Genomic DNA, 101,718 nt, shown 5'->3' with positions numbered 1-101,718 from the left:
CCACCCCCCAGGTCATCCGTTCGACAGGGGGAACAGTCATGCCGGGCCCGGAGGCCAACGGTCCTCTTGCAGGACCGCGGAAAACATAACGGGGGAGGCGGCCCGACTCGGCCGTCAGCCCTGCCCGGCGGTCACCGGGAACTCCGTCACCACGGCGTCGACGAACGCCTTGAGATCGGCCGGCTTCCGGCTGGTGATCAGGGTGTTGGGGCCCTCGCGGCAGAGGTGCACCTGTTCGTCGACCCACATGCCGCCCGCGTTGCGGATGTCGGTCTCCAGGCTCGGCCACGAGGTCAGGGTGCGGCCGCGCAGCACGTCCGCCTCGACGAGCGTCCACGGTGCGTGGCAGATCGCGGCCACGGGCCTGCCCGCGTCGAAGAAGCTCTTGACGAAGGCCACGGCCCTGCCGTCCATCCGCAGGAAGTCGGGGTTGGCCACGCCCCCGGGCAGCACGAGTCCGGCGTACGCGTCCACCGACGTGTCGGTAACGGTCGTGTCCACGGGGAAGGTGTCGGCCTTGTCGAGGTGGTCGAACGCCTGGATCCTGCCGGACTTGGTGGAGACGAGTTCCGGCGTGCCACCCGCGTCGCGTACGGCCTGCCACGGATCGGTCAGCTCCACCTGCTCGACGCCCTCGGGGGCCACGAGGAAGGCTACCTTCACGATCTTCACGTCCTCTCGGCCATCGGCTGTGCCGTCCTGCACCGCTCGACTGCCCGGCACAAGGAGGACGAAACGGGCCGACGGCCGAGAGGACACGGTGTGCGGTCAGGCACGCGCCCCGGGTGACGCCTCGAGGCGCCCGAGGTCCTCGCCCAGGATCGCGGTGCCCTCGAAGACACCGAGCCGCTCCCGGTAGAGCTCGATGGGCACGCCGTTCGGGTCGTGCAGATACAGGCTGTCCTCCACGCCCCGGTCCGGTCCCGCGTACGGGATGCTCGCCCCGTCCAGGGCGCGGCGCGCGGCGTCGAACTGCTCGTCACCCACGGAGATGGCCAGATGCTGGATCCCGCCGACGGTCTCGGCGAACGGCGGGTGGTCGTGGCCGGGGAAGTCGAAGAATCCGAGCAGATTGCCGTGTCCGATGTCGAAGAAGAAGTGTGTGGAGCCGCGGTAGTCGCGGTTCTCCACGATCTCGACGAGCGGGAACCCGAGGAACTCCTGGTGGAAGCGGATGGTCTCCTCGACGTCGCGGCAGATGAAGGCGACGTGGTGGACGCCGCGGGCCGGGGTCTCCCCCCGCTCCGGCCCCTCGCGGAGATACCGGGCCCGAAGCTCCTCACGATGCGCTCGTACGGCCTCCAGTGCGGCTCCCTCGGGCTGGGGCATTCCTGCACACCTCCTGAACGGTGATTGCATCCTCAACCATTATCCTCCGCGATCTCCGCGGAAACGGCGAGAGGGCCTTCCGGCGGGGAACCGCGCCGGGCGGGCGGAAAGAGTGCGGCCGGCCGTGGGACGGCGGGCGTCCCAGTCGGCGTCACGACGGCAGACGCGCAGGTCAGCCGCCGGGGAAGCAGGGGGCACGGCAGGAGGGCCCGCTCAGGAGGCGGTGAACCGGTCCCGCAGCTCGCGCTTGAGAATCTTTCCGCTCGCGTTCCGCGGCAGCTCCTCGACCAGGAAGACCTGCTTGGGTGCCTTGAAGTGCGCGAGCCGCTCCCGCGCGTGGGCGAGCAGGTCCTGCGGATCGACCTCGCCGCGGGGGACGACGACGGCCGTGACCGACTCGATCCACCGCTCGTCCGCGAGCCCGATCACGGCCACCTCGGCGACCGCGGGGTGCTCGTACAGCACGTCCTCCACCTGGCGCGAAGCGACCAGCACGCCACCGGAGTTGATCACGTCCTTCACGCGGTCGACGACGGTGAAGTACCCCTCGGCGTCCCGTACGACGAGGTCGCCGGAGTGGAACCAGCCGCCCCGGAACGCCTCTTCCGTCTCCTCCGGCTTGCCCCAGTAGCCCTCGCAGAGCTGCGGCGAGCGGTAGACGACCTCACCCTGCGTGCCGTCGGGCACCTCCTGGCCGGCTTCGTCGACGACGCGCGCCTCCACGAAGAGCACGGGCCGCCCGCAGGAGTCCATGCGCCCCTCGTGCTCGTCCGGGCCGAGGACGGTCGCGAGCGGGCCGATCTCGCTCTGGCCGAAGCAGTTGTAGAACGCCAGGCCGGGAAGGCGGCCGCGGAGCCGTTCCAGCACGGGTACGGGCATGATGGAGGCGCCGTAGTACGCCTTGCGCAGCGCCGTCAGATCGCGGTCGGCGAAGCCCGGATGGTTGGACAGACCGATCCACACGGTGGGCGGGGCGAAGAGGCTGTCCGCGCGTCCGGCCTCCACGAGATCGAAGACCCGGTCCGCGTCGGGGGCGTCGAGGATCGTGTTCTCCGCCCCGACCGCGAGGCAAGGCAGCAGGAACACATGCATCTGCGCCGAGTGGTACAGCGGAAGGGCATGGACCGGGCGGTCCGTCTCCTTCAGGTCGAGGGCGGTGATGGCGCTGACGTACTCGTGGACCAGCGCGCGGTGCGTCATCATCGCGCCCTTGGGCAGTGCGGTGGTGCCCGATGTGTAGAGGAGCTGGGCGAGTTGCTCGGCCGCCGGATCGGCGTCCTGCTCGTACGGGTCGTACGGATCGGCGCCGTTCAGCCGTGCGAGGAGCGAGTCGCCGGTGTCGCGCAGCGGCAGCACCGCGAACGGCTCCGGGACCTCGCCGCGCATCCCGGGGTCGGCGAGCACCAGCGAACTCCCGGACTGCTCAAGGATGTAGAGCAGATCCTCACCCGTGAGGTGGTGGTTGACGGGCACGTGCACCAGCCCCGCGCGGGCGCAGCCGAGGAAGCCGATCAGGTAGGCGTCGGAGTTGTGCCCGTACGAGGCGACGCGGTCGCCGGGCCGGAGTCCCTGGTCGCGCAGGACGGTGGCCGCCGCGGAGACGGCCGCGTCGAGTTCGCCGTACGTCCAGGCGCGCGGGCCGTACCGTACGGCGGTGCGTTCGGGCACCCGCCGTGCGCTGCGCCGCAGAACGCCGTCCACCGTGCTGCTCCGTGCACCCGTCATGGCGTGATCCTGTTCGTCCGCACGGCCCGGGTCAAGGCGGCGGGCGGGCGTGCGCGACGAGGGATCCACCATGGCCGGTCGCCCGCCGCCATGGTGACGGTGCGTCATACGGCGCGTTCGCGGCCCTCCCAGTACGGCGCGCGCAGCCGCCGCTTGTAGAGCTTGCCGTTGGGGTCGCGGGGCATGGCCTCGGTGAAGTCCACGGAGCGGGGGCGCTTGAAGCCGGCGAGCCGTTCCGCGCAGTGGGCGAGGATGTCCTCCTCGATCGGGGGCCCCGGAGTGTGTCCCTCTCCGAGTTCGACGACCGCCTTGACCTCCTCGCCCCAGTCGTCGTGCGGGATGCCGAAGGCGGCGGCGTCGGCGACGGCGGGGTGGGTGAGGAGGACGGATTCGATCTCCGCCGGGTAGATGTTGACCCCGCCCGAGATGATCATGTCGATCTTGCGGTCGCGGAGGTAGAGGTAGCCGTCCTCGTCCAGGAACCCGAGGTCGCCGACGGTGAAGAAGTCGCCGATGCGGTTCTTCCTCGTCTTGTCCTGGTCCTTGTGGTAGCTGAAGCCGCCGGTGCTCATCTTCAGGTAGACGGTGCCGAGTTCACCGGGCGGCAGACGGTTGCCGTCGTCGTCGAAGACGGCGAGTTCGCTGATCGGCCACGCCTTGCCGACGGTTCCCGGTTTCTTCAGCCAGTCCTCGGCGGTCGCGAAGGCGCCGCCGCCCTCGCTGGCCGCGTAGTACTCCTCCACGCAGTGGCCCCACCACTCGATCATGGCGCGCTTGACGTGGTCGGGGCACGGGGCGGCGCCGTGGATGGCGTGCCGCATGGCCGAGACGTCGTACCGGTCCTTGACCTCGTCGGGCAGGGCGAGGAGCCGGTGGAACTGCGTCGGCACCATGTGGGTGTGCGTGCAGCGGTGACGGTCCATCAGCAGCAGCATCTCCTCCGGCGTCCACTTGTCCATCAGCACGACCCGGTGGCCGATGTGCAGGGACGCACCGGCGAACTGGAGCACGGCGGTGTGGTAAAGCGGCGAGCAGACCAGATGGACGTTGCCGTCGAAGGGCCGTATGCCGAAGATGGCCAGGAAGCCCCCCAGATAGGTCTCCTCCGGCGGCTTGCCCTGGAGCGGCCTCCGGATGCCGCGCGGCCGGCCCGTGGTGCCGGAGGTGTAGTTCATGACCCAGCCGAGGGTGCGCTCGTCCGGCGGCGTCGTGGGACGCCCGGCGAGGAGATAGGCGTACGGCCGGAAGCCTTCGACGGCGCCGACCGCGTAGCGCTGCTCGGGGAGCAGACCGGCCTCGTCGGCCGCCCTCCTCGCCTGTTCGCCGAACCGCTCGTGGGCGATCAGCACCTTGGCCCCGGAGTCGGCGACGATCCAGGCGATCTCGGGGCCGACGAGGTGGTGGTTGACCGGGACCAGATAGAACCCGGCCTGGGAGGCGGCGAGGTAGGCGGTGAAGAACTCCACGCCGTTGGGGAGGACGACGGCGAAGGCGTCACCCCTGCGGAGCCCGGCCGCGCGCAGCCCGCGCACCAGCCGGTTGCACGCGGCGTGCAGCCGGCCCGCGGTCCACTCCTCGCCGTCGGGGGCGACGAGGACCGTACGGTCCGGGTCCTGGGCCGCCTGGGCCCAGAATCCGTTGAGGGCTTCCGACATGGCTCGGGTCTCCTTCCGGGGAGGACCGGTGGCTGAGCGACAAGGGCGATCTGAAGGCCGGGCTGAACGGCACCTCTCGGACTGACGCGATGTCGGAGTCAGCGCCCGGCCAGGCGGTTGATCCGGTCGACGGCCCGCTCGAAGCCCCGCGTGAGGTCGTCGACGACGGCCTGCACGCTGCGCTCGGAAGTCATCGACCCGACGATCTGGCCGACGGGCGTGCCGAGCAGTGGCTCCACCTCGTACTTCTGGATCCGGGAGACGGCCTCGGCGACCAGGAGGCCCTGGAGCGGCATCGGCAGCGTCCCGGGCCCGGCCGGGTCGTCCCAGGCGTCCGTCCACTCCGTGCGCAGCTGGCGCGCGGGCTTGCCGGTGAGCGCCCGCGAACGGACGGTGTCGCCGGAACCGGCCTCGAGCAGCTTCCGGGTGAGCGCCGGTGAGTGGAGATCGGCCTCCTCGGTGGTGAGCCAGAGGGAGCCGAGCCAGACGCCCTGCGCGCCGAGGGCGAGCCCGGCGGCGATCTGTTCGCCGCTGCCGATGCCGCCCGCGGCGAGGACGGGCAGCGGATCGACGGCGCGGACGACCTCGGGGACGAGCACCATGGAGGCGATCTCGCCGGTGTGGCCGCCCGCCTCGTAGCCCTGCGCGACGACGATGTCGATCCCCGCCTCGGCATGGCGCCGCGCGTGCTTGGCGCTGCCCGCGAGCGCGGCGACGAGGACGTCGTGGTCGTGGGCGCGCGCGATGACGTCGTCGGGCGGTGAGCCGAGGGCGTTGGCGAGGAGGCGTATCGGATAGTCGAAGGCCACGTCGAGCTGGGAGCGGGCGACCTGCTCCATCCAGCCGGTGATGCGCCACCCGGAGGTCTCGCCGTCCGCGAGTTCGGGGACGCCGTGCTTGGTGAGGAGGTCCTGGACGTAGGCGCGGTGCCCCTCGGGGATCATCGCCTCGACGTCCGCCTCGGTCACCCCCTCGACCTTGCGGGCCGGCATGACGACGTCCAGCCCGTACGGCCGGCCGTCGGTGTGGTCCTGCATCCAGTCGAGGTCGCGGGCGAGATCACCGGGCGCGCCGTAGCGGACGGCGCCGAGGACGCCGAAGCCGCCCGCGCGGGTGAGGGCCGCGGCCACGGCGGGGAACGGTGTGAACCCGAAGATGGCGTGCTCGGCACCCAGTTTCCTGCTCAGCTCCGTCTCCATGGGCGCAGGATGCCGCAGCGGGCCGGACGAGGGAAGAGATTTTCTGATGCTGCGTCAGATTCGTTGCGCTCCTTGACAGGACCCCGGCACGGGAAGAAAGTTTCGACGTCACATGGCGGATCGAAAGATACTTTCAGGAGGTCCTGTGAATCGGCGGCAGTTCGGAGCCGGCGTCCTGACGCTCGGCGGAGCGTTCGTCCTGGCCTCCCCGCCCGCGCCCGCCGCCTCCGCGCCGGACACCCGATCCCGTACGCACACCACCCTCCGCCGCGGCAGCCCCGCCCGTGCCGGGCTCCTGGAACAGCACCTCCGCCGGCTGGTCACCGACGCCCGCGCGTATCTGGGCCCGTCGCCGAAGTACCCCTACTACGCGGGGGCGACGGTCCTCGCGGGGCGCGGTGGCACCGTGGCGCTGGAGGAGGCCATCGGACACGCCCTGCGGTACTCCCGGTACGACGAGGCCACCGACACCGGGGTGGAGCTCCCCGCCGGTGAGCGGGTCGCGATGGCCCCCGACACCGTCTTCGACCTCGCCTCCGTCTCCAAGCTCTTCACCTCGGTCCTGGCCGTCCAGCAGATCGAGCGCGGGGAGCTGAAGCTGGAGGCCACCGTCGCCTCGTACCTCCCCGAGTTCGGCGCCGCGGGCAAGCAGGACATCACGATCCGCCAGCTCCTCACCCACACCTCGGGCTTCCGTCCGGATCTGCCGTTCTACGCGCAGCCGACCTGGGAGGGGAAGCTGCGGCTGCTGTGGAACGAGGCGCCCGTCAATCCTCCCGGCACCAAGTACCTCTACTCGGACCTCAATCTGATCTCGCTCCAGTTCGTGCTGGAGCGGATCACCGGCCGCCCGCTGGACGTCCTGCTGCGCGAGGACATCACCCGCCCGCTCGGCATGACCTCGACCCGCTACAACCCGCCCGCCTCCTGGAAGCCGCGGATCGCCGCCACCGAGGACCAGCGCAAGCCGTGGGCGCGGCTGGACCGGGGCCTGGTGTGGGGCGAGGTGCACGACGAGAACGCCTGGTCCTTCGGCGGGGTCGCCGGGCACGCGGGCGTCTTCTCCTGCGCATGGGATCTCGCCGTGCTGTGCCGCACCCTGCTGAACGGCGGCGCGTACGGCCACGCGCGGATCCTCGAGCCCGAGTCGGTGGAGCTGATGTTCACCGACTTCAACACCGCCTTTCCCGGTGACGAGCACGGGCTCGGCTTCGAGCTCTACCAGCACTGGTACATGGGCGCGATGGCCACCCCGCGTACGGCCGGGCACACCGGGTTCACCGGCACCTCGATCGTCCTGGACCCGAGCACCGACTCCTTCCTCGTACTGCTCTCCAACTCCGTCCACCCGTGCCGCACCTGGCGCTCGGGCAGCGCGCCGCGCATGGCCGCGGCGAACAGCATGGCGCGCGCCGTGCCCGTACGCCCGGCCCACGGGCGGACCGCGTGGTTCTCAGGGATGGCGACGGGCCGCTCGGCCACGCTCGCGTTGCCGTCCGTCACGGTCACGCGCGCGAGCGCACGGCTGCGGTTCTCACTGTGGTGGGACACCGAGCCCTCGGCCGACCAGCTGTTCCTGGAGGCGTCCTCGGACGGCGGGGAGAGCTGGGGGCGCGTGCCGTTCAGCACAGCAGCTCCGGGCGGCTCGCCCGTGCAGCACCCGGACGGCGCGGTCACCGGCTGGTCCGGCCGCGTCTGGCACCGGGCGCGGGCCGATCTGTCCGCCTGGCGCGGAAAGCCCGTGACCCTGCGCTGGCGGTACGCGACCGATGCGCAGTACGTGGGCCGGGGCGTGTACGCGGACGGCATTCGGGTCGAGGACGGGGACCGCACGCTCTTCGACGACGCACGGCCCGCGGACGCCTCGCGGATCGCTCTCGCGGGCTGGTCCGCGGAAGGGAACTGACCCCGGGGCCGCCCGCATCAGAGCGGCGCGGGGCGCTGCGGGGCCCGTACGGGCGGGAGCGGCGCCGGTTCCTCATCGGTGGCGAGCCGAGCGTGGCGCTCGACGTCGTAGCGGACACCGTCGTACTCGAGCTTGCGGCGCTCGGTTCCCTCCACGGCGAACCCGGCCGCCACGGCGACCCGGCAGGAGGCCGGGTTGTTGGTCCGATGGCCCAACTCCAGCCGGAACAGCGCGGCTTCGGCGAACACCCACCGGGCGAGCGAGCGGCAGGCCTGTGACGCGACGCCCCGGCCGCGGGCCTGTTCCGTCGTCCAGTAGGAGACCCATCCGGTGCGGTGCTGCCGGTTCACCGCGCCGACGGCGACCTGGCCGAGCACCGTGTCGGTGTCGTCGGTCACGGCGAAGGAGAACGCGGAGCCCGAGGCCCACTGCTCGTTCCGGTCGGCGATCCATCGCGCCGCGGCGTCCGGCGTCGACACGGGCGCACTGCTCTGCCACCGCATCGACGGGTCGCTGAACGCGGTGAGCACCGGCCCGGCGTCCCCGTCCGTCCAGCGCCGCAGCCACAGCCCCCGGGCTGCCGTGATCCGTTGCTCCACGCCCGGAGTCTCCCGCGGCCGTGCTGTCCTCGCCAACCGTTTCCGTGGAGCCCGGGGTGGTGCGGGTTCCGTGGCGCCCGGGGTGGTGCGGGTCTCCGTGGCGCCCGGGGTGGTGCGGCCGGTGGGCGACCCCGCACGGGACCGCCCACCCGCGTACTGCGCCGCTACTTCCCCAGCACCGCCATGGCCGCGTTGTGCCCCGGGATGCCGCTGACGCCGCCGCCGCGGACCGCGCCCGCGCCGCACACCAGGACGTTCGGGTGCGCGGTCTCCACGCCCCAACGGCCCGTGCCCTCGGTCGCGTACGGGAAGGCGAGGTCACGGTGGAAGATGTTGCCGCCGGGCAGCCCGAGGTCGCGTTCCAGGTCCAGCGGGGTCTTCGCCTCGATGCAGGGCCTGCCGTCGGCGTCCGTCGCCAGGCAGTCCGAGACGGGCTCGTCGAGGCAGGCGTCGAGCTGGGCGAGCGTGGACTTCAGCAGCTCCTCCCGTACGGCGTCGTTGTCGCGCTCGAAGAGCCGGGCGGGCGTGTGCAGCCCGAAGAGCGTCAGCGTCTGATACCCCTCGGCGACCAGCTCCTGGCCGAGGATCGACGGGTCGGACAGCGAGTGGCAGTAGATCTCCGACGGCGGGGCGGACGGCAGCTCACCGGCGGCGGCCTGCGCGTACGCCGCCGCCAACTGCCCGTATCCCTCGGCGATGTGGAAGGTGCCGGAGAAGGCGTCGCGCGGGTCGACATCGCGGTCACGCAGCCGCGGCAGCCGCTTCAGCAGCATGTTCACCTTCAGTTGGGCGCCCTCGGGCTTCGGCGCGCTCGCCTCCTCGCCGAGCAGCCCGGCCAGGGCGTGCGGGGCGGCGCCCACCAGGACGTGCCGGGCGGCCACCGTCCCCTCGCCGTCGGCGGTGCGGTACGTGACCTCGGCGCTGCCGCCGTCGGTGGCGATCGCCGTGGCCTCGTGGCCGGTGACGATCTCGGCGCCCGCCGACCGGGCGGCACCCGCGAGGGCATCCGTGAGCGCGCCCATGCCGCCCACCGGGACGTTCCAGTCACCGGTTCCGCCACCGATCACGTGGTAGAGGAAGCAGCGGTTCTGCCGCAGGCTCTCGTCGTGCGCGTCGGCGAATGTGCCGATCAGCGCGTCGGTCAGGACGACGCCGCGGACCAGGTCGTCCTCGAACGTCTCCTCCAGCGCGACGCCGATCGGCTGCTCGAACAGCGCCTGCCAGGCCGCGTCGTCCCCGATGCGGCGGCGCAGCTCCTCACGGTCCGGCAGCGGTTCGGTGAGCGTGGGGAAGACCTGTTCGGCGAGCCGCAGGGTCATGCCGTAGAAGTCCTGCCAGGCGCGGAAGTCCCGGTCGGACCCCGTGAGCCGGGTGAACGCCTCGCGGGTACGCGTCGTGCTGCCGCTGTCCACCAGCAGCCCGGTCGCGCGGCCGTCGCGTACGGCGGGGGTGTAGGAGGAGACGGTCCGTTCGGCGACCGTGAAGCTGAGGTCCAGATCCCGCACGATCTTCTGCGGCAACAGGCTGACCAGGTAGGAGTAGCGGGACAGCCGGGCGTCGACCCCTGCGAAGGGGCGCGTGGACACGGCGGCGCCGCCGGTCCGGTCCAGCCGCTCGAGCACGAGCACGCTGCGCCCGGCGCGGGCGAGGTAGGCGGCGGCGGTGAGGCCGTTGTGGCCACCGCCGATGATCACTGCGTCGTAGGTCTCCTTGGCAGGCATGCCTCTTCGTAACACGGTCCCGGCCTCCTGCGCAGCGGCGCCTGCGGTGCAGGGGCATGCCGGCGGACGGGGCGGGGAGCCGCGGCGTACGGTCAGCGGCCGCGCGTGGGGCGCTGTCCGCGGAGGTCGGCGACGCGCCGGAGTATCGCCTCGGCCTCCTTGGAACGGCCGAGCTGCTCCAGGCAGTGGGCCTCGTCGTTGCGGCTGGTCAGGGCGTCGGGGTGGTCCGCTCCGAGGACCCGCTCACGGGCCGCGGCCACCTCGCTGTAGACGGTCAGGGCCTCCGGCCAGCGGCCCAGCCGGCCGAGCCCGACGGCTACCTCGCGGCGGCTGGCGAGGGTGTCCGGATGGTCCGCGCCGAGGACGTCCCCGCGGATCTCGCCCACCGCCCGGGCCTCGGCGACGGCCTCCTCCCAGCGCTCCAGGCGCCCGAGGTTGACCCCGAGGACGTGACGGGCACGCAGCGTCTCGGGATCGGTCGCGCCGTGTGCACGTGTGCGGTCCTCGACCAACTCGCGGCAGAGGACGAGTGCTTCCTCACCGCGGCCGAGCCGCCCGAGGCTGATCCCTACCTCGTAGCGGGCGGCGAGGGTGTCGGCGTGGTCGGGGCCCAGGGCCTCGCGCCGCGCCGCGGCGACCTCGCGGTAGGTGTCCAGGGCCTCCTGCCACCGGCCCAGCAGGCCGAGTGCGTAGGCGACTTCGCACCGGGTGACGAGGGTGTCGGGATGGGTCTCGCCGAGGACGCGGGCGCGGTCGGCGGCCACGTCGCGCGCCATCGCGTACGAGTCCTCCAGGCGTCCGAGCCGGCCGAGGTTGAAGGCGAGGTTGTGGCGGCAGCGGAGGGTGTCGGGGTGGTCGGCGCCCATGGTCCGCTCGCGCACGGCGAGGACGGCGGTGTAGACCGCGTTGGCCTCGAAGTGGCGGTCGAGCAGCCCGAGGACGTACGCGGTCTCCTGGCGGGCGGCGAGGGTGTCGGCGTGCTCGGGTCCGAGCACGCGCTCGCGCCCCTCGGCGACCCGGCCGAACTCACGGAGCGCGTCGGCCGCGCGGCCGAGCCTGGCGAGGGTGAAGCCGACTTCGTAGCGGCTGGCGAGCGTGTCCGGATGGTCGGGGCCGAGGGCGTGCTCGCGCTCCGCCGCGACCGAGCGGTGCACCTCGCCCGCCTCGGCCCAGCGGCCCAGGCGCCCGAGGCTGAGCCCGGCGTTGTGGCGCTTGGCGAAGGAGGAGAGCAGTTCGGCCGGCGGCGGAGTGGGGCGGTCCTCGACCGGCGAGGGCGCCAGAGGCCGGTACGGGTCGGGGCGGGCGATCCACTCGCCGGTGAGCGCGGCGGCCACCGGGTCGGGTGGCGCGCCGGACGCGGACGGGTGGGAGTGCGCCCGGGATCCGGTGGTCATGGAACGCGCCCAGCCGGGCAGTCCGTGCGCGGCGGCGGCGCGGGCGACGCGCAGCGTCGGCGACTCGGTGCGGGGGGCTCCGGCGGCCTCGGGGCCGTTCGCCGCGCCGGGCGCGTGAGCGGCGCTCCGGGGCGCGCCGCCAGGACCGAGCGCGGAGGCCGTACCGTGCGCCGAGGCCGTGCCGTGCGCGGCGGCGGTGCCGTGCGCGGCGGCGGTGCGGGAAGCATGCGGGGTGGTGCCATGAGCCGGGACGCCATGAGCCGGAGCGCCGTGGGGCGCTGTGCCGTGGGGCGCTGTGCCGTGGTGTCGCGCCGCTCCCGAGCCGTGGCCGCTCATGCCGTGGGCCGCCGCGCCGTGAGCAGCCGCATCCGCCGTACGGGGCGCGGCGCCGGCAGCCGGAACGATGCCGTCCGGCGCGGCCGCCGCGTCCTCCGCCGCCCCCTGTGTCCCCGGCGCCGGGGGCCACATCGCCCCGGCCGGTCCGCCACCGCCGTACGGCCAGGTCCCGTCGTCCGCGGCCCGCCCCGCCGCGCCCGGCCCCGCGCCGGCGAACCGCGCGGCGTCGCGGGCCGACGCGATCCGTACGGCGATCTCCTCGGCGTCCCGCGGGCGGTCCTCCGGATCCTTGGCCAGCAGGTCGAGCACCACCCGCTCCAGGAACTCGGGGAGTTCGGGCCGGTGCGTACGGGGCGGCTCGGCCGGGGTGTCGCGGTGCCCGATGAGGATGGCCCAGGCGTCACCGAGGTCGAACGGCGGTGCGCCGGTGGCGATCTCGTACAGGACGCAGCCCAGCGAGTAGAGGTCGCTGCGGTGGTCGACGCCACCGTCGCCGATCTGCTCGGGCGACATGTAGTGCGGGGTGCCCATGGCGATGCCGGTGCCGGTCAGGCGGGCGGTGAAGCCGATGTCATGGCCGAGACGCGCGATGCCGAAGTCGCAGATCTTCACCGTGCCGTCGGCCAGCCGCATGATGTTGGCGGGCTTGAGGTCGCGATGGACGATGCCCTGGCGGTGGGTGTACGCGAGGGCGGCGGCGATCTGCTCGGCGGCGTCCACGACATCGGCGACGGGCAGCGGCTTGCGCGCGTTGTCCCGCAGGAGCTGGCTGAGATTGCGGCCCTCCAGCAGCTCCATCACCAGATAGAGCACGCCGTCGTGCTCGCCGAAGTCGTGGACCACGGTGATCCCGCGGTGCTGGAGCGCGGCGGCGACCCGCGCCTCCCGCCGGAACCGCTCCCGCAGCGCCCGTACGGCGGGCTGGTCGTGCTGGCGGCCCACCGGCTTGAGGCACTTGACGGCCACGCGGCGGCCGAGAGCCTCGTCGACAGCGCGCCAGACCTCGCCCATGCCTCCGCGCCCGATCAGGTCCAGCAGCCGGTAGCGGCCGTTGATCAGACTGGATTCCCCCATCGTCCGCTGTCGCCCCCGTCGGTCAATTCGGCCCGCCTCCCGGTTCGTCCAGTATGGCTGCCCGCTCGCGGAGCCTGTAAGGCGACGGGCGGGCACAGGGCCCGAGGCGGTCCATCGCGCGCAGGACGTGGCGCGGCGGAAGCCGCCAGCGCAGCTCGTCGGGGACGGTGCGCAGGATGCGGCGAGCGGCCCGCAACCGCCTGGTGACGGTCGTGGGCGGCGGCGCGGAGCGGCCGTAGAGGCGGTGGGCGTACGGCGGCAGAGCGGCGTACGCGAGTCCCGCGACGCGCCCCCATACAACCTCGCGCGCGGGCACGAGCAGCGGCCTGACGGGCGGACGGCGCAGGAAGGCGTCCACGTCGTACGCCTCCGGGCCCGCCTCGAGTTCCGGCCGCACCGAAGCGAAGTACGCCGCCATGCTCGCCGTGTCGCCGGGCACCGTCTCCGGGTCGAGGCCCACCAGACGGGCCGCCTCCCGCTGCTCGTGCACATAGGCGTCCGCCTGGCGGCCGGTGAGCGGGATGCCCGCGCGGCGGGCCACCTGGAGGTAGGAGTCGATCTCCGCGCAGTGCACCCACAGCAGCAGCTCCGGCTCGTCCACGCCGTAGCGTTCGCCGGTGTCCGGGTCGGTCGCCGAGAGGTGCCGGTGGATGGCGCGGACCCGGGCACCGGCCCTCTCGGCGGCCGCGGTCGTGCCGTAGGTGACGATGCCGACGAAGTTCGCCGTGCGCAGCAGCCGGCCCCAGGCGTCCTTCCGGAAATCGGAGTTCTGGGTGACGCCGCGGACGGCGCGCGGGTGCAGCGCCTGGAGGTACAGCGCGCGCACCCCGGCGATCCACATCACGGGGTCGCCGTGCATCTGCCAGGTGACCGATTCGGGGCCGAACAGGCCCGGGTCGGCGTCGCGCATCGCCTCACCTCCGGGCGCACAGGCTAGTTGGCCCCTCCGGGCGGTCAGCGGCGCACCCGGGGCATGCCGAGACCGATCCAGGAGATGATCTCGCGCTGGATCTCGTTGTTGCCGCCGCCGAAGGTGAAGATCACGGCGCTGCGGTAGCCGCGTTCCAGCTCGCCGTGGAGCACCGCACCCGCGGAGCCCTCCTTCAGCGGGGCGGCCGCGCCGACGATCTCCATCAGCCAGGCGTACGCGTCCCGGCGCGCCTCGGAGCCGTAGACCTTGACGGCCGAGGCGTCCTGCGGGGTGAGCGCGCCGCGCTGGAGGGCGTCCACCATCTGCCAGTTGAGCAGCTTCATCGCGTCGAGCCGGGCGTAGGTCCGGGCGAGACGGCCGCGGACCCAGCCGAGGTCGATGACGCGGCGCCCGTCGGCGAGCTTGGTGTCGGAAGCCCAGCGCTGGACGTTGTGCAGGGCGCGGACGGCCATCGTGCCGTGGGCGGCGAGGGTGACGCGCTCGTGGTTGAGCTGGGTGGTGATGAGCCGCCAGCCCTTGTTCTCCTCGCCGACGCGCCGGCTCACGGGGACGCGGATGTCCTCGTAGTAGCTGGCGGTGGTGTCGTGGGAGGCGAGGGTGTTGATGCGGGTGCAGGTGTAGCCGGGTTCGGTCGTCGGCACGAGCAGGATCGAGATGCCCTTGTGGGGCGGCGCTTCGGGGTCGGTGCGGACGGCGAGCCAGACCCAGTCCGCGGTGTCGCCGTTGGTGGTCCAGATCTTCTGGCCGTTGACGACGTAGGTGTCCCCGTCCCGCACGGCCCGGGTCTTGAGGGAGGCGAGGTCGGTGCCGGCGTCGGGCTCGCTGTAGCCGATGGCGAAGTCGATCTCGCCGGAGAGGATGCGGGGCAGGAAGTACGCCTTCTGCTCATCGGTGCCGAACTGCATGATGGTGGGTCCGACGGTGTTCAGTGCCATCAACGGCAGCGGTACGCCCGCCTGGGCGGCCTCGTCGAAGAAGATGAACTGCTCCATGGGCGTCATGCCGCGGCCCCCGTACTCGGTGGGCCATCCGACGCCGAGCCGGCCGTCGGCGCCGAGACGGCGGATGATCTTCCGGTAGAACCGCTTCTGGTCGGCGGGGTCGGCGTAGCGGGCGTAGGCGTTCTCCGGCACCAGCTCGGCGAAGTAGGCGCGCAGCTCGGCGCGCAACTGCTGCTGCTCGGGCGTGTATTCGAGGTGCACGGCCCCTCCTGGGAGTCTCGCTGTCCTTCGCTGTCCCTGCGGCGGCGCACAGAGTAGAACTCGTTCCACTAATCCGGAAGGGACAGGTGCCGGCGGAGCGCCGCCGGAGATCCGTACGATGTCTGGCCGAAGATCCGTACGGTGTGCGGGAGTTGCCGCGGAAGCGGTGGTGGGAAGGCGCGCGGGGCTACGCCGCCCGGTGCGCCTGGAGGCCGTGTTCGCCCAGCGGCCCGACCCGCATCCCCCGCTCACGGCAGACCGCGACCAGCAGCGGCAGCGCCCCGAGCGCGGCCCGCCACGAGTCGGGCGCGCTCACCCGGTCCGAGTCGTGCAGCAGGACCGTCACCCCGCCCCGCAGGCTCCCCGTCACCTCGGACAGGACACCGGCGGGAGTGGCCTCCGCCGTCCAGTCGCGCCCCCAGGCGGACCAGAGCACGGGCCGCAGCCCGGCGCGACGGGCAGCGGCCCAGCGGCCCCCGGTGAGGATGCCGTACGGCGGCCGGTACCAGAGGGGCCGCTCGCCGCCGACCTGCAGGACGGTGTCCGCCGCCCGCGGCAGCTCCCGCAGATCGCGCCCGAGCCGGGGGTACCAGGGCCACTCGTGCCGCCAACCGTGGACGGCGAGTTCATGGCCCTCCGCCACCATGCGCCGGCCGAGCTCGGGGTACCGCCGGAGCTCCGCGCCGAGGACGAAGAACGTGGCCCGGACGGACAGGCGGTCCAGCTCGCGCAGGAACCGCGGCGTGCTGTGCGGGTCCGGCCCGTCGTCGAAGGTGAGCGCCACATGGCCGGGGTCGCCCCGCCCGTCGAGCGCCGGGCTCAGCGTCCGGCGCACCGCCGGGATCCAGGTGGCCGCGGGGCCGATGTGCCAGCCGGCCGTGGCCGCGGCCGCGCCGGCGGCCAGACCGGCCGCGGTACGCGCTGTCACCACATCTGCTCCTCGTTCTCTCCGGAGATCACCGGCGACCTGGCGAGCTGGACACTGCCCAGGACGAGCACGGCGAGAGCCACCGCTTCCGGCAGTATCCGCACGCCGAGGACGATGTGCTCGTCGAAGAGCACGATGCCGAGGATGACGCTGAGGAGGGCGTCGCCGAGGGTGAGGGCGGGCTGGGAGGCCACCAGCGTGCCCGCACGCAGGGTCATCTGGAGCAGCAGGAAGCTGCCGAGCCCCACCACGGCCACCGAGTACGTCTGCCAGGCCGTCAGGAAGTCCTTGACTCCGCCGTCGGCCAGGATCCCGATCGCGTCCTTCATCAGCGCCGCGGTGCACGAGAAGCCGATGGCCGTCGCCGTACCGAAGACCGTGGCGCGCGGCGCCGACCGCAGTCGCGACCCCACCGCCATCAGCACGGCGACCACCACCACCACGCCCGCGGCCACCGGCACCCACCGCCCGTCGGGCACCGTCGCGCTGCCCTTGGACGGTTCGGCCAGGCGCATGAACGCGGCGAGCCCGGCCGCCATCGCGAAGAACGCCCACCAGGTCCGCCGGTCCGGCCGGTGGTGGAAGACGGCGCTGCCCACGACCAGGGTGAAGAGCAGTTCGGTGGTCATGACGGGCTGCACCACGGCCAGCGGCCCGGTGGCCAGGGCTCCCGCCTGGCAGACGCCGGACAGGACGAGGGCGGCCACGCCCCAGAGCCAGACGGGCCGGTGGAGGAGGCCGACGAGCCAGGCGGCCCGGCGCGCGGAGGGCGGCGGCTTCTCCTCCGCCGCCGCGCGGCGCTGCAGCACGGACGCGGCGGCGTTGCCGAGCGCGGCCAGCAGCGCCAGGACGACCGACAGTGCCGCGGTCACGCCGCGGTCCCCGCGCCCTGTACGGCGGCCCGGCCGTCGCGCCGCACCTCAGCCGAAGCGTTTCGCCAGCGCACGGAACACGCCCGGGGCAGCACCCTGCATCCGCGCCGGCCAGCCCAGCCACGCCGGTACGAACGCCTCCTCCCGTCCGGACTCCAGGGCCCGCAGAACGGCGTCGGCCACCTGGGCGGCGGACACCGGCCGCGGCCGCGTGCGGTGGTACGGCACACCCCGGCGGGTGAAGAAGGGCGTGTCCACGGCTCCCGGCATGATCATCGAGACCCCCACATCCGTCGTCCCCAGCTCGTAGCGCAGGCTGTCGGCGAACGCGATCAGCCCGCCCTTCGCGGCGGCGTACACCGCCTCGTCCCGTACGCCCACGCACCCGGCCATCGAGCCGATCAGCACCACCCGGCCCGTCCCGCGGGACGCCATGTCCGGCAGGAGGAGCCGTACGAGGTGCACGACCGCCGACAGGTTCACCGACAGGACCCGGTCGACGGCGTCGGCGGGCATCGTGGTGAAGGGCCCGGCCCAGCCGATGCCCGCGGCGGCGACCAGAGCGTCGACCCGGCCGGCGTGCTCCCGGGCCTCCTCCACGAGGCGTTCGCGTCCCGCGGGGTCGGCGACGTCCGCGGGCAGCGCGAAACCGTCCGTCCGCTTGGCGACCGCGGCCAGGCGGTCCTGGTCACGACCGTTGAGCAGCAGCCGCCAGCCGCCCTCCACGGCGAGCCGCTCCGCGACGGCGGCCCCGATCCCTGAGGAAGCACCCGTGATCAGCGCGACCGGTCGCTCGGCGCCGGATCGCTCAGCACTGAACGGGACACGGCGCCGGGGCCTGTGGGGCATCGTCGGTCCTCCGGAATCTGAAGAAGCTCGCTACCAGGATCCTGGCTCCCGGGCAGGTCCGCCTCTCCACAGCATCCGGGGCGATCACCCGAAAGGCTCGATTCGCCCGGCCGCCCGCGCGGGATGCAGCCCTTCGGCACACCAGCCCCGGCCCCGGCACCCCGGTCCGGTTCCGGCCCGCATCGACCCCTGGAGTCTCATGGAGCGGCGTTTCGTGGTGCTCAGCGCGAGCATGGGCGCGGGCCACGACGCGGTGGCCCGCGAACTGGCACGGCGGCTGCGGGACCTGGGCCACGACGTCCTGGTGCAGGACGTCCTCGCGCTGCTGCCGCCCGGCACGGGCCCCGCCCTGCGCTCGTTCTACCGCGCGTCCGTCCGCCATGCCCCGCGCGTCTACGCGGGGATCTACGCGACGTTCCTGGCGCCCGGGCCGGGCCCCCGGCCCGGCAGTTCGCCCCTGGCCGCCCTCGCCGAACGCCGCCTGGCGGAGGTCGTCCGGCGCTGGCGCGCCGATGCCGTGGTGTCCACGTTCCACCTGGCGGCGCAGATCACCGGGAGGATGCGGGAGCGCGGAACCCTCCGCGTCCCCAGCGCGGTCGTCGTCATCGACTTCGCCGTCCACCGGGGATGGCTGCACCCGGGCAACGACCTGCATCTCTGCCTCACCGAGGCCGCGGCCACCACCGCCCGGCAGGCGACGGGCCGCGCCGCGACGGTGGCGGGTCCCGTCGTGCCCCCGCAGTTCGGGGCGGTGGGCGGCGGAGCGTCGTCCGGCCCGTGGCGGACCACGTTCGCGCGCCGCGCCCGCGGCCACACCCCGGTGCTGCTGTCGGCCGGTGCGTGGGGCGTCGGCACGGGGCTGCGGCCCACCGCGCAGGCCCTCGCCCACGACGCGTACCTGCCCGTGCTGCTGTGCGGCCGGGACGAGCGGCTGCGCCACCGGGCCGCGGCCCTGCACGGGGTGCTGGCGCTGGGCTGGGTGCGCGACATGCCGGGCCTGATGTCCGCCTGCCGGGTCCTCGTCGACAACGCGGCAGGGCAGACCGCCGTTCAGGCCCTGGCCGCCGGGCTCCCCGTGATCGGCTACCGGCCCATCCCCGGTCACGGCACGGAGGGGGTACGGGAGATGACGGCGGCAGGGCTCTCCGCGTACGCCTCGGACCCCGGCGAGCTGCTCGCGGAGGTCGGGCGGCTCGCCCAGGACGGTCCGGAGCGGAGCCGGAGCATCGCCCGCGGCCGGACGGCCTTCGCGGCGGACCCGATCGTTCCGATCACGGAGCTGGCCGCCTCCCCGGCGGCGCCCGGGAACACGGGCCGGACCGTCTGACGGGTCCGCCCGGCCGGGCACGGTGGCCTCGCACCCGACCAGGCACCCCGTCACCGTAAGCGCTTGCTGAGCCGCGGAGCGGCGTGCCAGCCTGCCCGCCATGACGACTCGCTCCACCCCGGCCTGGCTGTCCGACGCGATCCTCTACCAGATCTATCCGCAGAGCTTCGCCGACTCGAACGGTGACGGCATCGGTGACCTCGCCGGTGTCACCGAGCGACTGGACCACCTGGCCTGGCTCGGCGTCACCGCGGTGTGGATCAACCCGTGCTTCGTCTCCCCCTTCCGTGACGGCGGTTACGACGTGGCGGACTACCTCACCGTGGCCCCCCGCTACGGCACGAACGACGACCTGGACCGGCTCGTGGACGCCGCGCGCCGCCGGGGTCTGCGCGTCATGCTCGACCTCGTCCCCGGCCACACCTCCGACCGGCACCCCTGGTTCCTGGCCTCGGCCGAGGACGCGGACGACCACCGCTACATCTGGTCGGACCGGCGGGCCGACGGCTTCGTCCCCTCCCCCGGCGGCAGGCCCGGCTTCTACAAGCCGAACTTCTTCGACTGCCAGCCCGCCCTCAACTTCGGCTACGCCCGTACGGATCCGGCCGAGCCCTGGCGGCAGCCCGTCGACGCCGTCGGGCCCCGCGCCAACCGGGCGGCACTGCGCGAGATCATGGGGTACTGGCTGGAACGCGGCGTCTCCGGCTTCCGCGTCGACATGGCCGCCTCGCTCGTCAAGGACGACCCCGGGCTGGCCGAGACCTGCCGCCTGTGGAGCGAGATGCGCGCCTGGATCGACCGGGCGCACCCGGACGCGGTGATGCTCTCGGAGTGGGGCGAGCCGCACCGGTCGGTCCCGGCGGGCTTCCACGCCGACTTCTTCCTGCACTTCGTCGGCCGGTCGATGCGCTCGCTGTGGGACAACGGGAGCGGGATGTCCTCGGCCGGGTGGGAGGACGGACCCTGCTACTTCGACGCGGAGGGCAGAGGCTCGATGGACGAGTTCCTCCAGGCGTGGCGTACGGCGCGGGAGGCCATCGGCGACGGCGGGCACTCCGTACTCCCCACCGCCAACCACGACTTCAACCGGCTGGCGTGCGGCCCGCGGGGACCGGAACAGCTCCGCGCCGCCTTCGCCTTCCTGCTCACCTGGCCCACCCTGCCCGCGCTGTACTTCGGCGACGAGATCGGGATGCGGTACGTCCCCGGGCTGCCCGACACCGAGGGCTCCACACTCGAACCGACCAACAACCGCGCCGGCTCGCGGACGCCCATGCAGTGGGACGACTCCCCCAACGCGGGCTTCTCTTCCGCCCCGGCCGACGGTCTCTACCTGCCGATCGACCCCGACCCGGGCCGGCCGACCGTGGCGGCGCAGCGGGCGGACGAGGGGTCACTGCTGCACTGCGTACGGCGGCTGATCGCGCTGCGCTCCTCGGTCCCGGCGCTCGGCAGCCGGGGCTCGGCCGAGGTCCTCAACTCCGGCTATCCGCTGGTGTACCGGCGCGGTGACCGTCACCTGGTGGTGGTGAACCCGCGCCGCGAGCCCGCCCGGTTCGCCCTGACCGGGGTGCGGGGCACCCGGGCACTCGAGGCCCGCGGTGTCGCGGTACGGGTCGGGGGCGGGGAGGAAGCGGGGGGCTCCGCGGCGGCCGGCGGCGCGGAGATCGTGGCGGACGGCTTCTCGTACGGGATCTTCGAGCTGTAGCGGACCGTGCATGCGGGCGGGCTCGGCGACCGGCCCGGGTCCCGGCTTCTGTCTCAGTCCGCGGGGTCCGCGGTCCGGAGGCCCGCCAGCACGGCCGCCTCCGCGAGCACGTCGCGGACCATGGCCGGGGTGAGCCGGCCCGTGAAGGTGTTCTGCTGGCTGACGTGGTAGCAGCCGAGGAGGTGCAACGGCGGGCCGCCGTGCGCGTCGGCCAGTTCGACGTGCACCCCGTGACCGAACCGGGGCCGCGGACGGGGCACCTGCCACCCGGCGTCGGCGAGCACCGGCAGCAGCGCCTGCCAGCCGAACGCGCCGAGCACCACGACCGCCCGCAACGTCGGCCTCAGCAGGTCGAGTTCGCGGGCGAGCCACGGGCTGCACGTCCGGCGCTCCTGCGGGGTGGGCTTGTTGGCGGGCGGCGCGCAGTGGACGGGCGCGGTCACGCGGACGCCGTGGAGTTCCAGGCCGTCGCCCGGCGCGGTCGACGTCGGCTGGGTGGCCAGTCCGACGGCGTGGAGCGCGGCGAAGAGCACATCGCCGGAGCGGTCGCCGGTGAACATGCGGCCCGTACGGTTCCCTCCGTGCGCGGCGGGGGCGAGGCCGACGAGGGCGAGCGCGGCGTCGGAGGGGCCGAACCCGGGCACGGGCCGCGCCCAGTAGTCCCAGTCCTGGTACGCGCGCCGCTTGACCCGCCCGGTCTCCTCCCTCCAGGCGACCAGGCGCGGGCAGGCGCGGCAGGTGGTGAGGGCGGCGTCGAGATCGGCGACGGCGGGTGCGCGGGGCGCAGCACGGGCCGGGAAGTCCGGGGCATCGGGCCCGCCGCCCGGGTCTTCGGCGTCTCGGCGTTCCGGCCGCGCCTGCGCCGCGCGCCGTTCGTCCGGTTCCCGCTGTTCCTCGGGTTCCCGCCGGCCTTCCGCTTCCCGCACGACGGCCTCTCCCTCCAGGGCCGGGCCCTCTCCTGCCGGAGCCGGTTCTCTCCTGCCGGAGCCGGGTTCTCCTCCGATCATCGCGCGTTCCCCGGCGACCCGCCCGGCAACAGCCCGCCCCGCTGCCGCCGGACGGGCACGCGATGGTGTGACCGGCGGTAGCCCCGGCATCGACACGTGTCAAGTAGTGAGATGCTCACGAATACTTAACAGGTTTCTGACGTTCAGGCCGCTTGAATGTCACAGTGACTCAGAAAGCTTGAGTCGCGGACCAGTTGGGGCCGAGGGGAGGGGAGGACGTCATGGCAGGTCGCGAGGCCGTCACCGCCGCGGGCACCCTTGCCGTGCTGCGCACCCTCCTCGTCGCCGCCCTGTTGTTCTCCCTGGTCGCGGCAACTCCCCTGGAAACGGCGGAACTTCGTGCGGACGGGGCGCCCAACGGGGTGGCGTCCCCCGCGGCCGGCCCGGTGTGGGACGACCCGGATCCGCCGGACGGGCCGCCGTACTCCCACCGCCACGGCACCCGGTCGCACCACCGGCCGGCCGACCACCCCGTGCCCACCGGTAGCCGCGTCCTCCACGCCCTCGACCGCGACGGCGGCTCCGCCGTCGTCCGGCACCTCCCCCGGCCCACCGCGCACGGGCCGCCGCGGGCCCGCCCGGCCCCCCGCCCCGCGGCACGCCCCGCCGTGCTGCAGGTGTTCCGCCTCTGACAGAGCCCGTCGGCACCGTACGGCTCACCCCCTACCTGCGAACCGACCAGGTCGGTCACCGTCGTGCGCCCGGATGCGGGCGCACTGGAGGAACACCCCCATGCACACCCCCATGCACACGCTCACGCAGAACGCGCGCGCCTTCCGCGACGAAGCCGCCGCCCGCGCCGAGGAGTTCGGCCGCCTCGCCGCCGGACAGTCCCCTCAGGTGCTGTTCATCACCTGCTCCGACTCCCGGGTGATCCCCTCACTGATCACCGGAGCCCGCCCCGGCGAGCTCTTCGAACTGCGCACGGCAGGCAACATCGTTCCCGTCCACCGTCCGGACGTACCCACGAGCGAGGCCGCCACGATCGAGTACGCGGTCGACGTCCTCGGCGTCAGCGACGTCGTCGTCTGCGGCCACTCCCACTGCGGAGCCGTCGGCGCGATGGTGCGCGGAGACGACCTCACCGGCGTTCCCGCCGTCCGCGACTGGCTCGCGAGCACACCGTCCCCGGAGGTCCCCGACGCCGCCCGGAACGAGGGCGATGTCGCCGAGGCCGTCCAGAACCACGTACTGCGGCAGCTCCGGGTCCTGCGCGATCACCCCGCCGTCGCGCGGGGACTCCAGGAGGAACGGCTGACCCTGCACGGCTGGTTCTACGAGATAGCGACCGGCTCCGTGCTGGCCCACCGTCCGCACGCCGACGCCTTCCTCCCGCTGTGAGCGCCGGACAGGCCCGCGACCACGGGCATCACGCGCACGACGGTCCCGGCCCCGAGCACGACGGTCCCGGCCCCGCGCCGGACGCGAAGGGCGTCGCGACGGGCCCGGACCGCCCCTCCCGGAGCGGGCGGTGGAAGCTGCCCGCCGCCTCCGTCCTGCGGGCCGACGTCACCGCCTCCGTGGTCGTCTTCCTCGTCGCCCTGCCGCTGTGCGTGGGCGTGGCGGTGGCCTCGGGCGTCCCGGCCGAACTCGGCCTCGTGACCGGCATCGTGGGGGGCCTGGTCGCGGGTGTCCTCCCGGGCAGCAGCCTCCAGGTCAGCGGTCCCGCCGCGGGTCTGACCGTCCTCGTCCTCGAAGCGGTCACGGAGTTCGGCCTGGGCGGTCTCGGCGTCCTCGTCCTGGCGGCCGGCGCGCTCCAGCTCGTCATGGGCGCGCTCCGGCTCGGCCGCTGGTTCCGCGCCATCTCGATCGCCGTCGTGGAGGGGATGCTCGCCGGGATCGGCCTGGTGCTCATCGCGGGCCAGCTCTACGCGCTGGCCGACGCGAAGGCGCCCGGCTCGGGACCGGCCAACCTCGCCGGGCTCCCCGGACTTCTCGCCGAGACGGCCGGTTCGCAACCGGCGCTCGTCGCGGCCTCCCTCGGTCTCGGCACGATCGGGGTGATGGCGCTCTGGAAGCACCTGCCGGAGAAGGCACGGCTGGTACCCGCACCGCTCGCGGCGGTGGGCGTGGCGACGGCGCTGGTGGCGCTGTTCGACCTGCCCGTCGCCCGCGTCGAGGTGCAGGGGCTCCTCGGCACGATCGACCCGCCGTCCACCGGTGACCTCACCGGGGTCCTGGACGTGGGCGTGGCCGCGGCGGTCGGCACGGTCCTCGCCATCGCCCTCATCGCCTCGGCGGAGAGCCTGTTCAGCGCGGCCGCCGTGGACCGCCTGCACAACGGCCCCGGCACGCACTACGACAAGGAGCTGATGGCGCAGGGCGCGGGCAACGCGGTCTGCGGGGCGCTCGGCGCGCTGCCGATGACCGCGGTGATCGTGCGCAGCTCGGCCAACGTCCAGGCAGGGGCCAGGACCAAGGCCTCGCGCGTGCTGCACGGCGTCTGGCTGCTGCTGTTCGCCGCACTGCTGCCCGCCGCGCTCGGCCTCATCCCGGTCGCGGCGCTCGCGGGCGTCCTCGTCCACGCCGGCTGGAAGCTCATTCCGCTCCGGCAGCTGGGGCCGCTGTGGCGTGAACACCGCGGCGAGGCCGTGGTCCTGGCGGTCACGGCCGTCGCGATCGTGGCAACCAACCTGTTCGAGGGCGTCCTGATCGGCCTGCTGCTGGCGATCGCGAAGACGGCGTGGGACATCTCGCACGTCCACGTGCACGTGGAACCGGACGACGAGGCGTCCGGTGCCGGTGACCCGTCGGCCCCGGTGCGCGTCACCATCTCCGGCAACGCGACCTTCCTGCGGCTGCCGCGGATCCTGGACACGCTCGACGCACTGCCGAAGGACCGGCTCATCGAACTGGACCTGCACGGGCTGCGCCACCTCGACCACGCGTGCCGTACCGCCCTGACCTCCTGGGCGGACAAGCACAACAGCGAGGAGGGCATCACGCGGGTGGTGATGTCCCGGGCCTGACGCCCCACCGCGTCCCGCGCCGGCGGGCCCCTCGCTCCGCGTACGGGGTGAGGGGCCCGTCGGCCGGTACGGGGCCTGGCGGGGTCATCTGTCAGTTGCTCTCCCGTGGCCGTCCCCGTTCGTGCCGGCGGGTGAACCGGACCCGCGCGGCGTCGTGCGCCCGGTGCAGAAGCCGGACGACGGTGTCCTCCGTCCTCGCGCCCGGATCGACCACGCAGATCCACCCGAGTGCGCCGTACACCGGGTGCGGCATCACGCAGTCGACGGCCGTGTGGTCACGAGGACGCGCGAGGCTGCGTGGCTCCTCCCCGGTGAGCTCACGGAACGTCGTGCGGTCGGCGAGGACGTTCACACGCCAGCGGCCGGGAGCGTCGAGGTCACAAGCGGTGTCGCCGGGATAGTTCTTGGTGACGATCGTCCCGTACGGCTGGACGTGGTGCGGGATCCGGCCGTCGGGGGCGTGGTAGAAGAAGGCATCTCCCCAGGTGAGCTCGGGATGGCCGTCTCCAGGTTCCGGGGTGACCACGAGCGCGCCGTCGAAGCCTCGCACGGTCGCGATGATCTGTTCCATACTCATGGTTCAAGCTTCGCCTTCAAGTGCGGGTGTGGGGTCGGTCGATGAGCGAGCCGGTGACGGGGCCGCGACCGGTGCGGCTCAGAACGGTGGATGTCGCCGCGGCGTCCGGATACTCGGTGCAGCAGGTACGCGATCTGGAGCGGCTCGGCGTCCTTCCCGCGGCCCCTCGATCCGGCAACGGATACCGGTCCTACGCATCGGTGCACGTGCACGCCCTGCGCGCGTATCGAGGACTCGCGGCCGCCGTGGGGCCCGTGGACGCCCGGCGCATGCTGCGCGAACTGCGCACGGAGACGATCGCCGGGGCGGCATCGGCGATCAACACGGTGCACGTCCGGCTCGCGCGGGAGCGGGAGGAGACCCTGCACGCCCAGCAGGCGTTGCGGGCGATCCAGGCCGAAGAGCAGCAGCCCGGTGCCGAACGGGACAGTGACGCGATGACGATCACGGAACTCGCCGGAGCTCTGGGCGTACGGCCCTCGACTCTGCGGTTCTGGGAACAGGAAGGGCTGGTCACCCCCGACCGCGTGACGTCACTCCGGGCCCGCCGCTACGGCCGTTCGGCGATCGGCGCGGCCCGCATCGTCGCTGCCCTGCGCGGCAGCGGGTACGGCATCCCCGCGGTGCGCGAGGTCATGGGCTCGTTGCACCGGCTCGACGGACTGGACGAGACCCGCCACGTCCTGCAACAACGCCTCGACCGGATCGCGATGAGGACCGTGGCGCTGCTCAGGGCGGGCGCCGACCTGGCAGCCGTCGTCACGTCCGTACAGGAACGGTCAACCCTGTAGCCGGACCCGCACCGCCGCACCTCGACGAGGGGTCCGGATCGGCGGCCGGTCCCACGTTGCGGCCCGCGCCGTCACGGCCATTGACACACCCGTACCACGCCCCAAGAACAGCGACGACGAGGAGGCCGTCGCGCTCGCCAACGACACCGGGCACGGACTGGCCTGCGGCGTCATCACCGAGAACGGAACCCATGGGCTCGCGGTCGCCCGCCGGGATCCGCACCGGCATCGTGCACGTCACTGACCAGTCGGTGGCCGACGAACCGCAGGCCCCCTTCGGCGGGTTCAAGGCCGGCGGATACGGACGGTTCGGCGGCCGCTGGGGCATCGAGGCGTTCTCCAACACGCGCTGGATCACGCCGGCGGACCGGCACGCCCGCTTCCCCTTCCAGGGCCTCTCCAGGCCGTCCCCGGCAACTGCCGTTCCCCACCGCCCCGTACGGGCTCCGGCGTTCGTGCGGTACGTCGCGTCACGCCTCAAGTCCGTTTTGCCCCGCCTGCACCCGCGTCCGCGATCACCCACCGTCATGTCTGAGTACCCCGTACTCAGGCGTGGCCTCCTGCGGATCCGCCAGACTCGCGCATGACAGGCGTACCGCGTACGCCGATCTCCCCCACATGCGAGACAGCCCATGATCAGAGTCCTGGTGGCCGACGACGAACCTCTTATCCGCACCGGAATCACGACCGTCCTCGACGCCGCCGACGACATCCAGGTCGTCGGGGTGTCGCCCGCCGGGCACGACGCGCGGGAAGCGGCACTGCGGTACGCCGCGGACGTCGTCCTCGTCGGGCTGGGCATGCCCGAGGCGCGGGAGCTGCGCGTCATCGAGTCGCTGCTGAGCGGGACACCGCCGGTACGGATCGTGCTGCACGTGACGTTCTGGGACCGGGAGAGCGCCGCCCGCGCGCTGGCGCTGGGCTGCTCGGGAGTCCTCATGAAGGGCGCGACCCCGGCGGACCTCATCGCCTCCGTCCGCGCGGCCGCGGCGGACGGCGTCTACGTCTCCCGGGAACCCGGCGGGGACGACGGCGAGCCGCCCTTCCCGGCACCGGCGGGCCCTGACCGCTGTGACGCCGCGGCTCCGGTGCGGCACTGCGCCCAGGCGACGGGACCGGGCCGGTCGCGGCGGCCGTCCTGGGCCCGGGTCATCGGCGGACTCGGCGAGTTCTTCCCGCCCCGCCGCTAGAGCCCCCTCCCAGGGGCACCGGCACCGGGCACCGGCCCGCGGGCGCCGGATACGAGAGCCCTCGGCGCCGGGTGTGCACGCTCCCGGCGCCGAGCCCGGACGCCCGGGACCGAGGCGCCCCGCCACCTCAGACATCGCATACAGTCCACAATCCTGTGGTGATCTTGAGCACGTGCCCGCGGGACCGACTGCCGACGAGCGCGTACGGAGCGATACTGGCAGTGCGTGGGATCGCCAACACCCGGGGGTTGCCTCAGGAGGATCATCTGACGCAGAGTCAGCGACGTCGCGACCGGACCCGCCCGAAGCCGCTCGCACCCGCCATGGACCGCCAAGATCATCGAGCTCTCGAAGCACCTCGGAGGTACCCATGAAGATGCTGATCAACGTCCCGGAGACCGTGGTCGCCGACGCCTTGGGCGGACTCGCCGCCGCTCACCCCGAACTCACGGTCGATGTCGAGAACCGCGTGGTCGTACGCCGTGACGCCCCCGTCGCGCACAAGGTGGGACTGGTCTCCGGCGGCGGTTCGGGGCACGAGCCGCTGCACGGCGGGTTCGTCGGACCGGGAATGCTCGATGCGGCCTGTCCCGGCGAGATCTTCACCTCACCCGTGCCCGACCAGATGGCGCGCGCCGCGGCCGCCGTGGACAGCGGCAAGGGCGTGCTGTTCATCGTGAAGAACTACACGGGCGACGTGCTCAACTTCAACATGGCGGCCGAACTGGCCGAGGACGAGGGCATCCAGGTCGCCAGTGTGCTGGTGAACGACGATGTGGCCGTCACCGACAGCCTCTTCACCGCCGGCCGCCGCGGCACCGGGGCGACCCTGTTCGTGGAGAAGATCGCGGGCGCGCTGGCCGAGGAGGGTGCGCCGCTGGAGCAGGTCGAGGCCGTCGCCCGCAAGGTCAACGAGGTCTCGCGGAGCTTCGGTGTCGCACTGAGCGCCTGCACGACGCCGGCCAAGGGCGGCCCGACGTTCGACCTGCCGCCCGGGGAACTGGAGCTGGGCATCGGCATCCACGGCGAGCCGGGCCGCGAGCGCCGCGCGATGATGACGTCCCGCGAGATCGCGGACTTCGCGGTCGACGCGATCCTGGACGACATGCGCCCGGACGCCCCCGTACTGGCCCTGGTCAACGGCATGGGCGCCACGCCGCTGATCGAGCTCTACGGATTCAACGCCGAGGTGCACCGTGCGCTGGGCGAGCGCGGGGTGACCATCGCCCGTACGCTCGTGGGCAATTACGTGACCTCGCTCGACATGGCCGGATGCTCGCTGACCCTGTGCCAGGCCGACGAGGAACTGCTGCGGCTCTACGACGCACCGGTGGAGACCGCAGGCCTGCGCTGGGGCCGCTGAGCCACGGGGCTCCGCGGCACGAGTCCGCGGACGGAACGCGCTGAACGCGGGGTGACGCCGGGGACTCCCCTCCCCGGCGCCCCCGATGGCGCCCGTCCCGGCGTCGTCTAGATCCCCCGCTCGGCGAGGTACGGGTCGAACTCCTCGCCGCGTTGGGTGTCCTCGAAGACCATGTACCGCGTCAGCTTGCCCCAGCGGACGTGGCCGTAGATGACGCCCTCGTTCTCGTAGACGGTCTCGCCGCGCTCGTCCTCGGCGATGTCGTGGAACCGCAGGCACACCCGGGTCGCCCACGGCGGTCCGGAGACGAGGACGTCGTCGAACTCGATCCGCAGGCCGGCGTCGACGAAGCGCTGCAGCCACTTCTCCACGGCCCGCTTCCCGCGGAACTCCCCCGCCCATGAGCTGCGGCCGGGAAAGATGAAGCGCACGTCGTCCGCGTACGACCGGAGCTGCGGCTCCAGGTCGCCCTCGGCCAGCCGCCGCGCGTTGTGACGCACCATCGCGCCGACGGCGGCCTCGTACAAGGCGGGAAGGACCGCCCCGATGAGCACCCCGGCGACGACGGCTGATCGGCTCCTGCCCGGCATGCGGGTCCTCCCTGCTCTCGACGGCCGAGTCCGCAAGCGACCGTAGCGCCCCGGCCCCTCGTTCGCACCACGGCGCGAGCGGGAACCCCGCCGGTGACGCGGGGTTCCGGCGCTGCGCGGCGGACACTCCGCGCGTAGGTGCGTCCGGCGGACGCCCCGCGCGTGGGTGCACGGGCGGGGCGCGGGGCGGGGGTACCGTCGCGCCCGTGGATGAGCGAAACGGTCTGGCCGTCCCCCGGACGCTGGATGAGATGTGCGACCCAGGGCGCCTGGCGCTGCTGGTCTACGACATGCAGACCGGCGTCCTGGGCCAGATCGGTGACCGCGACCGCGTCGTGGGCCGGGTCGCGGAGGTGCTCGATGCCGCGCGGGCGGCAGGCGTCCGTACGGTCTTCCTCCGTCATGTCACGCTGCCCACCGCGCTGATGGGCGCCGGCCAGCTCCGCATGTGGCGGAGCTGGCAGCGGGCCGGCAGCGCGGCCGAGGTCGTCTCGGCCTTCCCCCCGGACGCCCAGCAGACACGGATCGTCCCAGAGCTGCGGCCGACCGAGCACGAGGCGGTGCTGGACAAGGTCACCATGTCGGCGTTCGAGGGCACCTGGCTGGATATCGTCCTTCGCGACTGCGGGATCACCGCCGTCGCGCTGGTCGGCGTCGCCACCGAGATCGGCATCGAACCCACCGCACGGCATGCGGCGGACCTCGGCTACGTCCCCGTCGTCGTCACGGATGCCTGCGGCGCGGGCGACGCGGAGGCGGCCGAACGGGCGCTCGCCGGGCTCCGCTTCGCGGGCGACTCCCTGCTGACGACCGCCGGGGAGTTCCGCGCCGCCCTCGCGCGGCACCGCCCGCGTGCTCAGGAGTAGTCGGCACCCATGACATCGGCGAAGGCGTCCGGTTCGGTGTCGAACCCGCGCACTCCCGTACGGAGTTGCCAGGCGCCGGACTCGGTGCGCACGAACTCCGCGACCGTCGCCGCCGTGGCACCCGCGACGCCCCCGAAGTCGTCGCCCGCCAGCTCGATGTGCCCCTCCAACACGCGGACCTCGCTGTTCGGCACCTCGCCGAAGGTCTTGCGTCCCGCGCGCTGCTGGATGGCCACGCCCACGACCACACGGCCGAACGAGTCCGCCAGCCGGTCGAATTCGAGCGTCATCGACTCGTCGGTGCCGAAGCCCTGACCGGTCTGGCTGTCCCGGTTGAGCGTGATGGTCCCGTCGGGCGAACGGCTGTCGAAGTGCACGAGATAGACGGGCCGCCCGTACGGGTCGTCGGCCGCGTAGGTCGCGGCGATGATGTCGAGATCATTCGCCGGCGTGCCGGACGGACTGGGGTCCCATTTGAGCGTCACCTCTGCTTTGGAGATCCCCTTGTTGAGACTGCTCACCGACTTCCCTTCCTCAGAACCGGGCTGATACGGAGTCCGCATCCGCGGGGGGCTCGGCGTCGGCACACGACCGACGGCCGGACTCGCCGTCCCGCACCGGATGCGTCCGCGCACGCCGGCCCCCGTGGGTGCAGTGTCTCAGTCCGGTGCGGCGCGGCTCCAGGAGGTCGAGCCGGTGCCGCCGCCCGGGGTCGGGTTTCGGCCAACTCTTCCCAACTCTTCGAGGAGGGACAGGTGTTCATCTCCCCCGTGCCGCCCGGGGTCTCGGGCGCCGTCGCGTCGCGCGACCGGTCTCCGTCCGCGAGGGAGACGGTGAGTCGGTGTCACGCCCTCCAGGCGTCGGCCGTCTCCGGCTCCGTCCCCCGGCGGCGCGATCACCGTCTCCGGTGCGCCTGAGGCTTCGTCGACGGTGCGGAACCGGCGGGCCGCGCGTACGCCGTGCATGAAGCGGGCTATCCGTACCGCGGCCTCGCGCGCCGAGCGGCCCCCGGTGCCCCGGGTGCGGTTCAGCGGAGGCGGAACGAGAGGAACGGGCCGGTGACGGGGGCGCGTCGGCAGCCCGGAGGGACCGGAAGGTCCGCCGGACCCGTCGCGGTCCCCACCGGGGAACGGCGGCGGGAACGGCTGGGGAAACGGCATGTCCTCGCCGTGCCGCGCGACGGCGGCACCCGCTCCGGTGAGGATCTCGTCCGGCAGATCGACCACGGTCCGCACCCGGCCGAGCGCCGCCGAGGAGTCCACGGTGACAGCGAACCCGTAGCGCCGGGCGAGGAGTCCGCAGAAGACGAGGCCGAAGCGGGGCGGGGTGCGCAGCGACGCGATGTCGGGGGATTCGCTCTGCAGCAGCAGGGACGTCCGGCCCCATTCGGCGGCGTCGAGGGCGCAGCCCTCGTCCTCGATGACGACGGCGAGACCGTCGCGGGTGCGCTGGACCTGCACCTGGACCGTGGTGCGCGGGTCGGAGGCCCGGGCGGCGCTCTCCATGAGGTCGGCGAGGACGAGGATCAGGCCGTCCACCGCCCGGCCCGCCACGGCACGGTCGCTGCCGGCGAGTGTGAGGCGGACGCGGTTGCCGCCCCGGATCTGCCCGACCGCCGTGCGCACGGCATCGTTCAGGGGTATGTCGGGCCGGAGCCGGCCGGGCGGGGTGCCGCACTCGACGACGAACGCCGTGGCCCGGCGCAGGATCTGCGCGGTGGCGTGATCGATCTCCGTGAGGCGCTGCTGGGCGTCCGGATCGGCGTCGCGCCGCGCCATCTCGACGATCTTCGCCTGCTGGGTGTGGGCGAGGGCCTGTGCCTCCCGCGCCACGGTGAGGAGCAGTCGCATGGTCTCCTCGCCGGCGCATTCGCGCGACGCGGCCAGCGTCCGCGCGACGTGTGCGCCGGCGCCGCGGAGACGGCGCGCGAAGGCCGAGTCGGCGGACTCCCCCGCGGCGGGCTCGTACCGGGGCGCGTCGCGGTCGTCGCCGACGGCTTCGGCGATGGCGGGGAGCACATCGGTGACCCACCGCTCCAGTTCCTCGTCGCGTACGGCGAGGAGCCCGCGGAGCGTACGGGCCTCCCGGGCGGTGCGGAGGAGCATCACGGTCAGGGTGGTCGCGAGCGCCGCGCCCACGGTGGCGAGGGTGAGCAGCAGCGCGGTGTGAGGGGGGGTCATGAGGTCGTCGTGCTGCCTTCGGGCCGGGCGCGGCCGGACGGTACCGGCCGGCCGCGGTCTGGTGACGTGGTCATCCGAATCTGTCGCTCTCGTTCTGTGCGGTTTCCTCGACCCGGCGGATCGACAGGTCCCGGCAGGCCCGCAGGACGTCCTCGAACGCTCTGGCCGTGGCCGCCTCGAGTTCTCTGGTGGAGACGGGCGTGGGTGTCGGCAGGAAGCGGACCTTGATGCCCTCCATGCGGGCCGAGCACTCCACTTCGACCATGGATCTGCCGTCCTGGCCACGCACGGTGGTGGTGGACAGCTCCTTGGACAGCCGGTCGAGGGAGACGCCGAGGTAGCTGAGCGAGCGGATGACGCGGGAGAAGTCCTCCTGGAAGCGCTGCGGGCTCACGGTCTCGTCGGCGGCGACGGCGGTCGTGGCGATGCCGCCGAGGTGGTTCGTCATGGAGGGCAGGCGCTGGCGCAACCGGCCCAGGTAGGCGGCCAGTTCCTCGTCCAGGGGCCGGTCGGGGCCGGGGATCGATGACGGGGTGTCGCTCATGTCAGGGTCTCCTCTCGGGGTGTTGCTTCTCGGGACTCGTCTCGGCCGCGCCCCGTGGCACCGGCCCAGGGGACCTGGATCACCACGGACGGCGAGCCGTCGGAGCGGTCGTAACGGGCGCGTCCTGGCGGGCCGATCACCGGCAGGTGGCCGAACACGGGCCGGCCGGCGGTCTCCTTGCCCAGCAGCACCACCGGTGCCCCGAAGGAACGCATCGTGTCGACGATGCCGGGGAGCGCTGCGGCGCCCTGTCCGCTGTCGCAGGCGACGACGGCGGTCAGGCCGAGCAGAGCGCCCAGCGGGAGCCAGTCGTTGAGCGGGGCCAGCGCGGCACGGGAGATGACCTGGGCGTTGTCGACGACCACGACCGTCCTCGGGCCCTCGTAGCGCTCGCGGGAGAGCAGGTCCCCGGCCGTGCCGCCGCCCTTGGGCAGGCGGTTGCCGAGGTCCGAGACCAGCTCGTTGATCAGGTGCTCGGCGCGTACGGATGAGGCCGCGAACGCCTGGACGTACGCCTCGGGCAGCGCCTTGATGATCTCCAGTCGAGGGTCGATGACGATCAGGCGCAGGGAGTCGGGGTCGTGCGCGGCGGTGAGCTGCTCGACGACCGCGCGCAGCGCGCTGGTCTTTCCGCGCTTGCGGCCGCCCAGGACGATCAGCCCCGGCTCGGCGCCGAGCAGGTCCTGCGTCTCCACCCCGCGGTCGACGTCCCGGAGCCCGATGACGACGCGGTCCCCCCGCCCTTGGCCGGACTCCGCGGCCGTGGCGGCGACTTCGGCCAGGCCGACGCCGGAGGGCAGCGTCGGGATCGACGGCGCCTGGTCCCGGTCCCAGAGGCCGAGGACGTACTCCACGGACCGCGCGTACCGCGTCTCCGGTTCGTCCTCCGCGTCGACGAGATGGGGCTCGGCGACCTGGACCAGGCCCAGGGGGCAGAGGGCGCGGCCGGGGCCCGCGCCGTCGAGTGACTGGCCGTTGCGCCGCTGGTACACCGAGTCGATGACGTCGTTGAGCCGGAACTCCAGTTTGCTGGGGACGAGTTCGGTGGTGCTGGGGCGGAAGTCGCCCCAGCGGCGCCCGGTGAGGACGACGTGCACGCCCAGTCCCGGGCCACGGGCCATGAGTTCGCTCAGCACACCCTCGAAGTCCTCGGACTTCCGCTTGATCTCGGCGAAGTCGTCGAGGACGAGGATCAGGTCGGCCGGCCCCGCCTGGGCGACGTCCTGCGCCGTCCACGCGGCACGCAGATGCTCGGCCCCGTCCAGTCCGCGCTCGGAGAGAGCCTGTTCGCGGTAGAGGAGGGATGCCTGGAGGAAGTCGACCGTCTGCTGGAGCAGTCCCTCGCTGCCGCGTGCGACGACGCGCATGACGTGGGGCAGTTCGCGCAGCGCCGACAGCCCGCCTCCGTAGTCGACGATCACGAAGCCCAGGTGCTGCGGCGGATACAGGCTCGCGGCGGACAGCACGACCGTACGGAGCATGGTGGTCTTGCCCGTCTGTGCCGCGCCCACGACGGCGGTGGTGCCGGACGACCCGCCGAGGTCCAGCAGCAGCGTCTCGGTGCGCTGGCGCGAGGGCTGGTCGAGGAGCCCGAAGGGCACGCGGACACCCGCCGTGCCCTGCTCCCGTTCGGTGAGGAAGTCCCGCAGGGGGAGGTTCGCGGGCAGCGGGGGCAGCCAGATCTGGCGGACGGCGGGCAGGGCGCGCCGCAGGGCGGTGACCGCGCGGTCCACGACGGTCCGGGCTCCGTAGACCTGGGACGCTGTGGTCCCGCCGATCCGGTCGCCGTCCTCGGTTCGGATGACGACACCGGTCTCGCCCGGGCGTTGCTCGCGGACGCGCCCGGAGACGTACCCGCACCGGAAGACCCGCAGGGAGTCGCCGCCCGCCTTGAGGATGGCGGCGCCCGGCCGGCTCGGCAGGTGGAACGCGTCCCGGACCCCGATGGCCGCCACGCTGTCCGCGGCGTTGAAGGTGCGCAGCGCCACGCGGTAGCTCAGATGGCTCTCCAGACCCCGCAGCCGTCCCTCGTCCAGGCGCTGGGAGCAGATGAGGAGGTGCAGGCCGAGGCTGCGGCCGAGGCGGCCGAGTGCGGTGAAGGTCTCGACGAAGTCGTGGTGGGCCTCGATGAGTTCGCTGAACTCGTCGACGATCACCAGCAGGTGCGGCAGCGGCTCCCAGTCGGTGTGGTGCGTCCGCCGCAGGGCGCGGTACTCGCGGAGCGAGGAGACGCCGCGGTCGGCCAGCACCTCCTGGCGGCGCTGGAGTTCGCCTTCGAGGGCCAGCTTGATGCGGTCGACGAGCGTGGAGTCGCCCTCCAGGTTGGTGACGACACCGCAGACGTGCGGCAGCGCCGAGAGGCCGACGAAGGTGGCGCCGCCCTTGAAGTCGGCGAGCATCATCGCGAGGTCGTCGGTGTGGTGGCGTACGGCGAGTGAGGTGACGAGCGTGCGGAGGAGTTCGCTCTTGCCGGATCCGGTCGCGCCCACGATGGCCCCGTGGGGCCCGGCGCCGCCGCGTGCGCTCTCCTTCAGGTCGAGCCGTACGAGGTGGCGCCGGTCGTCGAGGCCGAGGTCCGCGCGGAGGAAGTCCGGGGAGTCCTCGGGGAGCCAGGCGATGTCGGCGGGCGGCCGTTCGAGGTGGGCGGTGGGGACGAGTTCGTCCAGGCTGATGCCGACGCCGACCGCGGCCACGGGGTCGCCCGCGAGCGTCAGATGCGCGAGGGTCCGGGCGACCGCGTCCGCGGGGGCGGCCGCCAGGGTCTCCAGCTCGATGTTCCGGGGGTCGCCGCTCACCAGGCTCAGTACCCCGCGTCCGTCGGCCCGGCAGTCGAGGACGGCCTGTTCCGCGGTCTGCGCGCTCGGGGGCGTCTCGGCGATCCGGAGGACGGTGTACGCGTCGGAGGCACGTGGCAGCCTTTCGATGAGTGACGCGGTCGCCTCGCCGTCGACGACGATCAGGGTGTGGCCGCCGTCGTCCGCGCGGCGGCGGTCCGCAGGTCCCGCCGGCGGGCCGCCGGGCGGTTGCTTCCGCAGGGACGCCGACTCCGCGCGTGCGGCCGCCCGTTCGGCTCCGGCCAGATGCGGAAGCCAGCGGCACCAGCGCCACTCCGCCATGCGCGCCGAGTCGGTGGCGAACACCAGCGTCAGGGCGTCCGGGCCGTGGAACATCGCGGCCTGGGCGATCAGGCTCCGGGCCACGGCGGCGGCGGTCGCCCGGTCGCCGCAGAGCGTCACCTCCCGGTAGCGGGTGAGGGGGACGACCACGGGCCAGTCCCGCACCGTGGCCAGCAGCCGTACGAGATCGGTCTGCGCCTTGGTGCAGGCGAGGTCCAGGTCGATCTGCTCACCGGCCGACGCGGTCTGCTTGATGCCCAGCCGCCACGGCAGCGGCCCGGCGCCGAGGCCGACGCGGAGGAAGTCGGGGTCGCCCGGCATGCGCTGCCAGAGCCGTTCGGGAACGTAGGCGAGGACGGGCAGTTCGCGCGCGGGCGGCACGGACCGCCGCAGATCGGCCCGCCGGTGCTCGATGGTCTCGGCGAGCCGGCGCCGGGCCTCGCGCAGGTCGAGCAGGTACGCGAGCTTGGTGCGGCGCATCCGCCGGGCCTGCTGCCTGCGGCTGAGCACGGCCATGCCGACCGAGGACATCATCGTCGCGAAGACCAGGCCCGCGCCCATGAAGACGGACGACAGGGAGGGGTTGACGAGGTAGATGAAGGAGAAGCCGATCATGCCGACCAGCGGCATGAGGGCCTGGGCGAGGGCGGAGCCGTCGCGCTGGAACGTGTCGACCTTGGGGACGTCGGGCAGGTCGACCTCGACGACGTCCGCGGGGTCGTGGACGTCGGGCCGTACCTCGCGGGCCACGCGGGAGCGGCGGCCTCCGGTGGGCCGCGGAGCGGGGGTCGTCATCGTCAGAACCACCCCTGGGCCAGCTCGTATCCGTGCGACCAGGCCCACGTCCAGCCGCCCAGCTCCATGACGAGGGTCGCGAACACCGCGATGTGCATCAGGGGCCGCAGCCGCAGGCAGGTGACGACGGCCCATCTGCTGGGCACGAAGGCGTGGCCGATGAGGACCAGCGTGGCGGCGAGCAGGGTGAGGACGGCCAGGAGCAGGGACGAGGCGAGCGGCAGCCGTACGTTGGCGGCGAGCAGGCTGACGAGCGTCAGCAGCGCCACGCCACCGATGGCACTCCGGCCGGGAAAGGTCCCGCTGAGCGGCAGCAGCGCGGCCGAGGCCAGGGCGCAGCTCCAGAAGGCCACGTGGTAGGGCAGGGCGACACCGTCGAGGAGGACGCAGGCGACCAGCCCGGCGAACGACGCGGCGGCGACGGCCGCCTGGACCGTACGGGCCCGGTCGACCAGCCGCGTCTCACTGTGGCTGAGCCGGTCGAGCATGCGGGTCGTGGAGTCGGGGCGGGCGGTCGTCTCGGCGCGGGTCGTGCTGCTCCGGGCGACGGCCTCGACGACATGGGAGATCCACAGTCCGAGCCGGTGGCTGGTCGTCATGGTCACCGTCCAGGCCGCCCCGAGGGCGAGCAGGCCGGTGTCGAACGACCCGGGCACGAGGTGGACGACGCCCGCGGCGCCGCCCAGCGGAACGAGCAGCACCACGAGGGCGCCCGCGGAGCCGGGTCCCAGCACCTTCGCGATGACGAGGGCGGCGGTGTCGAGGAGGACGACGAGCGCGGCGAGCGCCACCCCGGCGGCAAGGCCCGGTACGTGCAGCAGCGTGAGGGTCGCGGCCGAGGCGACGGCGGCCCAGCCCACGACGGCGGGGCCGGCCGCGTCGTTCGAGGGGCGCCGGGGGTGGCGTCCGGCGCGGCCGGGCCTCCAGGCGGACGAGCGCGCCATGAGCAGGGCCCAGGCGTGCAGGCATACGGCGGCCAGGACGGCCGGTGCGTCGGCGAACGAGCCGCGCGACGCCCCGAAGGCGACGACGGCCAGCAGCACACCGGCGGCGATGAGCGACGGGACGACACCGGACCGGCCGGACGGGGAGGCGCCGGCCCGGCCGGACGGCAGGCCCGCGTCCTTGGGCGCGGACACCCGGGGGCGCTCGGACGGGACGGTGAACCACAACCGGTCGCCGCTGACGACCCCTTGGGCCTCGAGCGGCACGTCCAGGGCGAGCGCCCGGCCGGCGCTCGTGGTCAGCGGACCCGTGAAGTCGGCTGCGAATCCCGTCTCGTGGAGGGTGGCCACCACGTGGTGGAGCCACTCCCCCACGGGCGCGCGGGCCGGTGCGTCCACGTCGACCGCGTAGCGGTTGGTGTGCAGCGTGACCCTGATGTGCTGGCCACGGTCGGCTCGCGCCTCGGGAACCTGAATCGACATGTGCGGATTCACCTGTCCTTGGACGCGGGGTGGTGGGGCGCCGAAACGCTCGGCGTCTTCTCGGTCCTGCGGGTCTCTTCGCGCTGGTGGGTGATGACGGCCCCGGCCATGCCCGCGACGAACGCGGCCACGACGGAGATCGCGGCGAGCGTGGTGCCGGAGACGAGCCCGGCGCCGGGCCGTCCGCGTCCGGTCGCCTCCGCGAGGAGGTTGCCGTGGACCTCGCCGGCGTGGATGCGGTCGAGCAGTCCGCGCAGTTCCTGATCGGCGATCTGCTCGGAGACGGATCCGCTGCCGGAGCCACTGAACAGGCCGGTGGGGGCCGGGTCCTGGGCGTTCACGGTGTCGTCCGGGCCTGGACCGCCTCGGGCGGGATGCCGGGCAGCGCGGTCGGGTCGAGGGGGGTGGGCTGTCCCTCCAGCGTGGGTGCCAGCGCCTGCCGGTACGCGTAGAGGGATCCGAAGCCGGCGACCGGGTCGAGTGTCATCTTGCGGAACTGGGCCAGGCCCGTGTCGATGAGCACGTTGCCCAGGTAGTTCGCCGGGATGTTCAGTCCGGGGAATTCCGCCGGGAATGTGTCGTCGGTGCGGAAGGGGCCGAGAGTCTTGTTCGTGACATAGAACCCGTTGCGCTTGAGCATGGGGATCGCCATGCCGGTGACGGTTCCGGCGGCGAGGTAGTACAGGAACGCCTTCGGGTCGATCTCGAAGTCCTTGCCGTCGACGGCGCTGGCCAGCGTGGCGAACAGGGGCTGCACGGCGGTCTGCGTCAGCACGTTCTGGAACGCGGTGACCGTGCCCTCCTTGACGAGCCGGGCACCGCGGGGGTCCGTTCCGTCGAGCACGTGCTGCCAGTTGAAGGGTTCGCCCTTGACCGGACCGACGTCCGCCTGGCTCCACGGCAGGTCCTTGACCGCCGTGTCGATGTCGTCGAACCGTTTGAACACATCGACGCCCATGTCCTTGCCGTGCTTGATCACATGCTTGGTGATCGTGTGCAGTGCGTCGAAGGTCATGCCGCTGGCGACGACGCCGCCACCGATGGCGAACAGCGGAAAGAGGAGGTCTCCCTTGACGCTCCACAGGTCCTTGAAGCCGATACGGGGGTCCATCGCCAGGACACCCTTGGCGAGCGTGTCCTCCACGAAGCCCTGCCCCGCCGGAACGACGAAGCGCCACAGATAGTCGCCGGTCTTACGGAGGACGTTCTCCGGGAGCGCGGCGAGGTGCGTGGAGAGATTTCCCAGCGCGTTGTGGAAGAGGGCCCCCGAACTCCGTGTTCCCGCGAAGGAACTGCCGCGGACGAACCCTCCGGCGTTGAACTCCGCGCCGCTCTTGAGCGCCGCTCCCGCCGTGCCGCGGACGAGCGAGCTGCCGCCGGCCCCGGCGCCGAAACGGCCCCCCGTCGCGCCCAGCCCCCGGCCGACCGCGACCGCTCCGCGCAGGCCCGTGCCGCCGACCGCGCGGGCCAGCGTGGACACGGCGAACTCGATGCCCTGGAAGAGGCTCCGGGCGATGGCCCCGAACACCGACTGCAGGGCCGCCGTGATCACGCCGCCGAAGAAGATGCCGACGATGATCTCGGCGACGGCGAAGACCACGAGCAGGACCCACGAGAGGATTTCCCAGACGGAGCACTTCTGGGCCTCCTCCAGCTTGTCCGCGTACTCCTTCAACTGCCGTGCGTAGTCACGGAGTTGACGGGTGTACTGGTTCAGGTCCAGCCGGGACCGGGTGAGGGTCGCGGTGGCCTTGTCCGCCGCCGATCCCTTCCACGCGAACGCGAGGGACACGGCGTCGGACTGGTGGACGGGAGAACCGTCGAGCGATTGCTGGACGACGCTGGTGTGTCCGAGCAGAAGCGGACCCGCCATCGCGTCCACCGTCGCCCAGAACTGGTCGATGGAATCGGCGTACCCGTCGTACGCCCTCGCGGCGGTACGGATCGCTTGCGGATTCCCCGACGGTTTTCCACAGGCCACTGCGGACCCTCCCCATATTTCTCGTGCGGCACCTCTTCGCTCCGTGATGCGTCACGTAGCGATATAGCCGTCCAGCGGATCCTTGGCGGACACGTCGGCCGCCCCGTAATTGACCGCAACGGCGCGGATACGGTCGATGGCGTTCGCGAAGAGTTCCGCGATATTGCTCTCCGATGCGATGACCTGGTTCAGGGTCTCCTCGTACTTCTGGTTGTCCTCGTCGGTGGAGAAGGCGCCCTTCGCTCCGGCGGCCCTGGCCTGGAACTCGGAGAATTCGGCGAGATGTGCCCAGGCATGCATCTGGCTTCCCGCGGCGGCCACGTCGAGCGCTTGCGCGTCCACCCAGAACGTGCTCACACCCGTCCCCTCACCACATCTGGGAATTGAGCGCTTCGCACTCCTCGTAGTTGGTCGCCATCCGGCTCGTGCACTGAGACACATCGGCCAGCGCGGCATTGAGCGACTTCGCCGCCGCCCGCCATTCCTGCCGGAACGTGGTGTAACGGACGTTCGCGGGGCCGACCCAGCCCACCATCAGGCTTTCGAGATTGTTCTCCAGCGCCGAAAGAAGGTGTTCGATGTCGGACGTCTGCCGGGCCATGTCCGTGAAGACACGGGTCAGCGCTCCGGTGTCGATGTTCATCACGCTGTAGGTCATGGTGTTCTCTCCTCGTACCGAATCGGGGTGGGTCAGATGGAATGGGTGAGCTGGTCCAGCGCCCGGACGTGGGTGAGCTCGGTCCTGTCGTAATTGATCTGCGACTGGGTCAGCGCCTCGCCCATCTCCCGGAGCGTGGTCTGGATCCGCTCCGCCTGGCTCTGCCACCGCGCGATGGCGGTCCGGTAGCTGTCGGATGCGGGGCCCTGCCACTCGGCGATACTCGAGTGGGTCCGGGTCAGCATCGCCTGGGTGAGGTCGACGATCTGGCTGTGGCAGCGCTTGGTGAGGTCGGCCGCCTCGGCGATGTTTCCGGTCCTGGCGTGGTACTGCGTGCTCATCAGGATTCCTCCCCTGTGGTTCTGTGTGGCCGTGGGCCGTCCCCGCCTCAGACGTCGGGGACGGAGGTGTTCAGCGGGCCGTTCCGCCGGGTGACGGGCCCGGTGGGATCTCGGTGCCGACTCCGTCGAGCCTGTCGATCCAGCCCCGCGTACTGAGGCTGTAGGTGAAGGGCAGGGCGTCGGCGTTCTTCTTCTCGACGGCGGTCAGGAATTCGTCCACGGTGACGGCGGTGGCGGAGGAGTCCTCGCTCATCGGGGCGACCACGGTGATGTCCGCGGCGCGCTCCAGATTGAACGTCCTCCGCTTTCCGGTCAGCACGAAGGAAGCCCGGTCCGCGTCCTTGCGGCAGACGAAATAGCCTTTCTCGGTCCTCAGCGTGAGGACGCCGGCACTGGTACCGCTTCCGGTGACGGCGATGTATTCGGCACTCCTCGGATGCCGGGGACAGGGCTTCGGCTTCTCGGCCGCCTTCTTCTTCCGCACCGGTTCTTCCGGCACCGAAGGCGAGGCCGGTACGGCCGGTTTCTCCGGCGCGGCCCAGAGCGCGTCGGACGAGTCGCAGCCGGCGAGCGCGATGAGCACGACGGCAACGGTCGGTGCGGAAAGGGACCGGAGATCTCTCCGTCCCGTTCTGCCGATTCGGTATCGGTCTCGGATCGGTGGCGCGGGCGCCTCCTTGCTCCGCTCACACACCCGTGTCTCCAGTGGGGGGGGTTGAAAGTGATCGGTGAAAGTTCTTGCAGAACTCCCTTACTGATCGGCCATCTTTCAACTTCTCCCGTGGCCCAATATCCGCCACCTGGCGGAACCCAAGCACGCCAGGGCGCCATGAAAGGCCATCAATCCTGATACGCCATGACTGTCCTGTTTGAAGTTGATTCGCTCCAGGCGGACAGAGCGAGTTGGCCGCGCCCGTCCCTCAACTCCAGTCCGACGCAAGCACCTTGACGGAGCGTGGGGCGGCCCGCGGGCATGCGAACGGCCCGCACCCATGGGGGCAGGTGCGGGCCGGGCTTCGGTGTGGAGCGGGCGCCCCGGCGGAGGTCCGCGGTTCCGCGGTTCCGCGGTTCCGCGGTTCCGCGTGGGCGACGGTCCGGCTGTCCGGCTGTCCGGACGCGCTACCGCGAGGTGCGCAGAGCCTCCTCCACAAGTCGTACCTGATGGCCGAGCGTCACGGCGCGCTCGGCCTCGTGCCGGCTGATGGCGACGGCCTCCGCGGCCCGGTGCCTCGCCACCCCCTTGGACAGCTCGTCCTCGGCGAGCGAGCAGAAGAACGCCGTCGCCAGGGTCGCCTGGAGGTGGTGCCGCACCATACGGGCGAGCATCACCGGGTACTGGTGCAGCACCGTCTGACCGATCCACCGGTCGGGCGCCAGACCGAAGAGCCAGTCCTTGGCTCCCTGCTCGAAGCGCGAAGAACTCGGCGGGGGGACGTCGCCGGGCCACCCGGGAGGGGTGGGGCGACCGCTGTTGAGCCAGGACCGTGCAGGACCGGGCCGCTCCCCGTCATGCATGGTGTGCATCAGATGTCACCTCGGGCCACGGTTACGGACAGTGGTGCCGACGGCACGGAACGAGCGCTGGTGGACCGTTTCACCGCTCGCTCCTCCCACAGGACAGGAGGGCGTTCGTCCCCCGTCAGGGCGTTCGTCACCCGTGAGCCTCCTCTCCGCGCGGGGATCCGTATATCCGCCAGGTGGCGGGTTTCGGGCAAGACGTACGTCCCCGGCATGGCCACCTGGCGGATGCCGCGCACCCGCAAGGCCCCCGCCACCGGCACCCATCCGCCTCGCGACCGCACACCGGACCCGCGCGGACACGGAGCGCCACCGGACACCTCACAGCGACCCTCGCCGGGCGCGCCCGCGCCCGCGACGGACGGCCCGCAGAGCGCTCCAGCCCCCGCCCACACCCCCGGCAGCCGACGGATTTCCGGCACATCACACCGATTGCCGCCAAGTGGCGGATACAGGAGCGAAGCCGCTGCTCCACGCTGGAGGTGATCGGGGGATCCGTACCGGATGGCCATGTGGCCCGAGAGGAACCCACGATGCCGTTCCGCATCGAGAAGCAGACCGTGCAGCAGACGTGGCGCGAGGTGCGCCCCGCCGAGCACGAGCCCGTCGCGACCCCTCAGGTCGCGGCCGAGACCTGGATCCAGAACGCCTCCGCCACCGCACCCCGCGAGGCGCGGACGCACATCGTCGAGCAGCTCACCGCCTGGGGCCTGGAGGCCACGGGCGACGACCTCGAACTGCTGGTCAGCGAGCTGGTCACCAACGGCTACCAGCATGTGGCGGACTGCGCCCACCTGCGGATGCAGCTCCTGCTGGACGCCCGAAGCCTCACCGTCTGCGTCTGCGACGAAGGCGGCGGCGAGCCGGACCTGCGGCACGACCCCATCGAGGACGACGCCGACGTCGACGCGCTGCGCACCGGAGGGTACGGGCTGCTGCTGATGCGCCAGCTCTCGAGCGCGTGCGGCGTCGAGACCTACGACGGCGCCACGACCGTATGGTTCCGGCTGCCGCGCCCGCCGGACCGCCGGTTCCCGGACAGCGGTGCCCCGGAGGCCCGTGCGGGTGCAGCACTCGACGGCACCGCCCTGACGCCGGTCGAATCCGCACCGCTGGGTCCCGGTCAACTGGCGGCCGCGCCGCTCGCCATCGCGCCGGACCACATCGCGGCCGCTCAGCACGGGGCGGACACGCCCTCGTCCCTGTTCCCCGCGGGGCCCGAGCCCGAGCCCGGCCCCACGGTCGTCCTGACCGACGGCTGACGGGCACGACCTTCCGACGTACCGGAAACGCCGGGACCGTACGCGCCTCAGCCCTGCGCCCGGACCAGCCCCGACTCGTACGCGATCACCACGAGCTGGGCGCGGTCGCGGGCGCCGAGCTTCGCGAGGATCCGGCTGACGTGGGTCTTGGCCGTCAGCGGTGAGAGCACCAGGTCCCGGGCGATCTCGGCGTTGGTCAGCCCGCGGCCGACGAGGGTCAGTACCTCGCGCTCGCGGTCGGTGAGCATGCTCAGATCGGGCGGGTCGGCCCGCTGGTCGGGGCGGGAGACGAACGCCTCGATGAGCTGCCGGGTCACCTTCGGCGACAGCAGGCTGTCCCCCTGGGCGACGACCTTGACCGCGGTCAGCAGCTCCGTGGGCGGGGTGTCCTTCAGGAGGAAGCCTCCGGCGCCGGCGCGCAGCGCGGCGAAGACGTGCTCGTCATGCCCGAACGTGGTCAGCACCAGGACCTTCACCCCGGCCAGGCGCTCGTCCTCCATGATCGTCGAGGTGGCCTCGATGCCGTCGACCCGGGGCATCCGGATGTCCATCAGCACGACGTCGGGGTGCGTGCTGCGGGCCAGCTCGACGGCCTGGGCGCCGTCCTCGGCCTCGCCCACCACGACCAGGTCGGGGTCGGAGTCGATGAGCAGCTTGAACCCGGCTCTGACCAGCTCCTGGTCGTCCGCCAGCAGCACCCGCACCGTCATGACGCCTCCGTGGGACGTCTCGCGTCCGCCTCGTACCGCGCGCGGCGTCTCGGTGGTGGCGCCGCTCTGTCCACGCTAGATCACCGTCGCCGGGCGGGAATCCGGACACGGCCCGCGCCCCGCGATCGGGTGCACGCGGCCGCCCCCCGGCGGCCGCGTGCACCCGACTCTCAGCGGCGGCCCGCGATGTACGTCGCCAGTTCCACGCGCGAGGAGAGCGCGAGCTTGGCGAGGATGCTGGAGACGTGGGACTGCACGGTCCGCCGGGAGACGAACATCTGCCCCGCGATGGCCGGGTTGGACAGCCCTTCGGCGACCAGGGCGGCCACCCGGTGCTCGGTCTCGGTCAGGGCGGCCCAGCCGCTGGTCGGGCGGCGCTCGCGGCGCTGCCGCCGCCGTACGACACCGTGTGCGCCGAGCCGTGCCTCGGCCCGCTCGACGCACCAGTCCGCGTGCAGGTCCGCGTAGATGCCGAGCGCCGAGTCGAGTGCGGTGCGCGCCTCGTCCGTCCGCCCGGCGCCGGCGAGCACGGCAGCGGCGTCCTCGTGGTACTGGGCGCGGGAGAGAACCCAGTTGCCGCCGCGGTAGGCCTCGGCGGCGGCCGCCATGACGTCGGGGTCGCCGTCGAGCAGCCCCCGGCAGTGGGCGGCGATCCCGCGCATCCGGACGGTGGCGTGCTGCTCCGCACTGACGCGCAGCTCCAGCGACGCCGTCACCTCCTCCGCCGTCGCCCGGTCGCCCGACTCCAGGGCCAGGCGCACCAGGTCGGCGGCGCGGCAGGGTATCGCCGTGCCGGTCACGGGCCCGAAGCCGTGCCGCCAGCCGTCCCGCAGGTCCGTCAGGGCCTCCTGCGTGCGGCCCTGAGCCTGCTGGACGATCTGCTGCGCCCAGTGGACCAGGTACTCGTAGTACGTGGTGGTGGGCGAGGGGGTGCCGATCTGCTCGGCGGCGGCCAACCGGGCCCTGGCGGTGCCGAATTCGCCACGGTGCGCGGCGATGAGGGCCGCGAGTCCCTGGAAGGCGCGGGGGATGCCGAGATGGGCGGGGTGTTCCAGGGCGACGTCGATCTCGGCGAGCGCGTCGTCCCAGCGACCGCAGTGGAACATGAAGGTGGCCCGGCACATGTGACAGGTCGCCAGAAGGATTCCGCCGCTGCGTTCGGCGAGTTCGAACCCGGCCTCGAGACCGGCCTCCGCCTCCGTTCCCCGGTCGAGTTCGAAGAGGCAGGCCGCACGGATGAGTTGGAGTGCCACCTGCCGGTTCGTGTTCATGGGCTGGGCCCGCCCGGCCTGCAGCGCGTGGTCGGCTCCTTCGACGGCCGCGGCGGTCTCGCCCCGCACCTGGTGGATGCCGGCCAATGTCTGGAGCGCATCGGTCATGGCATCCGTCTGCCCGAGTTCCCTGGCTCGCCCCTGGACCTGGTGGGCGGCCGCTTCGGCCTCGTCCAGATTGCCGAGGAAGAAGTGCGCCGTGGAGAGGAACCCCTGGAAGCGCAGCGTCTCCTCCGGGGACAGCGTGCCCCCGTCCAGGACGTCCCGGGTCCGCTGGGCGGCCCCTTCGAGCTGCCCGGCGACGGTGTCCGCCTGGACGAGGACCCACAGCAACTCGCCGCGCAGAGCGGTGTTGTGGAGAGTGTCGAGGGCCGCCTCGGCCCGTTCGCGGGCGTCCGCCGCGCGCCCCTCCCACAGCAGCGCGGAGGCCAGCATGAGCTGCAGGGTGTCGCCGTGCGGGTCGTCGGAGGCCGTCTCCTTGAGCACATGGTCCAGCAGGTCGACGGAGAGGGCGGGCGCGCGCAGGATGAGCGTCCCGGCGTTGTTCAGCAGCCAGTCGACCGTGCCGTCCCAGCCGTATCCGGTGCCCAGCAGCAGGTGTTCGGCCACGCGCTCCGCCGGTGCACCGCTGCGCGCGAGGGCGCGGGCGACGGCCGTGTGGGAAGCGGCGCGCGAGGGCGTCGACTCGTAGAGCGCCTGCCGGATCACGTCGTGCCGGAAGGCCAGCCGGTCGTCGCACTCCGTCAGGGCGCCGCAGCGTACGACCTCCATGACCGGCTCGACGAGCTTGGCCGCCGAGTGGCCCGTGACGGTCGACAGGTCCGACACGGTGAAGGTCGATCCCAGCAGGGAGGCGGCGCGCAGCAGTGACAGTCCCGCGTCGGAGATCCACTCCAGCCTGCTGAGGACCGCGGAGGCCAGCGACTGCGGGACGGAGGAGGTCACCGCCTCCGCGGTGCCCTCGGCGACACGGATCAGCCGGTCGCGCTCCAGGGACTCCACGACCTCGGTCACGAACAGCGGATTGCCCGACGCCCCGCGCAGCAGCCGGCGCAGCCGCGGGCCGATGGCGGTGCCCAGCAGGACCTCGGCGACCTGGGAGACCGCGTCCTCCCCCAGCGGACCCAGCGTCAGCACATGGGCGTCCCGCGCGGTCAGGCTGCGGCGCAGCCGTTCCAGCCCTTCGTCGGGAACCGCGCGGTACGCGCACACCACGGCCATCGGCAGGGTCGACAGGGACTTGCCGAGCCGGTGGAGCAGCAGCAGCGACGCCTCGTCCGCCCAGTGCACGTCGTCGATCATCAGGGCCAGCGGACCGGCGGCGCACCACTCGTCGAGCAGCGCGAGGATCGCCTCGACGATGGCGAAGTCCGCGTCGCGGGCCTGCATGGCGTCCGGCCGGCCCTCCCTGCGGATCATCTCCGCGACCGACCGGACCCGCGGGTCGTCGTCCGCGGCGCCGATGCCCAGGCACCGGCCGATGGCGGCGAACGGGACGCGGCGCTCGAGTTGTTCGGCCGCGCCCTCCAGGACCCGTACGCCGTGGCTGCGCGCGTCGGCCGCGCTCGCCCGCAGCAGCGCCGTCTTGCCGATCCCCGGCTCCCCCTCCACCAGGACCGCCCGGCCGGACCGGGTGCCCAGGACCGTACGCGATCGCGTGCCGGCGCGGGCGATGACGGCGTCCAGCGTGCGCAACTCCGCTGCCCTGCCCGGCAGTTCGCCGTTCGGCCCGGTCATGGTTCCTCGCCATCTGTCGGATCTTCTGTCGTTCCCCCTGTGCGCCCGGTGGGCACCGTGGTGTCGTCGCGCCCGCCCTGCACCGCTCCCCTGTGCCGGCCCGCGCTCGACAACCGCTCGGCGCGCGCTCAACGGTGCGGCAGACCGCGGCCGCTGACGGTGTAGGTGCTCCCTTCCTCCGCGGGCCCGGGAGGCCTACGGCCCCGCGCGGACGTGGCCAGCCCGTGCGCCGTGACCACCGTGGCGAGTTCGACACGGGAGGCGAGGCCGAGCTTCGAGAGGATGTTGGACACATGGGTCTGCACGGTCCGGCGGGAGATCCGCAGACGTGCCCCCACGTCCGGGTTGGACAGGCCCTGGGCGACGAGCGAGGCGACGGCCAGCTCCGTGTCGGTGAGGCTGTCCCAGCCGGTGGAGGGACGGCCCCGGAGCCCGCGGTGGCCACGGCGTACGCCCAGGGCGCGCAGCCGGGACGCGGCCCGGGTGGCGTCCCAGGTGGCGTTGAGATCGGCGTAGACGTCCATGGCGCGGTAGAGCATCACGCGCGCCTCGGACAGCCGCTTCGCCTGTGCCAGCGTGGCGGCCGCGTCCTCGTAGTAGCGGGCGCGGAAGAGGACCCAGGGGAACCGGTCGTAGTAACCGGCCGCCTCCAGAAGGGTGTCCGGGTCGTTGTCCAGCATTCCGCGGCAGTGGGCGGCGATCCCGCTCAAGTCGTCCGTCCCGTCGTCCCCACCGCCGTCCGCACCGCCGCCCGTCCCGTCGTCCGCGCCGCCGTCCGCCGCCTGGGACTCGATCGCGGCCGTCACCCCGCGGGCCGCCTCGGTGTTGCCCGAACTCAGGGCCAGGCTCACCGCTCCGGGCGCGAAGAACGCGAGCACCGAGCGCATCACCGTCGCCAGGCCCCGGCGGCTGGAGTCGAGGCACCGCTCCAGGGCACGGTCGGGTGCGCCCTCCGCCTCGTCCACGAGGCAGCCCGCCCAGGCGACGAGGAACTCGTAGAAGCGGCCGTCCGGCGAACCGTCCTGCACCGCGCCGGCCTCGGACAGGTGGTGGCGTGCGGTCGCGAGGTCGTTGCGGTGCACGGCGATGACGGCGGCCAGGCTGTGCAGGGCCCGCGGCAGGGACTGGCCGGACGGTTCGAGGCCGGCCCGGATCTCGGCCAGCGCGTCGTCCCACCGGCCGTCGGCGAACATCACCAGCGCCCGGGACAGGTCGCAGAGCGGTACATGGTCCCAGAGCTGCTTGGCGACCTGCTGGCCCGCGCGCATCGCGTCGTCGGCCTCCTGGGTGCGGCCCAGCGCCAGCAGACAGTGACCGCGGATCATGTGCAGCGGAATCCGCTTGTCCACCGGGGCGTCGGACTCCTGCGCGATCCGCAGCGCGCGGTCGGCGAGATCCAGCGCCTCGGGCGTACGCCGCTGCAGATGGTGCAGGACGGCCAGAGTCTGGAAGGCGTCCGAGAGGGCGTTGACGTCGCCGAGTTCCCGGGCGTCCCGCTCCGCCTGGCGCGCGGTGCTCTCGGCGCGGTCGAGCTGCCCTAGGGTCAGCAGGACGACGGAGCCGAAGGCCTGGAGCCGTACGGTCTCGACGCGCGAGAGGGACACCGAGCTCAGCGCGTGCTCGATCTCGGCCCAGGCCAGGTCGGGGTGGCCCGCGAGATACGGGGCGCGGGCCAGGATCCACCAGATGGCACCCTCGGTGGCCCGGTCGTGGTGGTGGGCCAGCACCTGGCGCGCCTCGTCCTCGGCCTCCGCCGCCCTGCCGGAGCGCAGCAGGGCCGCGGCGAGGAGGATGCGGAGCCGGTAGCGGCGGGGTTCGGCCGCATCGGCGTACTCCAGCGCCCGCCGCAGCAGTTCGACCGTCAGCTTCGGGACGGCGACCATGAGGTGCTCGCCGTGCCCGGCCAGCCAGTCGACGACGCGGGGGCTGCCCGACGGGGTGCCCAGGTCCAGGTGCTCGGCGATCAGCTCCGGCGCGGCGGAGGTCCCGGCGAGGGCGAGGCCCGCCTCCAGGTGCAGTGCCGCCCGCAGCGGCATCGGCAGGTCGTCGTAGAGGGCCTGCCGGACCACGGTGTGCCGGAACCAGAACCGGCCGCCCCGCTCCGAGAGCACCCCGGCGTCGCAGGCGTCGAGCAGCGCGCCGAGAACATCGGGCACGGGCCGCTCGGCGACAGCGGCCAGGTCCTCGACGGTGATGGCGGACCCGAGCACGGAGGCGACGCGCAGGACGGACAGCGCGTCGGGGGACATGAAGTCGAGCCGGTGCAGGACGGCGGCGCCGGGCGACGGGCTGTCGGGGGCGAGCGTGGTCTCCGCGGTGCCGTGGCTGATGCGGATCTGGTCACCGGCCGTGAGCGTGTCCACGAGTTCGGTGATGTAGAGCGGATTGCCGCCGGCGTCCTTCATCAGGCGGAGCAGCCCGGCACCGGGGCTGGCGCCCAGCATCTGCGTGACGAGTTCGCGGACGGTGTCGTCGTCCAGCGGTTCGAGCGGCAGGACGGTGGCTCCCTGCGCCAGCAGCGCACGGCGCAGACGGTCGAGTTCCTGACCGCGCGGGGGCGCGGTCCGGTAGGCGCCGACGAGCAGCAGCGGCAGCTGGCCGAGGGATTCGCCCAGTTCCGCGAGCACCCTCAGGCTGGCCTGGTCCGCCCAGTGCAGATCGTCCAGCACCAGGGCCAGCGGGCCCGCCGCGCACAACTCGTCCACCTGCGCCAGGAAGGACTCCGCGAACCCGGCGTCGGCTGCCTCGACCCCGAGGGGCGCGCCGGCCCATCCCTCCCCGCGGATGAGCGCGCCGACACCGGCCTCGTGGGCGTCGCCGGTGGCGGTACGGCTGCCGAGGCAGGTGGAGATCGCCGCGAAGGGCAGGCGCTGCTCGATCTCCTCGGCGGCACCGCTGAGGACGCGCAGCCCGAGGCGTTCCGCGTACATCCCCGTGAGATCCAGCAGCGCGGACTTGCCGATCCCTGGTTCGCCCTCGACGAGCAGGGCACGTCCCACGCCCCGGGACGCTTCGAGGACGAGCCGTTCCAGGTGGGCCGCCTCGACGCGTTCGAGCAGCCCTACGGGGAAGTCGCCCACCGCTGCCTCCCTCCGCCTGGAGGCCGATGTCTCAAGTGTGCGACGCCCTGGATGCCCGTACCAGCGCCCGTACGGGAAGCCGTCCGGCACCGCGCACGTGCGCCGTGTCCCGCGGGTCGGCCGTTCCCCCCGGACCGGCCGTCCGCCGCGCGCGACAGTGGGGAAAGCGCGCCCACGCTCCAGTGGCCAGAGATCATTGCGCGATTTCCTCCCTGGAGAGGAGCACTACGAGCCCTCCGTTCACTGGTCGCCATGACGACGGGTTCCGGCTGGCCGAGCATGCGCTGAGGGCGCGCGGGCAACATCCGCCAGGTGGCGGATTTTTGCCCTCGAACGTCCGTTGCGCCCTGCCGTGCCCGCGGCTGTCGTCCGCTCGTCCGGGCCCCGGCCCGCGCCGGTTTCCACGGAGGGCGGACGCAGGCTAAGCGCCGGACCGGGCCCGCGCCTAGGGGCGTGCACGGCACTCCTTCCGCTGCGGCCCCCTCCTGTGCGCCGCAGCCGTCGGTGTTCCGCCGAAGCCCGGCGGCGTGCCGCCGTCGCGGCCCCCGTGATGGAGCGTCAGGTCTTCTTGATGCCGGGGCGGTTCCGGCGGACGGTACGAAGGGCCAGCTCCTGAACTCCCCGCAGCGGACGGCATGTCGACCGCTCCTGGACCCAGCTCCTGAACTGCTGGTCGGAGGTGGTGGACTGGACCAGCAGCCGGCGGATGCGGACCGGGTCGTCCCGGTCGGAGGAGAGGACGTTGCCCACGGCGCAGGCCGCGCTGAAGCCCGCCTCCCGTACGGCCCGCCGTACCGCACGGCTGGAACTGCCGCGCGGATAGGCGAAGTGCGGGACGGTGTGGCCGAGGATGTCCTCCAGCTCACGCTTGGACTCCGCGATCTCCCGGAGCGCCACGTCCGGGGTCACCGCCTCCAGATGCGGATGCGTACGCGAGTGGGCCCCGATGTCGAAGTCGGCCTGGTCCAGTTCGCGGATCTGACGCGCGCTGAGCATGTCGGCGGGCGGCAGAAAGCTGCGCGTGGTCACGTGCGGCAGGACGGCACCGGTGGTGACGAACACGCTGGCCGGTGCGTCGTGACGGGCCAGCAGCGGAGCCGCGGCGGTGGCGAAGTCGGCGTACCCGTCGTCGAAGGTGATCACGGCGGCACGCTCGGGGACGGGCGGACCGCCGCGCAGGGCGCTGACGAGCTGCCGCAGCGGGATGACGGTTCTGCCGCCGGCCCGGATGAGCCTGAGCTGCCGCGCGAAGTCGCGGGGCGTGACGGTGTACGGGGCGATCCAGGCGGGCGGGTCGTCCGAGACGGAGTGGTAGCAGAAGACGGGGAGGGTCCTGGCCATCGTTGGCTCCTGTGCCCGGAGGCAGTGCGGGGCGCGCCTTTCTCGGAGAGGTGGGAGCGGCCGGGATGCCGCTGTCGGCACGGCCGGTACGCGGTCGGGACCACGTACCCCGTACCGCACCCGGCGGCGGCCGCGATCCGTGCTCCGGGCCGGGGGCTGCGACCCGTCCTCAAGGCCGGGGCCGCGGGGCCGTGACGGTCGCGGACCGCTCCGGGCGTCGCGACCGGGTCGTCCCGCCGTGCGGCGGTCGCGCCGTGCGACGTCGCGCTGTCCGGCGGCGGCGGTGGGTCCCCCGGAGGTGGCCGCTCAATTCCGACCCCCGGGGGGGCCGCTCATCCCGTCCGTGACAACTCCCACTCTGCCGTCCGCCCCCTGCCGCGGCATCGGCCCCGAGGAGTCCGTTCCCGTACACCTCCAGCAGTACGGCGGCGGCCGCACACCTCCCGTAGGAGGTCACTCGTCCGGCCATGCGGACGAGGGCGGCGGCCGCGGTCAGCGCACGGTGTGGCGCTGCAGGACGTCGCAGGTGTACTGGAACTCCTCCATCAGCCGGGTCGCCTCGATGAGCAGCACCCCGTACGGCCGGGTCGGGTCCGCGAGCGGGAGCCCGTCCCGTTCGGCCCGCTCGGCCACCGTGCTGCGGCACTCCTGGGCCTCGTCCGCCAGACCGCACAGCTCCCGCGCCTGCTCGGGCAGCGCGCTCTCCTTCAACTCGCCCAGGACGGCGCTGATCCGGCCCACCGAGGCGAGGAAGTCGCCGTAGCTCGCGAGGAACGGCCCGTAGCGGTGGTCCCGTTCGTCCTCGTGCCACTGGTCGAGGCTGCGCGTGAGGGATGCGGCCTGGTGGAGGGTCCGTTCCAGCGCGTCCAGCACCGCGCCGTACCCGTCGAAGCCGGTCCGTCCGCGATGCCTGCGCAGCAGCCGGCGCGGGTTGTAGTAGACGCTCTCGCGCGCGGTCCGCAGACCGCTGCGGGCCTGAGTCACCAGTCCCCCGGCCTGTTCCGCCCGGCGGCGCCACCGGCGGGTGGCCGTCTCGCTCGGGGCGCCCTCGTGCAGGGCCGGGTACACGTCGCCGACCAGATCGTGCAGGGCGCGGGCCAGGGTACGGATGCCGTGTTCCGCGCTGTGGTAGCGCATCGGCGGCACGACCAGCACGTTCACGGCCACCCCGATGCCGCAGCCGATCAGGACGAGAACGATGATCTCCCCGAGCTGTTCCGCCTTGGCCGTACGGGTCGTGGCCGCGGCGTAGGTGGAGAAGGCGAAGAACGCGGCCGTGGCGACCTGGGAACCCTGCGCACCCAGCGCGGGCCACCGGCCGACGCTCAGCGCGATCAGCGTGACCAGGACGAACGTCGCGAGGTCCGGGCCGCCGAGGAAACCCGACGCCGCCTGCACGGCCACGCCGAGGGCGACGGCGGCGACGTAGCGGAGCGCCTGCACCAGCGACTGGTACACCGTCACGTGCATGATGAGCACGGCCGAGAACGGCGCGAACGCCGGCGACCGCGCCTTGAGGACGTCGTACGCGACGACCCAGGCGAGGGTGGCCGCCAGCGTGCACTTGGCGATGAGCAGCAGCGTGTGCCGCTCGTGCCCCTCCACCGCGGCCGCCCGCCCGCACCACGCGCGCGCCCGCGAGGGCACGCTCCGCAGTCCGGCCGACGACGGACGCCCCGGCCCCACCGTGCTCGTTGCCACGCCTGCCTCTCCCGTCCCGGTCACGCATCCCGCGGTGGTCCCCTGCCCCGCGTCCGGATCCGCTGGGGACGCGGAATCCGCCGGGGACGCGGGGCAGGAAAGCACCGGCCGGGCCGCGGGTTCCCGGCGCCCAGGACGTCACACCTCCGACATCGGCACCGTCGGAGGCCGTCGGCCGTCGGCCGTCGTCAGAGGAAGCGGCGCAGCGGCGCGACGGCAGCCTCCCGCGCCCTCTGGGGCAGGGACCGGCGGCGCCAACGGCCGGGCCGGATCCGGTCGCTCACCGCCAGGTCGTCGCGGAAGTGGTCGTCCAGCCGCGCCGTGAACTGCTCGTCGATGACGGCGAGCATGACCTCCTCGTCGTGCTCGAGGCTGCGCCGGTTGAAGTTGGTGGAGCCGATGAGGGACACGATGCCGTCGACGGTGATCACCTTGGCGTGCATCATCGTGGGCCGGTACTGCCAGATGCGGACACCGCAGGCCAGCAGGTCCTCGTAATAGCGCTGCCCGGCGAGCTGGCAGACACGTTTGTCGGTGTGCGGGCCCGGCAGCAGGACGTCGAGGGTGACGCCGCGCCGCGCGGCCGCGCACAGCAGGTCGATGAAGAACTCGTCGGGGGCGAAGTAGGCGGTGGCCAGGCACAGCCGCTCCTCCGCGGACTCGATGGCCACCCGGAGCATGGTCTGCATGTCGTGCCAGCCGTAGCTGGCGGAGCCGCGCACCACCTGGACCACCGCGTCACCGGCCTTCGCGTGCGGGGTGAAGCGGTCGCGGTCGTCGAAGAGGTCGGGGCGGCACTCGGCCCAGTTCTGGGCGAACGCGGCGGCGATGCCGTCCACGGCCGGGCCGCGGACCTCGACGTGGGTGTCGCGCCACTCGTTCTCGTTCCGCGCGTCCCCGCACCACTCCTCGGCTATCCCGACGCCTCCGGTGAACGCCACGCTCTCGTCGACGACCAGGACCTTGCGGTGGCAGCGGTGGTTCTGCTTGAGCGGCGAGATCCACAGGGGCTTGCGGAACCAGGCGATCTGCACCCCCGACCGTTCCATCTCCTCCAGCAGCTGCTTCTCGATGAGCCGGCCACCGAAGCCGTCGAGGAGGAGCCGCACGCGCAGCCCGGCGCGTGCGCGCTCGCCCAGGGCGTCGGCGAAGGTACGGGCGATGTCGCCGCGCCAGTAGACGAACGTCATCATGTCGACGGTGTGCCGCGCCTCGCGGATGCGGTCCAGCATCGCCGCGAAGATCTCGTCACCGTTGCGCAGGGGCGTGAGAGCGTTGCCCTCGGTCGCGGCGACGCCGATGAGGCGCTCGAACCGGCGTCTGAGTCTTTGGCCGCGGTCCCGGTCGCCGGCCCGCCCCTCGGCGCGGTGCTCGGCCCCGGACGGGCCGTGTCCCCCCTCGTGCTCCTGACCGCGGGGGATCTCGACCGCCGTGCTCTCGGGGTCCCGGACGTGGCTCATGCTCATCACCTCGGCGTGCTGGGTGTCGTCGGCTGCGCTGCACACCCGCCGCAGGCGTCCGGGTCGGGCGCTCGGGCCCTCGTACGCGGGCGGGCAGATGCCGTCTACCCCGGCCGACGCCGAGGAAGAGTCCGCTCCGTCACATAGTCCGCGTCGGCCCGCCGCGCATGGTGGCGGCGCGCACACCCGGAGGCCGAACTATGGTGTCCCGTCACATGTGCCGGTGACCTGCGAATTTCTACGGTGTGGCGACACGAACCCCGTCCCTGTCCCCGCCCGGAAGTGGTGACCATGGCTGCCCCGGCCTCCGCGCCCTCGTCTCCCGGCTCGCTCCGCCGCATCGTGGCCGCGAGTCTCATCGGCACCACCATCGAGTGGTATGACTTCTTCCTCTACGGCTCCGCGGCCGCTCTCGTCTTCAACCAGCTCTTCTTCCCCGGCTCCGACCCGCTCGTCGGCACGCTGCTCTCCTTCCTGACGTACGCGGTGGGCTTCGCGGCCCGTCCCATCGGCGCCCTGGTCTTCGGCCACTACGGGGACCGGCTCGGGCGGAAGAAGCTGCTCGTTCTGAGCCTGCTGCTGATGGGCGGCGCGACGTTCGCCATCGGCCTGCTGCCCACCCATGCCGCCATCGGCTCGGCGGCCCCCGTCCTGCTCACGGTGGCGCGCCTGGTCCAGGGCTTCGCGCTGGGCGGCGAGTGGGGCGGCGCGGTACTGCTGGTCTCGGAACACGGGGACGCCCGGCGGCGCGGGTTCTGGGCCTCATGGCCGCAGACAGGCGCACCGGCCGGGCAGTTGCTGGCGACCGGTGTCCTGTCGGCGCTGACCGCGCTGCTCTCGGACGACGCGTTCGTCGCGTGGGGCTGGCGGATCCCGTTCCTGCTGTCCGGTGTGCTGGTCCTGGTCGGGCTGTGGATCCGGCTGTCGGTCGACGAGTCGCCCGTCTTCAGGGAGGCCCTGGCCCGCGCGGAGGCGCGCAAGGCCGCGGACAAGGACCTGGTGGAGAAGATGCCGCTGGTCGCGGTCCTCCGGCACCACTGGCGGGACGTGCTGGTGGCGATGGGCGCGCGGATGGCGGAGAACATCAGCTACTACGTCATCACGGCGTTCGTCCTCGTCTACGCCACCACCCAGGCGGGGCTGGACAAGCAGACCGCGCTCAATGCCGTACTCATCGCCTCCGCCGTGCACTTCGCGGTGATCCCGCTCTGGGGCGCCCTGTCCGACCGGGTGGGGCGGCGGCCGGTCTATCTGCTGGGTGCGGCGGGCGTGGGCCTGTGGGCGTTCCCGTTCTTCGCGCTCATCGACACACAGAGCTTCGGCAATCTGCTGCTCGCGGTGACGGTGGGCCTGGTCTTCCACGGTGCGATGTACGCGCCGCAGGCGGCCTTCTTCTCGGAGATGTTCGCGACGCGGATGCGGTACTCGGGGGCCTCGATCGGTGCGCAGTTCTCCTCGGTGGCCGCCGGAGCCCCGGCCCCGCTGATCGCCACCGCCCTGCTGGCGGACTACGACAGCGCCACGCCGATCGCGCTCTACGTGATCGCGGCCGCCCTGCTGACGCTGGTCGCGGTGGGGGCGGCGCGGGAGACCCGGCAGCGCGACCTGGCGGCCATCGGGCCCGCGGAGGGGGACGACGCGGTCAAGGCGGCCGCGCCCCCGGCCCGTACGGTCTGACGCTGCGGGCCCCTCGTTCCCGCCCCTTTTCCGACGGCTGCGCGGCCGGCTCCTCGCCGTACCGCGCAGCCGCGCGTCGCGCGACCGGTGGCGGTCAGCGCTTGGGAGCGCTCCGGCGCGTGCTCCGCGCCGAGCTCCGGGTCTTGCTCGGGGCCGAGCTCCGGGTCCTGCTCTGGGCCTTGCTCTTCACGGTGCTCTTGGCCCCGGAGATGCTGCGCTTGGCCTGACCGGCCGCCTGCTTCGCCTGGCCCACGGCCTGCTTGGCCCTGCCCTTGGCCTGGTCGGCCACGCCCCGGGCTCGCTTCCTGTCGTCCCCGGTGACCTTGCCGGCGACGACCCGGGCCTTGCCCTTCATCTTGTCCGCGGCGCCGCTCACCTTCCGGGCGGTGCCACTGGCCTTGTTTCTGGCGGCACCACTGGCCTTGCTCGCGGCACTGCCGGCCCTGCTCGCCGCGCTGCCCGCCCTGGTGGCCGCGCTGCTGCTGCGGCTCGAGGACGTGGCCCGGCTCGTGGTGGCGGGCTTCCGGCTGCTCGCGGTGGCGGGCTTCCTGCTCGCGGTGGCGGGCTTCCTGCTCGCCGCGCTGCGCGTCTTGGAGGCCGTACTCGACCGGCTCGTGCTGCTGCGTGTCGAGGACGCCGTACTCGACCGGCTCGCGGCAGCGCTCCGGGGCTTGGTCGCCGTGCTCCGGGGCTTGGACGCCGTACTCGACCGGCTCGTGCCGCTGCGCGTCGAGGACGCCGTACTCGACCGGCTCGCGGCGGCACTCCGCGGCTTGGTCGCCGCGCTGCGGGTCTTGGACGCCGTGCTGCGCGACTTGGGGGCCGCGCTCCGCGACTTCTGCGCGCTGCCGCGCGTCTTCGTCGCGGTGCCCGTCCTGCGCGTGGTGCCGCCGGACCTGCCCGCCGTGCTGCCGGACTTCCCCGCCGGTCCCCGGCGGTTACCGCTCTGGCCTCGCATGGGGCTCATGGACTGCCTCCTGTGGTGTTGGATTGGGACGGATTCGTCCGCAGTCCACGCTGCCGCAGGGTGTCCGGGCGCGCACGCCGGGCGACGCCGTCAGCGGTCGACGGCAGTGGCCAGCCGGTGCAAGCGGAGGGCGAGCTGCACCTCCAGGACACGGCCCGGGGCCTGCCAGTCGCCGCCCAGGAGCCGCCCGATGCGCTCCAGCCGCTGGGCGACCGTGTTGACGTGCACGTGGAGTTCGTCCTTCGTACGGGCGGGGCTCATGCCGCAGGCGAAGTACGCCTCCAGGGTGCGCAGCAGGTCGGTCCCCCGGCGCTCGTCGTACTCGGTGACGGTGCCGATCGTGCGGTGGACGAAGGCGCCCACGTCACGGCTGTCGGCCAGCAGCAGTCCGAGGAAGCCGAAGTCCTCGGCGGCAGCGCCCTGTCCCGCACGGTCCAGCAGCCGCAGCGCCTCCAGGCAGCGCCGGGACTCCGCGTAGGCGGCCGCGACGGACCCCGGCCGGGACACGGGCTCGGGCACGGGTGCGGAGGCGCCGACGGTGACCGGGGGGGTGGTGGACGGCCGTGCCGAGCTGCCGGGCGATCAGCCGTGCGGTGGCAGCGGGGCCGTCGCAGCCCTCCTTCAACGGCAGCAGTAGGACGGTGCCTCCGTCGCGCGCCGCGGCCAGCCCGTGCCGGGTGGCGGCGAGATGGGAGGCCGCGGACCACAGGCGCTGGCGGTCAGCGGTCTCCGATGCGGCCGGCGCCGTTCCGGACGCCTCGACGCGGGCGGAGAGGAGGACGTGCGGTGCGTCCAGGTCGGCACCGAGACGCACGGCGCGCTCGCGCAGCAGCCGCGGGTCGCGGTCAGGCGCGTCGAGCAGGTCGTCGAGGAGTTCGCCGCGCACCCGCTGCTCGGCCTCGCCCGCGGAGCGGCGGGCGAGCAGCAGCAGCGAGGTGACCATCGCGGCGCGCTCCAGGGTGCGCTGGTCGACCGGGTCGAGGCCGGGGTGCCCGTGCAGCACGAGGGCACCGAGGAGTTCGCCGCCCGCGGAGACGGCCGCCACCCAGTCGTCGCGGTGGCGGACGGCATGGCCGCCGGCGCGCGACCCGTCGACGGCCTGGGCGGGCACCGCCCCCGCCTCGGCGAACTCGACGGTTCCGTCCAGCACTTCGGCGACCGCGTCGGCGACGTCGTCCACACCCCCACCGCGCAGCACCAGTTCGGTGAGCCGGTCGTGGACGCCGGACGCGCGCTCGATGACGCCGCTGCGGTCCCGGATGATCTCGTTGGCGGCTTCGAGTTCGGCGAGCGCGGACCGGGTCTCCCCGAGCAGGTTCGCGGTGTCGATGGCGACGGCGGCGTGCGCGGCGAAGGACGCGAGCAGGGCGACCTGTTCGCGCTCGAAGACCCGGGCGCGCCGGTCGGCCGCGAAGAGCACGCCGATCACGCCGCTGCCGAGGACCAGCGGGACGCCGAGGATCGCGACCAGCCCCTCGTCCTTCACGCTGGCGTCGATGCTCCGGGTGTGCTGGAACCGCTCGTCGTCGAAGTAGCTGTCGGTGACGTACGGGCGTGCGGTCTGGGCGACGAGACCGCCGAGCCCCTCCCCCATGCCGAGCCGCAACTGCTGGAAGCGCGCGGAGACCGACCCGTCGGTGACCCGCATGTACGTGTCTCCGGCCGTGGGGTCGTTGAGCGTCAGATAGGCGACCTCGGTGCCCAGCAGCGAGCGGGCGCGCTGCACGATCGCGTGGAGTACGGCGTCGAGGTCCCGCAGCCCCGCCAGGTCGTGCGCCGTCTCGAACAGAGCCGACAGCTCCGCCTCGCGGCGCCGCCGCCCCTCCAGCTCGCCCCGCACCCGCAGCGCGAGCATTTTGCCGTTCTCCAGGGCGGCCAGCTCCTCGGGGGACGCGCCGTCGGCCCGGGCCCGCAGAACAGGACGTTCGTACTCCTCCGCGGGGGCGCCGCGGGCGAGAAGCTCCAGGTAGGGGGCTTCGGCGGAGAAGGGCGTACGCGGGCGGGCCATGCTCCCAGACATACCTGCCGGGCGGGCGGATGTGCCAGTGGCCTGCGGTGGCTGCCCCGCGCCCCAGGGCTCCCGCAGGGCGGACCGCGGCTTCACGGGCTCCGGCGGCTGCTCGCGTTCAGGCTGCCTGTGTTCCGGCGGCTCGGGCCCCTGCTGCTCGCGTTCAGGCGTCCCGTACCGAGGCGGCTCGCGTTCCGGCGGCTCGGGCCGCGCGCCGTCACCGGGCGGGCGCGCCGCCGGGCCGGGCGCGCCCCCGGGGTCCCCATCGGCCCCGGCCGCCCTGCCGCCGCCCCTTCCGGAGGGGTTCAGTGCGCGGTCCATCCGCCGTCGAGCGGGATCGAGGTGCCGGTGATGAACGACGCCTGCGGTGAGCACAGGTACGCGACCGCCTCGGCGACCTCCTCCGTCTCCACCAGCCGCTTCAGCGCGGAGTCCGCGAGCAGCACCTCGGAGACGACGCGGTCGGCGGGGATGCCGTGGGCGGCGGCCTGGTCGGCGATCTGCCGCTCCACGAGCGGGGTGCGGACGTAGCCGGGGCTGACGCAGTTGGAGGTGACGCCCTGCGGGGCACCTTCGAGTGCCGCCACTTTGGAGAGCCCTTCGAGACCGTGCTTGGCGGCGACGTAGGCGGCCTTGAAGGCGGAGGCACGCAGGCCGTGCACGGACGAGATGTTGACGATCCGGCCCCACCCCTGCCCGTACATGTGCGGCAGCGCGCCGCGTACGAGCCGGAACGGCGCTTCCAGCATCACCGTCAGCACGGTGGAGAACACCTCGGGCGGGAACTCCTCGATGGGGCGGACGAGTTGGAGACCGGCGTTGTTGACGAGGACGTCCGTACCCGCGGCCGCGGACTCGGCGGCGTCGAGGTCGGTCAGGTCCAGGGTGTGCGGTTCGAGGACCCCGGGCAGCCCGGCTGCCTGCTCGGTGACGGCGGCGAGCCCGTCGGCGTCCCGGTCCACCGCGCGTACCTTCGCGCCCGCCGCGGCCAGGCGCAGCGCGCAGGCGGCGCCGATACCGCTCGCCGCGCCGGTGACGAGCGCGGTACGGCCGCCGAGATCGAGGCCGACGGTACGACGGGCGGGGCCGGGGTCCGGTGCGGAGGCGGGCTCCGGGCCCGGTGGGGAGGGCGCGGTCATGTCCGGAACACTAGGGAGCAGGCCTCTCACCACCGATGTGGCGACCGCACACAGTTCAGGGCGAGACGGTGGGGTCGAACCATGCGGGGCCGTCCTCCAGCGCCTGCTTGATCCGCAGGAGGGCGAAGTCCTCCAGGTCGGGCAGCGCGTCCAGCGGGAACCACCGCACGTCCAGGGACTCCTCGTCGTTGACGCGGGCCTCGCCGCCCACGGCCCGGCAGCGGAAGGTGATGTCCATGAACTGGCACGCGTCGCCGTTGGGGTAGCGCATCGGCTCCAGCGCCTGGACGAGGACCACCCGTTCCGGGACGCAGCGCACCGCTGTCTCCTCCAGGACCTCGCGTACGGCGGTCCGCGCGGGCTGCTCGCCGGGCTCGCCGATGCCCCCGATGATCGACCACCGGCCGGTGTCCGCGCGGCGGCCGAGCAGCACGCGGCCGTCGTCGTCGAAGACGATGGCACTGACGCCGGGGAGCCAGAGGAGCTGGTGGCCGGCCGTCGCACGCAGCTCGCGGATGAAGTCGGGTGTCGCCATACCCCGAGCGTATCCGGACGGCGCATTCCGTCCCTGGCGTCCCGCGTCCCCCACATATCGCACCGTTTCCGCTCAATGGCTCCACACGCCCACGTCGCAGCCGTTACGGTGTGGCCCATCATGTGCCCGCGGGCGGCGTTTCCCCACCGCCGCGAGCGGTGCCCGTCTCAGGGGGGTCGACGGGATGGCGTCTGCCGCGAGGCTCGCCGTAGGGGAATCCGCAGGCGAGAGGGGGCGAAGCGGCGCCGCCGACGTGACGGGCGTCCTCGTGCTCGGCTGCTGCGCCGGCTGGGCGCTGATCACCGCGGCGGGCCGGGAGGCTCGTCCCGAGGGGGTGCTCCTCGCTCTGCTCGCCGTTGCCGCGGGCTACGCCTGCGGCCGGATCGGCGGGGCGGTCCTGCCGGTGGCGGTGCCCGTGATCGCCGCGCTGACCGGGGCGTCCCTCGGGTACGCCGCTCCGTACGGGCTTCAGGGCCTCGCCGTCGACCCGCCGCCGGGGCACACGGGCGCCCACGCGGCGCAGTTCGCCCTCGCCACCGGCGCCGCCTGCTGCGCGGCTTGGGCCGCCGGATCGTCCGCACTGCGCGTGGCGTTGCGGCTGCTGGCCGTCGCCATCGCCGTCACCGCCCTGGCCGCGGGCTCACCGGCGGGGTGCGTGGCCGCGGGCGCCGTCCTGCTGTGCTCGCTCGCCGCTGCCCCGATGCGCCGTCGCCGGATGGCCGGGCTTGCCGGGCTCGCCCTCGCGGGGGCGGTCGTCGCGGGAGGCGCCTGGGCGGTCGCGCAGGACGCCCTGCCGCCGGGGCTCTCGGCCTCCCTGGAGGGGCAGCTCACCGAGCAGCGGGTCCTGCTCTGGCACGACGCGGCGGCCGTGGCGCAGGGGCAGCCCGTGGTGGGTGCCGGCCCCGACCGGTTCGGGGACGTGAGCCCGGCGGCGCGGAGCATCGCGGGCTCGGACGGCAAGCCGCACTCGGCCGTACTGCAGCTGGCGGCCGAACAGGGGACGCCGGGCGTGCTCCTCCTGGGCGCGGCGTCGCTCTGGCTGCTGCACTCGCTGTGGCGCTCTCCCCGCTCCACGCGGGTGGTCCTCACGGCGGGAGCGGCCCTGACGGTGGTGGGCGCGCTGGCGAGCGTCGGCAACGCGCTCAGCTTTGCACCGGTCACGGCGGGCGCGGGATTCCTCGCGGGGCTGGCCACCGCCCGTCCGCTGGGCGGCGCTCACGAGCCGGAGCCGGATGCCGGACCCGTCACCGAGGCCGTCGCCGATACGGCGCCGGAGACGGTCGCCGGGCCGGTCTTCGAGGCTCGGTCCACGGGGGCACCCTGGGGTGCGGCTCGCTCGTCGCTCCCCGGGAGCAGCCCCTGAGCGAACCGGGCGGAGAACGCCGCGGGACGAACGGAGCCGTCGGCTGCGTACGGGCCCGGCGGCGTCAGGCCTGAGCCGTGTGGCGCCGTTCGGCCATTCGGAGGATGCGGTCCCGGATCACGCGGACCGCGTCCTCGGCGTCGTCGACGGTCACCGTGAAGATGCGCCCGTCCCCCAGCCGTACGACCAGCCCCTCGCCCCGGCGCACAACGACCGCCGTGCCCTTCTCCGGGCGCCAGCGGTAGCCCCAGCCGCCCCATTCGTGGGGCGTGACGCGGGGCGCGAAGTAGGCGCCGACCACGTTCTCCAGCGGGATCCGGCGGCGCGGCAGGCCGACGTGGCCGCAGCGCACCTCGACCGCCTCGGTGTCGACGCGCACGTGGACGTGCACGAACGCGAGCGTGCCGAAGAGGATCAGCAGACCGGTCGCCACGCACCCGATCACCGACATCAGCAGGGGGGCGATGCTCGAGGTCCAGGGGGAGTCCACGGCCAGTTCGATACCGAGAGCCATGCAGGCGGCGCCGAGAGCGGCGAGAGGCCACTGAGCGCGGTTGACCGCACGCCCGGTCCAGACCTCCGGGACGCCCTCTGCCGCGCGGGAAGCGCCGTCGCGGTGGTCCCTCATGGACGTGAGAGTACCCGCGATCGGCAGGAGGAGCAGGGTGTCGTCACCGACGACTTTCCGTGGCCGGTCCTGTGCGGTGAGGGAGAGGAGCCGTCTGCGCCCCGCACCCCGCGGCGCGGGAGATCTACCGGGGTGCGGTGCTCGCGGCCGTCAGGGAGCGCCCCTCGGCGTACACGAGGGCGGCAGCCGGGAGGGCCGCCTCGTCACCGCTGAGGATCACCGTCAGCCGGTCCGACGGCGCGGCGTCCGGATCCGGTTCCGCTCCGATCCTGCGCAGCGCCTGCGCGGCCACAGCCCCGGCGGAGCCGTACAGCGCGAGCGGCGGGCGCTGCGGCTGCTGTACGGCCGCCTGGATCCGTTGGGCGACCAGTTCGTAGTGGGTGCAGCCCAGGACGAGGGCGCCGAGGTCCTCCGGGGTGCGGCCGGCGGCCGCGGCGATCGCCTCGTCGATGGCGTGCTCGTCGGCGCGCTCCACGGCGTCGGCGAGCCCGGGGCAGGCCACCTCCGTGGTCACCACACCATCGGCGAACCGCGCGATCAGGTCGCGCTGGTAGGCGCTGCCGGTGGTCGCGGGCGTGGCCCAGATGGCGACGGGTCCGCCCGTCGCGGTCGCGGGCTTGATCGCCGGGACGGTACCGATGACCGGCAAGCCGGGCTCGAACTCCGCGCGCAGCGCGGGCAGGGCGTGCACGCTGGCGGTGTTGCAGGCGACGATCAGCGCGTCGGGGCGGTGCTCGGCCGCGGCCCGCGCGCAGGCGATGGCGTGCGCGGTGAGGTCCTCGGGGGTGCGCGGGCCCCACGGCATGCTGCGCGGGTCCGAGCTGAGGATCAGGGACGCGTCGGGCCGCAGACGCCGGACCGCGGCGGCGGCAGGAAGAAGTCCGAGCCCGGAGTCAATCAGCGCGATCTTCACCCGCCAAACCTTATGCGATCGCCTCGGGTCCCCACCCTGCGGGCCGGGTCCCGCACGGATTTCGGCGCGATCGTTGCGGCGGAGACGGCGGAGACGGCGGAGGTGGCGGCGCGCGCCGTGGCCGTCCGTGCGGGCCGACCGGGGGACCGCCGGTGGGCGCCCGCGAAACGCCCCTGGACAAAGAGGGCGCGATCGGCACGTTCCGGCAGACTGCCCGCGTGAACGCTTGGACGTGGGTCGCCGCCGGATCGTTCGTCGTGTGGCTGTGGTTGCTGCTCGGGCACGGGGGCTTCTGGCGGACCGGGGTGCGCCTGCCGGACACGGGAGCACGGGCGGAAGGAACCTCCGCGGAAGGTGCGGCCGAGGTGTGGCCGTCCGTCGCCGTGGTCGTGCCCGCGCGGGACGAGGCCGAGGTGCTGCCCGCGAGTCTGGGGTCCCTGCTCGCGCAGGACTACCCGGGGCGCGCCGCGGTGTTCCTCGTCGACGACGGCAGCACCGACGGTACGGGGCGGATCGCTCGCGAACTGGCCTCCCGGGCGGGCGCGCTGCCGCTGACGGTGTCCTCCCCCGGCGATCCGGAGCTCGGCTGGACCGGCAAGCTGTGGGCCGTCCGGCACGGCATCGCGCTCGCACGGGCCCAGAAGCCCGCCCCCGCGTACCTGCTCCTCACGGACGCGGACATCGCCCATGCCCCGGACAGCCTGCGGGAGTTGGTGCGTGCTGCCCGGGCGGCGGACCTCGACCTCGTCTCGCAGATGGCGCGGCTCCGCGTCGAGACGCGCTGGGAGCGGCTGATCGTCCCGGCGTTCGTCTACTTCTTCGCCCAGCTCTATCCCTTCCGGAGGGTGAACCGGCCCCGGGCGCGGACGGCCGCGGCGGCGGGCGGCTGCGTGCTGCTGCGGAACGACGCCGCCGCGCGGGCCGGGGTTCCGGACTCCATCCGTCACGCGGTGATCGACGACGTCGCTCTGGCGCGGGCCGTCAAGCGCGGGGGTGGCCGGATCTGGCTGGGGCTCGCCGACCGCGTGGACAGCGTCCGGCCCTACCCGCGCCTGGCCGAGCTGTGGCGGATGGTCTCGCGCAGCGCGTACACCCAACTGCGCCACAACCCCGTCCTGTTGGCGGGGACGGTCGCCGGGCTCACGCTCGTCTATCTGGTACCGCCGGTGGCGCTGCTCGGCGGTGCGGTGGCCGGAAGCCCGGCCGCGGCGGTGGCTGCGGGTGCGGCGTGGGCGGTGATGAGCGGGACGTATGTGCCGATGCTCCGCTACTACGGGCAGCCGTGGTGGCTCGCGCCCCTGCTGCCGTTCGTCGCGTCGCTGTATCTGCTGATGACGGTGGACTCGGCGGTGCAGCACCACCGGGGCCGGGGCGCCGCCTGGAAGGGACGGACCTACCCGCGGCCGGACCGGACGGAACAGCCGCAGCCGCGGGTACGGCCGGAGGCCCAGGTGCAGCCGCAGGTGCGGCCGGAGGCCCAGCCGCAGCCGGAGCCGCGGGAACAGCGCGCGCGGTCGGCGGCGCCCGGCACGCCGCTCGCCGCTCCCTCCCCCGCCGCGGACGAGAGCGGGGCGCCCTGAGCCGCCGGAGGCGGACCGGGCCGCCGGTCACTTCCGGCCGGGCGTCCAGTTCATGCCCCAGCCGTAGGCGTAGTCGACGGTGCGCTGCGGGCTGACGCCGCGCTCGGGGACGAGATAGCGGGCCTCGCGCTGCACGACGAGGTCACCGCCCCCGGTGTTGGTGATGAGCGCGAGCGCGCAGACCGTGGAGGGGACCGTGCACTCGTCGAGGGAGAAGTCGACCGGCGCGCCGTGCTGCGGCTGCAGGGTGACGGTGGCGTGCAGGTCGGCGAAGCTGCGCGCGCCCTCGTAGATCGTCACGAAGATCAGGATGCGCCGGAACCGGTCCTTGTGGTCGAGGTTGACCGTGAGGTTCTCGCCGGAGCTGACCGCTCCGGTCCGGTCGTCGCCGTCGAGGTGGATGAACGGCGGCTGGTGCAGCGAGCCGAAGGCGTTGCCGAGGGACTGTACGACGCCCTTGCTGCCGTCGGTCAGCTCGAACAGCGCGCACAGGTCGAGGTCGAGGTCGGAGTGCATGGCCATGGCGCGGCCGAGCTTGCTCCCCCAGCCCTTGAACTGCTTGTGCACCTGCCAGTTGAGGTTGACGCGCAGCGCGCCGGACGTGCCGCCCTGCTTGGTGAGGGACACCGAGGGCGACTGCTTGGTGAGCGTGACCTTCGACAGACTCACCGGCGCCGCGGCGGCGGCCGGGGCCGGCGGCGCGGGCGGCTGCGCGGGAGCCGGGGGCTGTGCGGGTGCCGGCGGCTGGGCGGCGAGCGTGGGGGTGGGCGCGGGCGGCACGGGCGGCGCCGCGGCTGCCGGAGCGGGTGCTGGGGCCGGAGCCGTCTGCGGTTCGTCGACGGTGATCCCGAAGTCCGTGGCCAGCCCGGCGAGTCCGGAGCCGTACCCCTGTCCGACGGCCCGGAACTTCCAGGCCCCCTGTCTGCGGTACAGCTCCCCCAGCACGAACGCCGTCTCGACGGTCGCGTCGTCGCTGTCGAACCGGGCCAGCTCGGCGCCTCCGGCCGCGTCCAGCACCCGGACGGAGAGGCCGGGCACCTGACCGAAGGTGCCGCCGTCAGCTGACGCGGCCAGGACGACCGTCTCCACCGAGGGCTCGACCCGGGCGAGATCCACGGTCAGCGTGTCCGTCACGGTGCCGCCCGCCGTGGTCTTGCCCTCGTACCGCACGGCCCCAGAGGAATGCGCCGGCTGGTTGTAGAAGACGAAGTCCGCGTCCGAGCGCACTTTTCCGGACGCCTGGAGGAGCAGGGCGGAGGCATCGGCGTCCGGAATCCCGGCGCCCGCGCGCCAGCCCAGCTCGATCCGGACCGAGGCGGCCGGAACCGGAACGTTCGTGCCCTTGCGCATCGCCATGCTCTTCCCCCTCGCCGATCCGCCGGAATCCGCCGGAAATCGCCATCGGTCCACCCGGACGCCCCGGGCTCGATATGTCCGGGACCAACCTAGAGCCCCGCACCCCACGTGCGGTACGGGGAGAGCGCGCGAGGACCGTGCACGCCCCCCGGCGCCAACCCCGGGTAACCCACCGGGAACTCGCCCTTTACACGATTTCAACGCGCTGAGCCGCCCTATTTCCCCGGCTTCGTTCGCATTGCAGCACCGCAGCCACTCCGAACCCGAGAAACAACCCTCTTATCGGTCTCCCCAACCAGCACATCGTGGGCTTAACTTATGGGGCATGACCTCCCCGCGCTCCACCTATGGTGGCGGTTACTACTCCGCGCCCACCTTCCCGGACACTCCGATCTACGACAGCCTCGTCGCCGAGCGCGGCACGCCGCAGATCGCACCCATCCGGGTGCCGTCCGCCTACGAGACCGGCAGCCACCTGCCGGCTCTCCCGTCGGCGCTTCCCGCGCTCCCGGCCGGCCCCTCCCAGGCCTCCTACGGCTATCCGCAGCCGGCCCCGCTGCAGCACGCCCCCGCGCCGTACATCCCGCAACAGGCCTCCGGCCCGCGCGGGTACCCGGGGCCGCAGCAGCACCCCATACCCGGCAACAACGGCTACGACCAGATGCGTCCGGCCGCGCCGCGGCCGGCCCCCGGCCGGCCCGCGCCCGTGCAGCAACGGCCGCCGCAGGCGCAGCGCCCGGCACCGGCGCAGTACGAGGACCCGTACGGCCGCCAGTACCAGGGCCGCCCCTACCCGCCCCGGGGTTACTGACCCCGTAACGGGCCGCGAACCGCGCGACCGGTCAGGGTGCGGTGGGCCAGTGGCCTGCCCGTCTCCCCGCCGGTTCGCCGAAGCGCCGTCCGCCGGTCCCGCTGTCGGACCCGACTGGCAAACTGGGTCCATGCCGAACACAGTGCTCAGCTCGGTCAACCTCTATCCGGTCAAGTCGGCTGCAGGGTGCGCCCTGAGCGAGGCGACCGTGGAGCCGTGGGGCATCGCCGGGGACCGCCGGTGGCTTCTGGTGGAGCCGGACGGGCGGTTCGTGACGCAGCGGGAGCAGCGACGGCTGGCGCTGGTCACGGCCACGCCGTTGCCCGGGGGCGGAATCGAGGTCGCCGCCCCGGGCAAGGACCCCTTGGTCGTCGGCGTTCCGGAGCCCGTCGCCACCACGGTCGTGGAGGTCTGGCGCGACAAGGTCGAGGCGGTGCCCGTCGGCGCGGACGCGGGCGCGTGGTTCAGCGACTGGCTAGGCACCGAGGTCCGTCTGGTGCATCTCGACGATCCCGCGCGCCGGCGCCCGGTGGATCCGGAGTTCGGCCGCCCGGGCGAGACGGTCTCGTTCGCGGACGGCTTTCCCCTGCTGGTCACGACCACGGCGTCGCTCAACGCCCTCAACTCCCTCATAGCTCAGGGTGACCACGCGGACGAGGGCCCGCTGCCGATGAACCGTTTCCGTCCCAGCGTCGTCCTTGATGGTGTGACCCCCTGGGCCGAGGACAGCTGGATCCGGCTGCGCATCGGTGAGGTTCCGTTCCGGGTGGCGAAGCCCTGCGGGCGCTGTGTGATCACCACGACCGATCAGCGCACCGCGGAGCGCGGCAAGGAGCCCCTGCGGACCCTTGCCCGCCACCGTCGTTTCGACGACAAGCTCGTCTTCGGCCAGAACCTGATTCCGGAAGGTACCGGTACGATCCGGGTGGGGGATCCAGTCGAGATCGAGAGCTGACCGGCTTGCCGGAGGGCGGACCGGGGGCACGGGGTGAAGCGCGGGCGCGGGGTCCTTGCTCTCTCATGGCGCGTTTCGGGCATGTACCGGGCCGCGTGCGGTACTTGGCCTGCGGAAGGGGGTGCGTGACCTGTGCGAGCCATGACCGGAATCTGGCGATGGCGGCGCAACCCCCAGCGCCGGCGGACCGATCTGCTCGAATCCTGGGTGGCTCTCCTCGCCGCCCTGTTGATCGCCCTCGGCGCTCCCGCGGTCGGTCTCGTCGTGGGCTCCGAGGTGGAGAACGCCCTGGCGCAGACCGTGCGCACGCAGAACGAGCACCGTCATCTCGTCCCCGCCACGGTGGTCCGGCCGATGAAGCAGCCGCCCGTCGACCCCGACCCGGAGACCTCGTCCGCCCGTGACGCCCTGCACCGCGTGGTCGCCACCTGGAAGGCGCCCGACGGAAGCGTGAGCACGCGCCCGGTGGGCGCCCCCCGCGCGGTGACGACCGGCGACCGGTTCCGCATCTGGGTCGACGACCACGGGCGCCCGGTGAACCGCCCCATGGACGAGTCGACGGCCGACTCCCATGCCGCGCTCGCCGGCGTCGGGGCCGGAGCGCTGACCACGGGTCTGGTGGAAGTCGCCCGGCGGCTGACCGTCTGGCGCATCCTGCACCGGCGTTACGACCACTGGGACCGCGCCTGGGAACGAGCCGGTCAGGACTGGGGCAGGACGGGCACAGGAAGCTGACCTGACAACTCTCCCCCGCCTCGCGCGCTACGGTGGAGCGCCGGTACACGCCGTACCCGGTCGACACACGCACGAGGTGGGGGCACAGCAGCAGCATGGCACCACAGGGCACGGTCCAGGTGACGCACACCGGCACGTCGCGGTGGCGGCGCCGAACAGGCGAGTACGCCTCGCTCGCCGCGGCCCTGGAGGCCGCCGGGGACGGTGACGTGCTCACGGTCGCCCCCGGCACGTACCGCGAGAATCTGGTGATCCAGCGGGCCGTGACCCTCCGCGGTTCGGACGGTGCCCGCGGCTCGGTGCGCATCGCCCCCGTCGACGGCGTGGCCCTGACCGTACGCGCGTCCGCGACCGTCCAGAGCCTGCACCTGGAGGGGCAGGACTCCGCGGCCCCCGCGCTGCTGATCGAGGACGGGACACCGGAGTTGGCCGATCTGCGGGTGGCCACGCGCTCGGCCGCCGGCATCGAGGTCCGCGGCGGAGCGAGGCCCATCGTGCGGCGCTGTTCCGTCGACAATCCCGGCGGCATCGGCATCGCCGTCGTGGACGGCTCGGGCGGTGTCTTCGAGGAGTGCGAGGTCGTCTGCGCGGGCCAGTCCGGTGTCGCCGTGCGCGGCGGCGCCCACCCCCGCCTGGAGCGCTGCCGGATCCACCACACCTCCGGTGCCGGACTCGCGCTGACCGGCGAGGGCAGTTCGCTGGAGGCCATCGGCTGCGAGGTGTACGAGATCAAGGGCGCGGGTGTGCAGCTCGCCTCGCGGGCCGCCGGACACCTCACCGACTGCACGGTGCACCGGACTTCGGCCGACGGTCTCACGCTCGACACCGATGCCGTGCTCACCCTCTCCGACTGCGAGATCCATGACATCCCGGAGAACGCGGTCGATCTGCGGTCCCGCTCGGTGCTCACCCTCACCCGCAGCACGGTGCGCCGCTTCGGGCGCAACGGCCTCTCCGTCTGGGACCCGGGCACCCGCGTGGACGCCAACCAGTGCGAGATACACGACAGTACGGGCGACTATCCGGCGGTCTGGGTCAGCGACGGCGCGGTCGCGGTGCTCGACTCCTGCCGCGTGCACGACGTGCCGGACGCGCTGTTCGTGCTCGACCGGGGCTCGCGCGCCGACGTGGTCGACAGCGACATCTCGCAGGTCCGCAACACCGCGGTGTCCGTGAGCGACGGGGCCACCGCGCAGCTCGACGACTGCCGGATCCGTGACGTGACGACCGGCGCCTGGTTCCGAGACCACGGCAGCGGCGGCACCCTCGCCTCCTGCACCATCGACGGCGCGGCCACCGGCGTCATCGTCACCAAGGGCGCCGACCCGACGATCGAGCGCTGCACGGTCACCTCTCCGGCCGAGGCGGGCTTCTACGTCTCCGCCGAGGGCCGCGGCACCTTCCACGGCTGCCGGGTGTCGGGCAGTTCGGGCTACGGCTTCCACATCATCGACGGCTGCCGCACGACCCTGACCCGCTGCCGTACGGAGCGCTGCGCCCGCGGGGGTTACGAGTTCGCCGAGGAGGGCCCGGTCCGCGAAGGCTGCACGAGCGACGAGAGTTCCCAGCTCGGCACCGCCCCGCCGGCCCCCGCGGTCGCACCTGCCGTGCAGACCGAGACGCGGACGGCGGGGCTGCTCTCCGCGGTGCCCGAGCAGTCGCCCGTACCGGCGCAGCCCGCTGCTCCGCACGCCGAACCCGCCTCCGGGGTACGGGAGTCCGGTGAGGTGCTGGCCGAACTCGACGGGCTGGTCGGGCTGGACAGCGTCAAGCTGGAGGTACGGGCGCTCACCGACATGATCGAGGTGGGCCGCAGGCGGCAGCGCGCGGGGCTCAAGGCGGCGTCGGTGAAGCGCCACCTGGTCTTCACCGGCTCCCCCGGCACGGGCAAGACCACGGTGGCCCGGCTCTACGGCGAGATCCTAGCCGCCCTCGGCGTCCTGGAGCGGGGACATCTCGTCGAGGTGTCCCGCGTCGACCTGGTGGGCGAGCACATCGGTTCCACCGCGATCCGCACCCAGGAGGCGTTCGACCGGGCGCGCGGCGGGGTGCTCTTCATCGACGAGGCGTACGCGCTCTCCCCCGAGGACTCCGGGCGGGACTTCGGCAGGGAGGCCATAGACACCCTGGTGAAGCTGATGGAGGACCACCGGGACGCGGTCGTGGTGATCGTCGCCGGCTACACCGCCGAGATGGAACGCTTCCTGTCCGTCAACCCCGGTGTGGCGTCCCGCTTCTCACGCACCATCAGGTTCGGGGACTACTCCCCCGAGGAGCTGCTGCACATCGTGGAGCAGCAGGCGGAGGAGCACGAGTACCGGATCGGGGAGGGCGCGGCGGAGGCGCTGCTCAAGTACTTCACGGTGCTCCCCAAGGGCCCGGCGTTCGGCAACGGCAGGACCGCCCGACAGACCTTCGAGGCCATGGTCGAGCGCCACGCGGGGCGGGTCGCCCAGGTCGCCGATCCCAGCACGGACGACCTGACGCTCCTCTACCCCGAGGACCTCCCCGAGCCGTCCTGACCCGGCACGTCGCCCGGATCAGGCGCCTCGCCCCGGTCATCCGCCGCATCGGTGTCCGGCGTCGGTGGAGCCTCGGGCGCCACCGGCGCCCCGGACACCGAAGCCCCCGGCCCGGCTCCGCGCTGCTGCGGGACGTCCGGCAGACGGGCCAGCAGCCCTGCGCGCTCCTCGCCGAACACGGGGTCCGCCTGGTACTCGCTGTGCCCCAGGATCGGTGCGGGCAGCGGGTGTTGGGCCGTACGGCCGTAGGCGAGCGGGTCGCGCAGCGGGCCGCGGTCCACCTGCGGTCCGTCGCCGCCCGCGGGCTGGACGGCCCCGCCGATGGGGTCCGTACGGCGCCACAGGTTGCGCCAGCAGTGGACCTCGCGGTGGAGCGCCCGCAGCGGCCCGGGCCCGAAGTAGGCGGGGAACCAGCGTCCGTAGAGCCGTTCCAGGGGCGAGCCGTAGGTCAGTAAGGCGACCCGGCGCCGGGTGCGCCGGTCGAGCTGCCAGACGGCGGCGGCGGCAAGGACGCTGCCCTGGGAGTGGCCCGAGATCACCAGCCGGCCCCCCGTGCTCTCCGTCCAGGTGGCCATCCGCCAGGAGAGGTCGGGGACGGCGCGCTCCGCGTAGCAGGGGGGCGCGAACGGGTGCGCCGCACGCGGCCAGAAGGTGCCGACGTCCCAGAGGATCCCGATGGTGCGCCGGGCGCCCTGGTCGCGGTACGCGCGCCGGCCCAGCGTGATGAGCAGGATGAACACCAGGCCCACCAGCCAGGAGCCGAGGGCCTGTGCGGTCTGCGCGACCGCCTCGATCAGCGCCGGCGCCCCCTCGGCGGCCTCCCCCGGCACCTCACCGGTGGTCCACGCGCCGAGGACCGCGCCACCGCCGAGGACGAGGGTGATGACCGCGGTGGTGCCGACGAACCAGGGTGCGCAGTCGGTGAGTTCGGCCGCGGCGAGCGTGCCGGCGATCCTCCGGGTGCGCGAGGTGTCCTCCGGTTCCCCAGGGTGGCTCGCACGGATCGCGGGAAGCTCCCGGCGTGCGCTGCGCCACGTGCGCCGTACGAACCAGCAGGCGAGGACGAGCAGGGCGAGCAGCAGCACGGGGATGACGGCGGCCTGCCAGGAGAGCACGACGGGCGGGCCGTCGATGGGCCCGTCCCCCATGCCGGGGGTGCCGTTGTCGTCCAGCCAGTCCGCGACCCGCTGGGCCACGCCCCCCGACATCAGGCCGCCGAGGGCGAAGGCGAGCATCGCGACCGCCGCGCCGCCGAGGCCGCGCAGCGCTGACCGGTCGTCGGGGGCACCGGAGCGCAGCCGCCAGGCGGTGGCGGCGATGGCGAGGACCAGGGTGCCCTGGACGAGCGCCAGCACCCCGAAGGTCTCGTCGCCCGGCAGCAGCCCGTTCGAGGTCCAGCCGGTTCGCGCCCAGGCGGCGTGCAGCGCGGCGACGCCGAGCACGCCGAGGGCGGCGCCCGGGAGGAAGCGCACGACGGCCCGGTCCAGCCGGTCGTCGGGCTCGCTCTCGCCGCGCCCCCTGACGCACACCACCCAGACGACGAACGTCCCGGCCGCGACCAGCGTGACCTCCAGCGCCCAGCCGACGGCGTCCAGCCAGACGCTGCCTCCGGGCTTGCGGTCGAACCGGGTGGCGGCCGCGGCGAGCGCGGCGGCGACGGTCAGGAACCCGGCGGCGGTGTGGGCCGCGCGCAGCCGGGCGACCAGGCGGCGGCCGTACCAGAAGCCGGGGAGGCAGAGGGCCGGGCGCGAACCGGCGTCGGGGTCGTCCTCCTGGACCGGGCGCCGCACCGGCGGCTGGGACTCGTACGCGCTCCAGGTGCGGTGCGAGAGCCACCACAGCAGGCCGGTGAGGGCGGTGGGCACGACGGCGGCGAGGGCCAGCCTGCGGCCGGGGAGGCTCCACCAGCCGCCGTGTTCCGCGGAGAGGAAACCGAGCCAGGACTTGTCGCGTGCGCAGTCGGCGGATCCGGCGCACTGCCAGGCGACCAGGTCGAGCGCGACCTCGCAGGCGGCGGCGACGAGCAGGACGGTGAGGCTGAGGGAGACCAGCCGTACCAGCACCCCGTACGTCCGTAACGCGGTGGTACGGCCGGCCGTGGCGGCGGGCCGCATCCAGTGGGCGAGGTTGGCGACCATGAAGGGCAGCAGGACCAGCCACAGGGCGCGGGCGCTGTTGCCGGAGGTCAGATTGCACCAGGAGTAAGCCTCGGCGATCGGCCGGTCCTGGTACTCCTCGGGGCGGGCCTCCGCGTCGGCGTCCTCGCGGCGCCGGTAGATACCGGCCGTCCCGTCGCCGGTGACGCGGACGACGCTGGGGTCGTCGAGCATCTCCTGCGGTGTGGTGCCGCCGACGCCGTGGACGAGGAGTTCGAGGGCCGGTGGCGGCCCCTCCGCGGGCTGGGTGACTGTCTGCCCCATCGACTCGGCTGTGCCCGGCTGCATGGCCGACACCATGGCGCCCCCCGATCCGTCTGCGTGCCCCAAAGATCCTGCCAGCGGTGCCGGATGCGCGCCAGGCCACACGTCACCCGTGCGTGGGAGGATGAAGACGGACGGCCTGACGGATCAGCGCGTGAAAGGACGGGCCGGGGTGGACGACAACCAGAACCTCCTCGCGGAACAGCGGCGGACCCTCATCGTCGACGAGGTCCGGCGGCGCGGCGGGGTGCGGGTCAACGAGCTGACGCGCAGGCTGAGAGTGTCGGACATGACGGTCCGTCGGGATCTGGACGCGCTGGCGCGCCAGGGTCTGATCGAGAAGGTGCACGGCGGCGCGGTGCCGGTCGCGGAGGCGAGCACCCATGAGCCGGGATTCGAGGCGAAGTCCGCGCTCGAGCTGACGGCCAAGGAGGACATCGCGCGGGCCGCGGCGCCGATGGTCGCGCCGGGCAGCGCGATCGCCCTGTCGGGCGGCACGACGACGTTCGCGCTGGCGCACCATCTGCTCGATGTCCCGGATCTGACCGTGGTCACCAACTCCGTCCGGGTGGCGGACGTCTTCCACGCGGCGCAGGGGGCGGCGGGCCGGTCGGGCAAAGGACCGGGGCAGGGTCAGGCGACGGTGGTGCTGACGGGCGGGGTGCGGACCCCGTCGGACTCGCTGGTGGGGCCGGTGGCGGACCAGGCGATCCGCTCACTCCACTTCGACGTGCTCTTCCTCGGGGTGCACGGCATCTCGGTGGAGGCCGGACTCTCGACGCCCAACCTGGCGGAGGCGGAGACCAATCGGCGGCTGGTGAGGTCGGCGCGGCGGGTCGTGGTGGTCGCGGACCACACCAAGTGGGGGACGGTGGGCCTGAGTTCGTTCGCGTCGCTGGGCGAGGTGGACACGCTGGTGGCGGACCGCGGACTGCCCGACGAGGCGCGGGAAGAGGTCAAGGAGCATCTGGCGCAGCTCGTGATCGCGGGTGAATCGGAACCCGACGACGACATCTGATAGTTCGTCAGCTAACGTGGCCGCGCACAGCGGCCGTACTCATGGGAGGAATCGGACCATGGCGCATCCGTTGCGCGCCGTCACGCTCGACTTCGTCGACTCCGCACCGCTGCGGCTGTCGTTCACGGCGGAGGCGGCCGCGCCGCCGGAGGCCGTCTTCCGCGGCCTCACCGATGTGCCGGGCTGGCCGAAGTGGTTCGAAGCGGTCTCGTACGCCCGGCCGACGGACGGCGGGAAGGGCCGGGAGATCCGTCTCAGGGGCGGTGTACGCTTCCTGGAGACGATCATGGCGGCGGATCCGGCGGAGCGCTACGCGTACCGGATCGACAGCACCAACGCCCCAGGTCTGCACGCTCTGTTGGAGGAGTGGCGGCTGACCCCGTCCGGCACCGGCACGCGCATCCGGTACACCTTCGCCGTGGACGGCACGGCCGCGCTGCGTACGGTCCTCCGGCTCGGCCGCCCCGGGCTCGGGCTGGCGTTCCGCCGCGCGGTCCGCGCACTCGACAGGCGGCTGCAGGCGGGCTGACGCCGGTCGGCCGCTAGGGTCCCGCCCGCCCGGGAGCCTCCCTGGCGCTGTCGCCGGTCCTGCTTGCGGAGTCATGGCCGTCGCCCGGCCCCTGTCCCCCGCTGCCGACGCCCGCGTCGACGGCCCCGCCGGGAAGGGCGCCGCAGTGCTCGCACGCACCGACGTGCGGGCGCTCGCGTACGCGTCCGCACACCTCGCACACCAGGCTGAGCCAGCAGGCCGGATCGCCGCCCTCGTCCACCGGGTTCACCCCCGTCCGCCAGTCCGTCCGGTAGGGCGGGACCCCCCCCTCGCTCACGGCACGATTCTCTCCCCGTGCCGGGCGCCGGGGAACCTCGCGAGGTCAGGCCGGCCAGTCCCCGGTCGCCAGGAAGGTGTCGATGGTCTCGGCGTACGGCGTGACGTCCAGGCCCTGCTCCTCCAGCCAGGCGTCCGAGTAGTACTTGTCGAGGTAGCGGTCACCCGGGTCGCAGAGCAGGGTCACGACACTGCCCGTGCGCCCGGCGTCCACCATCTCGGCGACGAGCTTCAGGGCGCTCCACAGCCCCGTCCCCGTGGAGCCGCCCGCCTTGCGGCCGATGGCCCGCTCCAGGGCGCGTACGGCGGCGACACTGGCGGCGTCCGGCACCTTCATCATCCGGTCGATCGCGCCGGGCACGAAGCTCGGCTCCATGCGGGGGCGGCCGATGCCCTCGATGCGCGAGCCGCAGTCGCTGGAGACCCCTGCGTCGCCGGTCGTCCAGCCCTCGAAGAAGCAGGAGTTCTCCGGGTCCGGGACGCAGACGAGGGTGTCGTACTGCATGTAATGCACATAGCGCGCGACGGTCGCCGAGGTGCCGCCCGTGCCCGCGGTGGTGACGATCCAGGCGGGCTCCGGGAAGCGCTCCATGCGCAGCTGCTCGTAGATCGACTCGGCGATGTTGTTGTTGCCGCGCCAGTCGGTGGCCCGCTCTGCGTAGGTGAACTGGTCCATGTAGTGGCCCCCGGTGTCCGCGGCGAGCTGAGCCGAGACCTCGTAGACCGTCCGCGGGTCGTCCACCAGATGGCACCGACCGCCATGGAACTCGATGAGGCGGGTCTTCTCGCGGCTTGTCGTGCGTGGCATCACCGCGATGAAGGGCACGCCGATGAGCCCGGCGAAGTAGGCCTCGGAGACCGCCGTCGAGCCGCTGGAGGCCTCGATGACGGGCTTGCCGGGCCGGATCCAGCCGTTGCACAGCCCGTACAGGAAGAGCGAGCGGGCCAGCCGGTGCTTGAGGCTGCCGGTCGGGTGGGTCGACTCGTCCTTCAGGTACAGGTCGATGCCCCACTCCTCGGGAAGCGGGAAGCGCAGCAGGTGGGTGTCGGCGGAGCGGTTGGCGTCGGCCTGGACCTTGCGGACCGCTTCCTTCAGCCAGCGTCTGTACGCGGGGTCGGTGCGGTCGACGTCGATGGTCGCGGCCGCGCCGCCGGTCTGCTGCCGTTCGATCGTGCTCACCGGAGGCGCTCCTTCGGGTGTTTCTCATGCGTGCCAGGGCCTTCGGCCCCGCCCCGCATCTCGCCGGGCCCGGGCACGTGACCTGCGTCCGGACGCTCCCGCCGGACGTTTCGATCATAAAGGGGGCACTGGTGCACGAGCCCCGCCGCGGGCACACTGCGCAGCAAGGGGAGAATGGCAGATCGACCGGAGCGGTTCGTCGGCGATGGGACGTCGAGGGGGCGGTGCAGGATGAAGGAGCCGGAATACACGGCGACCGGGGTGCGGATCGAACACGGGTTGCGGTCGGTCACCCGTGCCGGGCAGGTGCAGATCCGGGACGGCAGGCTGACGCTGCTGACCAGTTACGGCAGGGAGATCGACAGCGCCCCTGTCCAGCAGGTCCGTGCGGGCAAGCCCTGGTTCGCGGTCCGCGGCGGCGCGTCGGCCACGGTCAACGGCACCCGCTACCACCTCTCGCCGGGCGAGAGCGACCCCGCCCCCGGCAAGCCGGACCGGCCGGGGAGGCCCTGGGCGCGGAAGTTCCTCGACGCGGTGCGGACGGCGGGCGGGCAGGCCACCCAGCCGTGACGGGCGGGCCACCGCGTCGCGACAGAGGCCGTCGCCGCGGTTCACCCGTCCGTGGTGTCAGCGGCGCCGGGGCTGACTGGACGGCGCGAGTTGCGCGTGCGCCCGGCCGGGTTCACTCTGGTGGAACGTAACTGAGGGTTCACCGGCGGTCACCCTTCGATCCGGCCCGCCGGGTTGCGGCAGTGAGCACGTCGGCACCGGGTCCGGGCAGGGGGGACGTACCGGGCCGGCACCGATGGCGGTCACTGTCGGCTGCGTTCTTCGCGTTACGCACCGCGTTCTTCGTCTTCCGAACTTTTCAGGGAGTCGGCCGTGATCAGAAAGCCCAGCAGGCACTGCACGGTGGAGCTCCAAGCCCTGCCGTCGCGTATAGGCCAAGTCCGCAGGATCGTTTCAGCGCAACTGCGCTACTGGCATCTCGATCCGTTGATCGACTCGGCGGCTCTGGGAGTCACCGAGCTTCTCACCAATGTCCACCGTCATGCCGAGCCGGACAAGCAGTGCCGGGTGGAGATCGATCTTCTCCGGGACCGGCTGACCGTCTCCGTGCGCGACAACGATCCCCGCGTCCCGAGTCTGCGGTGCGCCGACCTGGCAGCCCTAGGCGGCAGAGGCCTCACGCTCGTCGCCTCGGTGAGCGAGAGCTGGGGCGTACGGCCGCACGACGAGGGGGGCAAGGTCGTGTGGTTCACGCTCCAGACCCACACGCCCGCCCTGCCGCAGAGCGCGCTCGCGGTCCCGGCACCGGTGCCGGCGCTCGCGGCGCCCGGCCCCTTGCGCGGATCCGGTCCCGCGGGCGCCCGCGGCCCGGCGGGGTCCCCGCCCCCGCCGTCCGCACGCCGGCGGGGCCAGACCCGGGAGAACGCCGGAGCCCGTCCCACCGCGGTGGGGTGACCGGGCCCCGGGAGACGCCGGGACGCCGTGCCGTGCCGGCGGTGAGCGGTCCGCTGTCGTGACCGCTCACCGCCGGCACGTCGGCGCTTCATGCCCTGACCGCGCTCGCTCCGTGACCGCGCTCGCTCCGTGACCGCGCCTCATTCCGTGACCGCGCCTCATTCCGTCGCCACGGCGCGCAGCACGTCGAGCCGCGCCGCCCGGCGGGCGGGGCGCCACCCGGCGAGCACGCCCGCGGCGAGACCCACCAGAGCGACCACGGCCAGCCGGTCCGGCGGCACCGCGAACGCGCTCGTCCCCGCGCTGTCCGAGGCCCGTACCAGCGCCCAGCCGAGAAAGCCGCCCAACGCGACGCCCCCTGCCGTGCCGAACGCCGCGACCAGCAGCGACTCCCAGCGCACCATGGCCCGGAGCTGGGCGCGGGTCTGCCCGACGGCCCGCAGCAGGCCGAGTTCGCGGGTCCGTTCGTGGACCGCGAGCGTGAGGGTGTTGGCGATGCCGAGGAGGGCGATGACGACCGCCAGCGCGAGCAGGGCGTAGACGAGGGTGAGCATCATGTCGACGCCTCCGGCCGAGGACGCGGCGTACTCCTCCCGGGTCTGCACCTCGGGGCCGCCGTACGCGGACGCGGTCCTCTCCACGGCCGCCTTGCCGTCGCCCGCGGCCACGCCGTCCTCGAACCCGACTGCGACGAGTCGGTCGGAGTCCTGGACGCGATGTGCGGTCCATGCCTCGCGGGTGACGAGGTAGTCGCCGGCCAGGTCGTCCTGCCCGTAGACGGCCCGCACCGTGAAGGTCTGCCGTGATCCGTCGCTGAAGGTCAGCCGCGCGGTGTCGCCGGGCTTCCAGCCCCGCTCGCCGGCCTCGTCCTCGGACACGGCCATCCCGCCGCGACCGAGTCCGTAGAGCGATCCGTCGACCGCGCCGAGGTCGAGGACCCGCGCGAGCGCCGCGGGGTCGGTGACCGTCAACTGACGCCCTGCTCCGTCGACTTCGGCCACACCCCGTCCCAGGCCGACGGCCGTGTCCACCTCCGGCAGCTTCGCGAGCGCCGGAGCCAGGCCGGGGCTCAGCCCGCTGCCGCCCGCCCCGAACGACGGTGCGCTGACCGCGACATCGCCCGCGAACGAGCGGGAGACGGCACGGTCCGTCGTCGCCTTGAGTGAGGCGCCGAAGACGGTGAACAGCGTGACCACGGCGACGCCGATCATCAGGGCGGTGGCGGTCGCCGCCGTACGCTTCGGGCTGCGCAGCGCATTCCGCCGGGCCAGGGATCCGCCCACGCCCCGCAGCCGGGCGAGCGGCGCGCCCAGTGCGCGTACGGCGCAGACGGACGCGACCGGTCCGAGAACCACGAAGGCGCCGAGTGCGGTCACCGCCCCGGCCGCGGTCGCCGTGATCGACGGCCCCGAGGCGACGCCGTACACGGTGAGCCCGATTCCGGCGGCGAGTGCCGCCGTGCCCGCGACCGCGCGCGGGCGGGAGGCTCCCGAGTCGTCGACGGCCGTCTCGCGCAGCGCGGCGAGCGGAGCGGTGCCCCCGGCCCGCAGCGCGGGCAGCAGCGCGGAGCCCAGGCACACCACCACGCCCACGACCAGCGGCAGCGCGATCGAGACACCGCTGATCACCAAGTCGCCGTCGGGGAAGGGGAATCCGACCGCGGGGAACAGCGCCCGCAGCCCGGCCGCGATGCCGATGCCCCCGAGCAGCCCGGCCAGCGAGGCGGCGACGGCGACGACCGCGGCCTCCACGAGAGTCGAGCCGACGACCTGGCGGCGCGACGCGCCCAGGGCCCGCAACAGAGCGTTCTCCCGGGTGCGTTGGGCGACGACGATCGCGAACGTGTTGTGGATGGAGAACGTGGCGACCAGCAGGGCGACACCGGCGAAGACCAGAAGCAACGTCGTGAACAGCGTGAGGAACTGACCGGTCACCAGATCGAGGTTCTCCTCGGCCGATTCCTGCCCCGTAATGGCCTCGACCCCCTGGGGAAGCAGGGGCTTCAGGGCGTCGACGAGCTCCTGCTGCCCGGTGCCGGGATCGCCGCGCACCTGGATGCTCGCCGCCCGGCCCGGTTCGGACACCAGGTACTTCTCTGCGTCGGCCGGGGTCATCCCGGTGAAGGTGACCTGCCCCATACCGTCCGCGCCGCCGAACGTCGCGAGTCCGACGACGGTCACCCGTACGGGGTCGGGGGTACGCAGCACGGTCCGGTCCCCGATGTCCAGGCCGCCCGCCCGCGCGGCACCGCGGTTGATCACCACCTCGCCGGGCGCGGACGGCGTACGGCCTTCGGCGAGGCGGTACGGGTTGAGCCCGGCGTCGCCGATCCAGTTGCCCGCGAGGGTGGGCGGACCCTGACCGCCGACCGGTTTCCCGTTGCTTCCGACGAGTTGGCCCGCGCCCTGGACGCTGGGCACGGCCGCGGCCACGCCCGGCGCCTTCGCGATGTCGTCCGCGAGCGAGGACGCGACGGGCTGCCGGGTGCCCTGGCCCTGATTCCTTCGTGGGGTTGCCGGGGCCGCCACGGCCCCCTGGTGGTCCCCGCCCGCCTGGTCGAACGCCTTGAGGCGGTCGAGGACGCGTTCGGCCGTGGGCGCGGCCATCCGGTCCACGAGCCGGCCGTCGGCGAGGAAGAGGACCTCGTCGGCGTGGGCGGCGGCCACGGGGTCGTGGGTGACCATGACGACGGTGCGGTCCATGTCGCGTACGGTCCGGCCGAGCAGCCGCAGCACCTCGTCGCCGGAGCGCGAATCGAGGTTGCCGGTGGGCTCGTCGGCGAAGACGACGTCGGGCCGCCCGGCGAAGGCACGGGCGACGGCGACACGCTGCTGCTGACCGCCGGAGAGTTCGCTCGGCCGGTGGTGCAGCCGGTCGCGCAGTCCCACGACGTCGACGAGGGCGCCGGTCCACTCGTCCATGCCGCGCCGGCCGGCGAGATCACGCGGCAGCGTGATGTTCTCCGCCACCGTCAGCGTCGGCACCAGGTTGAAGGCCTGGAACACGAAGCCGATGCGGTCGCGGCGGAGCAGGGTGAGCCGGCGGTCGTCGAGATCGCCGAGCGCCGTACGGCCGATGAAGGCCGAGCCCGAGGTGAGAGTGTCGAGCCCGGCCGCGCAGTGCATCAGCGTGGACTTGCCCGAGCCGGACGGACCCATGATCGCGGTGAAGCGGCCGGCGGGGAAGCCGACGCTCACTCCGTCCAGGGCCCGTACCTGTGTGTCGCCCGCGCCGTAGATCTTCACGGCGTCCACGACGCGGGCGGCGGACGCGGCGCCGGTGGTGGCGGCCGCGCCGGTGGTGGCGGCCGCGGCGCGGGCCGGGGGCATGACGGTCATGCCGCACCGCCCCTGCCGCGGCCGAACTCCTCGTCCAGGACGGAGAGCCGGCGCCAGTACTCGTCCTCGTCGATCTCACCGGACGCGAAGCGGCGGCCGAGCACGGAGAGGGGCGAGTTGTCGTCCCGGACCGGCCGGTTCTGCCACGGGGCGCGGCCGGGGCCCCGGCCGCGCCAGACCGTGCGGCGCAGCAGGAGGACCGCGCCGGCGACGACGATCGCCCAGAAGACGGGGACGAAGAGGATCCACGGGCCGGGCCCGTGGTACGCCAGGGTGTTCATCGTGTGTCACTCCTCCGGTAGCGGTGTCCTGTGTCCGCTACCGAGAGTCGTCCGCGCGGGCCGCCGGGTCGTCGTACGCCCGAAGGCCGTTGTGCTGCTTCCTCCGGAGTACGTCCGGCTGAGAGCGGTACCCGGCGGAAGATCTGCGCCGGATCCGACCCCTTCTTGCAAGACGGCTGTCAGTCATGCAAGCCATTGCCATAGAATTGACGGCATGGCGAGTCGATTGGCGAGGGTTGCTCAGTACGCGGGCGTCAGCGAGGCGACGGTCAGCCGTGTCCTGAACGGCAAGCCGGGGGTCTCGACGTCGACGCAGGCGGCCGTCCTCACCGCGCTCGACGTCCTGGGCTACGACCGTCCCGCCCATATGCGCAGCCGCCCGAACCGGCTGATCGGCCTGGTCATCCCGGAGATGAGCAATCCGGTCTTCCCGGCGTTCGCCGAGGTCATCGGCAGCGGTCTGGCCCTGCGGGGCTTCACGCCGGTGCTGTGCACCCGCACCCTCGGCGGGGTGGCCGAGCCCGACTACGTGGACATCCTCCTCGAACACCAGGTCTCGGGGGCGGTCTTCGTCTGCGGACTGCACTCGGAGGCGGCCGCCAATCACACGCACTACGACCGGCTGACGGAGCGGGGACTGCCCGTCGTCGCGGTCAACGGCATGGTCGAGGGCCTGAAGATCCCGTGCATCTCGACGGACGACGCCCTGGCCGTCCGGCTCGCGCTGCACCACCTGATGTCCCTGGGCCACGAGCGGATCGGCCTGGCCATCGGGGCGACGGGACATGTGCCCGCGGCGCGCAAGCTGGCGGCGTTCCGCGAGACGATGAGCGCGCAGTTCCCCGGGGCCGACCCGGACGCGACCGCGGTGCAGATCATGTACACCCTGGAGGGCGGGACCTCCGCGGCGATGCAGCTCTTCCAGAACGGTGTCACGGGTCTGGTCTGCGGCAGCGACGTGCAGGCGCTGGGAGCGATCAGGGCCGCGCGGCGCCTGGGCCTGGACGTGCCGGGCGACGTGTCGGTCGTGGGCTACGACGACTCGACGTTCATGCCGCTCGTCGACCCGCCGCTGACCACGGTCCGGCAGCCGATCGAGGCCATGGGGCAGGCCGCCGTGAACGTCCTGCTCCAGCAAGTCGGCGGCGGCGCGGCGGACTTGCGGGAGATGCTCTTCGAGCCCGAGCTGGTGGTGCGGGCGAGCACGGGCATCGCCAGGACGCCTGCCGGCGGCTGACCTCCCGGCCGCTTCTCACCGGGCGTCCACCGGGCTCTCGCCCCTCCCGGCTTCCTCGCCCTCGCCTTGCAGGGCCTGCCCGGCACATCTCCGACCGGCCCCGGGCACCCCCGGCACCGCTCTGTGAGCCACCTTCCGGCCGCGCCCTGATCTGCGATCCCGTACCCCGCGTCTGTCAGGTCGGTCCGCCCCCGACCCTCCATTTTTGTCATGGGCACGACCTCTCACTTTCTCATCTTGCAAGAATCTTTCGCTGATCTGTGGACTTCCAGTCAGCTCGTTCTTAAGGTTTTCGTCACGCACTGCCGGACGAGCCGCCACGGCGTGCGCAGGTGAGGAGAGATCATGCGTTTCAAGAGACTGACGAGCGCCGGTGCCGCCGTCCTCGCGGCGACCACCATCGCCGCCTGTGGATCGGGTCCGGACGGGACCGATTCCGCCGATGCCTCGACCGGGGATTTCACGGGCCGCGGGCCCATCACCCTGGCCACCGGCAAGGACAACACCGGGACCCTCGACAAGGCCCTCGACGAGTGGAACCGCCGCCATCCCAAGGAGCGGGTCCGCGCCGTTCAGCTCTCCGACTCCCCCGACGAGCAGCGGCAACGCATGATCCAGAACGCCGAGTTGAAGTCGGGCGAGTTCACCGTGCTCAACCTGGACGTCGTCTGGACGTCGGAGTTCGCGGCCAACCGCTGGGTGATGCCCCTGCCCCGCAAGGCCGTCGACACCTCGGACGACCTCAAGCCGACCGTGGACGGCGCCTCGTACCGCGGGCAGCTCTACGCCGCTCCCTGGAACTCCGACGGCGCGCTCCTCTACTACCGCAAGGACTTGCTGAAGAAGGCCGGGGTCGAGCCGCCCGGGACCTGGGACGAGATGACAGAGGCTTGCAAGAAGGTGCGTGAGCTGCCCGAGGGCAAGGGCATGTCCTGCTATGCAGGGCAGTTCGACAAGTACGAGGGCCTGACGGTCAACTTCTCCGAGATGGTCGACAGCGCCGGCGGCACCGTCGTCAACAGCAAGGGCCGACCCGCCGTCGACAGCCCGGCGGCTGTGAAGGGTCTGAGCTTCTTCGCCGACGCCTTCGACAGCGGGCTCATCTCGAAGAAGGCCATCACGTACAAGGAGGAGGAAGGCCGGCAGGCGTTCCAGAAGGGCAAGCTGGTCTTCCACCGGCAGTGGCCCTACCAGTGGTCGATGGCGAGCAGGACCGACGGATCCTCCTCCGTGGCGGGCAAGTTCGGCGTGGCGCCGCTGCCCGGTCTGAAGGGTCCCGGCATCTCAAGTCTGGGCGGGCACAATCTCGCGATCAGCTCGTCCGCCGAGAACCGCGCCACCGCGCTGGACTTCGTGGCCTTCATGACGAGCAAGGAGATGCAGCGCAAGAATCTGCTGCTCAGCTCCAACGCCCCGACCGTCGCCTCCCTGTACGACGACAAGAAGCTCATCGAGAAGTACCCGTACCTGCCGGTGCTGAAGAAGTCCGTGCAGAACGCCAACCCCCGGCCCCAGGTGGTGCGCTACGGGGACACCACCGCGGCGATCCAGGAAGCGGCCTACGGCGCGCTGCGCGGAGAGGTCACGCCGCGGAAGGCGCTCGCGGAGCTGCAGCGGAAGCTCCAGGCCGTCAGCAAGCCGTGATCCGCGGCCGCGCCACGCGCCGGCCCGGCCGCGAGCGCCCCGAAGGGGCGGCCTCCCGGGAGCGTCCCCGCTCCCCGGCCCTCGCTGCCGCACCGGAACCACCGCCGCATCCCCCGTACTTGAGGTGATCCGTACATGCCCGCCGTAGCGGCACCGCCGCCTTCTCTCACCGAACCCCCCGCGCCACCGCCCCCGCGCCCGTCCCGCCGGACCCGTACGCGGCGCCGCTCCGGGACCTCCCGGCTCGCCGTGCTGCTGGTCTCCCCCACCCTCGCGGTGCTCGCGCTCGTCGCGGGCTACCCGGTGCTGGCCGCGTTCCGCGAGTCGTTGTTCGCCGAGCAGTCGGGGCTGGACGGCTCGGGGTTCGTCCGCGAAGGAGAGACCTTCGTCGGACTCCAGCACTACGCCGACATCTTCCGGGGCGAGGCCGGGGAACGGTTCTGGAACGCGTTCGCCAACACCAGCTTCTTCACCGTCACCACGGTGGCCCTGGAGACCGTGCTCGGAGTGGCCATGGCCCTGGTCATGCACCATGTCGTCCGCGGCAGAGGGCTGGTGCGCGCCAGCATCCTCGTCCCGTGGGCCATCCCCACCGCCGTCTCAGCGCTGCTCTGGCAGTGGATCTTCCAGGCCGACGGTGTCGCCAACGCCCTGACGGGCCGTGAGGTCCTGTGGACCACGGACGGAGGGCAGGCCGCCCTCGCGGTGATCATCGCCGACATCTGGAAGACGGCCCCCTTCGTCGGACTCCTCGTCCTGGCCGGACTGCAGCTCATCCCCGGTGAGGTGTACGAGGCCGCGCGGGTCGACGGTGCGCGGGCCTGGCAGCAGTTCGTACGCATCACGCTGCCGCTGATCCGGCCCGTGCTGCTCGTGGCCGTACTGTTCCGGCTGCTCGACGCGCTGCGCATGTTCGACCTGCCGTACGTGCTCGTCGGCGCCCGCAAGGAGTCGGTGGAGACGCTGTCGATGCTCTCCTTCGACGAGGCGGCCAACACGCGGTACGGGCCCGCCGCCGCGTACGCCGTGATCCTCTTCCTCTACGTGGCGGCCACGGCCTTCGTCTTCGTCAAGCTGCTCGGCGCCGACCTGCTGTCCACGGACCGTCCCGCCAAGTCCGGTGGTTCCAGGGCCCGTCGCTTCGGGCGGCGGTCCGGCAGCCCGTCGGAGGTGGCCGCATGAGCACCGTGCTGAAGCCGGCCAGGCGCTTCCCCGTCCCGACCGCCCGGACCGCTCTGAGCGTGGGCGGCATGGCGCTGATCGTCGTCTACTGCCTGGCGCCGTTCTACTGGATGACCGTCTCCAGCCTCCGGCGCAGCTCCGACCTGTTCGCCAAGTCGCCGCTGCCCTCCCCGTGGTCGCTGGAGAACTACCGGGCGGTGCTCGAACCGGGCTCGGGATTCGGACGGGCGCTGCTCAACAGCCTGGTCGTCGCGGGCACGAGCACCGCGCTGACCCTGCTGGTGGCCACCTTCGCCGCCTACGCGCTCGCCCGCCTGGAGTTCCGGGGCAAGAACCTCGTCCTGGCAGTGATCATCGCCACCTCGATGTTCCCCGGCATCGCGCTGCTCGTGCCGATGCTGAAGCTGTTCTCCAACACGCTGCACTGGGTGAACACCTACCAGGCGATGGTCGTGCCGACCATGTCGTTCGCGCTGCCGCTGGCGGTGTGGAATCTGACCGCCTTCTTCCGGCAGCTGCCCCGAGAGCTGGAGCAGGCGGCGATGGTGGACGGCTGCACGCCCGGTCAGGCGTTCCGAAAGGTGATCCTTCCGCTGACCGCGCCGGGTGTCTTCACCACCGCGATCCTCACCTTCATCGCGGCCTGGAACGAATTCATCATCGCGCTCTCCATGGTCAACCGCCCGGACATGCAGACGGCGACCGTCGCCATCGCCCGCTTCGGCGGCAGTTCCGGATTCGACGTCCCCTACGGCACGAAGATGGCGGCGGGCGTCGTCGTCACCGTGCCCCTCGTGATCCTCGTACTCGTCTTCCAGCGCCGGATCATCGCCGGCCTCACCGCAGGAGCAGTCAAGTGACGACCGCACGCCCCGTCCTGGTCCCCGACGCCGCCGCCCTCCAGGGGGCCGATGCCGACTGGTGGCGCCGCGCGGTGATCTACCAGGTCTACGTCCGCAGTTTCGCCGACGGGAACGGTGACGGCATCGGCGACCTCGCCGGTCTGCGTTCCCGCCTTCCCTATCTGGCCGACCTCGGTGTCGACGCGCTCTGGCTCAACCCGTGGTACCCCTCCCCCATGGCCGACGGCGGCTACGACGTCGCCGACTACCGGGACATCGACCCGGCGTTCGGCACGCTCACCGAGGCGGAGGCGCTGATCGGCGAGGCGCACGAGCTGGGTCTGCGCATGGTCATCGACCTCGTGCCGAACCACACCTCCGACCGGCACGCCTGGTTCCGCGAGGCGCTGGAGGCCGGACCCGGGTCCGCGGCGCGCGACCGGTACGTCTTCCGCGACGGCAGGGGCGAGGACGGCGAACTGCCGCCCAACAACTGGCGCAGCGTCTTCGGCGGACCGGCCTGGACCCGCGTCGTGGAGGACGACGGCCGCCCCGGTCAGTGGTACCTGCACCTCTTCGCCCCCGAGCAGCCCGATCTCAACTGGGACAACCCCAAGGTGCGGGAGGAGTTCGAGTCGATCCTGCGGTTCTGGTTCGACCGGGGGATCGACGGCGTACGGATCGATGTCGCGCACTCGCTCATCAAGGCTCCCGGACTCCCGGACCTCGACGCGGGTGACCTCGAGGTCGCCGGCTCGGCGGCGAGCACCGACCACCCGCACTGGGACCGGGACGAGGTCCACGAGATCTACCGCTCCTGGCGCCGTGTGGCCGACGCGTACGAACACCGGCCGGTGTTCGTGGCCGAGGCGTGGACCGGTTCGCCGGAGCGCCTGGCCCGCTACGTACGCGAGGACGAACTGCACACGGCGTTCAACTTCGACTATCTGACGTGCCCTTGGCGCCCCGACAGCCTGCGGCGGATCATCGACCGGTCGCTCGACGTGCTCGGCTCCGTCGGCGCACCGGCGACCTGGGTGCTCTCCAACCACGACGTGGTCCGCCACCTGTCGCGCTTCGCGCGGCCGCAGCCGGACCACCCGTTGCGGACGCTCGCCGACCTCTCCCCCGAGGAGTATCCGGCCGACGTCGACCTCGGTACGCGGCGGGCCCGGGCGGCGGCCCTGCTCATGCTGGCCCTGCCGGGCGGCGCGTACGTCTACCAGGGTGAGGAACTCGGGCTCTGGGAGGTCGAGGACCTGCCGGAGGACATGCTCCAGGACCCGATCTGGGAGCGATCGGAGCACACGGACCGGGGCAGGGACGGCTGCCGCGTCCCGCTCCCCTGGTCGGGTTGCACCACGCCGTTCGGCTACAGCCCGGAGGAGACGACGACCGCGCCCTGGCTGCCGCAGCCGGAGGAGTGGAAGAGCCTGACGGCGCAGGCCCAGCAGGGCGACGCGCAGTCCATGCTCGCCCTCTACCGGCGCGCGCTGCGCATCCGCCGGGCGCACTCCGGTCTCCGCGGCGCCGCGATGACGTGGCACTCGACGCCGGAGTCCGAGGTCCTCGTCTTCGACCGCCCGCCCGGCTTCCGCTGCATGGTCAACTTCGCCGACGCCCCGGTGGCCCTGCCGGAGGAGAGCCGGGTGCTCCTGGCGAGCGGTCCTCTGACGGACGGTCTGCTGCCCACCGACACGGCGGTGTGGCTGGCCGAGTGACGCGGGGGCCTGGGGGCTCCCCGCAGCCGTGTCCGGGACGGCAGGGCCCGTCGCCCCCGGACGCGGTGTGAAGGCCGCGTCCAGTGCCCAGCCGTGGGGGCGGGCCTGGGCGCGGCCGCGTCGTGACATCCGGAGACGGCGGTACGTGCGCGGGGGCGGCGTCGGGGCAGGCAGGGGGCCGGTGACGGCCCGCTGCCGCCATGACTGCCGGTGCCTGGCCAAGGTCACAACAGGCCCTCCCCCGGGTACCCGATGTGAAATTGCTTGCCTCAAGTCAAGCATTCCGAAAACAGCACACCGGGAGACCCCGGGGACACCCGAACCGCCCGAACCGCCCGTGCCGCAACAACGGGACGGCCGTCCCCGGACACCCGGCCCAAGCCGGCGCCTCCGCCCGCCCCCCTGCGTTCCGCTATCCGGCCATCGCCGCCAGCGGATCGTCCAGGACCGGCTGCCAGGCCAGTTCCGCCGCGCCCACCAGACTGTTGTGGTCCAGCGTGCAGGGCAGGATGGGCACACCACCGCTCCGCCCCCACAGGCTGCGCTCGGCGACGACCGCGCGCAGCCGTTCCGGATCGGCCTCGAGGAGTTCGCGGTGCAGGCCGCCGAGGATGATCCGGTCCGGGTTGAGGATGTTGACGAGTCCGGCGAGACCGAGGCCGAGCCGGTCGATGAGGGTCTCGGCGGCGGTCCGCACGCGCGCGTCCTCGTACTCCGTACGCAGCAGGTCCCGGGCCTGCTGGAGCAGCGACACCTCGGGGCCGGGTTCGCGGCCCGCCGTGTCCAGGAAGGCCAGCGGGTCGGCCTCGACGTCCAGGCAGCCGCGGCTGCCGCAGTGGCAGGAGCGCCCCTCCGGGTTGACGGTGAGATGGCCGACCTCCAGGGCCAGCCCCGAACTCCCCGTGTGCAGCCGCCCGTCGAGGACCAGCGCGCCGCCGACACCGCGGTGACCGGTCGCCACGCACAGCAGGTCGCGCGCCCCGCGGCCCGCGCCGTGCCGGTGCTCGGCGAGGGCGGCGAGGTTCACGTCGTTGCCGGTGAACGCCGTGACGGGGGTGTCCGCGGCGTCGGCGGTGCCCGCGGTGCCGACGGGTCCCAGGACGCCGGTCTCCCGTACGCGTTCGGTGAAGATCTCACGGACGGGAGCGCCGGCGGGCCAGGCGAGGTGCAGCGGGTTCAGCGCCGTGCCGTCGGTCTCGTCGACCGCCGACGGGACGGCGAGCCCGGCGCCGAGACAACGCCGCCCGGTGGAGCGCAGCAGCTCCGTCCCCGCGTCGACGACGGCGCTCAGCACGTGCACCGGATCGGCGGGCACCGTCATGCAGCCGGGGGCGGTGGCGACGATCCGGCCGCCGAGTCCGACGAGCGCGGCGCGGAAGCCGTCGGCGTGCACCTGCGCGGCGAGCACGACAGGACCGGCGGGGTCGATCGCCAGCCGGTGGGAGGGCCTGCCCTGGGATCCGGCGGCTGCGCCGGGGCGGGAGTCGACCTCGATCAGGCCGAGGGTCTCGAGCTCCGCGGCCACGGCACCGGCGGTCGCGCGGGTCACGCCGAGCTCGGCGGTCAGCACGGCGCGCGTCGGGGCCCGGCCGGTGTGTACGAGTTCCAGGGCCGGGCCGAGGGCGCTGCGGCCTCTCTCCAAGCGTGTTGTCCGAGTCAGGGTCACACCCCTATTCTGGCTTTGTGCCGATCCTAAACAAAATACGGACGGCCTTTTCCGGAGCGCGGCGCGAGATCGCCGCGGATCCCGTTCCGGCCCGGCTCCGTACCGCCCTGACAACCTTCTTCGCGCTCGACGGCTTTCTGTTCGCCGGATGGGTCGTCCGCATCCCGGCGATCAAGCAGCAGACCGGCGCCTCCGCGGGCGATCTCGGACTCGCGCTGCTGGGCGTGTCGGCGGGCGCGGTGGCGACCATGGCGGTCACCGGCCGGCTGTGCCGGAAGTTCGGCAGCCACCGCGTCACCGTCGTCACCGGCGCACTGCTCTCGCTGAGCATCGCCCTGCCCCCGCTGACCGGTTCCGCGCTCGCACTCGGACTCGTCCTGCTGGTCTTCGGCACCGCGTACGGCGCGATCAACGTCGCCATGAACAGCGCGGCCGTCGACCTCGTCGCCGCGCTGCGGCGCCCCGTCATGCCCAACTTCCACGCCGCGTTCAGCCTCGGAGGCATGGTCGGCGCGGGTCTGGGCGGCCTGGTCGCGGGCTCCCTCTCCCCCACGCGGCACCTGCTGCTGCTCGCCGTGACCGGTCTGCTCCTCACGGCTGCCGCGGGACGGACGCTCCTGGCGCATCCCGATCCGTGTCCTCGTCCGCGGCCTGACCGGCCCGAACCCGCGTCGGCGCCCCGCGCAACCCCGCCCGTACGCCTCCCGGGCCGTACGCGCCGCCTCGTCGCCGTCTTCGGCCTGATCGCGCTGTGCACCGCGTACGGCGAGGGCGCCCTGGCCGACTGGGGCGCCCTCCATCTCCAGCAGGACCTGGGCGCGCACCCGGGGGTGGCGGCCGCGGGCTACTCCGTGTTCGCGCTGACGATGACCATCGGACGGCTGACGGGCACGGCACTCCTCGAACGCCTCGGCCAGACGCGCGTCCTGGTCGCCGGCGGCGCCACCGCCGCGGCCGGCATGCTGCTCGGCGCGCTCGCGCCCTCGATCTGGATGACGCTCGCCGGATTCGCCGTCACCGGCCTGGGCCTGGCCAACATCTTCCCCGTCGCCATCGGCCGGGCCGGCGCCCTGGCAGGTCCCGGCGGGGTGGCGGCGGCGTCGACACTCGGCTACGGCGGCATGCTGCTCGGCCCGCCCGCCATCGGCTTCCTCGCCGACTGGCTGTCCCTGCCCGTCGCCCTCACCACGGTCGCCCTGCTCGCGGGGGCCGCCGCCTGCGTCGCCCAGGCGACGCGTAACGCGGGATCGCCTGGATAGCATCCTTCGCATGGAGACCGCCGAACTGATCCGATCGCTGCGCACGGAAGGCTCGTTGCTCGCGGACGCGGCCGAACGCGCGGGGGACGCCGCCGCGGTGCCCACCTGCCCGGACTGGCGCGTACGGGATCTGGTGCGGCACACCGGGACGGTGCACCGCTGGGCGGCGGGCTTCGTCGCCGAAGGACGGGACCGTCCGCGGCGCCCCGCGCCCGATCCGGACCTGGACGGGGCGGCGCTGGTGGATTGGTTCCGCGAGGGCCACGCCCACCTGGTGGACACGCTCCTTGCGGCACCGGACGGCCTGCAGTGCTGGGCGTTCCTGCCCGCGCCGTCCCCGCTCGCCTTCTGGGCGCGGCGCCAGGCGCACGAGACCGCCGTGCACCGGGTGGACGCCGAGTCCGCCGTGGCCGGCGCGGACGCGCTGGCCCACCTCGGGGAGCGGGTCACACCGGTCCACCCCGGTCTCGCGCTCGACGGGATCGACGAACTGCTGGCGGGCTTCCACGCGCGCGAGCGCAGCGCGGTCCGCAGTGCGACGCCGCGCACCCTGCGGATCCGGACCACCGGCGCCCCCGGGGCGGCGGGCACCTGGACCGTACGGATCTCCGACGGCCCGCTGCGGTCGGAGCGGTCCGCGGACGCGGAGGGGGCGGCCACGGAACCCGCGGACTGCGAGATCACCGGTTCCGCGGCGCACGTCTACCTCGCGCTCTGGAACCGGCTGCCGCTGGAGAGCCTGGAGATCGCCGGAGACCCCGAGGTGGCCCGGCTGTGGCGGGACACGTCGGCCATCTCGTTCGGCTGAGGCGGGCGGGCGTCGGCGGAGGCGGCGCGATGTATTACCGGCGGGTAACATTCCGTGCTAGCGTGGCCGTATGCCTCGTCGCCAGTCCCCCGCGTCGCTCCGCCGCACCATCAACTGCTGGCCGCCGTACCTCTTCTCGGGCGTACGGGTGCTGGAGATCGCGGACGACTGGAGCAGCGCACGGGTCCGTCTCCGGCTGAGCTGGTTCAACCGCAACTACGTGGGCACGCATTTCGGCGGCTCGCTCTTCGCGATGAGCGACCCCTTCTGGATGCTGCTCACCATGAAGAGCCTGGGCCGGGACTACGTCGTGTGGGACAAGACCGGCGAGATCGACTTCCTGGCCCCGGGGCGCGGCGACGTGTTCGCCGACTTCACCGTGACCGAGGAGCAGCTGGAGGAGATCCGGCGGGCGACCGCCGACGGGAGCAAGGCGCTGCCCTGGTTCACATGCGACATCGTGGGCGAGGACGGGACCGTGGTGGCGCGTGTGCGCAAGCAGCTCCACATCCGCCGGAAGCAGCGCAAGCAGCCGGAGGCGGAGGCCGCACAGGGCTCAACGGTCCAGGACTGACCGGCGGGGCGCGGTCCGGTCTCAGCCGAGCCAGCCCGGGCGGACCAGCCCCGACTCGTAGGCGAGGACGACGAGTTGGGCGCGGTCGCGGGCGTTCAGCTTGACCATGGCCCGGCTGACGTGGGTCTTCGCGGTCAGCGGACTGACCACCAGCCGGCGGGCGATCTCCTCGTTCGACAGGCCGATGCCCACCAGTGCCATGACCTCCCGTTCGCGCTCGGTCAGTTCGCCGAGGCCCGCGGCGGCCGCCGGTTCCTTGGACCGGGCGGCGAACTCGGCGATCAGCCGGCGCGTCACTCCCGGTGACAGCAGGGCGTCGCCGTCGACCACGGCTCGTACGGCGCGCAGCAGTTCGTCCGGTTCGGTGTCCTTCACCAGGAAGCCGGAGGCGCCGGAGCGGATGGCCTCGAAGACGTACTCGTCGAGTTCGAAGGTGGTGAGCATGACCACCTTCACCTTCTCCAGATCCGGGTCCCCGGTGATCGCGCGGGTCGCCGCCAGGCCGTCCAGGTGCGGCATCCGGATGTCCATCAGCACGACGTCCGGGCGGAGTTCACGGACGAGGGCAAGCGCCTGCTGCCCGTCCGCCGCCTCCGCCAGTACCTCGATGCCGGGCTGCGCGTCCAGCAGCGCGCGGAAGCCGGCGCGGACCAGCACCTGGTCGTCGGCGAGCAGTACGCGGATCACGGCGCCTCCTTGTCCGGGGCCCCGCCGGGGGCATCGGACACCGTAGCCGGAGCGGTGAACGGAATCCGGGCCAGCACGCGGAATCCGCCGTCCGGGCGCGGGCCCGCCTCGACGCTGCCGCCCAGCACGGACGCCCGCTCCCGCATGCCGACCAGGCCCCTTCCGCCGCCGCTCCCACTCGCCTCCGCGCTCTGCGCCGCCGGCCCATCGTCGTCGACCCTGATCTCCAACTCCCCCGTCCCGTACCGCAGAAGGACCTCCGCCGTACGGGACGAGGAGTGCCGTACGACGTTGGTCAGGGCCTCCTGGACGATGCGGAAGGCGGCGAGATCGGCTCCGGCCGCCAGCGCGGTGCGCTTCCCCTCGGTCCTGACGTCCACCGTGAGTCCCGCGCCGGACGCCTGGTCCTTCAGCTCGCCCAGCCGGTCCAGGCCGGGCGCGGGCGAGCGGGGTGCCTCGCCCGGGGCCCGCAGGGTGTCGAGGACCTGGCGGACCTCCCCGAGCGCCTCCTTGCTCGCGGTCTTGATGGTGGTGAGGGCGGTGCGCGCCTGTTCGGGGTCCTGGTCGAGGAGCGCCAGGCCGACGCCCGCCTGGACGTTGATGACCGAGATGGAGTGGGCGAGCACGTCGTGCAGCTCGCGGGCGATCCGCAGCCGCTCCTCGTCGGCCCGCCGGCGCTCCGCCTCCTCGCGCTCGGCCCGCGCGCGGATGATCTGTTCACGGCGCACACCCGCCAGCTCGGAGACGGCGATGATGGCCACCGCCCAGGCGACGAAGCCGAGTTCCTGGAACCAGGGAGGCGAGGCGTCGCCGGCCGGGGGCAGCCACGGGAACAGCCAGAAGGCGACGAGTACATGGGCCACCCACAGCATGCCGACGGCGGACCAGGCGGCCCGGCGGTGACCCGTGACGATGGCCGCGAAGCAGGCGACGGCCACACTGAGGAAGACCGGACCGTACGGGTACCCGCCGGCGAAGTACACGACCGTCACGGCGGAGGCACCGAAGACGGCCACGCGCGGGTACCGGTAGCGCAGGACCAGCAGGGCGGGCCCGAGGACGAGCAGCACGCGGGCGAAGGCGTCGAGGGACGCGCGGCCGGACTGGTCCTGTGCGGCGGCGTTCGTCCCGACACTCTGGATGACGGCCACCACCAGGGAAGAGATCCAGAGCGGACGACGCGAGCCGGGCGCGCCCAGCCACCGCTGCCACGCCCGTCCGCCCGCGAACCCGTCCCTCACCTCGGTCATAACGCAACGCTAGACCGGGCCGCGTCCGTACGGCGTCCGACGGACGTGGTGGCTGCCTCTACTCCCGGCGAAGTAGCCCGCTGCCGCCCGGCCCGCGGCGTCCGCGGGAGAGCCGCGGCCCGGGCGGGGCGGCGTCGGGCGGCCGTCAGAGGCCGAGTGAGTGGGCGAGGCGCGTGACGGCGCGGTCGAAGTAGGCATCGCGTGCCTCGAAGGTGCGGTCGAACCGGCCGAAGACCTCGAAGCCGATGAGACCGGAGAGTTCGGCCCAGGCGGCCGCGGCGTCGACGAGGACGGGGCCGGGCAGCCCGGTGCCGAACCGGTCGCGGAGCCGTTCGGCGTCCCGCCCCGCCGTCCCGGGGGTCGGGCGGCGTCTCCTGTACGGGGGCGCCGCCCACGGGGAACACGCCGTCGGCGCGGGCGTCGGCGATGACGGCGGCCAGAGGCGCGGGGCACGCGGGCCGCGGGGCCGCTGGCGGTGGCCTCGGGCGTGGAGTAGCCCGGCACGGGCGCCGAGGATCAGGGCGTACTCATGCGGATGGGCGAGCGCCCATCCGCATACGGCGGGGCAGATCATCACCCAGCGGTCGGCGGGGGCGGTGGTGGCCGAATCGGCGAGGGCCGCTTCGGCGGCCTCCCCCACGGCGTCGTACGCATCGGTGATCAGCGCGGTCGGCAGGTCGTCCCGGCTCCGGAGGTAGCGGTAGAACGCCGACGAGACCATGCCGAGTTCGCGGGCGTGGGCCCGGAGGGAGAGCTTGGCGGCGCCGTCGGCGGCGAGCTGCCGTCCGGCCTCGTCCTTGATGGCCGCGGTCACCTCTTGGCGCGCCCGCTCCCTGGCCCCTCGTCCCGCGCCTGAGCCGGTCCGACCCGACCCGTCGGCCCGCGCCTGAGCCGGTCCGACCGGTCGTCGCGCATCTAGGGACCCGACGGCGTCCCGCATCTGAGGACCCGACGGCGTCCCGCATCTGAGGACCCGACGGCGTCCCGCACGGCGTGACCGGAGCCCCCGTCACCCCCCGTCAGGAGCGGTCCATCGCGGTCAGCGCCCGTCGCGCCAGGCCGCTCGACCGCACGATCCCGGCCAGCGTCGTCCGGCCGCGGGTGATCTCCGCGAAGACGTGCCACGCCGGCCGGAAGCTGGTGATCGCCGCGTGCACCAGACCGGGACGGCGCTCGAAGACCTTGAGCATCCGCCGCCCCACGCCCATCTCGACGCCGAGTCCCGCCTTGATCGCGTACGTGTAGTTGAGCGCCTGGCGGCGGGCCTCCACCGCGTCCTGCGCCTCGGCGATCCGCACCGCCCATTCCCCCGCGAGCCGCCCGGAGCGCAGTGCGAACGAGATGCCCTCCCGGGTCCACGGCTCCAGCAGCCCGGCCGCGTCGCCGCAGACCAGCACCCGGCCGCGGGACAGCGGTGAGTCGTCGGCCCGGCAGCGGGTCAGATGCCCCGACGAGACGCTGGGCTCGAACCCCGCGAGGCCCAGCCGCGCGATGAACGACTCCAGATAGCGCTTGGTACCCGCGCCGTCGCCGCGTGCCGAGATCACGCCGACCGTGAGCGTGTCCCCCTTGGGGAACACCCACCCGTAACTCCCGGGAATCGGGCCCCAGTCGATGAGCACGCGCCCCGCCCAGTCCTCCGCGACCGTCGGCGGGACCGGGATCTCCGCCTCCAGGCCGAGGTCCACCTGGTCGAGCTTCACCCCGACATGGGCCCCTATGCGGCTGGCGCTGCCGTCGGCGCCGACCACCGCGCGCGCCAGGACCGTCTCCCCGTCGTTGAGCACCACCGCGACCGTCCGCCGGTCGGGCACCGCGGGACCGTGCTGTTCGACGCGGGAGACGGTGACGCCCGTCCGCAGCTCGACGCCGACCTCCACCGCCGCGTCGACGAGACGCTGGTCGAACTCGGGCCGGTTGATCAACCCGAAGAGCATGTACTTGGACCGGCGGGTCCGCGCGAGGCGGCCGTCCATCGAGAAGGTGACGGCGTGCACCCGGTCGCGGAGCGGGAGTTCGAAGCCGGGCGGCAGCGCGTCGCGCGAGGGACCGATGATTCCGCCGCCGCACGTCTTGTACCGGGGCAGCTCCGCCTTCTCCAGCAGCAGGACCCGGCGTCCGGCGACCGCCGCGGCATAGGCCGCCGAAGCCCCCGCGGGACCGGCGCCGATCACCACCACGTCCCGGACCGGCCGGCTTTCCTGCCCCGCGCTCTCGCTGCTCACCTGTGCTTCCGCTCCCGCTCGGCCTGGTCCGCACACCGGAGACCGGTGGCTCCTGCTGTCGTCTCGCATCCTACGGCTCATGGTCAACAGCGCCCCTGTGGGATGATCGACAGCACGGACGCCGTACGTAACCCGCCCGGCGGACGCGCGGAGCGGGGCCCGTGTGCACGACCGCGGCCCGCGCGTGCACGCGCGTCGTCCGTACCCGACGCCACCGCGTCACGTGCCCGACGCCCACCGATGTCCCGCACCCACAAGGAGCGTGCCCATGGAGCCGAACGCGCTGCCCGCACTGGCCGACAGCGTCGCCTCGCTGATGCCCCGCGCGAGGACGGAACTGGCCGAGCTGGTCGCGTTCCGCTCGGTCGCCGACCCGGCGCAGTTCCCCCGGAGCGAGTGCGAGGCGGCCGCCGACTGGGTCGCGGAGGCGCTGCGCGCCGAAGACTTCCAGGACGTGGCGCTGCTCGACACCCCGGACGGCACCCAGTCCGTCTACGGCTTCCTCCCCGGCCCCGAGGGCGCGCCGACCGTCCTGCTCTACGCGCACTACGACGTGCAGCCCCCGCTGGACGAAGACGCCTGGCACTCCCCGCCGTTCACCCTCACCGAGCGCGACGGGCGTTGGTACGGACGCGGCGCCGCCGACTGCAAGGGCGGCCTGATCATGCACCTCACCGCGGTCCGCGCTCTCAAGGAGCGGGGCGGCGTACCGGTCTCGGTGAAAATCATCGCCGAGGGTTCGGAGGAGCAGGGCACCGGCGGTCTGGAGCGGTACGCCGAGGCGCATCCCGGCCTGCTGGCCGCCGACACCGTCGTCATCGGCGACACGGGCAACTTCCGGGTGGGTCTGCCGACGGTCACGGCCACGCTGCGCGGGATGACGCTCGTCCGCGTCCAGGTCGACACCCTCGAAGGCAATCTGCACTCGGGCCAGTTCGGCGGTGCGGCCCCGGACGCGCTCGCCGCGCTGATCCGCGTCCTGGACTCACTGCGCGCCGAGGACGGCTCGACGACGGTCGACGGGCTCGCCTCGGACGCGCGGTGGGACGGCCTGCAGTACGCGGAGGAGGACTTCCGCGCGGACGCCAAGGTCCTGGACGGCGTCGAGCTGACCGGCTCAGGTACGGTCGCCGACCGCATCTGGGCGCGCCCGGCCGTCACCGTCCTCGGCATCGACTGCCCGCCGGTCGTCGGGGCCACACCGTCCGTCCAGGCGTCCGCCCGCGCCGCGATCAGCCTGCGCGTCCCGCCGGGCATCGACGCGGGCGACGCCACCAAGTTGCTCGCCGCACACCTGGAGTCGAAGGTTCCGTGGGGTGCCCGGGTCGCGGTCGAGGAGGTCGGACGGGGCCAGCCGTTCCGCGCCGACACGGCCAGCCCCGCGTACACCGCGATGGCCGCGGCGATGCGCGCCGCCTACCCGGGCGAGGAGATGCAGACCGCGGGCCAGGGCGGCTCGATTCCGCTGTGCAACACCCTCGCGTCGCTCTACCCGGAGGCCGAGATCCTGCTCATCGGGCTGAGCGAGCCGGACGCGCAGATCCACGCGGTCAACGAGAGCGTGTCGCCGGAGGAGCTGGAGCGCCTGTCCCTCGCCGAGGCGCTGTTCCTGCTGAACTACCGGGCGTCCAAGGCCGGTTGAGCCCGACGCGTGTGCCCGGCGCGGCACAGCGCCGGGCACACCGGACGGGTCAGCCGACCGGGACCCCGGCCTCCAGGTTCAGGACTGTGGACCGCTCGCGCGCCCGCAGCGCCCACTGCAGCCGGTTGAACCGTACGGGCGGCAGCAGTTCGGCCGCCTCGCTCTCGCTGACGAAGCGGGCTTCGCGCAGTTCCGAACACGGCAGCAGCAGCCGTTCGGAGCCGCTGTCGAGGGTCCCCCCGTCGAAGAGCAGGCGCAGACCGCCGAACGCGGGCGGCACGGGCGGCTCCCAGTCGACGACCAACAGGGCCGGTACACGGTCGAGTTCGATGCCGATCTCCTCGGCGACCTCCCGCATCCCGGCCCTGGCGGGGGCCTCTCCGGCCTCGACCACACCGCCGGGGAACTCCCAGCCGGGCTTGTAGGTGGGGTCCACCAGCAGGACGCGGTCCTGCTCGTCGAAGAGGAGGACCCCGGCGGCGAGGGTCTCCCCGGTGGGTTCGGGTGTCTGGACGATGTCGCAGGCTCCCGCCGCCCCGGTCCGTACGGCCTCGGCGACGTGTTCGGCGGTCCGGCGCGGGGTGAGCGCGCTGGTGTCTATGGTGTGGGCGTCCTTCTCCAGCCAGGAGAGCGCCGTGCGGTACGGAGCTATGTGGTCCAGCGCCCACTGCCGTCTGCGGGCGCTGTGCTCCGGATCGTCGGCGAACTCCTCGCGTCCGGCGATCCGTTGGCGCAGGATCGTTTCGTCAGGTGACAAGAGCACATGCCGCACGGGAATCCGGCGCGCGGCCAGGCCCCCGAAGATCTCGTCGCGGTAGTCCTGCCGCAGCAGGGTCATGGGGACGACCAGCGTGCCGCCGAGGTCGGCCAGCATCGCCGCCGCCGTGTCCACCACGAGGCGCCGCCAGATGGGCAGTTCCTGGAAGTCCCCGACTTCGCTCAGCCGCTTCTTCGGAAGCAGATGCTCCAGAGTCCCGCCGGTCACCTCCGGGTCGTACAACGTGCTGCCCGGAATCAGATCGGTCAATTCCCGGGCCGCGCTGGTCTTCCCCGCACTGAACGCACCGTTCAGCCAGACGATCACGGTTCCCCCTCTTCCGTAGCCCCCAGTGGACTGCCCGCTACACCTTGCCACGGAAATCGGTCGTGGCAAGGTCGGCGAATGGCCAGTCGGGGCGCGGTTCAGCCCTTGTCATCGCCCGGCGTCAGCCCGGCGGTGAAATGCCGCTGGAGAAGGAGCTGGAGAAGGAGAAAGACGAGGACGGTGGGCGGGGCGACGATCACCGAGCCCGCCGCCGGCAGGTTGTCATCGGTGAAGAACTGGCCCCTGAGGTTGTTGAGGGCCGAGGTGAGCGGCAGTTTCTCGCCATCGGACCATCGGAGACGAAGACCGGCGCCCGGAGGAAGCCGTTTGCAGATCCAGGTGAACTGCCATGTCCCCAGGTCCGCGAGCACCGGCCGGCACAGCGGCAGGGTGATCCGCCAGTACTGCGTCCACACCCCGGCCCCGTCGACCCACGACGACACCGGCGACGACACCTACAGCGCCGCCGACACCCGACCCCCGTCCGCTCCGTCCCCGTCCGCTCCGTCCCCGTCCACTCCGTCCGCCCCCTCAACCGCCGCCGGCCGCAGAGCAGTCGGCGGCCCCGCAGCACTCGGCGGCCGCGCCGCGGCGGCCGCTCCGATCAGCCCCGCGTCCGTCCCCGTCTGCGCGGGCACGACCTCCAGTCCGCCCACGAACGACAGCGTCGCGTACTCCCGCAGCGCCTCCCGCAGCGGACCGAACAACACCTCGCCCGCCGCCGCGACTCCACCCCCGACGACCGCGACCTCGATCTCCACGAGCGTGGCGGTCGCGGCGATCCCCGCCGCCAAGGCTTGCGCCGCCCGCCGGAACGAGGCGAGCGCGACCTGATCCCCCGCGCGCGCGGCCGACGCGACCGCCGCGGCGGGGGCGTGGCCGGCCGGCCCCGGCCGCCACCCGCCCACGGGCGCACGGCGGGCGCTGTTCGGGCCGCGCCCGTTTGGCTCC

82 protein-coding genes and 4 pseudogenes are annotated in these 101,718 nt (G+C 73.1%); 32 read left to right on the top strand and 54 right to left on the bottom strand.

Annotated elements, in window-relative coordinates; all coding sequences use genetic code 11:
• Positions 1 to 114: 114 nt before the first annotated feature.
• The 5 genes from ABZ822_RS29110 to ABZ822_RS29090 form a co-directional block, all read right to left on the bottom strand.
• Positions 115 to 663, bottom strand: a complete 549-nt coding sequence (locus ABZ822_RS29110) for a type 1 glutamine amidotransferase domain-containing protein (protein ID WP_360860724.1) — start codon at positions 661 to 663, stop codon at positions 115 to 117.
• 105 nt (positions 664 to 768) lie between these two features.
• Positions 769 to 1,329 (bottom strand): VOC family protein, encoded by a 561-nt coding sequence (locus ABZ822_RS29105; RefSeq protein WP_360860722.1) that lies wholly within the window; start codon positions 1,327 to 1,329, stop codon positions 769 to 771.
• 213 nt (positions 1,330 to 1,542) lie between these two features.
• Positions 1,543 to 3,054 (bottom strand): acyl-CoA synthetase, encoded by a 1,512-nt coding sequence (locus ABZ822_RS29100; protein WP_360860720.1) that lies wholly within the window; start codon positions 3,052 to 3,054, stop codon positions 1,543 to 1,545.
• A 104-nt stretch (positions 3,055 to 3,158) separates the two neighbouring features.
• Positions 3,159 to 4,709: an acyl-CoA synthetase gene (locus ABZ822_RS29095; protein WP_360860718.1), complete on the bottom strand. Its 1,551-nt coding sequence runs from the start codon at positions 4,707 to 4,709 to the stop codon at positions 3,159 to 3,161.
• A gap of 98 nt (positions 4,710 to 4,807) precedes the next feature.
• Positions 4,808 to 5,908: a nitronate monooxygenase family protein gene (locus ABZ822_RS29090; protein ID WP_360860716.1), complete on the bottom strand. Its 1,101-nt coding sequence runs from the start codon at positions 5,906 to 5,908 to the stop codon at positions 4,808 to 4,810.
• A gap of 112 nt (positions 5,909 to 6,020) precedes the next feature.
• Here ABZ822_RS29090 and ABZ822_RS29085 point away from each other — a divergent pair, with 112 nt between their 5' ends.
• Positions 6,021 to 7,814, top strand: a complete 1,794-nt coding sequence (locus ABZ822_RS29085; protein ID WP_360860714.1) for a serine hydrolase — start codon at positions 6,021 to 6,023, stop codon at positions 7,812 to 7,814.
• Positions 7,815 to 7,831: 17 nt separating this feature from the next.
• Here the strand turns inward: ABZ822_RS29085 and ABZ822_RS29080 are convergent, their stop codons facing one another.
• From ABZ822_RS29080 to ABZ822_RS29045, 8 genes are all read right to left on the bottom strand, one after another.
• Positions 7,832 to 8,413 carry a GNAT family N-acetyltransferase gene (locus ABZ822_RS29080; protein ID WP_360860712.1) on the bottom strand — a complete coding sequence of 194 codons (582 nt, stop codon included), beginning with the start codon at positions 8,411 to 8,413 and terminating at the stop codon, positions 7,832 to 7,834.
• A gap of 164 nt (positions 8,414 to 8,577) precedes the next feature.
• On the bottom strand, positions 8,578 to 10,134 hold the full coding sequence (locus ABZ822_RS29075) for an NAD(P)/FAD-dependent oxidoreductase (RefSeq protein ID WP_360860710.1): 1,557 nt from the start codon (positions 10,132 to 10,134) through the stop codon (positions 8,578 to 8,580).
• Between the two features lie 92 nt (positions 10,135 to 10,226).
• Positions 10,227 to 12,938 (bottom strand): tetratricopeptide repeat protein, encoded by a 2,712-nt coding sequence (locus ABZ822_RS29070; protein ID WP_360860707.1) that lies wholly within the window; start codon positions 12,936 to 12,938, stop codon positions 10,227 to 10,229.
• 22 nt (positions 12,939 to 12,960) lie between these two features.
• Positions 12,961 to 13,848 (bottom strand): oxygenase MpaB family protein, encoded by an 888-nt coding sequence (locus ABZ822_RS29065; RefSeq protein ID WP_360860705.1) that lies wholly within the window; start codon positions 13,846 to 13,848, stop codon positions 12,961 to 12,963.
• A gap of 44 nt (positions 13,849 to 13,892) precedes the next feature.
• Positions 13,893 to 15,071, bottom strand: a complete 1,179-nt coding sequence (locus tag ABZ822_RS29060) for an acyl-CoA dehydrogenase family protein (RefSeq protein ID WP_360860702.1) — start codon at positions 15,069 to 15,071, stop codon at positions 13,893 to 13,895.
• 187 nt (positions 15,072 to 15,258) lie between these two features.
• Positions 15,259 to 16,002, bottom strand: a complete 744-nt coding sequence (locus ABZ822_RS29055) for a polysaccharide deacetylase family protein (RefSeq protein ID WP_360860699.1) — start codon at positions 16,000 to 16,002, stop codon at positions 15,259 to 15,261.
• Entirely contained in the window at positions 15,996 to 16,871 is an 876-nt protein-coding gene (locus ABZ822_RS29050) for a DMT family transporter (protein ID WP_360860696.1), read from the bottom strand. Before ABZ822_RS29050 ends, ABZ822_RS29055 begins: the two co-directional genes overlap by 7 nt.
• 48 nt (positions 16,872 to 16,919) lie before the next feature.
• Positions 16,920 to 17,720: an SDR family NAD(P)-dependent oxidoreductase gene (locus tag ABZ822_RS29045; protein WP_360860693.1), complete on the bottom strand. Its 801-nt coding sequence runs from the start codon at positions 17,718 to 17,720 to the stop codon at positions 16,920 to 16,922.
• Between the two features lie 199 nt (positions 17,721 to 17,919).
• Here ABZ822_RS29045 and ABZ822_RS29040 point away from each other — a divergent pair, with 199 nt between their 5' ends.
• Both ABZ822_RS29040 and ABZ822_RS29035 read left to right on the top strand, forming a co-directional pair.
• Positions 17,920 to 19,047, top strand: a complete 1,128-nt coding sequence (locus ABZ822_RS29040) for a galactosyldiacylglycerol synthase (RefSeq protein ID WP_360860690.1) — start codon at positions 17,920 to 17,922, stop codon at positions 19,045 to 19,047.
• Between the two features lie 100 nt (positions 19,048 to 19,147).
• A complete protein-coding gene (locus ABZ822_RS29035; RefSeq protein ID WP_360860687.1) occupies positions 19,148 to 20,755 on the top strand; it encodes an alpha-amylase family glycosyl hydrolase in 1,608 nt (535 codons plus the stop codon).
• A 53-nt stretch (positions 20,756 to 20,808) separates the two neighbouring features.
• On the opposite strand, the gene ABZ822_RS29030 is transcribed toward ABZ822_RS29035, so the two are convergent.
• Positions 20,809 to 21,762: a uracil-DNA glycosylase gene (locus ABZ822_RS29030; protein ID WP_360860684.1), complete on the bottom strand. Its 954-nt coding sequence runs from the start codon at positions 21,760 to 21,762 to the stop codon at positions 20,809 to 20,811.
• Positions 21,763 to 21,983: 221 nt separating this feature from the next.
• On the opposite strand from ABZ822_RS29030, the gene ABZ822_RS29025 reads away from it, so the two are divergent.
• The 3 genes from ABZ822_RS29025 (at position 21,984) to ABZ822_RS29015 (ending at position 24,731) form a co-directional block, all read left to right on the top strand.
• Positions 21,984 to 22,394: a hypothetical protein gene (locus ABZ822_RS29025; protein WP_360860681.1), complete on the top strand. Its 411-nt coding sequence runs from the start codon at positions 21,984 to 21,986 to the stop codon at positions 22,392 to 22,394.
• Positions 22,395 to 22,506: 112 nt separating this feature from the next.
• Positions 22,507 to 23,103: a carbonic anhydrase gene (locus ABZ822_RS29020; RefSeq protein WP_360860738.1), complete on the top strand. Its 597-nt coding sequence runs from the start codon at positions 22,507 to 22,509 to the stop codon at positions 23,101 to 23,103.
• Positions 23,104 to 23,240: 137 nt separating this feature from the next.
• A complete protein-coding gene (locus tag ABZ822_RS29015; RefSeq protein WP_360860736.1) occupies positions 23,241 to 24,731 on the top strand; it encodes a SulP family inorganic anion transporter in 1,491 nt (496 codons plus the stop codon).
• 91 nt (positions 24,732 to 24,822) lie between these two features.
• On the opposite strand, the gene ABZ822_RS29010 is transcribed toward ABZ822_RS29015, so the two are convergent.
• A complete protein-coding gene (locus ABZ822_RS29010) occupies positions 24,823 to 25,302 on the bottom strand; it encodes a DUF6194 family protein (protein WP_360860734.1) in 480 nt (159 codons plus the stop codon).
• 47 nt (positions 25,303 to 25,349) lie between these two features.
• Here ABZ822_RS29010 and ABZ822_RS29005 point away from each other — a divergent pair, with 47 nt between their 5' ends.
• The 4 genes and pseudogenes from ABZ822_RS29005 to dhaK all read left to right on the top strand — a co-directional run bounded on the left by ABZ822_RS29005 (position 25,350) and on the right by dhaK (position 28,652).
• Positions 25,350 to 26,099, top strand: a complete 750-nt coding sequence (locus tag ABZ822_RS29005; RefSeq protein WP_360860678.1) for a MerR family transcriptional regulator — start codon at positions 25,350 to 25,352, stop codon at positions 26,097 to 26,099.
• A gap of 109 nt (positions 26,100 to 26,208) precedes the next feature.
• Positions 26,209 to 26,488 (top strand): annotated as a pseudogene (locus ABZ822_RS29000) (aldehyde dehydrogenase family protein); the annotation flags it as partial.
• Positions 26,489 to 26,731: 243 nt separating this feature from the next.
• Positions 26,732 to 27,289, top strand: coding sequence for a response regulator transcription factor (locus tag ABZ822_RS28995; protein ID WP_360860675.1), 558 nt, complete (start codon positions 26,732 to 26,734; stop codon positions 27,287 to 27,289).
• A 370-nt stretch (positions 27,290 to 27,659) separates the two neighbouring features.
• Positions 27,660 to 28,652 (top strand): dihydroxyacetone kinase subunit DhaK, encoded by a 993-nt coding sequence (gene dhaK, locus ABZ822_RS28990; RefSeq protein WP_360860672.1) that lies wholly within the window; start codon positions 27,660 to 27,662, stop codon positions 28,650 to 28,652.
• 107 nt (positions 28,653 to 28,759) lie between these two features.
• Here dhaK and ABZ822_RS28985 read toward each other — a convergent pair whose 3' ends face one another.
• Entirely contained in the window at positions 28,760 to 29,242 is a 483-nt protein-coding gene (locus ABZ822_RS28985) for a nuclear transport factor 2 family protein (RefSeq protein ID WP_360860669.1), read from the bottom strand.
• Between the two features lie 206 nt (positions 29,243 to 29,448).
• Here ABZ822_RS28985 and ABZ822_RS28980 point away from each other — a divergent pair, with 206 nt between their 5' ends.
• The gene (locus ABZ822_RS28980) at positions 29,449 to 30,108 is read left to right on the top strand and encodes a cysteine hydrolase (RefSeq protein ID WP_360860667.1); all 660 of its coding nucleotides are present in this window, start codon (positions 29,449 to 29,451) and stop codon (positions 30,106 to 30,108) included.
• Here ABZ822_RS28980 and ABZ822_RS28975 read toward each other — a convergent pair.
• From ABZ822_RS28975 to ABZ822_RS28920, 12 genes are all read right to left on the bottom strand, one after another.
• Positions 30,099 to 30,629, bottom strand: coding sequence for a TerD family protein (locus tag ABZ822_RS28975; protein ID WP_360860664.1), 531 nt, complete (start codon positions 30,627 to 30,629; stop codon positions 30,099 to 30,101). The two genes, ABZ822_RS28980 and ABZ822_RS28975, sit on opposite strands and share 10 nt — an antisense overlap.
• A gap of 138 nt (positions 30,630 to 30,767) precedes the next feature.
• Positions 30,768 to 32,288 (bottom strand): hypothetical protein, encoded by a 1,521-nt coding sequence (locus tag ABZ822_RS28970; protein ID WP_360860661.1) that lies wholly within the window; start codon positions 32,286 to 32,288, stop codon positions 30,768 to 30,770.
• Between the two features lie 70 nt (positions 32,289 to 32,358).
• On the bottom strand, positions 32,359 to 32,832 hold the full coding sequence (locus ABZ822_RS28965; protein ID WP_360860658.1) for a hypothetical protein: 474 nt from the start codon (positions 32,830 to 32,832) through the stop codon (positions 32,359 to 32,361).
• The gene (eccCa, locus tag ABZ822_RS28960; RefSeq protein WP_360860655.1) at positions 32,829 to 36,743 is read right to left on the bottom strand and encodes a type VII secretion protein EccCa; all 3,915 of its coding nucleotides are present in this window, start codon (positions 36,741 to 36,743) and stop codon (positions 32,829 to 32,831) included. Before eccCa ends, ABZ822_RS28965 begins: the two co-directional genes overlap by 4 nt.
• A 2-nt stretch (positions 36,744 to 36,745) precedes the next feature.
• Positions 36,746 to 38,170, bottom strand: a complete 1,425-nt coding sequence (locus ABZ822_RS28955; protein ID WP_360860652.1) for an EsaB/YukD family protein — start codon at positions 38,168 to 38,170, stop codon at positions 36,746 to 36,748.
• 8 nt (positions 38,171 to 38,178) lie between these two features.
• On the bottom strand, positions 38,179 to 38,511 hold the full coding sequence (locus tag ABZ822_RS28950) for a hypothetical protein (protein WP_360860649.1): 333 nt from the start codon (positions 38,509 to 38,511) through the stop codon (positions 38,179 to 38,181).
• Entirely contained in the window at positions 38,508 to 40,151 is a 1,644-nt protein-coding gene (locus tag ABZ822_RS28945) for a hypothetical protein (RefSeq protein ID WP_360860646.1), read from the bottom strand. The genes ABZ822_RS28950 and ABZ822_RS28945 overlap by 4 nt, the downstream gene beginning before the upstream one ends.
• Positions 40,152 to 40,202: 51 nt before the next feature.
• Positions 40,203 to 40,508, bottom strand: coding sequence for a hypothetical protein (locus ABZ822_RS28940; protein ID WP_360860643.1), 306 nt, complete (start codon positions 40,506 to 40,508; stop codon positions 40,203 to 40,205).
• Positions 40,509 to 40,518: 10 nt separating this feature from the next.
• On the bottom strand, positions 40,519 to 40,809 hold the full coding sequence (locus ABZ822_RS28935) for a WXG100 family type VII secretion target (protein ID WP_360860640.1): 291 nt from the start codon (positions 40,807 to 40,809) through the stop codon (positions 40,519 to 40,521).
• 32 nt (positions 40,810 to 40,841) lie between these two features.
• A complete protein-coding gene (locus tag ABZ822_RS28930; protein ID WP_360860637.1) occupies positions 40,842 to 41,150 on the bottom strand; it encodes a WXG100 family type VII secretion target in 309 nt (102 codons plus the stop codon).
• A 70-nt stretch (positions 41,151 to 41,220) separates the two neighbouring features.
• Positions 41,221 to 41,733 carry a hypothetical protein gene (locus ABZ822_RS28925; RefSeq protein WP_360860634.1) on the bottom strand — a complete coding sequence of 171 codons (513 nt, stop codon included), beginning with the start codon at positions 41,731 to 41,733 and terminating at the stop codon, positions 41,221 to 41,223.
• Between the two features lie 536 nt (positions 41,734 to 42,269).
• Entirely contained in the window at positions 42,270 to 42,674 is a 405-nt protein-coding gene (locus tag ABZ822_RS28920; RefSeq protein ID WP_360860631.1) for a hypothetical protein, read from the bottom strand.
• Between the two features lie 527 nt (positions 42,675 to 43,201).
• On the opposite strand from ABZ822_RS28920, the gene ABZ822_RS28915 reads away from it, so the two are divergent.
• Positions 43,202 to 43,930: an ATP-binding protein gene (locus ABZ822_RS28915; protein WP_360860628.1), complete on the top strand. Its 729-nt coding sequence runs from the start codon at positions 43,202 to 43,204 to the stop codon at positions 43,928 to 43,930.
• 47 nt (positions 43,931 to 43,977) lie between these two features.
• Here ABZ822_RS28915 and ABZ822_RS28910 read toward each other — a convergent pair whose 3' ends face one another.
• The 6 genes from ABZ822_RS28910 to ABZ822_RS28885 form a co-directional block, all read right to left on the bottom strand.
• A complete protein-coding gene (locus tag ABZ822_RS28910) occupies positions 43,978 to 44,640 on the bottom strand; it encodes a response regulator transcription factor (protein ID WP_360860625.1) in 663 nt (220 codons plus the stop codon).
• Positions 44,641 to 44,810: 170 nt separating this feature from the next.
• A complete protein-coding gene (locus tag ABZ822_RS28905) occupies positions 44,811 to 47,648 on the bottom strand; it encodes an AAA family ATPase (protein ID WP_360860622.1) in 2,838 nt (945 codons plus the stop codon).
• 128 nt (positions 47,649 to 47,776) lie between these two features.
• Positions 47,777 to 50,728, bottom strand: a complete 2,952-nt coding sequence (locus ABZ822_RS28900; RefSeq protein ID WP_360860619.1) for an AAA family ATPase — start codon at positions 50,726 to 50,728, stop codon at positions 47,777 to 47,779.
• A 558-nt stretch (positions 50,729 to 51,286) separates the two neighbouring features.
• On the bottom strand, positions 51,287 to 52,069 hold the full coding sequence (locus ABZ822_RS28895; protein ID WP_360860616.1) for a polysaccharide deacetylase family protein: 783 nt from the start codon (positions 52,067 to 52,069) through the stop codon (positions 51,287 to 51,289).
• 492 nt (positions 52,070 to 52,561) lie between these two features.
• Complete coding sequence (locus ABZ822_RS28890; protein WP_360860732.1) at positions 52,562 to 53,716, bottom strand: hypothetical protein; 1,155 nt, start codon at positions 53,714 to 53,716, stop codon at positions 52,562 to 52,564.
• Positions 53,717 to 53,958: 242 nt separating this feature from the next.
• Complete coding sequence (locus ABZ822_RS28885; RefSeq protein ID WP_360860613.1) at positions 53,959 to 55,230, bottom strand: phospholipase D-like domain-containing protein; 1,272 nt, start codon at positions 55,228 to 55,230, stop codon at positions 53,959 to 53,961.
• Between the two features lie 291 nt (positions 55,231 to 55,521).
• Between ABZ822_RS28885 and ABZ822_RS28880 the strand changes: the two genes are divergently transcribed.
• Positions 55,522 to 56,907 carry an MFS transporter gene (locus ABZ822_RS28880; RefSeq protein WP_360860610.1) on the top strand — a complete coding sequence of 462 codons (1,386 nt, stop codon included), beginning with the start codon at positions 55,522 to 55,524 and terminating at the stop codon, positions 56,905 to 56,907.
• Positions 56,908 to 57,001: 94 nt separating this feature from the next.
• Here the strand turns inward: ABZ822_RS28880 and ABZ822_RS28875 are convergent, their stop codons facing one another.
• From ABZ822_RS28875 to ABZ822_RS28860, 4 genes and pseudogenes are all read right to left on the bottom strand, one after another.
• The gene (locus tag ABZ822_RS28875) at positions 57,002 to 57,874 is read right to left on the bottom strand and encodes a CsbD family protein (RefSeq protein ID WP_360860607.1); all 873 of its coding nucleotides are present in this window, start codon (positions 57,872 to 57,874) and stop codon (positions 57,002 to 57,004) included.
• 90 nt (positions 57,875 to 57,964) lie between these two features.
• Positions 57,965 to 59,882, bottom strand: a pseudogene (locus ABZ822_RS28870) (GAF domain-containing protein).
• A gap of 305 nt (positions 59,883 to 60,187) precedes the next feature.
• A complete protein-coding gene (locus tag ABZ822_RS28865; RefSeq protein ID WP_360860604.1) occupies positions 60,188 to 61,021 on the bottom strand; it encodes a 3-hydroxybutyrate dehydrogenase in 834 nt (277 codons plus the stop codon).
• Positions 61,022 to 61,076: 55 nt separating this feature from the next.
• Positions 61,077 to 61,556, bottom strand: coding sequence for an NUDIX domain-containing protein (locus ABZ822_RS28860; protein WP_360860601.1), 480 nt, complete (start codon positions 61,554 to 61,556; stop codon positions 61,077 to 61,079).
• A 253-nt stretch (positions 61,557 to 61,809) separates the two neighbouring features.
• Between ABZ822_RS28860 and ABZ822_RS28855 the strand changes: the two genes are divergently transcribed.
• Entirely contained in the window at positions 61,810 to 62,919 is a 1,110-nt protein-coding gene (locus tag ABZ822_RS28855) for an O-antigen ligase family protein (RefSeq protein ID WP_360860598.1), read from the top strand.
• 64 nt (positions 62,920 to 62,983) lie between these two features.
• On the opposite strand, the gene ABZ822_RS28850 is transcribed toward ABZ822_RS28855, so the two are convergent.
• On the bottom strand, positions 62,984 to 63,547 hold the full coding sequence (locus ABZ822_RS28850) for a hypothetical protein (protein ID WP_360860595.1): 564 nt from the start codon (positions 63,545 to 63,547) through the stop codon (positions 62,984 to 62,986).
• Positions 63,548 to 63,671: 124 nt separating this feature from the next.
• The gene (locus ABZ822_RS28845) at positions 63,672 to 64,460 is read right to left on the bottom strand and encodes an aspartate/glutamate racemase family protein (RefSeq protein WP_360860593.1); all 789 of its coding nucleotides are present in this window, start codon (positions 64,458 to 64,460) and stop codon (positions 63,672 to 63,674) included.
• A 218-nt stretch (positions 64,461 to 64,678) separates the two neighbouring features.
• On the opposite strand from ABZ822_RS28845, the gene ABZ822_RS28840 reads away from it, so the two are divergent.
• On the top strand, positions 64,679 to 66,040 hold the full coding sequence (locus ABZ822_RS28840; protein ID WP_360860590.1) for a glycosyltransferase: 1,362 nt from the start codon (positions 64,679 to 64,681) through the stop codon (positions 66,038 to 66,040).
• 27 nt (positions 66,041 to 66,067) lie between these two features.
• On the opposite strand, the gene ABZ822_RS28835 is transcribed toward ABZ822_RS28840, so the two are convergent.
• Positions 66,068 to 67,390 carry a TerD family protein gene (locus tag ABZ822_RS28835; protein ID WP_360860730.1) on the bottom strand — a complete coding sequence of 441 codons (1,323 nt, stop codon included), beginning with the start codon at positions 67,388 to 67,390 and terminating at the stop codon, positions 66,068 to 66,070.
• Positions 67,391 to 67,721: 331 nt separating this feature from the next.
• Between ABZ822_RS28835 and ABZ822_RS28830 the strand changes: the two genes are divergently transcribed.
• From ABZ822_RS28830 to ABZ822_RS28815, 4 genes are all read left to right on the top strand, one after another.
• Positions 67,722 to 68,207 (top strand): DUF6643 family protein, encoded by a 486-nt coding sequence (locus tag ABZ822_RS28830; RefSeq protein ID WP_360860587.1) that lies wholly within the window; start codon positions 67,722 to 67,724, stop codon positions 68,205 to 68,207.
• 130 nt (positions 68,208 to 68,337) lie between these two features.
• Positions 68,338 to 69,162, top strand: coding sequence for an MOSC N-terminal beta barrel domain-containing protein (locus tag ABZ822_RS28825; protein ID WP_360860584.1), 825 nt, complete (start codon positions 68,338 to 68,340; stop codon positions 69,160 to 69,162).
• Between the two features lie 141 nt (positions 69,163 to 69,303).
• Positions 69,304 to 69,897 carry a hypothetical protein gene (locus ABZ822_RS28820; protein ID WP_360860581.1) on the top strand — a complete coding sequence of 198 codons (594 nt, stop codon included), beginning with the start codon at positions 69,304 to 69,306 and terminating at the stop codon, positions 69,895 to 69,897.
• A gap of 95 nt (positions 69,898 to 69,992) precedes the next feature.
• A complete protein-coding gene (locus ABZ822_RS28815) occupies positions 69,993 to 72,419 on the top strand; it encodes a right-handed parallel beta-helix repeat-containing protein (protein WP_360860578.1) in 2,427 nt (808 codons plus the stop codon).
• Here ABZ822_RS28815 and ABZ822_RS28810 read toward each other — a convergent pair.
• Positions 72,389 to 74,839 (bottom strand): hypothetical protein, encoded by a 2,451-nt coding sequence (locus tag ABZ822_RS28810; protein WP_360860728.1) that lies wholly within the window; start codon positions 74,837 to 74,839, stop codon positions 72,389 to 72,391. The two genes, ABZ822_RS28815 and ABZ822_RS28810, sit on opposite strands and share 31 nt — an antisense overlap.
• 172 nt (positions 74,840 to 75,011) lie before the next feature.
• On the opposite strand from ABZ822_RS28810, the gene ABZ822_RS28805 reads away from it, so the two are divergent.
• Both ABZ822_RS28805 and ABZ822_RS28800 read left to right on the top strand, forming a co-directional pair.
• Positions 75,012 to 75,857, top strand: a complete 846-nt coding sequence (locus ABZ822_RS28805; protein WP_360860575.1) for a DeoR/GlpR family DNA-binding transcription regulator — start codon at positions 75,012 to 75,014, stop codon at positions 75,855 to 75,857.
• A 58-nt stretch (positions 75,858 to 75,915) separates the two neighbouring features.
• Complete coding sequence (locus tag ABZ822_RS28800; protein WP_360860572.1) at positions 75,916 to 76,386, top strand: SRPBCC family protein; 471 nt, start codon at positions 75,916 to 75,918, stop codon at positions 76,384 to 76,386.
• Between the two features lie 13 nt (positions 76,387 to 76,399).
• On the opposite strand, the gene ABZ822_RS28795 is transcribed toward ABZ822_RS28800, so the two are convergent.
• Complete coding sequence (locus ABZ822_RS28795) at positions 76,400 to 76,684, bottom strand: hypothetical protein (protein ID WP_360860569.1); 285 nt, start codon at positions 76,682 to 76,684, stop codon at positions 76,400 to 76,402.
• Between the two features lie 45 nt (positions 76,685 to 76,729).
• The gene (locus tag ABZ822_RS28790; protein WP_360860566.1) at positions 76,730 to 77,863 is read right to left on the bottom strand and encodes a PLP-dependent cysteine synthase family protein; all 1,134 of its coding nucleotides are present in this window, start codon (positions 77,861 to 77,863) and stop codon (positions 76,730 to 76,732) included.
• Positions 77,864 to 78,094: 231 nt separating this feature from the next.
• Between ABZ822_RS28790 and ABZ822_RS28785 the strand changes: the two genes are divergently transcribed.
• Together ABZ822_RS28785 and ABZ822_RS28780 are read left to right on the top strand one after the other, a co-directional pair.
• Positions 78,095 to 78,433 (top strand): hypothetical protein, encoded by a 339-nt coding sequence (locus ABZ822_RS28785; protein ID WP_360860563.1) that lies wholly within the window; start codon positions 78,095 to 78,097, stop codon positions 78,431 to 78,433.
• A gap of 312 nt (positions 78,434 to 78,745) precedes the next feature.
• On the top strand, positions 78,746 to 79,327 hold the full coding sequence (locus ABZ822_RS28780; protein ID WP_360860560.1) for an ATP-binding protein: 582 nt from the start codon (positions 78,746 to 78,748) through the stop codon (positions 79,325 to 79,327).
• A 158-nt stretch (positions 79,328 to 79,485) separates the two neighbouring features.
• Here the strand turns inward: ABZ822_RS28780 and ABZ822_RS28775 are convergent, their stop codons facing one another.
• The gene (locus ABZ822_RS28775) at positions 79,486 to 82,665 is read right to left on the bottom strand and encodes an FtsX-like permease family protein (RefSeq protein ID WP_360860557.1); all 3,180 of its coding nucleotides are present in this window, start codon (positions 82,663 to 82,665) and stop codon (positions 79,486 to 79,488) included.
• Positions 82,662 to 82,946, bottom strand: a complete 285-nt coding sequence (locus tag ABZ822_RS28770) for an SHOCT domain-containing protein (RefSeq protein ID WP_360860554.1) — start codon at positions 82,944 to 82,946, stop codon at positions 82,662 to 82,664. The genes ABZ822_RS28775 and ABZ822_RS28770 overlap by 4 nt, the downstream gene beginning before the upstream one ends.
• 214 nt (positions 82,947 to 83,160) lie before the next feature.
• Between ABZ822_RS28770 and ABZ822_RS28765 the strand changes: the two genes are divergently transcribed.
• The 5 genes from ABZ822_RS28765 to ABZ822_RS28745 all read left to right on the top strand — a co-directional run bounded on the left by ABZ822_RS28765 (position 83,161) and on the right by ABZ822_RS28745 (position 89,572).
• Positions 83,161 to 84,183 carry a LacI family DNA-binding transcriptional regulator gene (locus tag ABZ822_RS28765; RefSeq protein ID WP_360860551.1) on the top strand — a complete coding sequence of 341 codons (1,023 nt, stop codon included), beginning with the start codon at positions 83,161 to 83,163 and terminating at the stop codon, positions 84,181 to 84,183.
• Between the two features lie 345 nt (positions 84,184 to 84,528).
• Entirely contained in the window at positions 84,529 to 85,827 is a 1,299-nt protein-coding gene (locus ABZ822_RS28760; RefSeq protein ID WP_360860548.1) for an ABC transporter substrate-binding protein, read from the top strand.
• A 135-nt stretch (positions 85,828 to 85,962) separates the two neighbouring features.
• Positions 85,963 to 87,009, top strand: a complete 1,047-nt coding sequence (locus tag ABZ822_RS28755) for a sugar ABC transporter permease (protein ID WP_360860545.1) — start codon at positions 85,963 to 85,965, stop codon at positions 87,007 to 87,009.
• A complete protein-coding gene (locus ABZ822_RS28750) occupies positions 87,006 to 87,869 on the top strand; it encodes a carbohydrate ABC transporter permease (RefSeq protein ID WP_360860542.1) in 864 nt (287 codons plus the stop codon). The genes ABZ822_RS28755 and ABZ822_RS28750 overlap by 4 nt, the downstream gene beginning before the upstream one ends.
• 17 nt (positions 87,870 to 87,886) lie before the next feature.
• Complete coding sequence (locus ABZ822_RS28745; protein WP_360860726.1) at positions 87,887 to 89,572, top strand: glycoside hydrolase family 13 protein; 1,686 nt, start codon at positions 87,887 to 87,889, stop codon at positions 89,570 to 89,572.
• Between the two features lie 412 nt (positions 89,573 to 89,984).
• Here the strand turns inward: ABZ822_RS28745 and ABZ822_RS28740 are convergent, their stop codons facing one another.
• A complete protein-coding gene (locus tag ABZ822_RS28740) occupies positions 89,985 to 91,238 on the bottom strand; it encodes an ROK family protein (RefSeq protein ID WP_360860539.1) in 1,254 nt (417 codons plus the stop codon).
• A 17-nt stretch (positions 91,239 to 91,255) separates the two neighbouring features.
• On the opposite strand from ABZ822_RS28740, the gene ABZ822_RS28735 reads away from it, so the two are divergent.
• The 3 genes from ABZ822_RS28735 to ABZ822_RS28725 all read left to right on the top strand — a co-directional run bounded on the left by ABZ822_RS28735 (position 91,256) and on the right by ABZ822_RS28725 (position 93,879).
• Positions 91,256 to 92,497, top strand: coding sequence for an MFS transporter (locus ABZ822_RS28735; protein WP_360860536.1), 1,242 nt, complete (start codon positions 91,256 to 91,258; stop codon positions 92,495 to 92,497).
• 10 nt (positions 92,498 to 92,507) lie between these two features.
• A complete protein-coding gene (locus ABZ822_RS28730) occupies positions 92,508 to 93,305 on the top strand; it encodes a maleylpyruvate isomerase family mycothiol-dependent enzyme (RefSeq protein WP_360860533.1) in 798 nt (265 codons plus the stop codon).
• A gap of 70 nt (positions 93,306 to 93,375) precedes the next feature.
• A complete protein-coding gene (locus ABZ822_RS28725) occupies positions 93,376 to 93,879 on the top strand; it encodes a DUF4442 domain-containing protein (protein WP_360860530.1) in 504 nt (167 codons plus the stop codon).
• A gap of 21 nt (positions 93,880 to 93,900) precedes the next feature.
• Here the strand turns inward: ABZ822_RS28725 and ABZ822_RS28720 are convergent, their stop codons facing one another.
• The 4 genes from ABZ822_RS28720 to ABZ822_RS28705 form a co-directional block, all read right to left on the bottom strand.
• Complete coding sequence (locus ABZ822_RS28720; protein WP_360860527.1) at positions 93,901 to 94,566, bottom strand: response regulator transcription factor; 666 nt, start codon at positions 94,564 to 94,566, stop codon at positions 93,901 to 93,903.
• Positions 94,563 to 95,816 (bottom strand): histidine kinase, encoded by a 1,254-nt coding sequence (locus ABZ822_RS28715; protein WP_360860524.1) that lies wholly within the window; start codon positions 95,814 to 95,816, stop codon positions 94,563 to 94,565. The genes ABZ822_RS28720 and ABZ822_RS28715 overlap by 4 nt, the downstream gene beginning before the upstream one ends.
• Before the next feature lie 145 nt (positions 95,817 to 95,961).
• The gene (locus ABZ822_RS28710; protein ID WP_360860521.1) at positions 95,962 to 96,630 is read right to left on the bottom strand and encodes a TetR/AcrR family transcriptional regulator; all 669 of its coding nucleotides are present in this window, start codon (positions 96,628 to 96,630) and stop codon (positions 95,962 to 95,964) included.
• A gap of 205 nt (positions 96,631 to 96,835) precedes the next feature.
• Positions 96,836 to 98,041: a geranylgeranyl reductase family protein gene (locus tag ABZ822_RS28705; RefSeq protein ID WP_360860518.1), complete on the bottom strand. Its 1,206-nt coding sequence runs from the start codon at positions 98,039 to 98,041 to the stop codon at positions 96,836 to 96,838.
• A gap of 268 nt (positions 98,042 to 98,309) precedes the next feature.
• Here ABZ822_RS28705 and ABZ822_RS28700 point away from each other — a divergent pair, with 268 nt between their 5' ends.
• Positions 98,310 to 99,683, top strand: coding sequence for a dipeptidase (locus tag ABZ822_RS28700; protein WP_360860515.1), 1,374 nt, complete (start codon positions 98,310 to 98,312; stop codon positions 99,681 to 99,683).
• A 49-nt stretch (positions 99,684 to 99,732) separates the two neighbouring features.
• Here the strand turns inward: ABZ822_RS28700 and ABZ822_RS28695 are convergent, their stop codons facing one another.
• The 3 genes and pseudogenes from ABZ822_RS28695 to ABZ822_RS28685 form a co-directional block, all read right to left on the bottom strand.
• Entirely contained in the window at positions 99,733 to 100,767 is a 1,035-nt protein-coding gene (locus ABZ822_RS28695) for an NUDIX domain-containing protein (RefSeq protein WP_360860512.1), read from the bottom strand.
• Positions 100,768 to 100,865: 98 nt separating this feature from the next.
• A pseudogene (locus ABZ822_RS28690) lies at positions 100,866 to 101,207 on the bottom strand (carbohydrate ABC transporter permease); the annotation flags it as partial.
• 144 nt (positions 101,208 to 101,351) lie between these two features.
• A pseudogene (locus tag ABZ822_RS28685) lies at positions 101,352 to 101,718 on the bottom strand (ROK family protein); the annotation flags it as partial.

It is taken from the genome of Streptomyces sp. NPDC047108, from assembly GCF_040643575.1.
Classification (GTDB): Bacteria; Actinomycetota; Actinomycetes; order Streptomycetales; family Streptomycetaceae; genus Streptomyces.
The sequence above is the reverse complement of the archived record's forward strand: the minus strand, read 5'-3'. Positions and strand labels throughout refer to the sequence as shown.

Bases quoted from the DNA above. Each gene is read 5' to 3' on its own strand.
- ABZ822_RS29105 (WP_360860722.1), bottom strand. From the start codon at position 1,329: ATGCCCCAGCCCGAGGGAGCCGCACTGGAGGCCGTACGAGCGCATCGT.
- ABZ822_RS29100 (WP_360860720.1), bottom strand. From the start codon at position 3,054: ATGACGGGTGCACGGAGCAGCACGGTGGACGGCGTTCTGCGGCGCAGC.
- ABZ822_RS29095 (WP_360860718.1), bottom strand. From the start codon at position 4,709: ATGTCGGAAGCCCTCAACGGATTCTGGGCCCAGGCGGCCCAGGACCCG.
- ABZ822_RS29090 (WP_360860716.1), bottom strand. From the start codon at position 5,908: ATGGAGACGGAGCTGAGCAGGAAACTGGGTGCCGAGCACGCCATCTTC.
- ABZ822_RS29085 (WP_360860714.1), top strand. From the start codon at position 6,021: ATGGCGGATCGAAAGATACTTTCAGGAGGTCCTGTGAATCGGCGGCAG.
- ABZ822_RS29075 (WP_360860710.1), bottom strand. From the start codon at position 10,134: ATGCCTGCCAAGGAGACCTACGACGCAGTGATCATCGGCGGTGGCCAC.
- ABZ822_RS29070 (WP_360860707.1), bottom strand. From the start codon at position 12,938: ATGGGGGAATCCAGTCTGATCAACGGCCGCTACCGGCTGCTGGACCTG.
- ABZ822_RS29065 (WP_360860705.1), bottom strand. From the start codon at position 13,848: ATGCGCGACGCCGACCCGGGCCTGTTCGGCCCCGAATCGGTCACCTGG.
- ABZ822_RS29045 (WP_360860693.1), bottom strand. From the start codon at position 17,720: ATGCCCCACAGGCCCCGGCGCCGTGTCCCGTTCAGTGCTGAGCGATCC.
- ABZ822_RS29040 (WP_360860690.1), top strand. From the start codon at position 17,920: ATGGAGCGGCGTTTCGTGGTGCTCAGCGCGAGCATGGGCGCGGGCCAC.
- ABZ822_RS29035 (WP_360860687.1), top strand. From the start codon at position 19,148: ATGACGACTCGCTCCACCCCGGCCTGGCTGTCCGACGCGATCCTCTAC.
- ABZ822_RS29030 (WP_360860684.1), bottom strand. From the start codon at position 21,762: ATGATCGGAGGAGAACCCGGCTCCGGCAGGAGAGAACCGGCTCCGGCA.
- ABZ822_RS29025 (WP_360860681.1), top strand. From the start codon at position 21,984: ATGGCAGGTCGCGAGGCCGTCACCGCCGCGGGCACCCTTGCCGTGCTG.
- ABZ822_RS29020 (WP_360860738.1), top strand. From the start codon at position 22,507: ATGCACACGCTCACGCAGAACGCGCGCGCCTTCCGCGACGAAGCCGCC.
- ABZ822_RS29010 (WP_360860734.1), bottom strand. From the start codon at position 25,302: ATGGAACAGATCATCGCGACCGTGCGAGGCTTCGACGGCGCGCTCGTG.
- ABZ822_RS29005 (WP_360860678.1), top strand. From the start codon at position 25,350: ATGAGCGAGCCGGTGACGGGGCCGCGACCGGTGCGGCTCAGAACGGTG.
- ABZ822_RS28995 (WP_360860675.1), top strand. From the start codon at position 26,732: ATGATCAGAGTCCTGGTGGCCGACGACGAACCTCTTATCCGCACCGGA.
- dhaK (WP_360860672.1), top strand. From the start codon at position 27,660: ATGAAGATGCTGATCAACGTCCCGGAGACCGTGGTCGCCGACGCCTTG.
- ABZ822_RS28985 (WP_360860669.1), bottom strand. From the start codon at position 29,242: ATGCCGGGCAGGAGCCGATCAGCCGTCGTCGCCGGGGTGCTCATCGGG.
- ABZ822_RS28970 (WP_360860661.1), bottom strand. From the start codon at position 32,288: ATGACCCCCCCTCACACCGCGCTGCTGCTCACCCTCGCCACCGTGGGC.
- ABZ822_RS28965 (WP_360860658.1), bottom strand. From the start codon at position 32,832: ATGAGCGACACCCCGTCATCGATCCCCGGCCCCGACCGGCCCCTGGAC.
- eccCa (WP_360860655.1), bottom strand. From the start codon at position 36,743: ATGACGACCCCCGCTCCGCGGCCCACCGGAGGCCGCCGCTCCCGCGTG.
- ABZ822_RS28955 (WP_360860652.1), bottom strand. From the start codon at position 38,170: ATGTCGATTCAGGTTCCCGAGGCGCGAGCCGACCGTGGCCAGCACATC.
- ABZ822_RS28935 (WP_360860640.1), bottom strand. From the start codon at position 40,809: ATGACCTACAGCGTGATGAACATCGACACCGGAGCGCTGACCCGTGTC.
- ABZ822_RS28930 (WP_360860637.1), bottom strand. From the start codon at position 41,150: ATGAGCACGCAGTACCACGCCAGGACCGGAAACATCGCCGAGGCGGCC.
- ABZ822_RS28920 (WP_360860631.1), bottom strand. From the start codon at position 42,674: ATGCACACCATGCATGACGGGGAGCGGCCCGGTCCTGCACGGTCCTGG.
- ABZ822_RS28915 (WP_360860628.1), top strand. From the start codon at position 43,202: ATGCCGTTCCGCATCGAGAAGCAGACCGTGCAGCAGACGTGGCGCGAG.
- ABZ822_RS28910 (WP_360860625.1), bottom strand. From the start codon at position 44,640: ATGACGGTGCGGGTGCTGCTGGCGGACGACCAGGAGCTGGTCAGAGCC.
- ABZ822_RS28905 (WP_360860622.1), bottom strand. From the start codon at position 47,648: ATGACCGGGCCGAACGGCGAACTGCCGGGCAGGGCAGCGGAGTTGCGC.
- ABZ822_RS28895 (WP_360860616.1), bottom strand. From the start codon at position 52,069: ATGGCCAGGACCCTCCCCGTCTTCTGCTACCACTCCGTCTCGGACGAC.
- ABZ822_RS28885 (WP_360860613.1), bottom strand. From the start codon at position 55,230: ATGAGCCACGTCCGGGACCCCGAGAGCACGGCGGTCGAGATCCCCCGC.
- ABZ822_RS28880 (WP_360860610.1), top strand. From the start codon at position 55,522: ATGGCTGCCCCGGCCTCCGCGCCCTCGTCTCCCGGCTCGCTCCGCCGC.
- ABZ822_RS28875 (WP_360860607.1), bottom strand. From the start codon at position 57,874: ATGAGCCCCATGCGAGGCCAGAGCGGTAACCGCCGGGGACCGGCGGGG.
- ABZ822_RS28865 (WP_360860604.1), bottom strand. From the start codon at position 61,021: ATGACCGCGCCCTCCCCACCGGGCCCGGAGCCCGCCTCCGCACCGGAC.
- ABZ822_RS28860 (WP_360860601.1), bottom strand. From the start codon at position 61,556: ATGGCGACACCCGACTTCATCCGCGAGCTGCGTGCGACGGCCGGCCAC.
- ABZ822_RS28850 (WP_360860595.1), bottom strand. From the start codon at position 63,547: ATGAGGGACCACCGCGACGGCGCTTCCCGCGCGGCAGAGGGCGTCCCG.
- ABZ822_RS28835 (WP_360860730.1), bottom strand. From the start codon at position 67,390: ATGCGCAAGGGCACGAACGTTCCGGTTCCGGCCGCCTCGGTCCGGATC.
- ABZ822_RS28830 (WP_360860587.1), top strand. From the start codon at position 67,722: ATGACCTCCCCGCGCTCCACCTATGGTGGCGGTTACTACTCCGCGCCC.
- ABZ822_RS28825 (WP_360860584.1), top strand. From the start codon at position 68,338: ATGCCGAACACAGTGCTCAGCTCGGTCAACCTCTATCCGGTCAAGTCG.
- ABZ822_RS28820 (WP_360860581.1), top strand. From the start codon at position 69,304: ATGACCGGAATCTGGCGATGGCGGCGCAACCCCCAGCGCCGGCGGACC.
- ABZ822_RS28815 (WP_360860578.1), top strand. From the start codon at position 69,993: ATGGCACCACAGGGCACGGTCCAGGTGACGCACACCGGCACGTCGCGG.
- ABZ822_RS28810 (WP_360860728.1), bottom strand. From the start codon at position 74,839: ATGGGGCAGACAGTCACCCAGCCCGCGGAGGGGCCGCCACCGGCCCTC.
- ABZ822_RS28800 (WP_360860572.1), top strand. From the start codon at position 75,916: ATGGCGCATCCGTTGCGCGCCGTCACGCTCGACTTCGTCGACTCCGCA.
- ABZ822_RS28785 (WP_360860563.1), top strand. From the start codon at position 78,095: ATGAAGGAGCCGGAATACACGGCGACCGGGGTGCGGATCGAACACGGG.
- ABZ822_RS28775 (WP_360860557.1), bottom strand. From the start codon at position 82,665: ATGACCGTCATGCCCCCGGCCCGCGCCGCGGCCGCCACCACCGGCGCG.
- ABZ822_RS28770 (WP_360860554.1), bottom strand. From the start codon at position 82,946: ATGAACACCCTGGCGTACCACGGGCCCGGCCCGTGGATCCTCTTCGTC.
- ABZ822_RS28765 (WP_360860551.1), top strand. From the start codon at position 83,161: ATGGCGAGTCGATTGGCGAGGGTTGCTCAGTACGCGGGCGTCAGCGAG.
- ABZ822_RS28760 (WP_360860548.1), top strand. From the start codon at position 84,529: ATGCGTTTCAAGAGACTGACGAGCGCCGGTGCCGCCGTCCTCGCGGCG.
- ABZ822_RS28755 (WP_360860545.1), top strand. From the start codon at position 85,963: ATGCCCGCCGTAGCGGCACCGCCGCCTTCTCTCACCGAACCCCCCGCG.
- ABZ822_RS28750 (WP_360860542.1), top strand. From the start codon at position 87,006: ATGAGCACCGTGCTGAAGCCGGCCAGGCGCTTCCCCGTCCCGACCGCC.
- ABZ822_RS28730 (WP_360860533.1), top strand. From the start codon at position 92,508: ATGGAGACCGCCGAACTGATCCGATCGCTGCGCACGGAAGGCTCGTTG.
- ABZ822_RS28725 (WP_360860530.1), top strand. From the start codon at position 93,376: ATGCCTCGTCGCCAGTCCCCCGCGTCGCTCCGCCGCACCATCAACTGC.
- ABZ822_RS28715 (WP_360860524.1), bottom strand. From the start codon at position 95,816: ATGACCGAGGTGAGGGACGGGTTCGCGGGCGGACGGGCGTGGCAGCGG.
- ABZ822_RS28700 (WP_360860515.1), top strand. From the start codon at position 98,310: ATGGAGCCGAACGCGCTGCCCGCACTGGCCGACAGCGTCGCCTCGCTG.